The organism is Franconibacter helveticus LMG 23732 (assembly GCF_000463115.2).
In the GTDB taxonomy this organism is placed as follows: Bacteria; Pseudomonadota; Gammaproteobacteria; order Enterobacterales; family Enterobacteriaceae; genus Franconibacter; species Franconibacter helveticus.
Window position 1 is genome coordinate 173,015 of record NZ_AWFX01000045.1, and the last position, 115,343, is coordinate 288,357.

General features: G+C 56.8%; 103 protein-coding genes and 1 tRNA gene (2 of these 104 running past the window's edge). 26 read left to right on the plus strand and 78 right to left on the minus strand.

Annotation, left to right across the window (positions count from 1 at the left end):
* Together apbE and DW56_RS13255 are read right to left on the minus strand one after the other, a co-directional pair.
* Positions 1–176, minus strand: partial view of an FAD:protein FMN transferase ApbE gene (gene apbE / locus DW56_RS13250; protein WP_024554069.1) — the 5' end (the start) only. Its footprint begins 868 nt before the window's first position; the window shows 176 of its 1,044 coding nt (coding positions 1–176); the start codon lies at positions 174–176; the stop codon falls past the left edge of the window.
* Between the two features lie 107 nt (positions 177–283).
* Entirely contained in the window at positions 284–1,405 is a 1,122-nt protein-coding gene (locus tag DW56_RS13255) for a porin OmpC (RefSeq protein WP_024554070.1), read from the minus strand.
* Between the two features lie 865 nt (positions 1,406–2,270).
* On the opposite strand from DW56_RS13255, the gene rcsD reads away from it, so the two are divergent.
* Positions 2,271–4,922: a phosphotransferase RcsD gene (gene rcsD, locus DW56_RS13260; protein WP_035890021.1), complete on the plus strand. Its 2,652-nt coding sequence runs from the start codon at positions 2,271–2,273 to the stop codon at positions 4,920–4,922.
* A gap of 16 nt (positions 4,923–4,938) precedes the next feature.
* On the plus strand, positions 4,939–5,589 hold the full coding sequence (gene rcsB, locus DW56_RS13265; RefSeq protein WP_024554072.1) for a response regulator transcription factor RcsB: 651 nt from the start codon (positions 4,939–4,941) through the stop codon (positions 5,587–5,589).
* Between the two features lie 76 nt (positions 5,590–5,665).
* Here rcsB and rcsC read toward each other — a convergent pair whose 3' ends face one another.
* Together rcsC and gyrA are read right to left on the minus strand one after the other, a co-directional pair.
* Positions 5,666–8,512: a two-component system sensor histidine kinase RcsC gene (gene rcsC, locus DW56_RS13270; protein ID WP_024554073.1), complete on the minus strand. Its 2,847-nt coding sequence runs from the start codon at positions 8,510–8,512 to the stop codon at positions 5,666–5,668.
* Positions 8,513–8,637: 125 nt separating this feature from the next.
* Positions 8,638–11,283, minus strand: coding sequence for a DNA topoisomerase (ATP-hydrolyzing) subunit A (gene gyrA / locus DW56_RS13275; RefSeq protein ID WP_029589834.1), 2,646 nt, complete (start codon positions 11,281–11,283; stop codon positions 8,638–8,640).
* 158 nt (positions 11,284–11,441) lie between these two features.
* Here gyrA and ubiG point away from each other — a divergent pair, with 158 nt between their 5' ends.
* The 4 genes from ubiG (at position 11,442) to yfaE (ending at position 16,351) form a co-directional block, all read left to right on the plus strand.
* Positions 11,442–12,176: a bifunctional 2-polyprenyl-6-hydroxyphenol methylase/3-demethylubiquinol 3-O-methyltransferase UbiG gene (gene ubiG, locus DW56_RS13280; RefSeq protein ID WP_024552489.1), complete on the plus strand. Its 735-nt coding sequence runs from the start codon at positions 11,442–11,444 to the stop codon at positions 12,174–12,176.
* A gap of 343 nt (positions 12,177–12,519) precedes the next feature.
* Positions 12,520–14,805: a class 1a ribonucleoside-diphosphate reductase subunit alpha gene (gene nrdA / locus DW56_RS13285; RefSeq protein ID WP_024552490.1), complete on the plus strand. Its 2,286-nt coding sequence runs from the start codon at positions 12,520–12,522 to the stop codon at positions 14,803–14,805.
* Positions 14,806–14,964: 159 nt separating this feature from the next.
* Positions 14,965–16,095, plus strand: coding sequence for a class Ia ribonucleoside-diphosphate reductase subunit beta (gene nrdB / locus DW56_RS13290; RefSeq protein ID WP_024552491.1), 1,131 nt, complete (start codon positions 14,965–14,967; stop codon positions 16,093–16,095).
* A 1-nt stretch (position 16,096) separates the two neighbouring features.
* Complete coding sequence (gene yfaE / locus DW56_RS13295) at positions 16,097–16,351, plus strand: class I ribonucleotide reductase maintenance protein YfaE (protein WP_024552492.1); 255 nt, start codon at positions 16,097–16,099, stop codon at positions 16,349–16,351.
* A gap of 41 nt (positions 16,352–16,392) precedes the next feature.
* On the opposite strand, the gene glpQ is transcribed toward yfaE, so the two are convergent.
* The 4 genes from glpQ to DW56_RS13315 form a co-directional block, all read right to left on the minus strand.
* Positions 16,393–17,445 carry a glycerophosphodiester phosphodiesterase gene (gene glpQ, locus DW56_RS13300; RefSeq protein WP_024552493.1) on the minus strand — a complete coding sequence of 351 codons (1,053 nt, stop codon included), beginning with the start codon at positions 17,443–17,445 and terminating at the stop codon, positions 16,393–16,395.
* A gap of 15 nt (positions 17,446–17,460) precedes the next feature.
* A complete protein-coding gene (gene glpT, locus DW56_RS13305; RefSeq protein WP_024552494.1) occupies positions 17,461–18,813 on the minus strand; it encodes a glycerol-3-phosphate transporter in 1,353 nt (450 codons plus the stop codon).
* Between the two features lie 367 nt (positions 18,814–19,180).
* Positions 19,181–20,377 carry a nicotinamide mononucleotide deamidase-related protein YfaY gene (locus DW56_RS13310; protein ID WP_024552495.1) on the minus strand — a complete coding sequence of 399 codons (1,197 nt, stop codon included), beginning with the start codon at positions 20,375–20,377 and terminating at the stop codon, positions 19,181–19,183.
* Between the two features lie 92 nt (positions 20,378–20,469).
* Positions 20,470–21,012 (minus strand): YfaZ family outer membrane protein, encoded by a 543-nt coding sequence (locus DW56_RS13315; RefSeq protein WP_024552496.1) that lies wholly within the window; start codon positions 21,010–21,012, stop codon positions 20,470–20,472.
* Positions 21,013–21,290: 278 nt separating this feature from the next.
* On the opposite strand from DW56_RS13315, the gene DW56_RS13320 reads away from it, so the two are divergent.
* Positions 21,291–22,739: a catalase gene (locus tag DW56_RS13320; RefSeq protein ID WP_024552497.1), complete on the plus strand. Its 1,449-nt coding sequence runs from the start codon at positions 21,291–21,293 to the stop codon at positions 22,737–22,739.
* On the opposite strand, the gene menE is transcribed toward DW56_RS13320, so the two are convergent.
* The 8 genes from menE to DW56_RS13360 form a co-directional block, all read right to left on the minus strand.
* Positions 22,736–24,136: an o-succinylbenzoate--CoA ligase gene (gene menE, locus DW56_RS13325; RefSeq protein WP_024552498.1), complete on the minus strand. Its 1,401-nt coding sequence runs from the start codon at positions 24,134–24,136 to the stop codon at positions 22,736–22,738. The genes DW56_RS13320 and menE overlap by 4 nt on opposite strands.
* Complete coding sequence (menC, locus tag DW56_RS13330; RefSeq protein ID WP_024552499.1) at positions 24,133–25,098, minus strand: o-succinylbenzoate synthase; 966 nt, start codon at positions 25,096–25,098, stop codon at positions 24,133–24,135. Before menC ends, menE begins: the two co-directional genes overlap by 4 nt.
* Positions 25,098–25,955 (minus strand): 1,4-dihydroxy-2-naphthoyl-CoA synthase, encoded by an 858-nt coding sequence (menB, locus tag DW56_RS13335; protein ID WP_024552500.1) that lies wholly within the window; start codon positions 25,953–25,955, stop codon positions 25,098–25,100. Before menB ends, menC begins: the two co-directional genes overlap by 1 nt.
* A complete protein-coding gene (gene menH / locus DW56_RS13340) occupies positions 25,952–26,731 on the minus strand; it encodes a 2-succinyl-6-hydroxy-2,4-cyclohexadiene-1-carboxylate synthase (RefSeq protein WP_024552501.1) in 780 nt (259 codons plus the stop codon). The genes menB and menH overlap by 4 nt, the downstream gene beginning before the upstream one ends.
* On the minus strand, positions 26,728–28,398 hold the full coding sequence (menD, locus tag DW56_RS13345) for a 2-succinyl-5-enolpyruvyl-6-hydroxy-3-cyclohexene-1-carboxylic-acid synthase (RefSeq protein ID WP_024552502.1): 1,671 nt from the start codon (positions 28,396–28,398) through the stop codon (positions 26,728–26,730). Before menD ends, menH begins: the two co-directional genes overlap by 4 nt.
* An 82-nt stretch (positions 28,399–28,480) precedes the next feature.
* Positions 28,481–29,770 (minus strand): isochorismate synthase MenF, encoded by a 1,290-nt coding sequence (gene menF, locus DW56_RS13350; protein ID WP_024562215.1) that lies wholly within the window; start codon positions 29,768–29,770, stop codon positions 28,481–28,483.
* 109 nt (positions 29,771–29,879) lie between these two features.
* Positions 29,880–30,188, minus strand: coding sequence for a stress response protein ElaB (gene elaB / locus DW56_RS13355; protein ID WP_024554034.1), 309 nt, complete (start codon positions 30,186–30,188; stop codon positions 29,880–29,882).
* Between the two features lie 71 nt (positions 30,189–30,259).
* Positions 30,260–30,709 (minus strand): GNAT family N-acetyltransferase, encoded by a 450-nt coding sequence (locus DW56_RS13360; RefSeq protein WP_029697486.1) that lies wholly within the window; start codon positions 30,707–30,709, stop codon positions 30,260–30,262.
* Between the two features lie 71 nt (positions 30,710–30,780).
* Between DW56_RS13360 and rnz the strand changes: the two genes are divergently transcribed.
* Positions 30,781–31,695, plus strand: coding sequence for a ribonuclease Z (gene rnz, locus DW56_RS13365; RefSeq protein ID WP_024554035.1), 915 nt, complete (start codon positions 30,781–30,783; stop codon positions 31,693–31,695).
* A 50-nt stretch (positions 31,696–31,745) separates the two neighbouring features.
* On the opposite strand, the gene nuoN is transcribed toward rnz, so the two are convergent.
* The 14 genes from nuoN to lrhA all read right to left on the minus strand — a co-directional run bounded on the left by nuoN (position 31,746) and on the right by lrhA (position 48,431).
* Positions 31,746–33,233: an NADH-quinone oxidoreductase subunit NuoN gene (gene nuoN, locus DW56_RS13370; RefSeq protein WP_024554036.1), complete on the minus strand. Its 1,488-nt coding sequence runs from the start codon at positions 33,231–33,233 to the stop codon at positions 31,746–31,748.
* 6 nt (positions 33,234–33,239) lie between these two features.
* Complete coding sequence (gene nuoM / locus DW56_RS13375) at positions 33,240–34,769, minus strand: NADH-quinone oxidoreductase subunit M (RefSeq protein ID WP_024562214.1); 1,530 nt, start codon at positions 34,767–34,769, stop codon at positions 33,240–33,242.
* 115 nt (positions 34,770–34,884) lie between these two features.
* Positions 34,885–36,723 carry an NADH-quinone oxidoreductase subunit L gene (gene nuoL / locus DW56_RS13380; protein WP_024552780.1) on the minus strand — a complete coding sequence of 613 codons (1,839 nt, stop codon included), beginning with the start codon at positions 36,721–36,723 and terminating at the stop codon, positions 34,885–34,887.
* Positions 36,720–37,022, minus strand: coding sequence for an NADH-quinone oxidoreductase subunit NuoK (gene nuoK / locus DW56_RS13385; protein ID WP_002463445.1), 303 nt, complete (start codon positions 37,020–37,022; stop codon positions 36,720–36,722). Before nuoK ends, nuoL begins: the two co-directional genes overlap by 4 nt.
* On the minus strand, positions 37,019–37,582 hold the full coding sequence (nuoJ, locus tag DW56_RS13390; RefSeq protein WP_024552779.1) for an NADH-quinone oxidoreductase subunit J: 564 nt from the start codon (positions 37,580–37,582) through the stop codon (positions 37,019–37,021). The genes nuoK and nuoJ overlap by 4 nt, the downstream gene beginning before the upstream one ends.
* Before the next feature lie 10 nt (positions 37,583–37,592).
* Entirely contained in the window at positions 37,593–38,135 is a 543-nt protein-coding gene (gene nuoI / locus DW56_RS13395) for an NADH-quinone oxidoreductase subunit NuoI (protein ID WP_024552778.1), read from the minus strand.
* 14 nt (positions 38,136–38,149) lie between these two features.
* Positions 38,150–39,127 (minus strand): NADH-quinone oxidoreductase subunit NuoH, encoded by a 978-nt coding sequence (nuoH, locus tag DW56_RS13400; RefSeq protein ID WP_024552777.1) that lies wholly within the window; start codon positions 39,125–39,127, stop codon positions 38,150–38,152.
* Positions 39,124–41,850 (minus strand): NADH-quinone oxidoreductase subunit NuoG, encoded by a 2,727-nt coding sequence (gene nuoG, locus DW56_RS13405; protein ID WP_024552776.1) that lies wholly within the window; start codon positions 41,848–41,850, stop codon positions 39,124–39,126. Before nuoG ends, nuoH begins: the two co-directional genes overlap by 4 nt.
* Before the next feature lie 131 nt (positions 41,851–41,981).
* Positions 41,982–43,319, minus strand: coding sequence for an NADH-quinone oxidoreductase subunit NuoF (gene nuoF, locus DW56_RS13410; RefSeq protein WP_024552775.1), 1,338 nt, complete (start codon positions 43,317–43,319; stop codon positions 41,982–41,984).
* On the minus strand, positions 43,316–43,816 hold the full coding sequence (nuoE, locus tag DW56_RS13415) for an NADH-quinone oxidoreductase subunit NuoE (protein ID WP_024552774.1): 501 nt from the start codon (positions 43,814–43,816) through the stop codon (positions 43,316–43,318). The genes nuoF and nuoE overlap by 4 nt, the downstream gene beginning before the upstream one ends.
* 2 nt (positions 43,817–43,818) lie before the next feature.
* Positions 43,819–45,630 (minus strand): NADH-quinone oxidoreductase subunit C/D, encoded by a 1,812-nt coding sequence (gene nuoC, locus DW56_RS13420; protein WP_024552773.1) that lies wholly within the window; start codon positions 45,628–45,630, stop codon positions 43,819–43,821.
* An 88-nt stretch (positions 45,631–45,718) separates the two neighbouring features.
* On the minus strand, positions 45,719–46,393 hold the full coding sequence (locus tag DW56_RS13425; RefSeq protein ID WP_024552772.1) for a NuoB/complex I 20 kDa subunit family protein: 675 nt from the start codon (positions 46,391–46,393) through the stop codon (positions 45,719–45,721).
* 15 nt (positions 46,394–46,408) lie between these two features.
* Positions 46,409–46,855, minus strand: a complete 447-nt coding sequence (gene nuoA / locus DW56_RS13430) for an NADH-quinone oxidoreductase subunit NuoA (protein ID WP_024552771.1) — start codon at positions 46,853–46,855, stop codon at positions 46,409–46,411.
* 640 nt (positions 46,856–47,495) lie between these two features.
* A complete protein-coding gene (gene lrhA / locus DW56_RS13435) occupies positions 47,496–48,431 on the minus strand; it encodes a transcriptional regulator LrhA (protein ID WP_024552770.1) in 936 nt (311 codons plus the stop codon).
* 962 nt (positions 48,432–49,393) lie between these two features.
* On the opposite strand from lrhA, the gene alaA reads away from it, so the two are divergent.
* Positions 49,394–50,608 (plus strand): alanine transaminase AlaA, encoded by a 1,215-nt coding sequence (gene alaA / locus DW56_RS13445; RefSeq protein ID WP_024552768.1) that lies wholly within the window; start codon positions 49,394–49,396, stop codon positions 50,606–50,608.
* 78 nt (positions 50,609–50,686) lie between these two features.
* Positions 50,687–51,286 (plus strand): 5'-deoxynucleotidase, encoded by a 600-nt coding sequence (gene yfbR / locus DW56_RS13450; protein WP_024552767.1) that lies wholly within the window; start codon positions 50,687–50,689, stop codon positions 51,284–51,286.
* A gap of 21 nt (positions 51,287–51,307) precedes the next feature.
* Here yfbR and DW56_RS13455 read toward each other — a convergent pair whose 3' ends face one another.
* From DW56_RS13455 to yfbV, 4 genes are all read right to left on the minus strand, one after another.
* On the minus strand, positions 51,308–53,137 hold the full coding sequence (locus tag DW56_RS13455) for an SLC13 family permease (protein WP_029589850.1): 1,830 nt from the start codon (positions 53,135–53,137) through the stop codon (positions 51,308–51,310).
* A gap of 134 nt (positions 53,138–53,271) precedes the next feature.
* Entirely contained in the window at positions 53,272–53,937 is a 666-nt protein-coding gene (locus DW56_RS13460; protein ID WP_024552765.1) for a sugar phosphatase, read from the minus strand.
* A gap of 12 nt (positions 53,938–53,949) precedes the next feature.
* Complete coding sequence (locus tag DW56_RS13465; protein WP_024552764.1) at positions 53,950–54,444, minus strand: YfbU family protein; 495 nt, start codon at positions 54,442–54,444, stop codon at positions 53,950–53,952.
* 89 nt (positions 54,445–54,533) lie between these two features.
* Positions 54,534–54,989: a terminus macrodomain insulation protein YfbV gene (yfbV, locus tag DW56_RS13470; protein ID WP_024552763.1), complete on the minus strand. Its 456-nt coding sequence runs from the start codon at positions 54,987–54,989 to the stop codon at positions 54,534–54,536.
* Positions 54,990–55,323: 334 nt separating this feature from the next.
* Here yfbV and ackA point away from each other — a divergent pair, with 334 nt between their 5' ends.
* Complete coding sequence (ackA, locus tag DW56_RS13475; RefSeq protein ID WP_024552762.1) at positions 55,324–56,526, plus strand: acetate kinase; 1,203 nt, start codon at positions 55,324–55,326, stop codon at positions 56,524–56,526.
* 84 nt (positions 56,527–56,610) lie between these two features.
* Positions 56,611–58,749, plus strand: a complete 2,139-nt coding sequence (gene pta / locus DW56_RS13480) for a phosphate acetyltransferase (RefSeq protein ID WP_024562213.1) — start codon at positions 56,611–56,613, stop codon at positions 58,747–58,749.
* A gap of 67 nt (positions 58,750–58,816) precedes the next feature.
* Here pta and yfcD read toward each other — a convergent pair whose 3' ends face one another.
* The 3 genes from yfcD to yfcF are packed head-to-tail and all read right to left on the minus strand — an operon-like array spanning position 58,817 to position 60,670.
* Entirely contained in the window at positions 58,817–59,359 is a 543-nt protein-coding gene (gene yfcD, locus DW56_RS13485) for an NUDIX hydrolase YfcD (protein WP_024554968.1), read from the minus strand.
* Positions 59,360–59,414: 55 nt separating this feature from the next.
* On the minus strand, positions 59,415–59,966 hold the full coding sequence (gene yfcE, locus DW56_RS13490; RefSeq protein ID WP_024554967.1) for a phosphodiesterase: 552 nt from the start codon (positions 59,964–59,966) through the stop codon (positions 59,415–59,417).
* A 59-nt stretch (positions 59,967–60,025) separates the two neighbouring features.
* Positions 60,026–60,670: a glutathione transferase gene (gene yfcF, locus DW56_RS13495; RefSeq protein ID WP_024554966.1), complete on the minus strand. Its 645-nt coding sequence runs from the start codon at positions 60,668–60,670 to the stop codon at positions 60,026–60,028.
* A 153-nt stretch (positions 60,671–60,823) separates the two neighbouring features.
* On the opposite strand from yfcF, the gene yfcG reads away from it, so the two are divergent.
* The 3 genes from yfcG (at position 60,824) to DW56_RS13510 (ending at position 62,810) form a co-directional block, all read left to right on the plus strand.
* The gene (yfcG, locus tag DW56_RS13500) at positions 60,824–61,453 is read left to right on the plus strand and encodes a GSH-dependent disulfide bond oxidoreductase (RefSeq protein WP_024554965.1); all 630 of its coding nucleotides are present in this window, start codon (positions 60,824–60,826) and stop codon (positions 61,451–61,453) included.
* Positions 61,454–61,532: 79 nt separating this feature from the next.
* Positions 61,533–61,898 carry a dihydroneopterin triphosphate 2'-epimerase gene (gene folX / locus DW56_RS13505; RefSeq protein ID WP_024554964.1) on the plus strand — a complete coding sequence of 122 codons (366 nt, stop codon included), beginning with the start codon at positions 61,533–61,535 and terminating at the stop codon, positions 61,896–61,898.
* An 18-nt stretch (positions 61,899–61,916) separates the two neighbouring features.
* Positions 61,917–62,810: a TIGR01777 family oxidoreductase gene (locus tag DW56_RS13510; RefSeq protein WP_024554963.1), complete on the plus strand. Its 894-nt coding sequence runs from the start codon at positions 61,917–61,919 to the stop codon at positions 62,808–62,810.
* A 174-nt stretch (positions 62,811–62,984) separates the two neighbouring features.
* Here DW56_RS13510 and DW56_RS13515 read toward each other — a convergent pair whose 3' ends face one another.
* The 16 genes from DW56_RS13515 to pdxB form a co-directional block, all read right to left on the minus strand.
* Positions 62,985–64,895, minus strand: a complete 1,911-nt coding sequence (locus DW56_RS13515) for a tyrosine-protein phosphatase (protein ID WP_024554962.1) — start codon at positions 64,893–64,895, stop codon at positions 62,985–62,987.
* Between the two features lie 212 nt (positions 64,896–65,107).
* Positions 65,108–65,881 (minus strand): histidine ABC transporter ATP-binding protein HisP, encoded by a 774-nt coding sequence (gene hisP / locus DW56_RS13520; protein WP_024561951.1) that lies wholly within the window; start codon positions 65,879–65,881, stop codon positions 65,108–65,110.
* 10 nt (positions 65,882–65,891) lie between these two features.
* Positions 65,892–66,611, minus strand: a complete 720-nt coding sequence (gene hisM / locus DW56_RS13525; protein WP_024552518.1) for a histidine ABC transporter permease HisM — start codon at positions 66,609–66,611, stop codon at positions 65,892–65,894.
* Complete coding sequence (locus tag DW56_RS13530) at positions 66,608–67,294, minus strand: histidine ABC transporter permease HisQ (protein WP_024552517.1); 687 nt, start codon at positions 67,292–67,294, stop codon at positions 66,608–66,610. Before DW56_RS13530 ends, hisM begins: the two co-directional genes overlap by 4 nt.
* Before the next feature lie 115 nt (positions 67,295–67,409).
* Positions 67,410–68,192, minus strand: coding sequence for a histidine ABC transporter substrate-binding protein HisJ (hisJ, locus tag DW56_RS13535; protein WP_024552516.1), 783 nt, complete (start codon positions 68,190–68,192; stop codon positions 67,410–67,412).
* A 280-nt stretch (positions 68,193–68,472) separates the two neighbouring features.
* Positions 68,473–69,255, minus strand: a complete 783-nt coding sequence (argT, locus tag DW56_RS13540; protein WP_024552515.1) for a lysine/arginine/ornithine ABC transporter substrate-binding protein ArgT — start codon at positions 69,253–69,255, stop codon at positions 68,473–68,475.
* Between the two features lie 296 nt (positions 69,256–69,551).
* Positions 69,552–70,121, minus strand: coding sequence for a UbiX family flavin prenyltransferase (locus DW56_RS13545; protein ID WP_024552514.1), 570 nt, complete (start codon positions 70,119–70,121; stop codon positions 69,552–69,554).
* A gap of 126 nt (positions 70,122–70,247) precedes the next feature.
* Complete coding sequence (purF, locus tag DW56_RS13550) at positions 70,248–71,765, minus strand: amidophosphoribosyltransferase (protein WP_024552513.1); 1,518 nt, start codon at positions 71,763–71,765, stop codon at positions 70,248–70,250.
* Between the two features lie 39 nt (positions 71,766–71,804).
* Positions 71,805–72,290 carry a colicin V production protein gene (cvpA, locus tag DW56_RS13555; RefSeq protein WP_024552512.1) on the minus strand — a complete coding sequence of 162 codons (486 nt, stop codon included), beginning with the start codon at positions 72,288–72,290 and terminating at the stop codon, positions 71,805–71,807.
* A gap of 230 nt (positions 72,291–72,520) precedes the next feature.
* Complete coding sequence (gene dedD / locus DW56_RS13560) at positions 72,521–73,240, minus strand: cell division protein DedD (RefSeq protein ID WP_024552511.1); 720 nt, start codon at positions 73,238–73,240, stop codon at positions 72,521–72,523.
* Positions 73,230–74,498, minus strand: a complete 1,269-nt coding sequence (folC, locus tag DW56_RS13565) for a bifunctional tetrahydrofolate synthase/dihydrofolate synthase (protein ID WP_024552510.1) — start codon at positions 74,496–74,498, stop codon at positions 73,230–73,232. The genes dedD and folC overlap by 11 nt, the downstream gene beginning before the upstream one ends.
* A 72-nt stretch (positions 74,499–74,570) precedes the next feature.
* Positions 74,571–75,494 (minus strand): acetyl-CoA carboxylase, carboxyltransferase subunit beta, encoded by a 924-nt coding sequence (accD, locus tag DW56_RS13570; protein ID WP_024552509.1) that lies wholly within the window; start codon positions 75,492–75,494, stop codon positions 74,571–74,573.
* Positions 75,495–75,645: 151 nt separating this feature from the next.
* Complete coding sequence (locus DW56_RS13575) at positions 75,646–76,305, minus strand: DedA family protein (RefSeq protein ID WP_024552508.1); 660 nt, start codon at positions 76,303–76,305, stop codon at positions 75,646–75,648.
* Between the two features lie 25 nt (positions 76,306–76,330).
* On the minus strand, positions 76,331–77,143 hold the full coding sequence (gene truA / locus DW56_RS13580) for a tRNA pseudouridine(38-40) synthase TruA (RefSeq protein ID WP_024552507.1): 813 nt from the start codon (positions 77,141–77,143) through the stop codon (positions 76,331–76,333).
* Entirely contained in the window at positions 77,143–78,156 is a 1,014-nt protein-coding gene (locus DW56_RS13585) for an aspartate-semialdehyde dehydrogenase (RefSeq protein ID WP_024552506.1), read from the minus strand. Before DW56_RS13585 ends, truA begins: the two co-directional genes overlap by 1 nt.
* A gap of 66 nt (positions 78,157–78,222) precedes the next feature.
* On the minus strand, positions 78,223–79,359 hold the full coding sequence (gene pdxB, locus DW56_RS13590; protein ID WP_024552505.1) for a 4-phosphoerythronate dehydrogenase PdxB: 1,137 nt from the start codon (positions 79,357–79,359) through the stop codon (positions 78,223–78,225).
* Positions 79,360–79,481: 122 nt separating this feature from the next.
* Here pdxB and flk point away from each other — a divergent pair, with 122 nt between their 5' ends.
* On the plus strand, positions 79,482–80,486 hold the full coding sequence (flk, locus tag DW56_RS13595) for a flagella biosynthesis regulator Flk (RefSeq protein WP_024552504.1): 1,005 nt from the start codon (positions 79,482–79,484) through the stop codon (positions 80,484–80,486).
* Between the two features lie 51 nt (positions 80,487–80,537).
* On the opposite strand, the gene DW56_RS13600 is transcribed toward flk, so the two are convergent.
* The 3 genes from DW56_RS13600 to fabB form a co-directional block, all read right to left on the minus strand.
* Complete coding sequence (locus tag DW56_RS13600) at positions 80,538–83,186, minus strand: autotransporter serine protease (protein WP_024561952.1); 2,649 nt, start codon at positions 83,184–83,186, stop codon at positions 80,538–80,540.
* Positions 83,180–83,464, minus strand: a complete 285-nt coding sequence (locus DW56_RS22760; RefSeq protein WP_029589856.1) for a hypothetical protein — start codon at positions 83,462–83,464, stop codon at positions 83,180–83,182. Before DW56_RS22760 ends, DW56_RS13600 begins: the two co-directional genes overlap by 7 nt.
* A 751-nt stretch (positions 83,465–84,215) precedes the next feature.
* Positions 84,216–85,433, minus strand: coding sequence for a beta-ketoacyl-ACP synthase I (gene fabB / locus DW56_RS13610; RefSeq protein WP_024554802.1), 1,218 nt, complete (start codon positions 85,431–85,433; stop codon positions 84,216–84,218).
* Between the two features lie 156 nt (positions 85,434–85,589).
* On the opposite strand from fabB, the gene mnmC reads away from it, so the two are divergent.
* On the plus strand, positions 85,590–87,605 hold the full coding sequence (mnmC, locus tag DW56_RS13615; protein WP_029589857.1) for a bifunctional tRNA (5-methylaminomethyl-2-thiouridine)(34)-methyltransferase MnmC2/FAD-dependent 5-carboxymethylaminomethyl-2-thiouridine(34) oxidoreductase MnmC1: 2,016 nt from the start codon (positions 85,590–85,592) through the stop codon (positions 87,603–87,605).
* 82 nt (positions 87,606–87,687) lie between these two features.
* On the opposite strand, the gene DW56_RS13620 is transcribed toward mnmC, so the two are convergent.
* From DW56_RS13620 to prmB, 6 genes are all read right to left on the minus strand, one after another.
* Entirely contained in the window at positions 87,688–87,966 is a 279-nt protein-coding gene (locus tag DW56_RS13620; protein ID WP_024554870.1) for a YfcL family protein, read from the minus strand.
* A gap of 28 nt (positions 87,967–87,994) precedes the next feature.
* Positions 87,995–88,543: an elongation factor P hydroxylase gene (locus tag DW56_RS13625; protein ID WP_024554869.1), complete on the minus strand. Its 549-nt coding sequence runs from the start codon at positions 88,541–88,543 to the stop codon at positions 87,995–87,997.
* The gene (locus tag DW56_RS13630; protein ID WP_024554868.1) at positions 88,540–89,340 is read right to left on the minus strand and encodes a sulfite exporter TauE/SafE family protein; all 801 of its coding nucleotides are present in this window, start codon (positions 89,338–89,340) and stop codon (positions 88,540–88,542) included. The genes DW56_RS13625 and DW56_RS13630 overlap by 4 nt, the downstream gene beginning before the upstream one ends.
* Before the next feature lie 12 nt (positions 89,341–89,352).
* The gene (gene mepA, locus DW56_RS13635) at positions 89,353–90,177 is read right to left on the minus strand and encodes a penicillin-insensitive murein endopeptidase (RefSeq protein ID WP_024554867.1); all 825 of its coding nucleotides are present in this window, start codon (positions 90,175–90,177) and stop codon (positions 89,353–89,355) included.
* A 4-nt stretch (positions 90,178–90,181) separates the two neighbouring features.
* On the minus strand, positions 90,182–91,267 hold the full coding sequence (aroC, locus tag DW56_RS13640) for a chorismate synthase (protein ID WP_024554866.1): 1,086 nt from the start codon (positions 91,265–91,267) through the stop codon (positions 90,182–90,184).
* 69 nt (positions 91,268–91,336) lie between these two features.
* Entirely contained in the window at positions 91,337–92,269 is a 933-nt protein-coding gene (prmB, locus tag DW56_RS13645) for a 50S ribosomal protein L3 N(5)-glutamine methyltransferase (protein ID WP_024554865.1), read from the minus strand.
* A 164-nt stretch (positions 92,270–92,433) separates the two neighbouring features.
* Here prmB and smrB point away from each other — a divergent pair, with 164 nt between their 5' ends.
* Positions 92,434–92,985, plus strand: coding sequence for an endonuclease SmrB (gene smrB, locus DW56_RS13650; protein ID WP_024554864.1), 552 nt, complete (start codon positions 92,434–92,436; stop codon positions 92,983–92,985).
* Between the two features lie 102 nt (positions 92,986–93,087).
* Here the strand turns inward: smrB and sixA are convergent, their stop codons facing one another.
* The 4 genes from sixA to DW56_RS13670 form a co-directional block, all read right to left on the minus strand.
* Positions 93,088–93,576 (minus strand): phosphohistidine phosphatase SixA, encoded by a 489-nt coding sequence (gene sixA, locus DW56_RS13655; RefSeq protein ID WP_024554863.1) that lies wholly within the window; start codon positions 93,574–93,576, stop codon positions 93,088–93,090.
* A 193-nt stretch (positions 93,577–93,769) separates the two neighbouring features.
* Positions 93,770–95,932, minus strand: a complete 2,163-nt coding sequence (gene fadJ / locus DW56_RS13660) for a fatty acid oxidation complex subunit alpha FadJ (RefSeq protein ID WP_024554862.1) — start codon at positions 95,930–95,932, stop codon at positions 93,770–93,772.
* Positions 95,932–97,242, minus strand: a complete 1,311-nt coding sequence (gene fadI, locus DW56_RS13665; protein ID WP_024561956.1) for an acetyl-CoA C-acyltransferase FadI — start codon at positions 97,240–97,242, stop codon at positions 95,932–95,934. The genes fadJ and fadI overlap by 1 nt, the downstream gene beginning before the upstream one ends.
* A gap of 175 nt (positions 97,243–97,417) precedes the next feature.
* Entirely contained in the window at positions 97,418–97,702 is a 285-nt protein-coding gene (locus DW56_RS13670) for a YfcZ/YiiS family protein (RefSeq protein WP_024552742.1), read from the minus strand.
* Positions 97,703–98,059: 357 nt separating this feature from the next.
* Between DW56_RS13670 and fadL the strand changes: the two genes are divergently transcribed.
* Entirely contained in the window at positions 98,060–99,421 is a 1,362-nt protein-coding gene (gene fadL, locus DW56_RS13675) for a long-chain fatty acid transporter FadL (RefSeq protein ID WP_035890067.1), read from the plus strand.
* A 117-nt stretch (positions 99,422–99,538) separates the two neighbouring features.
* Here fadL and mlaA read toward each other — a convergent pair whose 3' ends face one another.
* Genes mlaA through ccmA form a run of 10 tightly spaced genes read right to left on the minus strand, consistent with a single transcriptional unit; the run spans position 99,539 to position 107,220 of the window.
* Positions 99,539–100,294, minus strand: a complete 756-nt coding sequence (gene mlaA, locus DW56_RS13680; protein WP_024552744.1) for a phospholipid-binding lipoprotein MlaA — start codon at positions 100,292–100,294, stop codon at positions 99,539–99,541.
* Positions 100,295–100,323: 29 nt separating this feature from the next.
* On the minus strand, positions 100,324–101,514 hold the full coding sequence (gene ccmI, locus DW56_RS13685; RefSeq protein WP_024552745.1) for a c-type cytochrome biogenesis protein CcmI: 1,191 nt from the start codon (positions 101,512–101,514) through the stop codon (positions 100,324–100,326).
* A complete protein-coding gene (locus DW56_RS13690) occupies positions 101,511–101,969 on the minus strand; it encodes a cytochrome c-type biogenesis protein (protein WP_024552746.1) in 459 nt (152 codons plus the stop codon). Before DW56_RS13690 ends, ccmI begins: the two co-directional genes overlap by 4 nt.
* Positions 101,966–102,523: a thiol:disulfide interchange protein DsbE gene (gene dsbE, locus DW56_RS13695; protein WP_024552747.1), complete on the minus strand. Its 558-nt coding sequence runs from the start codon at positions 102,521–102,523 to the stop codon at positions 101,966–101,968. The genes DW56_RS13690 and dsbE overlap by 4 nt, the downstream gene beginning before the upstream one ends.
* The gene (locus DW56_RS13700; protein WP_024552748.1) at positions 102,520–104,472 is read right to left on the minus strand and encodes a heme lyase CcmF/NrfE family subunit; all 1,953 of its coding nucleotides are present in this window, start codon (positions 104,470–104,472) and stop codon (positions 102,520–102,522) included. The genes dsbE and DW56_RS13700 overlap by 4 nt, the downstream gene beginning before the upstream one ends.
* On the minus strand, positions 104,469–104,948 hold the full coding sequence (gene ccmE / locus DW56_RS13705; protein WP_024552749.1) for a cytochrome c maturation protein CcmE: 480 nt from the start codon (positions 104,946–104,948) through the stop codon (positions 104,469–104,471). Before ccmE ends, DW56_RS13700 begins: the two co-directional genes overlap by 4 nt.
* Positions 104,949–105,164, minus strand: a complete 216-nt coding sequence (gene ccmD / locus DW56_RS13710) for a heme exporter protein CcmD (RefSeq protein ID WP_024552750.1) — start codon at positions 105,162–105,164, stop codon at positions 104,949–104,951.
* Positions 105,161–105,901, minus strand: a complete 741-nt coding sequence (locus DW56_RS13715) for a heme ABC transporter permease (RefSeq protein WP_024552751.1) — start codon at positions 105,899–105,901, stop codon at positions 105,161–105,163. Before DW56_RS13715 ends, ccmD begins: the two co-directional genes overlap by 4 nt.
* Positions 105,902–105,943: 42 nt before the next feature.
* Positions 105,944–106,603, minus strand: a complete 660-nt coding sequence (gene ccmB, locus DW56_RS13720) for a heme exporter protein CcmB (RefSeq protein WP_024552752.1) — start codon at positions 106,601–106,603, stop codon at positions 105,944–105,946.
* Positions 106,600–107,220 (minus strand): cytochrome c biogenesis heme-transporting ATPase CcmA, encoded by a 621-nt coding sequence (gene ccmA, locus DW56_RS13725; protein ID WP_024552753.1) that lies wholly within the window; start codon positions 107,218–107,220, stop codon positions 106,600–106,602. Before ccmA ends, ccmB begins: the two co-directional genes overlap by 4 nt.
* Before the next feature lie 207 nt (positions 107,221–107,427).
* On the opposite strand from ccmA, the gene DW56_RS13730 reads away from it, so the two are divergent.
* The 3 genes from DW56_RS13730 to DW56_RS13740 all read left to right on the plus strand — a co-directional run bounded on the left by DW56_RS13730 (position 107,428) and on the right by DW56_RS13740 (position 109,633).
* Positions 107,428–108,381 (plus strand): formate/nitrite transporter family protein, encoded by a 954-nt coding sequence (locus DW56_RS13730; protein ID WP_024552754.1) that lies wholly within the window; start codon positions 107,428–107,430, stop codon positions 108,379–108,381.
* Between the two features lie 77 nt (positions 108,382–108,458).
* A tRNA-Arg gene (locus tag DW56_RS13735) sits at positions 108,459–108,533 on the plus strand.
* Between the two features lie 131 nt (positions 108,534–108,664).
* Complete coding sequence (locus DW56_RS13740; protein WP_024552755.1) at positions 108,665–109,633, plus strand: magnesium and cobalt transport protein CorA; 969 nt, start codon at positions 108,665–108,667, stop codon at positions 109,631–109,633.
* Positions 109,634–109,635: 2 nt separating this feature from the next.
* Here the strand turns inward: DW56_RS13740 and DW56_RS13745 are convergent, their stop codons facing one another.
* A complete protein-coding gene (locus DW56_RS13745; protein WP_024552756.1) occupies positions 109,636–109,986 on the minus strand; it encodes a cupin domain-containing protein in 351 nt (116 codons plus the stop codon).
* Positions 109,987–110,362: 376 nt separating this feature from the next.
* Here DW56_RS13745 and ypdK point away from each other — a divergent pair, with 376 nt between their 5' ends.
* Positions 110,363–110,419, plus strand: coding sequence for a membrane protein YpdK (gene ypdK, locus DW56_RS23175; RefSeq protein WP_097566156.1), 57 nt, complete (start codon positions 110,363–110,365; stop codon positions 110,417–110,419).
* 45 nt (positions 110,420–110,464) lie between these two features.
* Here the strand turns inward: ypdK and alaC are convergent, their stop codons facing one another.
* Entirely contained in the window at positions 110,465–111,703 is a 1,239-nt protein-coding gene (gene alaC, locus DW56_RS13750) for an alanine transaminase (RefSeq protein ID WP_024552757.1), read from the minus strand.
* A 244-nt stretch (positions 111,704–111,947) separates the two neighbouring features.
* Here alaC and DW56_RS13755 point away from each other — a divergent pair, with 244 nt between their 5' ends.
* The 3 genes from DW56_RS13755 to DW56_RS13765 all read left to right on the plus strand — a co-directional run.
* On the plus strand, positions 111,948–113,189 hold the full coding sequence (locus DW56_RS13755) for a DUF1479 domain-containing protein (protein ID WP_024552758.1): 1,242 nt from the start codon (positions 111,948–111,950) through the stop codon (positions 113,187–113,189).
* Between the two features lie 80 nt (positions 113,190–113,269).
* The gene (locus DW56_RS13760) at positions 113,270–114,967 is read left to right on the plus strand and encodes a sensor histidine kinase (RefSeq protein ID WP_035890037.1); all 1,698 of its coding nucleotides are present in this window, start codon (positions 113,270–113,272) and stop codon (positions 114,965–114,967) included.
* A gap of 11 nt (positions 114,968–114,978) precedes the next feature.
* Positions 114,979–115,343, plus strand: partial view of a LytR/AlgR family response regulator transcription factor gene (locus tag DW56_RS13765; RefSeq protein ID WP_024552760.1) — the 5' portion only. It continues 367 nt past the right edge of the window; 365 of the gene's 732 nt are visible here — the first part of the coding sequence; its start codon is at positions 114,979–114,981; its stop codon lies beyond the right edge, outside the window.

Below are 115,343 nucleotides of genomic sequence, written 5' to 3' on the forward strand. Positions count from 1 at the left end.
TTACGCAGGTCGTCTGCGCGGGCGGCATCGATGCCCGCGAGGCTCACGCGCCAGAATGTGCCCATGGTTTTGCCTTCCAGCACCAGCGGCGTCGCCTGGGTGGAAGAGGAGTTGTCGCAGCCGACGAGCAACAGCGCGCAGGCCAGCAAGCCCGCGCAAAGGGAATGGAACTTCATGCTTTTTCCTCACGCTTAAGCGGCGAGAGTACAACAAAAGCGCGCGCCGTGGATGACGCGGCAAATAAAAAAGGGGCCCGCAGGCCCCTTATGCAATGTCGTGCGGCTTAGAACTGGTAAACCAGGCCCAGCGCTACGATGTCGTCAGTACCGGTGCCAGTGGCGCGGGTAAAGTCGTTGTCATCAACCAGGTTGATTTTGTAATCAACATAGGTGGACATGTTTTTGTTGAAGTAGTAGGTCGCGCCCACATCCACATATTTCAGCAGATCCTGGTCGCCGTAACCACCTTCGATGTCCTTACCGCGGGATTGCAGGTAAGCCACGGACGGGCGCAGACCGAAGTCGAACTGGTACTGCGCAACCACTTCGAAGTTCTGTGCTTTGTTCGCGAAGCCGTAATCATCAGTACGGCCGCTGCCGTTGGAGGTACCGAAACGGGTAGCGTTGTAAGTCTGGGAGTACTGCGCCGCCAGGTAGATGTTGTTAGCGTCGTATTTCACGCCGCCGCTGTAAACTTCAGCGTGGTCGCCGTTGCCGTATACGCCAGCCGCGTTCTGGTCAGCGGTACGCTTGGAGGAGCTGGCTGCTGCGCCGATAGCGAAACCTTCGCCCAGATCGTAAGTCAGGGACGCGCCGTAGCCGTCGCCGTTCTGTTTCAGCAGGCTGCGACCGTTAGCGACGTCGTTTTCACCGCTGACGCTGCCGTTTTTACCCTGATATTGCAGAGCAAAGTTCAGACCGTCGACCAGACCGAAGAAGTCGGTGTTGCGGTAGGTGGCTACGCCGTTAGCGCGAGATTGCAGGAAGTTGTCCGCGCCGTAAGTGTCGCCGCCGAATTCCGGCAGAACGTCGGTCCAGGAGGTCACGTCGTAGATTACGCCGTAGTTACGACCGTAGTCGAAAGAACCGGCATCGCCGAATTTCACGCCCGCGAACGCGACACGAGACCAGGAACGGTTAGTGGTTTCCGCGTCGTTACCCTGGATCTGGTATTCCCACTGGCCGTAGCCGGTGATCTGATCGTTAACCTGGGTTTCGCCTTTGAAACCGATACGCATGTAAGTCTGGTCGCCGTCGTTGCCAGCGTCGTCAGAGAAATAGTGCAGGCCGTCAACTTTGCCGAACAGGTCTAATTTGTTGCCGTCTTTGTTATAAATTTCAGCCGCCTGTGCGGCGCCTGCGACCAGCAGAGCTGGGATAAGCAGGGATAGTGCTTTAACTTTCATCTTATTAACCCTCTATTGTTATATGCCTTTTTTATTTGCCACTGCGTACTGACGCTTTTCACATCAGTCGGCGAACCCATTCTCCGCAAAAAAGCAGAATAATCCAATGCGAATATGATACGAAAACTTTGAAAATGTATATTTTATGCCGCGAGGTGTAACAGGATATTAATAACGGGGAACTTTTTTAGCGCACCAATTGCTAAAAATATTCGCATTATTTATCAAGCAAATATAAATAAATCAATAATTTCAATGCGATAATACAGGATATTTTTGACCGCACTGATTGCCAAAACAGCACAGGCGATCCCGTCTAAAATTACTCTCGCTATCATCATTAACTTTATTTATTACCGTCATTCAGATCTGAATGTTCGATTTACCCCTATTCCTGCCGGATGCTCGCATCCGGTTTTTTTTACCTGAATTTACCCGCTTCGTTATTATCCCGTCACGTTAATAAAAAAATTAACGACTATTAATTAATCAATTTCTGTTTTAGCCATCTGTTATTACTCTGATTAAATTTATGGCTTCTTTTAGTCAGGGAATTTTTAATACTCGCCGTTCCCGGCCTCTTTTTTAGCCATCGACTGTACTTTTAATGCGCAAGAGACCGGAGCCGTGGAGCCGCCCGCATGATTGTTATTTAGCGCAGTTATCATCCATCTGGAAAATCATACGTTTCGCTTTATACTGCATGATTTGCGATACTGGCGAACATCCGGAAACGCTCTCTGCCCTTTACCGCACCGCGTTACGACAGCGAGACGTTTCCCGATACAGGCAGCAAGCGGTTTTCTTTTTTTCATTACGGCGCATGGCCGGTGGATTGCACACAACGATGAGTCAGTCAGACGCGATGATCCCCAACAAGTTTTCCCTGTTACCGGGCAGTATTACCCGTTTCTTTTTATTGCTGATCGTAGTGTTGCTGGTTTCGCTGGGCGTAATGGTGCAAAGCGCGGTTAACGCCTGGCTTAAAGACAGAAGCTATCAGATTGTCGATATCACCCGCGCCATGCATAAGCGGGTAGATACCTGGCGTTACGCGACCTGGCAGATCTACGACAATATCGCTGCCGCCAATTCCGCCTCCGAAGGCGCGAATCTTCAGGAAACGCGGCTGCGCCAGGATGTCTATTACCTGGAAAAGCCGCGCCGTAAAACCGAAGCGTTGATTTTCGGCTCTCATGACAGTTCAACGCTTGAGATGACCCAGCGTATTTCAACCTATCTTGATACCCTGTGGGGCGCAGAAACCGTACCCTGGTCGATGTATTACCTGAACGGCCAGGATAACAGCATGATCCTTATCTCCACCCTGCCGCTAAAAGATCTCTCCTCCGGCTTTAAAGAGTCTTCGGTAGGCAATATTGTCGACTCCCGCCGCGCAGAGATGTTGCAACAGGCTAACGCGCTGGATGAACGGGAAAGCTTCTCGCCCCTGCGCCGGCTCGCCTGGCAAAACGGCCACTACTTTACGCTACGCACGACCTTTAACCAGCCAGGGCATCTTGCAACCGTTGTGGCGTTCGATTTACCGATTAACGACCTGATCCCCCCCGGCATGCCGCTGGAAAGTTTCCGCCTTGAGCAGGACAACGGCCAGGCTACGCTCTCCGGCACCGATAAAGAGACGCCAGACAGCGTCACGATTAACTTCAATAGCTCGCGCATTGAAATTGCCTCGCCGTTAAGCTCCACCAACCTTCGCCTGGTATGGGAAGTCCCGTTCGGCACGCTGATGATGGATACGCTGCAAAACATTTTGCTGCCGCTGCTGCTGAATCTCGGCCTGCTGGCACTGGCGCTGTTCGGCTACACCACATTTCGCAACCAACCTACGACCCGCCCCCAGGAAACCCCGAGCGGCAATAATAAAGAATTACATATGCTGCGGGCTCTGAATGAAGAGATTGTCTCGTTGCTGCCGCTTGGCCTGCTGGTGCATGACCAGGAGAGCAATCGCACGGTCATCAGCAATAAAATTGCCGACCATTTATTGCCGCATCTCAATTTACAGAACATCACCTCTATGGCCGACCAGCATCAGGGGGTGATCCAGGCGACGGTTAATAATGAGCTTTATGAAATCCGCCAGTTTCGCAGCCAGGTCGCGTCGCGCACGCAGATATTTATTATCCGCGATCAGGACCGCGAAATTCTGGTAAATAAAAAGCTCAAGCAGGCGCAGCGCCTCTATGAGAAAAATCAGCAGGGTCGCGCCGCCTTTATGCATCACATGGGCGAGGCGTTAAGCGCGCCGGTGAAGCAGCTGGCCGAGCAGGCCACCGCCCTGCATAGCGATGAAAGCCTGGCGCTTGCGGATCAGGCAGACCGGATTGTGCGGCTGGTGGAGGAGATTCAGCTGGCGAACCAGCTTGAAGCGGATAGCTGGAAAAGCCACAGCAGCGCTTTCGTCATTCAGGATTTGATCGACGAAGTGGTGCCTGAAGTCCTGCCCGTTATTAAGCGCAAAGGGCTGCAACTGCTTATCAATAACCAGCTGCCGGCACATGAAGAGCGTCACGGCGACCGCGAAGCGTTGCGTAAAATTTTGCTGATGCTGCTTCATTACTCCGTCACGACAACGCAGATGGGGAAAATTACGCTGGAAATCAGCGCGGAAGAGCATGAGAAAGAGCGTTTGCTGCTGCGCATTCTTGATACGGGCGACGGCATTAATACCAGCGAAATCGATAACCTGCACTTCCCGTATCTTAATGACACCTCCGGCGACCGCTTCGGCAAGGCTAACGGACTGACCTTCTGGCTTTGCAACCAGCTTGCGCGCCGTCTGGGCGGCAGCCTGAACATTAAATCTCGCCAGGATCTGGGCACCCGTTATTCGCTGCATGTCACCATGGCGGCAGAGCCGGTGAATGAAGCCGAGCGTGAAGAGGGCCTGCTGGACGATGTGATAGCGATGGTGGATGTCACCTCCAGCGAAGTACGCAATGTAGTTGTTCGCCAGCTTGAACAGTGGGGAGCGACCTGCATCACGCCGGATGAAAGACTGGCGAGTCAAGAGTTTGATCTGTTTTTAACAGATAATCCGTCTAATCTTACTGCCAATGGCTTGCTTTTAAGCGATGATGAGGACGGCGTGAAGCGAATCGGCAACGGTAAGTTCCGCGTCAACTTCAACATCAGTAATGCTATGCAGGAAGCGGTGCTACAACTTATAGAGGAGCAGCTGGCACAGGAAGAAGTTCCCGAGTCACCTTTGGGCGGCGATGAGAATACGCAGCTCCATGCCAGCGGCTATTACGCGCTGTTTGTCGACACGGTACCGGACGATGTTCAGAGACTGTATACTGAATCAGCAGCGGGCGACTACGCTACGCTTGCGCTGACCGCGCATCGCCTGAAAGGGGTGTTTGCAATGCTGAATCTGATACCCGGCAAGCAGTTATGTGAAACGCTGGAGCATCATATTCGTGAGAACGATGCACCAACCATAGAAAAATATATCAGCGACATTGACGCTTACGTCAAAAGCTTGCTGTAGCAAGGTAGCCTAATACATGAACAATATGAACGTAATTATTGCCGATGACCATCCGATTGTTCTGTTCGGCATTCGTAAGTCTCTTGAACAAATCGAGTGGGTGAACGTTGTCGGTGAGTTCGAAGATTCCACAGCATTGATCAATAACTTGCCAAAGCTTGACGCGCACGTCCTTATCACCGACCTCTCTATGCCGGGCGATAAATATGGCGATGGCATTACGCTTATCAAATACATTAAGCGTCATTTCCCGAACCTCTCGATTATTGTTCTGACCATGAACAATAATCCGGCTATCTTAAGCGCCGTACTGGATCTGGATATCGAAGGCATCGTACTCAAGCAAGGCGCGCCGACCGATCTGCCCAAAGCGCTGGCGGCGTTGCAAAAAGGCAAGAAATTCACGCCGGAAAGCGTCTCTCGCCTGCTGGAGAAAATCAGCGCTGGCGGTTATGGCGACAAACGCCTGTCGCCGAAAGAGAGCGAAGTGCTGCGCCTTTTTGCTGAAGGTTTCCTGGTAACGGAAATCGCCAAGAAGCTTAACCGCAGCATTAAAACCATCAGCAGCCAGAAAAAATCGGCAATGATGAAGCTTGGCGTCGATAACGACATCGCCCTGCTTAACTACCTCTCTTCCGTAAGCCTGACGCCTGCGGACAAAGACTAAAAAAAAGCCCTCGCCATGTTGTGAGGGCTTTTTTATTTCAAGCGCGACGTTTACCCGTCGCGCTTTTTTATGGTTATTACCGCGCCCGGCGCACACGCTCGGCGTAAACCGCCAGCGTCTGCTTAAGCACATCCAGCGTCACCGGCTTGGAAAGACAGCTGTCCATGCCCGATTCAATACAGCGCTGTTTTTCTTCCGCCAGGGCGTTTGCCGTCACCCCGACTACCGGCAGCGTCAGACCAAGCTGGCGAATGCGCTGCGTCAGGCGGTAACCGTCCATGTTCGGCATGTTCACGTCGCTCAGTACGATATCAATATGATTTTTACTCAGTACGTTAAGCGCATCCACGCCGTCATTAGCCGTTTTGCATTGATAGCCAAGCGATCCCAGCTGATCGGCAAGCAGACGGCGGTTAATCGGATGATCGTCAACCACCAGGATCATCATGTCGTCGTTTTGCTCGGTGTCGCTGGCCCCCGCCTGGAGCGCTGGCGAGCCTGAAGGCACATCCACGTTAATGCTGTAAATACGCCCAAGCAGGCTGATGACGTCATGCGGCGAAGCGACGCTGTGCATCCAGACGCCGGCTGCCCGCTCCAGCGGAATGCCGATATGGCGGCGGCAGAACACAATCGCCGCGCGGCCGCGCCAGGCGCTGCTCAGCTCATCATCGGTTATCAACACATCTTCTTTATCAGGCTCTTCCCCGGCATAACACTGTACCCGGATGCCATTTTGCTCCAGTAGCGTCTGGAGATAATGGTTAAGCGAAGCGTTACGCACTGCGAGCCAGCAGCGCTTATCGGCAAGCCCGTCGACGCTGCCTTTTGGCGGCGTCTGCGCCTCGTACAGCGGGATACGCACGGTAAACTGGCTGCCCATGCCAGGTTCGGTGTCCACCGAAATATCGCCATCCATCATGCTGATAAGCTTTTCACAAATCGCGAGGCCAAGCCCGGTGCCCTGGAAGTTGCGCTGCACGCCGGTTCCCACCTGGAAGAAGGGGTCGAAGAGGCGTACGACCTCTTTCGCCGGAATACCGACGCCGGTGTCGCGCACCCGGAAGCTCAGATAATCCCCTTCCACCTGCACGTGCAGGATAATGCAGCCAATATCGGTAAACTTAATGGCGTTGCTTAACAGGTTGGAGATAACCTGTTGCAGACGCATCGGGTCGCCCTGCAACGTGAGCGGCACCTCTGGCTCAATAAAGCAGTAGAGCCCGAGCTGTTTTCGCACCACCAGCGGCAGGTAGTTGGCGGCGATATGACTCATCACTTCACGCGGCGAAAATTCGCGCGGCTCGATTTTGAGCTGTTCAGACTCAATCTTCGAGAAGTCCAGAATATCGCTAATGATTTTTAGCAGCAGGCTGGACGAGTTGTTCATCGCCGTTACCAGCCTGTCCACCCCTTTCGGCAAGGCTTTGGTTTGCAGCAGATCAAGGTTGCCGATTATACCGTAAAGCGGCGTGCGCAGCTCATGGCTGACCGTCGCGAGGAACATCGATTTTGACTGGCTCGCCTGTTCCGCCGCCTGGGCCATATCCTGTAGCGACTCCTCCATTTTCACGCGCGCCGAAACGTCCACGAGCACGCAAATAGCTACGTTTTCATTGCGATAGCGTGAATGCACAAAGCTGATTTGCAAATTGGTGTTGTTGCTGGTTAATACGTCGACGAAGTTCACCTGCTGGCCGCAGATAATCTGCGTCAGCCGCTGGCGGTCCTCATGAGTGAGCATGTTGAGGTAGTTATGCGCCAGTTCGTTAGAAAGGATGTTGGTGCCGTCGATGGTGCGCAAAATACAGATGCCCACCGGCGCAGAGGCGACAATCTTGCGGTTAAACTGCTCGTGTTCCTCCAGCCGCTGGGCGTCATTTTCCGCCGGGATAAAAATACGCCGCTCGTACATGCGCGCCAGCGTAAAGAGCACAATGCCCACCAGCACGTTCAGCAGCACGGCGTTAAGAATCAGCATGCGAATGCGCTCCAGCACCATGTCCACTGGTACGGAATAGACAATGCTGAGCGAAGAAGGCGGCAGCGTTTTCTTGAGAATTAACTGCTTAAAGCGAGCGGTGTAGCCAAACCAGGTGCGCTCCTGCGCCCAGCGGGTGTCTGGCTCAATGCGCATTTCCGGTCCGGTTAAAGAGAGCAACGGATGGCCGCTTTCATCAAGGATGGTCACCCCCATCGGCAAACTGCCTGGCGTATAGAAGTTTTCCATGCGGATGGTCTGCTCAATGCCGAGCAGCGCTTGCAGACGGTTGCCCGGGTAGACCGGCGTCAACGAGTAGAAGTAGCCGATGCCGGGCCGCGGCCCTTGTCCGACCCAGTAAAGGCTGTTGCCCCGCTCTTCCTGCGGCGCGTTGCGGTATTTCATGATGCGCTCGTGCAACGCCTGCAACGTTTTGTCGCGCTCAAGCGGCATATCACGCAGCCCAAAATCCGCCATGCACAGGTTGTCTGAACCAATCAAAAAGACGCGGTTGAGATCGTAGGCGGCTGAGAAATTATCGTGCCAGTAGCGTAAAAACCAGGAAAGCGACTGCAACGAGCCGCGCCAGGCGTTGCCAAGGGTGTTGCAGTCTGAATCGGGAAAGAGCGGCACAAACGTCGGCGTATCCAGCCGGTCGTCTGACTGCTGGCTCATTCTCAGCGTTTTATCGTCGTTCTGTAGCTGATTTTCCGCGATATATTTCAGCTCTTTCATGACGTCCGACGTACGCTGGATGTAGCGCTGCGCCTGGTCATAGCTCAGGTTAAATTCCTGATGGATCTCCGCCTCTTTATCGTGAAGCGCGCCAACAATATAAAATACCGAAAACAGCGCGATAAGCAGCCACAGTAACAGGGCTAAAGCCCGGAAAAGATAGCGGGAGACTTTAAGCGTCGTGCGAAAATTGACGAAGTATTTCAAGGTGGCACCGGTAGCCGTCGACAGGTGATGGTAAATGCCGTTTAAGGTAGCCGTAAAAAGCCAGGGTCGCAACGGCAAAGCAAAGGGCCGGTTTCCCGGCCCTTATCTTACGCATAACGAATCGCTTACTCGTCTGCGTCTTCTTCTTCCGCGTCGTCGATATCGTCATCTTCTACTTCAGATGCGATTTCGTCGTCGCCTTCCGCTACGCTGCCGTCGATAGAATCGAGTTCTTCGTCATCCACCGGCTCGGCCACGCGTTGCAGACCCACCACGTTCTCCTCTTCCGCTGTACGGATAAGGATAACGCCCTGGGTGTTACGGCCCACTTCACGGATCTCAGAAACGCGGGTGCGCACCAGCGTACCGGCATCGGTGATCATCATGATCTGGTCGCTTTCCGCAACCTGCACCGCGCCGACCACTGCGCCATTGCGCTCGGTCACCTTGATAGAGATAACGCCTTTGGTCGCGCGCGACTTGGTCGGGTACTCTTCAACCGGCGTACGCTTGCCGTAGCCATTCTGCGTGGCGGTGAGGATAGCCCCTTCGCCGCGCGGCACGATAAGCGAAACCACGCTGTCGCTCTCCGCCAGACGAATGCCGCGCACGCCAGTGGCGTTACGGCCCATCGGACGCACCGCGTCTTCTTTGAAGCGCACCACTTTCCCTTCGGCGGAGAAGAGCATCACTTCGTCGTCTTTCGCTGTCAGGTCGACGCCAATCAGCTCGTCGCCCTCTTTCAGGTTGACGGCGATGATGCCGGCGGTACGCGGACGGCTGAACTCAGTAAGCGCCGTTTTCTTCACGGTGCCGCTGGCGGTCGCCATAAAGACGCTGACGCCCTCTTCGTATTCACGCACCGGCAGAATGGCGGTGATACGCTCGTTCGCTTCCAGCGGCAGCAGGTTGACGATAGGACGCCCGCGCGCGCCGCGGCTCGCTTCCGGCAACTGGTAAACTTTCATCCAGTAGAGACGGCCGCGGCTCGAGAAGCAGAGAATGGTGTCGTGAGTATTGGCCACCAGCAGACGGTCAATAAAATCTTCTTCTTTAATGCGCGCGGCAGATTTGCCTTTCCCGCCGCGACGCTGCGCTTCGTAATCCGAAAGCGGCTGATATTTCACATAGCCCTGATGAGACAGGGTGACCACCACATCTTCCTGGTTGATCAGATCTTCAATGTTGATATCGGCGCTGTTGGCGGTGATTTCGGTACGGCGCTCGTCGCCGAACTGATCGCGGATCGCTTCCAGCTCTTCACGAATGACTTCCATCAGACGCTCGGCGCTGGAAAGGATATGCAGCAGTTCTGCGATCTCTTCCAGCAGTTGCTTGTACTCGTCGAGCAGTTTTTCGTGCTCAAGGCCGGTCAGCTTCTGCAAGCGCAGGTCGAGGATCGCCTGGGCCTGCTGCTCGGTCAGGTAGTATTTACCGTCGCGAATGCCGAACTCCGGCTCCAGCCACTCCGGACGCGCGGCGTCGTCGCCGGCGCGCTCAAGCATAGCGGCGACGTTACCCAGATCCCACCCTGAAGCGACCAGACCCGCTTTTGCCTCCGCAGGCGTCGGCGCGCGGCGGATAAGCTCAATTATCGGGTCGATGTTCGCCAGCGCGACGGCCAGCGCTTCAAGGATATGGGCGCGATCGCGCGCTTTGCGCAGTTCGAAAATAGTACGGCGCGTTACCACTTCGCGGCGGTGGCGAACGAAAGCGGCAAGGATCTCTTTAAGCGTCATGATCTTCGGCTGGCCATGGTGCAATGCCACCATGTTGATGCCGAAGGAGACCTGGAGTTGGGTCTGGGAGTAGAGGTTGTTCAGAACCACTTCGCCCACCGCGTCGCGCTTAATCTCAATGACGATACGCATACCGTCTTTGTCGGACTCGTCGCGCAGCGCGCTGATGCCTTCCACACGCTTCTCTTTCACCAGCTCGGCGATTTTCTCGATCAGGCGCGCTTTGTTCACCTGGTACGGAATTTCATGCACGATGATGGTTTCGCGGCCGGTTTTGGCGTCGGCTTCCACTTCCGCGCGGGCGCGAATGTAGATTTTGCCGCGACCGGTGCGGTACGCCTCTTCAATGCCGCGACGGCCGTTGATCAGCGCGGCGGTCGGGAAGTCCGGCCCCGGAATGTATTCCATCAGCCCTTCAACGCTGATGTCTTCATCCTCGATGTAGGCGAGGCAGCCGTTGATGACTTCAGTAAGGTTATGCGGCGGAATGTTCGTCGCCATACCTACGGCGATACCGGACGCACCGTTGACCAGCAGGTTCGGGATCTTCGTCGGCATGACTTCCGGAATTTTTTCCGTGCCGTCGTAGTTATCAACGAAATCGACCGTCTCTTTTTCAAGATCGGCCATCAGCTCATGGGCGATTTTCGCCAGGCGAATTTCGGTATAACGCATCGCCGCGGCGGAGTCGCCATCAATGGAGCCGAAGTTGCCCTGGCCGTCGACCAGCATGTAGCGCAGCGAGAACGGCTGCGCCATACGCACGATTGTGTCGTAAACTGCGGAGTCACCGTGGGGATGGTATTTACCGATTACGTCGCCGACAACACGGGCGGATTTTTTGTAGGCTTTATTCCAGTCATTGCCCAGCACGTTCATGGCGTAAAGTACGCGACGGTGAACTGGCTTGAGGCCATCTCGGACATCCGGAAGCGCGCGGCCGACGATAACCGACATCGCGTAATCCAGATAGGAGTTCTTAAGCTCTTCTTCAATGTTGACCGGTGTAATTTCTCTGGCAAGGTCGCTCATCTGACCGTTATCCCTCTACTGTGTCCCGGATTCAAAGGTGCGAAATTATAACACAAGCGGGTGATTATCGGTAAGCGGAATAGGCCCGCAGAGCGCTTTATTCCCCTGTTTTGCCTGTTATACTCGACGCTCTTGCGAAGAAAGGAGTAAAAGCGCCCATGAATGCTGAAAAACCCCCCGTTGCGCGCAACGTTGATCACGATGAAATCGCCAAATTTGAAGCCGTAGCGTCACGCTGGTGGGATAAAGAAGGCGAATTTAAACCGCTGCATCGCATCAACCCCTTGCGCCTTGGCTACATCGCCGAGCGCTCAGGCGGCCTGTTCGGCAAAAAGGTGCTGGATGTCGGCTGCGGCGGCGGCATTCTTGCGGAAAGCATGGCGCGTGAAGGCGCGACGGTAACCGGTCTTGATATGGGATTCGAACCGTTGCAGGTAGCCCGTCTGCATGCGCTGGAAAGCGGTGTTGAAGTGGACTACGTTCAGCAAACGGTGGAGGAGCACGCCAGCCAGCATGCGGGCGCCTATGATGTGGTTACCTGCATGGAGATGCTTGAGCATGTGCCGGATCCGCGCTCTGTCGTTCACGCCTGCGCAAAGCTTGTAAAACCCGGCGGCCACGTCTTTTTCTCTACGTTAAACCGCAACGGCAAATCCTGGCTGATGGCGGTCGTGGGCGCGGAATATGTGCTGCGCATGGTGCCGAAAGGCACGCATGATGCGAAGAAGTTTATTAAGCCTGCCGAACTGCTTGGCTGGGTGGATGAAACGCAACAGATCAAAGAGCGGCACATGATTGGGCTGCACTATAACCCTGTCACCGACCGTTTTAAGCTCGCGCCTGGCGTTGATGTGAATTATATGTTGCATACTCAGGCTAAAAACCCCGGTTAATATAAGCTTTTCGTATTAAAAATTGCGCAGCGCTTTGTTGCGCAATTTTCTTGCTGACCAGGAAATCGGCGTTTGATCATATTTTCATTTTTTTTCTCGCGATATTGACACGACCTCCAGCCCTTATAAGACGCGCACTTAGATAATTTTAACGTTTCGCAACCGCAAATTAACACTGAAATCAAGCCTTGTTCTCAAAAGAATCCAGACTAGAATACTCACCATATAGCGTTTAACTTATCCCAAACCCCCAATATATAGTATTTATCCACAGAGTTAATCACAAAGTGAAACCTGTGAATAAACGGGGGATATTTCTATTTCACGGACAGGTATATTTCACATGAATCAGAGTCTGCTGGTGACAAAACGTGATGGCCGTAAAGAGCGCATCGATCTGGACAAAATTCATCGTGTTCTCGACTGGGCGGCTGAAGGGCTTAACAACGTCTCTATCTCTCAGGTAGAGCTGCGCTCTCACATTCAGTTCTATGATGGCATCACGACCTCCGACATTCATGAAACCATCATCAAGGCCGCAGCGGATCTCATCTCCCGCGACGCCCCGGACTACCAGTACCTGGCCGCGCGCCTGGCTATCTTCCACCTGCGTAAAAAAGCCTACGGCCAGTTTGAGCCGCCGAAGCTTTACGATCACGTCGTCAACATGGTGGAGCTTGGCAAATACGACAGACATCTGCTGGAAGACTACACGGAAGAAGAGTTCCAGCAGATGGACGGTTTTATCGATCACCATCGTGACATGGACTTTTCCTACGCCGCTGTTAAACAGCTGGAAGGCAAATACCTGGTTCAGAACCGCGTGACCGGCGAAATCTACGAGAGCGCGCAGTTCCTCTACATTCTCGTGGCGGCGTGCCTGTTCTCCGGCTACCCGCGCGAAACCCGTCTGGATTACGTTAAACGTTTCTACGACGCGGTCTCGACGTTCAAAATTTCACTGCCGACGCCGATTATGTCCGGCGTGCGCACCCCGACTCGCCAGTTCAGCTCCTGCGTGCTGATTGAGTGCGGCGACAGCCTGGACTCCATCAACGCCACCTCCAGCGCAATTGTGAAATACGTTTCCCAGCGCGCAGGCATCGGCATCAACGCTGGCCGCATTCGCGCGCTCGGCAGCCCGATCCGCGGCGGCGAGGCGTTCCATACCGGCTGCATTCCGTTCTACAAGCATTTCCAGACTGCGGTGAAATCCTGCTCCCAGGGCGGCGTTCGCGGCGGCGCGGCAACCCTCTTCTACCCGATGTGGCATCTGGAAGTGGAAAGCCTGCTGGTGCTGAAAAACAACCGCGGCACCGAAGCGAACCGCGTGCGTCATATGGACTACGGCGTGCAGATCAACAAGCTGATGTATACCCGCTTACTGAAAGGCGAAGATATCACGCTCTTCAGCCCGTCTGACGTCCCGGGCCTCTATGACGCCTTTTTCGCCGACCAGGATGAGTTCGAGCGTCTGTATGTGAAATACGAAAAAGACGACAGCATCCGTAAGCAGCGCATTAAAGCCTCTGAGCTTTTCTCGCTGATGATGCAGGAGCGCGCCTCCACGGGCCGTATCTACATTCAGAACGTCGACCACTGCAACACCCACAGCCCGTTCGACCCGGTAGTCGCGCCGGTGCGCCAGTCTAACCTGTGTCTGGAGATCGCCCTGCCGACCAAACCGCTGGAAGATGTAAACGACGAGAATGGCGAAATCGCGCTGTGCACCCTCTCCGCCTTTAACCTTGGCGCGATTAACAACCTGAACGAGCTGGAAGAGCTGGCTATTCTTGCGGTACGCGCCCTTGACGCTCTGCTCGATTATCAGGATTACCCGATCCCGGCGGCCAAACGCGGCGCGATGGGCCGTCGTACGCTGGGCATCGGCGTGATTAACTTCGCTTACTATCTGGCGAAGCACGGCGTGCGCTACTCCGACGGCAGCGCCAACAACCTGACGCACAAAACGTTCGAAGCGATTCAGTACTTCCTGCTGAAAGCCTCCAACGAACTGGCGAAAGAGCAAGGCGCTTGCCCGTGGTTTAACGAAACCACCTACAGCAAAGGCATTCTGCCCATCGACACCTACAAGAAAGATCTGGATGCGATTGCCAACGAACCGCTGCATTACGACTGGGAAAGCCTGCGCGAATCCATCAAAACGCATGGCCTGCGCAACTCTACCCTGTCGGCGCTGATGCCTTCGGAAACCTCTTCGCAGATTTCCAACGCCACCAACGGCATTGAGCCGCCGCGCGGCCATATCAGCATCAAAGCGTCGAAAGATGGCATCCTGCGCCAGGTGGTGCCGGACTACGAACAGCTGAAAGATCAGTACGAGCTGCTGTGGGAAATGCCGAATAACGACGGCTACCTGCAACTGGTTGGCCTGATGCAGAAATTCATCGACCAGTCGATTTCGGCAAACACCAACTATGACCCGCAGCGCTTCCCGTCGGGTAAAGTGCCGATGCAGCAGTTGCTGAAAGACTTGCTCACGGCGTACAAGTTCGGCGTGAAAACGCTCTACTACCAGAACACCCGCGACGGCGCGGAAGATGCCCAGGATGACCTGGCGCCGTCCATCCAGGACGACGGCTGCGAAAGCGGCGCGTGTAAGATTTAAAAGCGGGGCGGGGAAACCCGCCCTTTTGTTGTTAAGGCGGCAGGCGGCGCTTCGCTTACCTGCCCTTGAGGAATAACCGCAACTGTTAGCCGTAGGGTGGATACGCAACGCGATCGCCACCTTCCACAGCCGATTTTGTTTGCAGACAGGATTTATGTCATGGCCTACACCACTTTTTCACAGACGAAAAACGACCAGCTGCTTGAACCGATGTTCTTCGGCCAGCCGGTAAACGTAGCGCGCTACGATCAGCAAAAATATGAAATCTTTGAAAAGCTGATTGAAAAGCAGCTCTCTTTCTTCTGGCGCCCGGAAGAGGTGGACGTTTCCCGCGACCGCATCGACTTTCAGGCATTGCCGGAGCATGAGAAACACATCTTCTTAAGTAACCTGAAATACCAGACGCTGCTGGACTCTATTCAGGGCCGCAGCCCCAACGTGGCGCTGCTGCCGCTTATCTCCATTCCGGAGCTGGAAACCTGGGTGGAAACCTGGGCGTTTTCAGAAACCATTCACTCGCGCTCTTACACCCATATCATTCGCAATATCGTCAACGACCCGGCGCTGGTGTTTGACGACATCGTAACGAATGAGCAAATCCTTAAGCGCGCTCAGGGTATCTCCCACTATTACGATGACCTGATCGAGATGACCAGCTACTGGCATCTGCTGGGTGAAGGCACGCACAGCGTCAACGGCAAAACCGTGACCGTAAACCTGCATGAGCTGAAGAAAAAGCTCTACCTGTGCCTGATGAGCGTGAACGCGCTGGAAGCGATCCGCTTCTATGTCTCTTTCGCCTGCTCCTTCGCTTTCGCCGAGCGCGAACTGATGGAAGGCAACGCCAAAATTATCCGCCTCATCGCCCGCGACGAAGCGCTGCACCTGACCGGCACGCAGCACATGCTGAACCTGATGCGCAGCGGCGAAGATGACCCGGAAATGGCGCAGATCGCTGAAGAGTGCAAACAGGAGTGCTATGACCTGTTCGTGCTGGCGGCGCAGCAGGAGAAAGAGTGGGCGGAATACCTGTTCCAGGGCGGCTCGATGATCGGCCTGAACAAAGACATTCTCTGCCAGTATGTGGAGTACATCACCAATATTCGCATGCAGGCGGTGGGGCTGGAGCTGCCGTTTAAAACCCGCTCCAACCCAATCCCGTGGATCAACACCTGGCTGGTATCAGACAACGTTCAGGTGGCGCCGCAAGAGGTAGAGGTTAGCTCTTACCTGGTCGGCCAGATCGATTCTGAAATCGACCACGACGATCTCAGCAGCTTCCAGCTCTGATATGTGCCGCGTTACGCTTCGCCTGACCGGTTCGCAGCTTGAGTGCGACGAGGCGCATCCGTCGCTGCTTATCGCGCTGGAGTCGCACAAGGTGGCGGTGGAATACCAGTGTCGCGAAGGCTATTGCGGTTCATGCCGCACGCGGCTGGTAACGGGCCAGGTGACCTGGCTTACCGAGCCGCTGGCCTTTATCCAGCCCGGCGAAATTCTCCCCTGCTGCTGCAAAGCGCAGGGAGATATAGAAATAGAGATGTAATCTGTTAACACAGAAACACAAAAGGGGCCGAGGCCCCTTTTTTAGTGGTTTTGATGCAGGAACTGCACCGCTTTGTCGGGGAAATCGGTAAACACCCCTTCCACATCCGCTTTACGGTAAAGCGCCTCATAAAGCGCATTAACATCGCTGACGTAATCCGGCAACTGGTCGGCGCGCACGGTATAAGGATGAACCAGCAACTGGCTGGCATGGGCTTCCTGCGCCATCGCCGTTAGCTTCACATTCCCTTTCGAGGCGTCTGGCGCTATCAGCATGTGGTAATCCGGCCCGATGCCGTCGGCATATTTCGCAATTTCCTTCATCGCGCCGGGCTTAAACATCCAGTCATAGCTGTAGTTAACCCAGGTGCCGTCCGGCTGCTTCTGCTGAGTTTCCTTCCAGTCGGTCCGGGCGATAAGCTGCACCAGCTTTACGTCCATCCCCATTTTCGGCTCAAGCTCGGTTTTAATGCGCTTAAGCTCAGCAGCGTCGAAACATTGCAAATAGACCTTATCCTGCTTCGTGCTATAGCCATACTGCTTAAGCACCGTCAGGGTTTTCGCCGCGATATCTTTGCCTTCCTGATGATGGAACCAGGGCGCTTTGATCTCCGGGTAAATGCCGATGTTTTTGCCGGTGGCATGATTCAGCCCCTGAACAAACTCAATTTCCTCTTCAAAAGTATGAATGCGGAAATCCGATGTCCCCATGGGAAAACGCCCCGGAAAGGTCTGCGTTTTTTTGCCGTTTTCGATATCAAACCCCTCGGTAAACTTCAGGGATTTAATCTCGGCGAGCGTAAAGTCGATAGCGTAATAACGCCCGTCCTTACGCGCCCGGTCAGGGAAACGCGCCGCCACGTCAGTAACGCGATCCAGATAATGGTCGTGCAACACCACCAGCTGGTCATCTTTGGTCATCACCAAATCCTGTTCGAGGAAATCGGCGCCCTGAGCATAGGCCATCGTTTTTGCCGGCAACGTGTGCTCTGGCAAATAGCCGCTTGCGCCGCGGTGGGCAATCACGATTTTATCGCCCGCCGCAGCGCTTGCGCCAACGGCGCAAAGCGCCAGCGCCGCAAGCGTTGTTCTCAGCTTCATTACTACTCCTTAAGCACGTTTCGCCTGGATTTCCTGGTGATGTTTTCGCTCGCCGATCATCACGACTATCAGCAACAGTACCGCCAGAATGCTGCCGCCCACCATTACCATAAAGCCGCCATCCCAGCCGAAGAAATCCACGGTGTAGCCTACGATAGCGCTCGCCGCGACCGAGCCGCCGAGGTAGCCGAAAAGACCGGTAAAGCCAGCCGCCGTGCCCGCCGCCTTTTTCGGCGCCAGTTCCAGCGCATGCAGGCCAATCAGCATCACCGGGCCATAAATCAGGAAGCCGATAACAATCATGCAGGCCATGTCCACCGTCGGGTTGCCCGGCGGGTTGAGCCAGTAAACGATAGTCGCGATGGTCACCAGCGTCATGAAAAATACGCCGGTCGCGCCGCGGTTGCCTTTGAACACTTTATCGGACATCCAGCCGCACAGCAGCGTGCCCGGTATGCCTGCATATTCATAAAGGAAATAGGCCCACGAGGATTTATCCAGCGCGAAGTGTTTGACCTCTTTGAGGTAGGTCGGCGACCAGTCGAGAATGCCGTAGCGCAGCAGATAGACAAACACGTTGGCGATGGCGATGTACCACAACAGTTTGTTCGGCAGCACGTACTGCATGAAAATCTGCTTCGCCGTCAGCTCCTGCTCATCCCTTTCGCTGTAGTCGTCCGGGTAGTCGTTTTTGTACTCTTCAATGGGCGGCAGACCGCAGGATTGCGGCGTATCGCGCATTAATGCGAAAGCGATAATCGCCACCAGTATGGCGCCGAAGGCGGGCATATAAAGCGCGGCGTGCCAGTCGTTAAACCAGGCCATGCCGAGCAGGAATAGTAACGGCGGAATGCCGCCGCCCACGTTATGCGCGCAGTTCCAGACAGAAACGATGCCGCCACGCTCTTTCTGCGACCACCAGTGCACCATCGTACGTCCGCACGGCGGCCATCCCATGCCCTGGAACCAGCCGCACAGAAACAGCAGCACGAACATCACCATGATGCTGGATGTCGCCCAGGGCACGAAGCCCATAAACAGCATCACCGCAGCGGCAAGAATAAGCCCGGCAGGCAGGAAAACGCGCGGGTTCGAGCGGTCGGAAACCGAGCCCATAATAAATTTAGAAAAACCATACGCGATGGAGATACCGGAAAGCGCAAACCCAAGATCGCCACGGGAAAAGCCCTGCTCCACCAGGTAAGGCATGGCGAGCGCGAAGTTTTTCCGCACCAGATAGTAGGCGGCATACCCAAAGAAAATGCCCATGAAGATCTGCCAGCGCAGGCGGCGATAAACCGGGTCCACGCGGTCTGCGGGAAGCCGCGCCTGATGGGCGGCGGGTCTGAAAATACTTAACATGTCACTCTCCTGGCAGGTATTGGCGTGCAAGCGCATAATCATTTGCGCTGCTTATGTTTGTTTTCGCGCAGGAGAATACGGCGCTTTTGCCATAATTGCTGTGAAACATCGCACATAATGTTACAGTTTTATGACAAACGAAGATTACATGACGTTTTTATGTTCTTTTGCTTTCGTTTGATGGTCGATTATGCTCGTTAAAAGAGGCGTCGCTCTGGTTTTGTGAAGCTGATTGGGTAATGATGAAATGCGTGAAATGCGTGAAATGCGTGAAATGCGTGAAATGCAGTAGCCCATGAATGCCGGGCGCATAAAAAAACGCAGCCGGTTTTCGCCCGCTGCGTTCAGAAGAGAGAATGCTGCGCCGCTACTGGCTGAATGCTTCCACCACCCGCACCCAGCCCTGCTCTGCGGTCACCGGCGTCTCGTTAAGCCAGCGTCGCAGCATAGTCAGCGCCATCATGGCGCAGACCTCCTGGCGGGTGCGTAACGCATGGCGGCTGGCGCTGAATTGCAGCCGCGCCGCATGCAGCCCCACAGGGGTGCATAACACTACGTTGACTTGCTCATCCTGCATGGCGCCTACCAGCAGCGTCAGTTCGCTGCCCGCTTTTTGCACCAGCGCCGCTGCCCGCTGCGCGGTCTCTTCCAGCGTTTCATCGCGGTCGGTCAGCACCTCGCTGTCGAGCAGCGGCGCGCCCGCAGAACGCAGCTGGAGCGCAAGCAGCCCGGACGTGAATTGTTCGCTGAGCGACAGGCGCAGCTCTTTTTCCTGCAAGCGGCGCGCAAGCTGCGCGGGCAGACCTTCAGTGCCTTCGAAAATCAGGCTTTCTCCCGCGACTTCACGCACTTTCGGCCACAACGCTTCCATCGCCTCACGCGCCTTCGCAGGCCCGGTCAGTTTTAGTTCGATAATCGGCATCGAGGAGCGGTAGCCCATCACCACTTCAGGCGGGAGCGCAAGCGCGTTCAGGCTCTGGGCGAGATCGCTTTCTGAGCGGCCAAACGTAGTAAGCCGCAGGCAAACCGGCGGTTCGACTTGCGGATAACGCTGGCGCAAACGCGGCACGATCTGCTGCTCGACCATCTGGCGAAACTCCGACGGTACGCCTGGGGTAAAGAAAATCCATGCGCGATTCAACGTCATGGCGAAGCCGCAGGCGGTGCCGATGGGGTTATCCACCATCTCGCTGCCAGCCGGGATCATCGCCTGCTTGCGGTTGCTCGGCGCCATGACGCGCCCACGGGAAGTGAAAAACTGCGCCATATGCGCGAGCCACTCTTCATGCAGTTCCAGCCCTACGCCTGCCGCTTTCGCCGCCGCTTCAGCGCTGAGATCGTCGCTGGTCGGCCCGAGGCCGCCATTCACAATCACTACATCTGCCTGCTGGCTGCGCTCCTGTAAAATGGCCACCAGCGCGTCCAGGTTGTCGCCTACTGTGTTGCGGCGGGTCATGGGGAAGCCATTTTCAAAGAGGTAGTCCGCAAGCCATGCGGCGTTGGTATCGACGATTTGACCATGCAGCACTTCGTCGCCCGTCGAGAGCATTTCTACTTTCAGCATTATTTTCTCCACACAAAGGGAACGCTTCACTATAGCGCAAGCGGGCGGGAGAAAGGGGAAGAAAAGGCGCGACGAAAGCCGCGCCGGGAGGATCAGAAAGCGGCGCTGACACCAACATACGGGCCGTCGGCCAGTTTGCTGTCGCGATCGCCATCTTTACCGCTTACGTTGATATAGCGATAACCCGCTTCAATGTTCAGCGGGCGCAATACAGAGAGGCGCGCGCCGACGCTCGCTTCCTGATAATCATCAATGCTGCTGGAGAGTGAATCCGGTGAATAGTAGTAATCGCCAAACAGCGAGAAGCTCTGGCCAATCGGTAACTTCACGCCGCCGCCTACCGCTGCCGCGTAGCCTTCGCTGCCTTCTTTCGGATTCAGGTAAACGCCGCGAACGCCCGGGGAGAGCATAAACGGCCCCAGCGGCAGGTTGAAGTTCAGACCAAGACCTGCGATGTCGCCGTGATCGTCGTTATGCGCCCAGTTGCCGGTCAGGGCAAGACCGGTGCTTTCGGTGCCAAAACCCGCAGTCAGATTGGTGTAATGCTCGCCCACTTCGCCGCCCACGTTCAGCGCGCTCGCCTGGCTTGCCACAAACAGCAGTCCGCTGACGCCTGCAATCAGTAATTTTTTCATTCCGTGTATCTCAAATAAGCAAAAAGGATCCCAAAAAAGCAGCGGCATTGTACCGCTATCCCGCGGCGAAGCAATGTATCCGGGCTTTAGCATTCACATGCTGTTGTAACTGAGTGAAAGTAATTATTTTTTCTTAACGAAAGGTGACGAAGATAACTGTGATAGGAAGAGACAAATTGTCCGCGATCAACAATTCAACTAAAAATATCGCCCAGGATAATTCTGTAATCAATAGGGAATTACAATCAAACTGCTCTACCTTTTCCGGGAGAAAAACGATGAGTAAAAAAGGATTAACCACGGCGTCAGGCGCACCGGTGGCCAATAATAACAATTCCATGACGGCGGGACGCCGGGGACCGATGCTGCTACAGGATGTCTGGTTCTTAGAGAAACTGGCGCATTTCGATCGCGAAGTGATCCCGGAGCGCCGCATGCACGCGAAAGGCTCCGGCGCTTATGGCACCTTTACCGTAACCCAGGATATTACCGACTTTACCCGCGCAAAGATCTTTTCGCAGCCGGGCAAGAAAACGGATCTGTTTATCCGCTTTTCAACCGTGGCGGGCGAGCGCGGCGCCGCCGATGCCGAGCGCGATATCCGCGGCTTTTCCATTAAGTTTTACACGGAAGAAGGTAACTGGGATCTGGTCGGCAACAACACCCCGGTGTTCTACCTGCGCGACCCGCTGAAATTCCCGGATCTTAATCACGTAGTGAAGCGCGACCCGCGCACCAACCTGCGTAACCCGATTTATAAGTGGGACTTTTTCTCGTTGCAGCCGGAAACCGTGCACCAGCTGACCATCGACTTCTCCGACCGCGGCCTGCCGCGCTCGTACCGTGAAATGCATGGCTTCGGCAGCCATACTTACAGCTTTATCAACGCCCGTAACGAGCGTTTTTGGGTAAAATTCCACCTGCGCTCCGAGCAGGGCATTCATAATCTGATGGATGATGAAGCAAAGCGCCTGATTGCAGAAGATCGCGAAAGCGCTCAGCGCGACCTGTTTGACTCAATTGAAAAAGGCGATTTCCCGCGCTGGAAATTCTATGTGCAGATCATGCCGGAAGCGGAAGCTTCACAAACTCCTTATAACCCGTTCGACCTGACCAAAGTCTGGCCGCATGCCGATTATCCGCTGATTGAAGTGGGCGTGCTGGAGCTCAACCGCAACCCGGATAACTACTTTGCGGAAGTTGAGCAGGTGGCGATGTCGCCAGCCAACGTCGTACCGGGCATCGGTTTCTCGCCAGACCGTATGTTGCAGGGCCGCCTTTTCTCTTACGGCGACGCGCACCGCTACCGCCTGGGCGTGAACCATCACCAGATCCCGGTGAACAAGCCGCGCTGCCCGTTCCATAACTACCATCGTGACGGCGCAATGCGGGTGGATGGCAACAGCGGTAACGGTCCGACCTATGAGCCGAACAGCTTTGGCGTGTTCCAGGAGCAGCCGGATTACAGCGAGCCGCCGCTGAGCATTGAGGGTGCGGCAGATCACTGGAACCACCGCGAAGACACGGATTACTTCACCCAACCGCGAGCGTTGTTCAACCTCATCGGCGAGGAGGAGCGCCAGCGCATGTACAACCGCATCGCGGATGATATCCAGAGCGTGCCGGAATTTATCCAGCAGCGTCAGATTGGCATCTTCAGCGAAGTACATCCGGCGTACGGCGCAGGCGTGGCCGCGGCGCTGGCGGCCCTGAAAGCCAAAGGCTAAACCGTAGCGCTTTCCCGTTCAGCAAACGGGGAAAGCTCATTTACCACCCATTGCGAAAGCTGACGGCGGGAGATTTTAATCCCGCCGTTTTTTATGCTTTCAGGAAGCGCCAGCCAGCGCACCGGCTGCTGAAAACGCGCCAGCTTGTCGCGCACCCACAAAGCCAGCGCCTCCGGCGGCGCGCCTTCTTCACACTCCACTACAGCCACCGGACGATGGCCGAACTCTTTGTCCTCAAGCGGCACCACAAAAGCCTGCCGCACCTGAGGATGCGCCGCAATAACGCGCTCGACTTCTTCCGGCTGGATGCCTTCGCCGCCGCTGAAAAAGAGGTTATCCAGACGCCCCGGCACGCACAGCCTGTCGCCAAGCCATACGCCGCGATCGCGGGTGGCGAACCACCCTTCGCGGTTTGTCAGCGGCTGAACGCCGCCATCACGCCAGTAGCCCGCCGCCATGCTCGCGCCGCGCAGCCAGATCTCCCCGTTCACGATTTTCACCTCCCGGCCCGCCAGCGCAAAGCCAACATCTTTACGCCCGTCCGCTTTTTTCGCGCAAACCGTGGAGGCGAATTCAGTCAGGCCATAGCCGCACCAGCAGGCAATGCCGCGCTGGTCCGCCGCTTCGGTTAACCCAACCGGGATCGCCGCGCCGCCCAGCAGCACAGCCTTAAGCGACGGGATCGCCACCTTTTCCTCAAGCAACCGCCACAGCTGAGTGGGAACCAGCGAGGCATGCGTGCAGCCCGCCAGCGCCTGAGCCAGCGGTTGCGACTTCCGCGTTGCAAGGCTTGCGCCCGCCAACAGCCAGCGCCAGAAAATCCCCTGCCCTGAAACATGATAGAGCGGCAGAGAAAGCAGCCAGCAGTCGCCGCCAGCGAAAGGAATTTCGCCAAGCACGCCAGCGGCGCTGGCAAGGTGCGCGGCTGCGCTATGAACCGCCGCTTTCGGCAGGCCGGTCGAGCCAGAGGTGAGCGTCATGGAAGCGAAACGTTCAGGCTGCCAGCCAGCCGCATGAACGCAATCGCCTTCTTCGTGCCAGGCGAGCAGCGGCAAACCTGGCGGCGGCAAGGCCTCACCGCACACCAGCGCATGCTCAAGCGAAAGCGCAGGCAATAACTGCGCCAGCAAAGGTGCGGGCAACTGCGGGTTAAGCGGCAATACGCGCGCGCCGCATTGCAACAGCGCAAGCCAGGCGAACACCGCCTGCGGGCTGTTCTTCGCGCACAGCGCCACGCCTGCGCCTTCCCGCACGCCTTGCTGGTAAAAGCCCGCCGCCAGCGCATCGACCCGCTCGCACAATTGTTGCCAGGTAACGCTTTCGTGCGAGGTACGCAAAGCCACTGCGTCGCGGCGCTCCGCTCTCCAGTGCTGCCAGGGCCAGGTCTTGAAAATCACAATAACCGCTCCAGTTTTTCTACAGGCCAGCAGGGTAATTCGCTGCCCGGCCAGCTGCGCGCCAGCTGCGCCTGCATCAGCGAGAGCGTATCAAGCCCCGGCACCGTCTGCGGCGTCAGCCAGGCAGCGAGGCGCGCCAGCTGCGTCAAGCCAAGGCTGGATTCAATGGAAGAGCTGATGACGGCCTCAAGCCCCAGCGCGTGCGCCTGCGCTACCTGCTCGCGCACTTTATCAAGGCTGCCGGTCAGGGTAGGTTTGATAACCACCGCGCTCAGTCCAGGTTCCGCAGCGAAGGTAAAGCCAGGTTCGCGCAAGCTTTCGTCCCAGGCGATAGCGATGCCCGTTTCTCGCGTGAATTCACGGGACTGCTCGCGTGTCTTGCACGGCTCTTCAATAAACGCAATGCGGTCCCGGTTCTGCGGGGCGACATATTTCGCAAACTGGCGCGCTTTAAGCGGCGTCCAGCTGCGGTTAGCGTCAAGGCGCAGACGCAGATCGGGCACGCCTTCCAGCAGCAGATTCACCACCATGCCATCGCGTACGGCTTCACAGAAGCCCACTTTTACCTTAGCGATTTTGTCGCCCGGCATGGCTGACAGCGTGGCGAAGAGCGCGTCCGGGTCGCCGCTGCACAGAGGTGCGGCACGAAAATCCGCCGTCAGCGGCAGTTCGCCGGTAAGCTCGGCCAGCGCGCAACTTAAGCCGAAGTCAGCGCAGGGCAGACCAGGCAGCGCAACCGCCTGCCCGCTGCGCCATGCGGTTGCCCAGGCGAGCACTGCCGTCTGCGCCTCTTCCAGCGTCTCCGGGCTAAAGCCCGGCAGCGGCGCCGCTTCGCCCCAACCTTCGCGCTCGCCCTCGCAAAGCTGAATCAGCAGCCCTTCGCGAAACTTTAGCCGCCGCTCGCGCAGCACCACGCCTGCATCCATCGGCAGTGCATAGCGGTAAACCTGAGCGCGACGCATTACGGGTTACGCTTGAACTTGCTGAAGTCTGGCTGGCGCTTTTCGTTGAACGCGTTGCGCCCTTCCTGGCCTTCTTCAGTCATGTAGAACAGCATTGTGGCGTTGCCCGCCAGTTCCTGTAGCCCCGCCTGGCCGTCGCAGTCGGCGTTGAGCGCCGCCTTCAGGCACCGCAGCGCCATCGGACTGTTTTGCAGCATTTCGCGACACCAGCGCACCGTCTCTTTTTCCAGCTCAGCCAGCGGCACCACGGTGTTAACCAGCCCCATCTCCAGCGCCTGCTGCGCATTGTACTGACGGCAAAGGAACCAGATTTCCCGCGCCTTTTTCTGGCCGACGATGCGCGCCATATAAGAGGCGCCCCAGCCGCCGTCAAACGATCCGACCTTCGGCCCGGTCTGGCCGAAGACGGCGTTTTCCGCGGCGATAGTCAGGTCGCACATCATATGCAATACATGACCGCCGCCAATGGAATAGCCCGCCACCATCGCAACGACGGGTTTCGGGCAGGTGCGGATCTGACGCTGGAAGTCGAGCACGTTAAGGTGATGCACGCCGGAATCATCCTGATAGCCGCCGTAGTCGCCACGCACTTTCTGATCGCCGCCCGCGCAGAAGGCTTTTTCCCCCTCGCCGGTAAGAATGATCACGCCGATATTGTCGTCATAGCGGGCGTCCGCCAGCGCCTGCAACATCTCTTTCACCGTGAGCGGGCGAAACGCGTTGCGCACTTCAGGGCGATTTATAGTGATTTTCGCGATGCCGTCGGCGGATTTGTGGTAGCGAATGTCGTGATAGCCTTCTGAGCAATCGCGCCATTCAACCGGTGCGTAGAGCATCTGTTCATCAGGGTAGATCATGGTGATTCCTTAGCATGTTGAAGCAAAATAGCAGTGATGCAGCGCGCCGCCGCTTGCGGGTTTTCCCGGTGGGCATTGTGGCCGGCTGCGGCAATGGGATGACGCGTTGCGGTAAGCTCAGCGGCGAGCGCGGCGAATTTTTTGTCCTTTTCGCCGTAAAGGTAATGAAAAGGCAAACAGAGCTGCGCCAGCGGCGCGCGAAGATTTGGCTGGCGGCCAAGAGAGGTCGCCTCCAGCATGGCGGCGAGCGCATGCGGATCGTTACGGCTGCGCAGGGTGATTAACGCAGCGCGCTGCGGCTCGTCCAGCGAGGCGAAAACCGGCTGGCGATACCACTCTTTCAGCACCTCCGCGAGGGTTGCCTGGCGTAACCGCTGCGCCCAGCAGCAGTCCGCCGCAAACCGGGCTTGCCGTTCCTCAGGGTGTGGCAACCCCGGATGGCTACCTTCGACAATCAGGCCCTGTAGCCCGGCAGGTTTCTGGCAGGCAAAATGCATCGCAATGCGCCCGCCAAGGGAATAACCCACCAGCCAGTAATTAAGTATGTTGTAACTAATTAGCGTATCGGCAAGCAGGTCGTTTACCTGTTGGAAATGACGCGCCTGAAGTGCTGAAGATTTACCGTGGCCGGGTAGATCGATAAACAAATGTGAATAGTCCGTCATCCCGGCGGCGACAGGTTGCCACTCCTCAAGGCAGCCCAGAAAGCCGTGCAGCCAGATGAGCCAGGGGCGACCAGCAACAGCGCTTTGCCACGCTTCTGCGTACAGCTTCATGCCTGGCTTACCTGCGTGACCAGACGCTGCAAGGTTTGCGCGCCCTCTTCAGGCGGCACGGCAATTTCCACAACCGTAGCGCCAGGCGTTCGCCAGCCCGCTTTGACCGCTTCATCTAACGCCTGCCAGCTTTCTGGTCGGCAATAATGAAGCCCGAACAGGGCTGCGGCATGTTCAAAGGTGACGTTCTGCGGCATGCAGTAATATTTTTCGCGCTCGGCGGCTGGCGTCGGCAGCAGGGAGAAAATCTGGCCGCCATTGTTGTTCACAACAATCAGCACAAGCGGCGCGGACGCCTGGCGCAGCAGCGCCAGAGAGTTGAGATCGTAAAGCGCGGAAAGATCGCCCACGATGGCGAGTGTCGGGCGGGCAGTGGCCCGCTGCACCCCGGCGGCGGTCGAGATGAGCCCGTCGATGCCGCTCGCTCCGCGATTGCTGTAAACCGGATAACCGGCGGGAAGCTGAGCAAACGCGTCCACCAGCCGCACCACTAAACTGTTGCCGACAAAAAGCTGGCCCGCTTGCGGCAGCAGTTCCGCTATCCGGCTCGCTAACTGCGCCTCACCGAAGCGCTGCGTCGCCTGCGCCACTTGTTGGCTGGCTTCTTTAGCCAGCGCCTCCAGCGCCATCGCCCAGGGGGCGCGTTTTTGCGCATCATGAAGCGTAAGCCAGTCGCTGATATTGGCGGTCAGCCTGCGGCCGCGATGATGCGCCGGATCAAGGCGTCCAGGGAGCGAATCCACCAGCCAGTACTCATCCGGTTCACAGGCTGCCTGCCACTGCAACAGACGTTTACCGGTAAGGCTCGCGCCAAACTGGATAACAAGCTGCGCCTGCGCCAACAGCGCCGTCGCGCGCGGATTGCCCAGCCATAAATCGGCGCACGGCAATGGCTGCCCCGTTTGAGAAAGGACGTCGCTAATCAGCGGCCAGCCTAGCGTGTTCGCCCAGGCGGCTACCTGTTCGCCTTCGCTTGCCGAAAGCCTGCCGGCGATAACCACGCCGCGCTTTTGCCGCCAGAAAAACCAGTCACGTTGCTTAAGACACGCCTGCCCTTCGCTCATACGCAGCCAGGGTTGATCGCTGCGCCACCACTCCCCTAACGCCTGCTGCCACTCAAGCCCCGTGTCGTCCATTTCGCCATACAGCGGTTCGGCAAAGGGGCAGTTGATGTGAACCGCGCCCGCTTTGAGGGTACCGAGCGCTTCATCAAGCGTGGAAACCAGCCAGCGGGCGGGAATCTCCTGCGTCGGACGCGGCAAAGCAAGGGAGACCTCAGGGTGTGAAGCGAAGATGCCTTGCTGGCGAATGGCCTGATTCGCGCCGCAGTCAATAAGCTCCGGCGGCCTGTCCGCCGTCAGCAAAATCAGCTTTTCGCCGGTAAGCCCGGCTTCAATCAACGCCGGATAGAGGTTAGCTACCGCAGTGCCGGACGTAACGATGACTGCCACTGCCTCTCCGCTGCCTTTTGCCAGCCCCAACGCAAGATGGCCAAGCCCGCGCTCATCAAAATGGGTATGAACGATAAAGGCGTGATTTTCAGCCGCCGCCAGGGTCAGCGGCGTAGAGCGCGAACCTGGAGCGATGCAGACATGCCGAACGCCGTGGCGCGTCAGCGTCTCAAGAATGACCGCAGCCCAGCGTCGGTTGAAGGAGCTTATCGACATGATGTTGTCCGGTATCAATTTTGCCCGGTTATTATAAGAGTTATGACATCACGTATTTTGATATGGGTCGGTATTGTGGCGCTTAGCGGCAAAGGAGCGTGCGCAGGCCCGCCGCTTTGTTTTCTATCTCTTGCCACTCCTGTTCCGGGTCGGAACCCGCGACTATGCCTGCGCCAGCATACAGGCGCACCGTGTCGCCCGTCACCAGCGCCGAGCGCAGCGCCACGCAAAATTCGGTTTGCTGAAGGGAAAGATAACCGGCCGAACCGGCATACCAGCCGCGGATAAAAGGCTCATGCTCGCCGATAAAAACCCGCGCCGCCTCGCGCGGCAGTCCGGCTACGGCGGCGGTGGGCTGCAACTGACGCAGGCAGAGAGCGTCATCCGGCTGATGAAGCGTACTCCAGATGCAACGGCGCAAGTGCTGCACTTTTCGCAGGCGCAGCACCTGCGGCGGCAGGACATCATAACCTTTGCCCAGCATTTCCAGGCGCTGGCAGATATCCTCCACCACCAGCAAATTCTCGCGCTGGTTTTTATCGTCAGCCAGCAGGCGTCGGGCAAGCCCCCATGCGCGATGATCGTCGGCGTGATTTTCTATGGTGCCCGCCAGCGCTTCGGTACGCAGCGCGCTGTCGATACGTCGCCAGAGCCGTTCTGGGCTGGAGCCAAGGAAAGCCTCCTGCTCGCCAAAAGCGAAATAAAAATGGTAGCAGCTAAGGTTAACCCGTCGGCTTGCGGCCAGTAACGCCGCCGCGCTGATCGGGCGACGAAACCGCATATCGGTTGCCCGCGCCAGCACCACTTTATCCATCTCCTGATGATGAATTGCGCGGGTAGCAAGGCGTACTTTATCGCACCAGCCGTCTTTATCAGGGATATGCGTTTCACTCACCAGGCGCGGATTCAGCGGCGCGAGAAGTTTCAGGGGCTGAAGTTCATTCAGAAATGTTGTTGCTTTGCGGGCATCGTCCTGTAACGACGTTTCGCTCCAGAGATACAGGCACAACCATGCCTGCCCTTTGTTACGTCGCCATTCAAGCCGTGAAAGGAAGAAATCGCCTTGCTGTGGGTCGAAAGCATTGAGGCCCCAGATACGTACATCGGGGACCTTCTGCTGCGCTAAGAAGAGTTGCGCTTCGCTCAAAGAAGCGAAGCGTTTAAGCGAACCCAGCGCGGCAGCTTCATCATTACCGCTGCGCTGCTGCCAGTAAAATTGGGGGTAGACTGGCTGGCTTGCAAGCCAGGCAAGCGGATCGCTGGCGTCGCTGAGACTGACAGGCGCGCAAAGCGCGCGTAAGCCTGGTTCTGCCGGGAAAGCCGCCGCTAACTGGACGGCAAGCTCCCCTAACGCTTTTTCGATGGACGACACTTAACCCCCCCTCCCCCTGAAAAACCATGCATTATACGTGGTTAAAGGGTTAATAAAAACGACACACCGCCGAAGCGGTGTGATTTCAGGGGTAAAGCGCGCAAAAAGTTTAACGACGCGCCAGCAAAAGCCCCAGTACCAGGCCAGCCGCAGCGCCGATACCTACGCCCTGCCAGGGTTTTTCATGAACATAATCATCAGCGCGGTAAACCGCTTTTTTCGCGCGATAGTAGTAGTTGTCTGAAGCATTGCTGACGCGTGATTTAACATCGTGCAGCGCCTGTTCAGCGCGAGCCTTAAGCTCGATGTATTTCTGGTCGGCCGGGTCGCCTGAAGAGCGTAAGACCTCTTCCAGCGTTTCGCTCAGCAGAGTCAAATCATCATCAAGACGCGGTTCATACGGTTGTGAATCGGACATAACTGTTCTCCGTGTTTTTGTGAATACCCGTCTGCTAACTATAGACAACGCCAGCGCTTTTTGCGTAACCGCTATTCCTTCGCCATACCGATGTGAGGAATGCCGTCTTCGTCGTAAACGTCGGTCACCGGCTTAAAGCCGAAACTGCCGTAAAAAGATTGCAGGTGTGCCTGCGCGCCCAGATATATCGCCTGCTGCGGCCAGTATTTGCGGCAAACAGCCAATGCTTGTTCCATTAACTGGTAGCCAAGTTTTTCACCGCGCGCGGCGGGAGAAACAATGACCCGGCCAATCGCAACAGGCTCCCATTCCACTTCATTTTTCAGAATCCTCGCATACGCGACCAGCTCACCATCGCGCCAGCCCAGAAGATGCCGGTTTTCGCCCACCAGATCGTCGCCGTCGATATCGGCATAAACGCAGTTTTGCTCTACGACAAAAACGTCGCAACGCAGTTTTAGCAGCGCATAAAGCGTGGGAACGTCGAGTTCGCTGTGGTGCAAGTCTTGCCAGTGGATCATGAAAAGCTCCTGAGTAAGAAGGGTCATCGCTATACTAAAGGCTTTTCTCGCCAGACGGGAGCTTACCTTCTATGGAACTGACTTTTCTCGGCACGTCGGCTGGCGTGCCTGCCCGCGCCCGCAACGTGACGGCGATGGTGTTGAATCCGCAACTCGCACAGCCTGGCTTATGGCTGTTTGACTGCGGCGAAGGCACCCAGCACCAGATGCTGCGCACCGCGTTTAACCCCGGCAAACTGGATAAAATTTTCATTACCCATCTGCATGGCGACCATATTTTTGGGTTGCCGGGCCTGCTGTGCAGCCGCTCCATGGCGGGCAGCGAAGCGCCGCTGACGGTTTATGGCCCCGCAGGCATTCGGGAGTTTATTGAAATGTCGCTGCGCCTCAGCGGCTCCTGGGCAGGCTTCCCGCTAACTATTCATGAAATCACCGAAGGCCAGGTGTTCGACGACGGACAGATTAAAGTCAGCACGGTGGCGCTTTCGCACCCTGTTGAGTGCTATGGCTACCGCATTGAAGAGTATGACAAGCCAGGCAAGCTGGACGCTCAGCGGTTGATCCGCGCAGGGGTTGCGCCCGGCCCGCTTTTTCAGCGGCTTAAGCAGGGCGAAACGGTGCGGCTGGAAGGAGGCATGGAAATTAACGGCCGTGATTACCTCGGCGAGCCGCAAAAAGGCAAACGGCTGGCGATTTTCGGCGATACCGGCCCGACGCCCGGCGCGTTGCAGCTGGCCCGGGAGGTGGACGTGATGGTGCATGAAACCACGCTTGAGGCGGCGATGGCGGAGAAAGCCAACAGCCGGGGCCACTCTACGACGCACCAGGCGGCAGAGCTGGCGCGTGAGGCGCGAGCCGGGCGTCTTATCATGACCCATTTCAGCTCCCGCTACGACGCAGCGGCCTGCGCCCGGCTGCTGGCGGAGGCGCAGTCGATTTTCCCGGCAAGCGAGCTGGCGGAAGATTTCCTGACTATTACGGTATAGCGGCCATAAAAAAACCGCCGGCAAGCGGCGGTTTTAGCACAACGACAGATTTAAGGCAGTACCTGCGCGGCCTGTACGGCGACACCCAGCGGATGCGCCATTTGCACCAGCGTAATCAGCGGTTGCGGCCATACGCCCAGCACCAGCACCAGCAACGCAGACAGCAGCACCACTACGCCGCCTGCGCTCCATGCCCAGTTGGACGGCGCATCGCGGTTAAGCTGCTGAGGCGCGCTCAGGTAGAGGCTTACCGCTACGCGCAGGTAGTAGTAAAGACCAATCGCAGAACCGACAACCACCGCCGCCGTCAGCCACCACAGGCTGGACTGCACGCCCACCGCCAGCACGTAGAACTTACCGATAAAGCCAAGCGTCATCGGGATACCCGCGAGCGACAGCATCATCACCGTCATTACCGCTGAAAGGATCGGACGGTGCCAGAAAAGGCCACGATAGGAGTAAAGCGAATCCGCGTCCGGGCCACGATACGGGCTGGACATCAGGCTCACCACGCCAAACGCGCCAAGGCTGCTGAAGAGATAACCTGCAAGGTACACGCCTACGGTTTCCATCGACATCTCGCCGCTATGCAGCGCGATCAGCGCCACCAGCAGATAGCCCAGATGAGAAATGGAGGAGTAACCCAGCAGGCGCTTGATGTTGGTCTGGCTCAGCGCCATCAGGTTACCGAAGATGATGGAGATGAAAGCGATAATGCCCAACACCACGCGCACGGCCTCGCTGTCACCGACTGGCGCATAAAGGAACAGACGCATCACCACGCCGAAGATGGCGATTTTGCTCGCGGTCGCCAGGAAGGTAGATACCGGAGCAGGCGCGCCCTGGTAAACGTCCGGCGTCCAGAGGTGGAACGGCACCAGCGAAAGCTTAAAGCCGAGACCCACAATCATCAGGCCCAGACCCGCCAGCAGCAACGGCTCATGCAGCATGTTATCCGCAAGGCTCTTACCGAGGCTGACAAACGACAGGCTGCCGGACTGCGCATACACCAGCGCGATGCCGAACAGCAGGAAAGACGAGGCTGCGGCGGAGAGAATGGTGTACTTGACAGAGGCTTCCAGCGAGCGTTTCTGACGGAACGCGTAGCCAATCAAGCCGAACAGCGGCAGCGAAATCAGTTCGATGCCGAGGAACAGCGAGGCGAGATGGTTAGCGTTCGCCAGCAGAATGCCGCCAAGCGCGGCAATCAGCACCAGCAGATAGAACTCTTCTTTATTATCCGGATAACCCTGCAACCATGGATAGGCGAAGGTGCAGGTCGCCAGACTCGCCAGCAGCACAAGGCCGGTGTAGAGCATAGCGTAGCCGTCCACCCGCATCAGCGGGGTGACATCCATCGGCCCCACCTGGCCGACAAACCAGAGCGACAGCAGCGCGGCGTTCAGACCGATAACTGACAGCGTGGCATTAAGAAAGTGGTTGCGTCGCCACGCAATGGAGAGCATCACAACCACTACCGTCAAGCCGACGACGAGCAGCGGTAGCAGCGCGATCAATTGTTGGAGTGTTATTGTCATGGCGAATTACGGCCTTGTAGTAGAAACAGAATCGGTAAACCACTGCTGGATATTGCTCATCGCGGAATGCGAAGTATCCAGAATCGGCTGCGGATAGAAGCCGAGCAGCACCAGAAGCACCACCAGCAGCAGAATGATGAACAGCTCGCGCAGCGACATCCCGCGGATCTCCTGACGGGCCGCTTCGCTCTTCGCCTGACCAAAGTATGCGCGATGCAGCATCGCCAGCGAGTAGACAGATGCGAATACCAGCCCGAAGGTGGAGATAACCGTAATCAGCGGCACCACATGGAAGCTGCCGAAGAGGATCATGAATTCACCAACGAAGTTACCGGTGCCAGGCATACCCAGCGTTGCGACAGCAAAGAACATCGACATTGCCGGCAGCCATTTAATTTTGCTCCACAGGCCGCCCATCAGGCGCATATCGCGGGTGTGCAGGCGCTCATAGAGCTGGCCGCACAGGATGAAGAGACCCGCAGCGGAAAGACCGTGGGCAATCATCTGAATCACTGCGCCCTGGTAGGCGAGCTGGCTGCCGGTATAAATGGCGATCAGCACGAAACCCATGTGGGAAACAGAGGTGTAAGCGATAAGGCGTTTGATGTCGGTCTGCGAGAAAGCCATCCACGCGCCGTAGAAAATACCGATAACGCCAAGCCACATGGCGACAGGCGCAAACTCCGCCGACGCGTTCGGAAACAGCGGCAGGGAGAAACGCAGCAGGCCGTAAGCCGCGGTTTTCAACAAAATGCCCGCGAGGTCAACGGAACCGGCGGTCGGCGCCTGGGAGTGCGCATCCGGCAGCCAGCCATGCAGCGGCACAACCGGCATTTTCACCGCGAACGCAATGAAGAAGCCGAGCATCAGCAGCCATTCCACATTGTGGGACATGGGCGTTTTCAGCAGTTGCTGATAGTTAAAGGTCCATTCGCCGGTCGCGTTGTGGTGAACGAACACCAGCGCCAGAATAGCGATGAGCATGACCAGACCGCTTGCCTGGGTATAGATAAAGAACTTGGTGGCGGCAGTAATACGCGTCTTCCCGTCGGAGGCTTTATGGCCCCAGAGCGCAATCAGGAAGTACATCGGCACCAGCATCATTTCCCAGAAGAAGAAGAACAGGAACATGTCGATGGCAAGGAACACGCCGATAACGCCGCCCAGGATCCACATCAGGTTGAGGTGGAAGAAGCCCTGGTATTTCTCAATCTCATTCCAGGAACAGAGCACCGCCAGCACGCCAAGCAGACCGGTCAGCACCACCATCAGCAGGGAAAGCCCGTCGATGGCAAGGTGAATGGTAATGCCAAAGCGCGGGATCCACGGCAGGATGAATTCTGACTGCCACTGCGGCAATCCTGCCGCCTGCGTCAGAGAATAGCCGCCCTGCAACCAGAGTTGCAGCGAGAGCGCCAGCGTCAGCCCCATGGTGATCAGCGCAATCCAGCGCGGCATCTTGACGCCGAAGCGCTCCGTCTGCCAGCAGAAAAAGCCGCCGATAAAGGGAATCAATATTAGCCAGGGTAATAACATGGCAATCAATATTCCTTGTTAAAGTCCCGGACAGGCTCACTGCCATAACCGCCTGTCACCGGGACCTGATTTTCAACGAATTCTCAGCAGAGAAAATTCACTTATTCTTGCAAACTCAACGCAAAACCATCAGCAGCGCCAGCACCACGACCGCGCCGATGCTCATGGATGCCACATACCAGCGCAGATAGCCGTTCTCGCTGAACAACAAGCCACGGCCTGCGAAGCGGGAAAGGATTGCCGGAATGTTCATCAGCGCATTCAGCGGATCGCGTTTTAACAGCCAGGCGATACCGAGATATGGTTTGACGAAGACTTTGTCATACAGCCAGTCGAAGCCCCAGGCATGGAACCACCAGGTGCCGAAGAAGCGACCCGGCGCGCTGTTGGCAACGGCAGTCACCAGCGTACGCTTGCCAAGCCACAGCCAGGCGGCAATCAGGATGCCGATGATGGCGATGGCGCCCGATGCGATTTCCACTGTCATTTTGCCTTCGTGACCGAAGTTGCTCTCCGGCAGTACACCAGCCAGCGGCGGCGTGATCAGCGCGCCCACAAAAGTGGAAAGCACCAGCAGCACGATAAGCGGCAGGTGGTGGGTGATCCCCTTCCCTGCATGAGCGTGAATTTTCTCTTCGCCGTGGAACACGATGAAAATCATGCGGAAGGTATAGATGGAGGTCAGGAACGCCCCCGCCAGACCCGCCAGCATTAAGTAGTTATGGCCGTTCGCCGCCGCGCCCCACAGAATTTCATCTTTACTGTAGAAGCCTGCGGTAATGAGCGGCAGCGCCGCCAGCGCCGCGCCGCCCACCAGGAAGCAAGCGTAAACCAGCGGAATAGATTTGCGCAGCCCGCCCATTTTAAAGATGTTCTGCTCGTGGTGGCACGCCAGGATGACGGAGCCGGACGAGAGGAACAGCAGCGCTTTAAAGAAAGCGTGGGTCATCAGGTGGAAAATCGCCGCGTCCCACGCCTGCACGCCGAGCGCCAGGAACATGTAGCCAATCTGGCTCATGGTGGAGTAAGCGAGTACGCGTTTAATGTCGGTCTGCACCAGCGCCGCGAAACCAGCCAGCACCAGCGTAACCGCGCCGACGATGCCCACCAGATGCAGCACGTCAGGCGTCATCAGGAACAGGCCATGGGTGCGGGCAATCAGGTAAACGCCTGCGGTCACCATGGTTGCCGCGTGGATAAGCGCAGAAACCGGGGTCGGGCCTGCCATCGCGTCCGCAAGCCAGGTTTGCAGCGGAAGCTGCGCCGATTTACCCACCGCGCCGCCGAGCAGCATCAGCGTCGCCCAGCGCAGCATCTCATTGCCGTTAGCAAAGTGCTGCGGCGCCAGCTCCACCATCTCGCGGAAGTTCAGCGTACCGAGTTCGTTGTAGAGAATGAACAGCGCGAAAGCGAGGAATACGTCGCCCACGCGGGTAACGACAAACGCTTTCATCGCCGCGGCGCCGTTCTTCGGATCGGTATAGTAGAAGCCGATCAGCAGATAAGAGCAGAGACCAACCCCTTCCCAGCCGAGGTACATCAGCAGCAGGTTATCGGCCAGCACCAGCACGACCATGCTTGCGATAAACAGGTTGGTATAAGCAAAGAAGCGGGAGTACCCCTCTTCACCGCGCATATACCAGGAGGCGAACATATGAATAAGGAAGCCTACGCCTGTTACGACAGAGAGCATGGTCAGCGACAGGCCATCAAGCACCAGGTTAAAACCGATGTTGAAATCCCCTACCGCCATCCAGGTCCACAGCGGCTGAGTGAAAGCCTGTTTGCCGTTACTGAAAAAATCGAAGCCAACAATAGCGGTAACTAACGCCGCCAGCCCGACAGACCCGACGCCCACCGTGGCGGAAAGGTTTTCCGACCAGCGGCCGCGTGAGAACGCCAGCAATACATAGCCAATCAATGGCAAAACAATCGTTAACCAGAGGAGGTTCATCCACGCATCTCACTTACTGAATCGATATTCAGGTTCTGGCGACGGCGATGGAGTTGCAGCAGCAGCGCAAGGCCGATGCTCGCTTCCGCGGCCGCGAGGCTAATCGCCAGGATATACATCACCTGACCGTCGGTCTGGCCCCAGTAGCTGCCCGCGACCACAAAGGCGAGCGCGGCGGCGTTAATCATGATTTCGAGGCCAATCAGCATAAACAGCAGATTGCGACGGATAACCAGGCCCGTCAGTCCGAGAACGAACAGAATGGCCGCGAGGATGAGTCCATGTTGTAATGGGATCATACGTGCTCCTCCGTTTTTCTTTTCGCCTGCTCAGCCGGCGAACCGCCGCGCACGCTGACTACGTCGCCTGCGGACTCTTCGCGACCGAGGTGGAAGGCCACAACCAGCCCCGCCAGCAGCAGCATAGAAGCCAGCTCCACCGCCAGAACGTAAGGCCCGAACAGCGTAATGCCGACCTCTTTGGCGCCGATTGGCGTGCCGTCGATCCCCTGATCGTTAACGCCCAGGATGGCGTAAACCATCACCACCAGCAGTACGGCAGAAAGAATGCCAGGCCCGATCCAGAGCTGCGGCTTAAGCCAGCCGCGCTCCTGCTCGATAACTGAATTGCCGAGGTTGAGCATCATCACCACGAACACGAACAGCACCATAATGGCGCCTGCGTAAACGATGATTTCCAGCGCGCCGGCGAAGTAAGCGCCGAGCGAGAAAAACACGCCTGCGATGGCCAGCAGCGAGATAATCAGGTACAGCAACGCATGCACCGGATTGGTGTGGGTGATCACCCGTACGGTGGTCAGGACCGCCACAAGGGCGCAGATATAAAAAGCGAATTCCATTCCTGACTCCTTAAGGTAACAGGCTCTTGACGTCGATAGGCTTGGCTTCGTTTTCCGCCTCGCCTTTGTCTTTGCCGTCGATCGCCATACCCGCCATCCGGTAGAAGTTGTACTCCGGGTATTTGCCCGGACCGGAGATCAGCAGATCCTCTTTTTCATAAACCAGATCCTGACGCTTGTACTCGCCCAGCTCGAAATCCGGCGTCAGCTGGATGGCGGTAGTCGGGCAAGCTTCTTCGCACATGCCGCAAAAAATGCAGCGTGAGAAGTTAATGCGGAAAAACTCCGGGTACCAGCGGCCGTCTTTCGTCTCTGCCTTTTGCAAAGAGATACAGCCTACGGGACACGCTACCGCACACAAGTTACAGGCAACGCAGCGCTCCTGACCGTCCGGATCGCGCGTCAGCACGATACGGCCACGGTAGCGCGGCGGCAGATAAACCGGCTCTTCCGGATACATGCGCGTCTCGCGTTTGGAAAACGCGTGCAGGCCGATCATCCAGATACTGCGTAGTTGGGTGCCGAAACCAACCACTAATTCTTTCAATGTCATGGCTTAATCACCCCTTACGATGCCTGCCAGAGAATAACCGCGGCGGTTGCCAGCAAATTGATAAGCGTCAGCGGCAGGCATACTTTCCAGCCAAAAGACATCACCTGGTCATAACGAGGACGCGGCAATGCGGCGCGAATCAAAATAAACATCATCATGAAGAACGCGGTTTTCAGCGCGAACCAGATGAAAGGCGGTAACCACGGGCCATTCCAGCCACCGAAGAACAGGGTCACAATCAGGGCGGAAACGGTGACGATGCCGATATATTCGCCCACGAAGAACAAACCGAATTTCATGCCGGAATATTCGATGTGGTAACCGTCGGCCAGCTCCTGCTCGGCTTCCGGCTGGTCGAAGGGGTGACGGTGACACACCGCGACGCCTGCGATAGCGAAAGTCACAAAACCGAAGAACTGCGGAATGACGTTCCACAGATGCGCCTGGTTGTTGACGATGTCGGTCATATTGAATGAACCGGCTTGCGCCACCACGCCCATCAGGGAAAGCCCGAGGAACACTTCATAGCTCAGCGTCTGGGCGGATGCGCGCATCGCACCCAGCAGCGAGTATTTGTTGTTGCTCGACCAGCCGGCAAACAGCACCGCATAAACCGCCAGCCCCGCCATCATCAGGAAGAACAGGATCCCGATGTTGAGATCGGCGACGACCCACGTGGGGCTCACCGGCACGATTGCGAAGGCAAGCAGCAGGGAGGTGAACGCGATCATCGGCGCCAGAGTAAAGATCACGCGGTCGGTAAAACGCGGAACCCAGTCCTCTTTAAAGAACATCTTGATCATGTCCGCCACGAGCTGGAGCGAACCGCCCCAGCCCACACGGTTCGGTCCGTAGCGGTTCTGGAACAGGCCCAGCAGGCGACGTTCGCCGAAGCTCATGAACGCGCCGCAACTGACCACGACCAGCAGAATCACGACCGCTTTGAGGATACCGAGCAGGACGGCGATAACGTCCGGTGTAAACCAACTCATTGCGCAGCCTCCTGCAGATTTTCAAGACGAGCGCCCGCCAGCACCGGCGCGATGCCTGGCATGCCCATCGGCAACCCTACCTGCCCAGCCGCCAGACCTTCCGAAAGCTGCAACGGCAGGCTTACGGTCTGTCCTTCATAGCTGAAAGAGACTTTCGAACCGGCGTTGACGCCAAGCTTCGCGGCATCCGCCGGATTGAGCTTGATGTACGGCTGAGGCATGCGCGTCTGGAACACAGGTGAACGCTGCGACATCTCATCGCTACCGAACAGGTGGTAGTAAGGCGCGATGCGCCACTGCCCTTCCTGCGCTTTGAAGCTTTCCGGCACAGCGGTGAAGTAATCCAGACCGCCCGCAGAGGCTTCGATGAGGCGCACGCCCGGGTCGCCGTGACGCAGGTGGCCGCCCACTTCGTCCTGGAATTTGTTCCAGGCCTGCGGGGAGTTCCAGCCCGGCGCCCAGGCGAAAGGCACCTGCGAACGCGGCGCGTCCGGATGGTTGTTCCCTTCCATCGAGAAGGAGAACATGGTGTCTTTATCCTGCGGCTGACGCGGCTCGTGCACGCTGATATTGGCGCGCATTGCGGTGCGTCCGCTGTAGCGGTGCGGCTCACGCGCCAGTTTCTGACCGCGAATGCGGAAAGAAGCGTCCGGCGCGGCGTCTTTAATACCCGCAAGCTGCGGCAGCTTCGCGATACAGGCGTCGATAACGTGGTCCAGCTGCGTCCAGTCCACTTCGCGGCTCTGCACCGTGCTGTGCAGGGAATGCAGCCAGCGCCAGCTTTCCAGCATAGTGGCTTTGCTGTCGTAGTAGTGCGGATCATAAACCTGGAAGAAGCGCTGGGCGCGGCCTTCGTTGTTGATCACGGTGCCGTCGCTTTCGGCGAAGCTCGCGGTCGAAAGCACAAGATGCGCGTGCTCCATAATCGCGGTGCGCTGATGGTCGATAACCATGACCAGCGGCGCTTTCGCCAGCGCAGCGTTTACACGCGTGGCGGAGGCGTGGCGATGCAGGTCGTTTTCCAGCACGATAACCGCATCAGCGCTGCCCGTTTCCAGTTCATGCAGCGCTTCATCCAGCGAACCGCCGCCGATCATGCCGAGACCGACGCTGTTAACCGCGCGGGCAATCATAGTGATGCCCACATCCGCGCCACGGCCTTTCAGGGCTTTCGCCACGTTAGCCGCAGCATGGATAATTTCTGCGCTGCCGGCGTTGGTGCCGGAAACAATCAGCGGTTTTTTCGCGCCTGCCAGCGCCTGAACGATAATATCCACTTTATTTTGCAGGTCGCGATCCAGCCCTTCCACCGCCGGTGCGGCAGCGTCCAGCGCGTTAGCGATAGCAAAACCCAGACGCGCCTGATCTTCTACCGGCGCGCGGTAAGTCCAGGCGGCGATATCATCCAGACGAGTGCTGTCGACGTTCGTGACAAACAGCGGGTGTTTGGCATGCTGACCAATGTTCAGGATCGCCGCGATCTGCCAGTCGGCCACTTTCTGCGCCGCCGCCATTTCGCGCGCTTTGCCTTTCACCGCCTGACGAACCGCCAGCGCGGCGCGGGCGCCGGTCTGGGTGAGATCTTCGCCCAGAATCAGGACGGCGTCATAGGATTCGATTTCACGAAGCGCCGGAGTGTGAATACCGCTTTCGCGCAACACCTTCAGCATCAGTTGCAGGCGTTCCTGCTCGCCTGCGGCGATACCGGTATAGAAGTTTGCCGCGCCGACCAGTTCACGCAACGCAAAGTTGCTCTCAACGCTTGCGCGCGGTGAACCAATGCCGATCACTTTTTTCGACTGACGCAGAATATCCGCCGCGCCCTGCATCGCCTGCTCGGCGTTCAGGGTGATAAGGTCGGCGCCGCGACGCTGTACTGGCTGACGCGGACGATCTTTCAGGTTCACATAGCCGTAGCCGAAACGACCGCGGTCGCAAAGGAAGTAGTGGTTTACGGTGCCGTTATAGCGGTTTTCAATGCGGCGCAATTCGCCATAGCGTTCGCCCGGGCTGGTGTTACAGCCCAGTGAGCACTGCTGGCAGATGCTTGGCGCAAACTGCATGTCCCACTTACGGTTATAACGCTCGGAGTGCGTTTTATCGGTGAAAACGCCGGTCGGGCAGATTTCCACCAGGTTGCCGGAAAACTCGCTTTCCAGCACGCCATCTTCCGGACGACCGAAGTAGACGTTGTCGTGCGCGCCGTAAACACCCAGATCTTTGCCATCGGCATAATCTTTGTAGTAACGCACGCAGCGGTAGCAGGCGATACAGCGGTTCATCTCGTGAGAGATAAACGGCCCGAGATCCTGATTACGGTGGGTACGTTTGGTGAAACGGTAACGGCGGAAGCTATGACCGGTCATAACAGTCATATCCTGGAGATGGCAGTTGCCCCCCTCCTCACAGACCGGGCAGTCGTGGGGATGGTTGGTCATCAGCCATTCCACCACGCTTTCGCGGAACTGCTTCGCTTCAGCGTCATCAATTGAGATAAAGGTTCCATCGGATGCCGGAGTCATACAGGACATCACCAGGCGGCCACGGGTATCTTCCGCGTTCTGATATTGCTTCACCGCACACTGGCGGCAGGCACCGACGCTCCCCAGCGCCGGATGCCAGCAAAAGTAAGGAATATCGAGGCCGAGAGAGAGACAAGCCTGTAGCAGGTTGTCCGCTCCGTCCACCTCGTATTCTTTGCCGTCTACATGAATCGTAGCCATAGTCAGCATGCTTCCAGTTGGCCCGGCTTAGCGCCAGGCGTTAATCAAAATTCTTGTACCCCTCCCCTCTTCCTGCGAAAGAGGGTAAGGCGGCGCTTCTCTTTATTATGGAAGGGGCCGCCGGAGGGAAATCACCAACGCGTTTTTAACAGGTTAGGCTGAATACCGCTGATACGATGGGTATTGCTGAAATCCTGTTTGATGCCCGCTTCAAATTCATCGCGGAAATATTTAATCGCGCTTTGCAGCGGCTCTACGGCGCCTGGCGCATGGGCGCAAAACGTTTTGCCCGGACCCAGGAAGCGGCAAAGCTGCTCAAGGGTTTCGATATCGCCCGGCTGCCCTTCGCCTCGCTCCAGCGCGCGCAAAATTTTCACGCTCCACGGCAGGCCGTCGCGGCACGGCGTACACCAGCCGCAGGATTCGCGTGCGAAGAACTCTTCCAGGTTGCGCACCAGCGAAACCATGTTGATTTCATGATCCACCGCCATCGCCAGCGCCGTTCCCAGACGGCTGCCCGCTTTACCGATGCTGGCAAACTCCATTGGCAGATCAAGGTGCGCGTCGGTGAGGAAGTCTGTTCCCGCGCCGCCCGGCTGCCAGGCTTTGAATTTCAGGCCGTCGCGCATGCCGCCCGCGTAATCTTCCAGAATTTCACGCGCAGTGGTGCCAAATGGCAGCTCCCAGACGCCCGGATTTTTTACGCGCCCGGAGAAGCCCATCAGCTTGGTGCCGTTGTCTTCGCTCTTTGACAGCCCCTGATACCACTCAACGCCGTTAGCGAGAATAGCCGGCACGTTGCACAGCGTTTCTACGTTATTAACGCAGGTCGGCTTGCCCCAAACCCCGCTGGATGCCGGGAACGGCGGTTTAGAACGTGGATTGGCGCGACGCCCTTCCAGAGAGTTGATCAGCGCCGTCTCTTCACCGCAGATGTAACGGCCTGCGCCGGTATGTACAAAAAGTTCGAAGTCGAAGCCGGAACCCAGAATGTTTTTGCCAAGCAGGCCCGCTTGCGTCGCTTCTGCGATAGCACGGCGCAGACGCTCGGCGGCTTCAATGTATTCGCCGCGCAGGAAGATGTAGCCGCGGTAAGCCTTGAGCGCAAACGCAGAGATCAGCATGCCTTCCACCAGCAGGTGCGGCAGTTGCTCCATCAGCAAGCGGTCTTTATAGGTGCCCGGTTCCATCTCATCGGCGTTACACAGCAGGTAACGGATGTTCATGGATTCGTCTTTCGGCATCAGGCTCCACTTCAGACCTGTGGAGAAGCCTGCGCCGCCGCGGCCCTTCAGCCCGGCGTCTTTTACCGCATTGACGATTTCATCCGGCGCCATACCGGTTAACGCTTTGCGTGCGCCCGCGTAACCGTTTTTGCTTTCGTATTCTTCAAGCCAGACCGGCTGTTTATCATCGCGCAGACGCCAGGTCAGCGGATGGGTTTCGGCAGTACGAATAATGGTTTTCATTTGTACTGCTCCAGCAGATCAGGGATGGTTTCCGGCGTCAGATAACTGTGAGTATCCTCATCAATCATCATGGTCGGCCCCTTGTCGCAGTTGCCAAGGCAGCAGGTCGGCAGCAGCGTAAAGCGGCCGTCGAACGTGGTCTGGCCTGGCTTGATCTCCAGGTGCTTTTCAATAGCGGACTGAATACCCTGGTAGCCGGTAATATGGCAGACCACGCTATCGCAGTAGCGAATAACGTGGCGGCCAACGGGCTGGCGGAAAATTTGGCTATAGAACGTCGCCACGCCTTCCACGTCGCTCGCCGGAATGCCCAGAACATCGGCAATGGCGTAAATAGCGCCGTCCGGCACCCATCCACGCTGTTTCTGGACGATTTTTAGCGCTTCAATGGACGCCGCACGCGGGTCTTCATAGTGATGCTTTTCGTGCTCAATCGCCTCACGCTCTGCCGCACTCAGCTCAAAAGCCTCAGCCTGTGGTTGTTGATTCTCGTGCATAGTTAGCGATCCACATCAGACATTACAAAATCGATACTACCCAGATAGACGATAAGGTCGGAGACCAGGCTGCCGCGAATCACAGCAGGGATCTGCTGTAGATGCGGGAAGCTCGGCGTACGCACGCGGGTGCGGTAGCTCATGGTGCTGCCGTCGCTGGTGAGGTAGTAGCTGTTAATCCCTTTTGTCGCCTCGATCATCTGGAAAGATTCGTTGGCTGGCATCACCGGTCCCCAGGAAACCTGTAGGAAGTGGGTGATCAGGGTTTCAATATGTTGCAGCGTGCGCTCTTTCGGCGGCGGCGTCGTCAGCGGGTGATCCGCCTTAAACGGGCCTTCCGGCATGTTATTGAGGCACTGCTCAAGAATGCGCAGGCTCTGGCGCAGCTCTTCTACTTTCAACATAACGCGGGTGTAAGCGTCGCTGACGCCGCCGCCGAGCGGAATTTCAAAGTCGAAGTTTTCGTAGCCAGAGTAAGGACGCGCTTTACGCACGTCGAAATCGATACCGGTAGCGCGCAAGCCAGCGCCGGTTGTCCCCCATTCCAGCGCCTCTTTTGCGCCGTAAGCGGCAACGCCCTGGGCGCGGCCTTTCAGAATGGTGTTGCGCAGCGCGGCTTTCTCATAGGAAGCGAGACGTTTCGGCATCCAGTCGAGGAACTCACGCAGCAGGCGGTCCCAACCGCGAGGCAGATCGTGCGCCACGCCGCCGATGCGGAACCAGGCCGGGTGCATACGGAACCCGGTAATCGCTTCGACCAGATCGTAAATTTTTTGGCGATCGGTAAAGGCGAAGAAGACCGGCGTCATCGCCCCCACGTCCTGAATAAACGTAGAGATATAAAGCAGGTGACTGTTGATGCGGAAAAGCTCGGAGAGCATAACGCGAATCACGTTAACGCGATCCGGCACGACAATGCCCGCCAGCTTTTCAACGGCCAGCACGTAAGGCATTTCGTTAACGCAGCCGCCGAGGTATTCGATGCGGTCAGTGTACGGAATATAGCTGTGCCATGACTGCCGCTCGCCCATCTTTTCCGCGCCGCGATGGTGATAACCGATATCCGGCACGCAGTCGACAATCTCTTCGCCGTCCAGTTGCAGGATAATACGGAACGCACCGTGCGCGGACGGGTGGTTCGGACCGAGGTTGAGGAACATGAAATCCTCATTTTCGGTGCCGCGCTTCATGCCCCAGTCTTCCGGTTTGAAGGTCAACGCTTCCATTTCTAAATCCTGCTTGGCTTTCGTCAGCTCAAACGGATCGAATTCAGTCGCGCGCGCCGGGTAATCTTTACGCAGCGGGTGGCCTTCCCAGGTCGGCGGCATCATGATGCGCGTCAGGTGCGGGTGGCCGTTAAAGGTGATGCCAAACATCTCCCAGGTTTCACGCTCATACCAGTTGGCGTTCGGGAAAAGTTTGGTAAACGTTGGCACGTTCAGATCGTTTTCACTGAGCGCGACTTTCAGCATGATGTCGCGGTTGCGATCGATAGAAAGCAGATGATAGAAAACGGAAAAATCCGCGGCGGGTAACCCTTCGCGGTGGGTGCGCAGACGTTCATCCATGCCATGCAGGTCATAAAGCATGACATAAGGTTTAGGTACGCGTTTTAGAAAATCGCCAACTTCCAGTAATTGTTCGCGCTTAACCCACACCACCGGGACCCCGGTGCGGGTAGCCTGAACAGTAAAGGCATCCGGCCCAAAACGGTTACGCAATTCGCCGATAATCGGGTCATCAAGGTGATCCCGGGTTTGCCAGGCTTGCTGGGCGGCTTCATGCGCGGTTAAATCGGTCATAGTACTCACCATTGCAATGGTTCTGTGGTGACTGACGGGAGTGGCTTCGCGCTGTTATAGAGTGATATGCAAAGAGAAGACCCACCGCCCGCAGGCGCAATTAAATTTCGTCTGGTGTACGCAAGTTGGTGACAGCAATACGCTCGCCGCGTTTACGTTCGCGCTCGGACTGCATATTGGCGCGGTAAACGCCCTGATCGCCAACAACCCACGACAGCGGACGGCGCTCTTTGCCGATTGATTCCTGCAACAGCATCAGCGCCTGCATATAAGCTTCAGGGCGCGGCGGACAGCCAGGAATATAAACGTCAACCGGCAGAAACTTGTCGACGCCCTGCACAACGGAGTAGATGTCGTACATGCCGCCCGAGTTAGCGCAGGCGCCCATGGAAATCACCCATTTCGGCTCAAGCATTTGGTCGTAAAGACGCTGAATGACTGGCGCCATTTTGGTAAACGGCGTACCGGCGATAACCATGAGGTCCGCCTGACGCGGGGAGGCGCGCAACACTTCTGCGCCGAAGCGAGCGACGTCATGCACTGCCGTAAACGATGTCACCATCTCTACGTAGCAGCATGAAAGGCCGAAGTTATAAGGCCAGATTGAGTTTTTGCGACCCCAGTTCACCATGTCGTGCAGGGCGTTCTCAAGTTTCCCCAGATAGACAGTGCGGTGGACCTGCTGCTCCAGGGGATCGGCGACAATCTCCTGTTTTTGCAGGGGGTAACGGTCGTTCTCACCGTTGGGATCGATGCGGGTGAGCGTGTAATCCATCTTATTGCCTCGCTGTTACTGCGTATGACGATTAGTGAGACCGCTCTGTTCGGGGTTGATACGCTCGCGGCGTGAACGCGCGGGCGTCCAGTCCAGCGCGCCGATACGCACCAGATAAACCAGACCAGCCAGTAGCACTAAAATGAAAATTGCGGCTTCGACAAAGCCGACCCATCCGCTTTCGCGAATCGACGTCGACCATGCATAGAGATATAGGGCTTCCACGTCGAAGATGACGAAGAACATAGCCACCAGATAGAACTTTGCGGAAAGACGCAAGCGGGCGGAGCCCACAGAATCGATACCGGATTCAAAAGGCGTGTTTTTATGCCTCGCGCGTGCGCGACCGCCTAAAAACCAGGCGCCTGCCAGCATCAGGCAACACAAACCGATTGCAACAATAAGAAAGATAGCGAATGCCCAGTGATGAGCGATGACTTCAGTGGATGTTGACATACGCATTGCTTAACTCAAAAAGTGGCGCTAAGACCCCTGCTCTTGCTGGCAGATGAACGCCACATCGATTTAAAGGGAGGAACAATAAACCTTACAATTACTACCGTTATAGGCCTTTAGGCAGCAAATTGATGGGGTTTTTTACTCCTTTCTATAACCTTTTGTCAACTTTAACAAAAGAATCCTCACATTAGTTTACATCCACGCAACCCGGTTAACATTTGATGCCGTTTTACAACGAGAGTGATTGCCCGGACACCCTGTTTAGCGGTGTTGAATCGTGTCCGTAAGGTGAGTTAATTAAAAATAACCCTCTTATTCTGGCAGGAAATGGCAACTATTCATCCCCCTTAGCAAGGGTATTTTCTTGATCTGAGACACGCTTTTGTTAATTTCCGGGTAAAAAGAACAACAATGCCGCTCAATTTTTAACAAGAAAGCGGGATCTCAAGGGCGCTATTGTGGAAAATTTAAGCAGATAAAAACGATAAAATAACCGTGAAAAACAGAAGGAATTGGCGCAGCTAAAGCGCATGAAAAGGCGGGTTTTTAGTAAATGTGTGTACAAATACGCCCTTTAATCCATTAAAGGGCGCAGACAGGTTTTTTATGCAGTTTACAAAATGTTACCAGTTTGCCGGGCCGGCTACTCAATATCATCTTCAGTCATGATTGAATCATCGCCGCTTCCTGCGGTAGCGACATAGTTCCATGGGGTATAACTGTTTTCCATCGACTGAAAAATAATCTGGGCGAGATCGTTTTGTCCGTTAGCGTTGCGACACAGCAGATACTGCGTTTCGGGCATCACCGGCAGGCCATCCGAGGTGCCCAGCACACGCAGATCGGGACTCATCATTTCAACCGGCCGCGCGGTGATGCCAAGCCCCGCTTTTACTGCGGCGCGCACAGCGGGCAATGTTGACGCTACGTAGGCAATACGCCACGGAAGCTTGGCCGCATTGAGGCTTTCAAGAATGGCGTCGCGCGAAGCGCTCGGCTCATCAAGCAGCACCAGCGGTACAGGTTCGCCTTTTTGCAAAATATAATCCGCAGCGCAATACCAAAGCGTTGGGGAAGTGCGAAGCACCATACTGTCAAAATGAGTTGGGCAGGCGGTAGTCACGACAAGGTCGACTTCTTGCTGATTGAGCATTTCAACCATAAACGGGTTACGTTTAACGCGTACGTCCAGTGCTAATTTCGGATAAACCGAACTAATACGGTTCAGAAGGTAGGGCAAAATGGTATCGGCGGACTCGTCCGAAGCACCGATGGTCAGTACGCCCTGCAAACTGCTAAACATTAGTGATGTGCATGCTTCATCATTAAAGCGAAGAATTTTTCTCGCATAGCCCAGCAGCTGAATGCCGTGTTCAGTAAGCAGCTTGTTGCGACCATGTCGGGCGAACAGCTCTTTTCCCACCAGCTGTTCAAGGCGTTGCATCTGTTGGCTCACCGCCGATTGCGTTCGGCACACTGCCGCCGCTGCGGCTGCGAAGGTATTTAGATCGGCAACCGCCACAAAGGTCCGGAGCAGATCGAGGTCGAGATTAAGTATCGGACGATTTGCATTTATCATGTTGTTATTCACTGTCAGGTTACGCTATGGCGGCCTTGGTTTAAAAAGCTATGTGTTCAAAAAAAGCAATTCCGTTTGACATGCACATCCGGCCACCGTTGTGTTGCCGTGAAGCGCAATTGACGCTTAATTTTTACAATCATTAAGGCACAAAAATGTTGATAAACTTATCTTTTAACAAATAAATTTATTGCCACACGTTCAAATACTTTGCACATCCATTCAGTTTGTTTAATTAAATTCCTGACGGTATACAAAAGTTTCTGGCAAAACGGCGACATCCAGGCTTTGCCCCGCTTTGCTTTAATGCAAGTGACATAAAGCGAAAACATTAGATCGCCTATATTATTGATAAGAAACAATTAAGTATCAAAGCAGATTGAAAAAACAGACTCATCACTGGGTATTATGCCAGAGTACGTCATCATAAGCCTGATCATACTATCTCATATCGGCAATTTTTTTAATAGCCTGTGTAAATTATCGAAGTATTCTTATTAAGCTGTTTATAAATACATACCTAATTAGGATGTCCTTAAATTTTATATTAAATAAAACTTATTATTCATAATTAATAAAAGCGATAGCCTTAACGGCAATGCCACAATTCAAAGCACTTAAAGGCTGCCCAGGTTCAGTTTGATACAGAGTGAAAATATTCATTTTTTTAGAGCAATCAAGTTTGGATAAGAGAACGGGAAGAGGATATAAGGCATCTTCTCCGCTACTCGTTCAGAAAACATAACCTAAAACTAAAATCCCAGCCTTATATACCTTATTAAAGCTATTTAATAGAATTTTGTTTCATATTTTGTGATCGGGGCCGTTTGTTTTTTAACCCGCCGCGTTTCAAGTTTAGCTTAATTTTGACTATTTCACCCTTCAAAAGCAGGAACGGTAGGAGTACATTGTCGCCACCCGCTTCCACGGCAGGACGCGGGATAACAATGAAGGTCAGATCCATGTCACCCATCGAAAAATCCAGCAAACTTGATAATGTCTGTTACGACATTCGCGGCCCGGTGCTGAAAGAAGCGAAGCGCCTGGAAGAAGAAGGCAATAAAGTTCTTAAGCTCAATATAGGTAACCCCGCCCCGTTTGGCTTCGACGCGCCGGATGAAATCCTCGTCGACGTGATTCGTAACCTGCCAACAGCGCAAGGCTATAGCGATTCAAAAGGTCTTTATTCTGCTCGTAAAGCTATCATGCAGCATTATCAGGCGCGTGGAATGCGTGATGTAACCGTTGAGGATATTTACATCGGCAACGGCGTTTCTGAACTGATTGTGCAGGCGATGCAGGCGTTGCTTAACAGCGGCGATGAGATGCTGGTGCCTGCGCCGGATTACCCGTTATGGACGGCTGCGGTTTCTTTGTCCAGCGGGAAAGCGGTTCACTACCTGTGCGATGAATCCTCCGACTGGTTTCCCGATCTTGACGATATCCGTTCGAAAATTACCCCCCGCACCCGCGGCATTGTCATCATAAATCCGAATAACCCCACCGGTGCGGTTTACTCTAAAGCGCTGCTGATGGAGGTAGTTGAGATCGCACGCCAGCATAATCTCATTATTTTTGCTGACGAAATTTACGACAAAATTCTCTATGACGATGCGGAACATCATTCTATCGCCGCGCTGGCGCCGGATCTGTTAACCGTCACGTTCAACGGCCTGTCAAAAACCTATCGCGTAGCCGGGTTCCGCCAGGGCTGGATGGTGCTGAACGGGCCGAAAAAGCATGCCAAAGGCTATATTGAAGGGCTGGAGATGCTGGCTTCGATGCGCCTGTGCGCCAACGTGCCGGCGCAGCACGCCATTCAGACAGCGCTGGGGGGTTATCAAAGCATCAGCGAATTTATCATTCCCGGCGGTCGTCTTTATGAGCAGCGTAACCGCGCCTGGGAACTGATCAACGACATTCCTGGCGTGAGCTGCGTTAAACCGCGAGGCGCGCTTTATATGTTCCCGAAAATCGACGCAAAGCGCTTTAATATTCATGACGACCAGAAAATGGTGCTCGATTTTCTGTTACAGGAAAAAGTGCTGCTGGTACAGGGCACCGCCTTTAACTGGCCATGGCCCGATCACGTGCGCATTGTTACGCTGCCCCGCATCGACGAACTGGATTTAGCGATTACCAAATTTGGCCGCTTCCTCTCGGATTATCATCAGTAATCATCAGGGGGGAAGATTTGCATCTTCCCCCTCCTCCCTCCACAATGGTTTTGTCGCAGTCACAGACAGAGCCTATATATGAATCAAAGCCATTTCTTCGCGTATCTTTCCCGTCTGAAATTGATTAACCGCTGGCCGCTAATGCGCAACGTGCGAACGGAAAACGTTTCCGAACATAGCCTACAGGTGGCGATGGTGGCGCATGCTCTGGCAGTCATCAAAAATCGTAAGTTTGGCGGTGAACTGAACGCCGAGCGCATCGCGCTGCTGGCGATGTACCACGACGCCAGCGAAGTGCTGACCGGCGATTTGCCCACGCCGGTTAAATACTTCAATACGCAAATCGCGCATGAGTACAAAGCCATTGAGAAAATCGCTCAGCAAAAGCTGGTGGAAATGGTGCCGGAAGAGTTGCGCGATCTTTTCGCCCCGCTGATTGACGAGCACCACTACAGCGATGAAGAAAAAGCGGTAGTGAAACAGGCGGACGCATTATGCGCCTACCTGAAGTGCCTGGAAGAGCTCTCTGCCGGCAATAACGAGTTTTTACTGGCAAAAAGCCGTCTGGAAAAGACCCTTGCCGAACGGCGCAGCGCTGAAATGGATTACTTCATTGATGTCTTTGTGCCGAGTTTTCATCTCTCGCTGGACGAAATAAGCCAGGACTCGCCGCTCTGAAAACGCCCCGCCCTGCCCTGCTCAAAACGGGAACAGGAGCGGGATTAAGACCACGCAAATTATCATCACCATCAGGGTAAAGGGCACGCCGAGCTTGACGAAATCGCCGAACGCATAGCGCCCCGGCCCCAGTACCAGCGTATTGACGGGCGATGAAACGGGCGTCATAAAGGCAGCGGATGCCGCCATCGCCACCGCCATGGCAAACGGATAAGGCGATACGCCCATCGTCTTTGCCGCCGCCAGAGCAACGGGCGCCATAAGCACAGCGGTTGCGGTGTTAGAAATAAACAGCCCCGTTACCGCACATAAAACAAACAGGCATGCCAGCATCGCCTGTGGGCCGTAGCCGCCGCCCAGCTCCATCAGCCCGCTCACCACTAAATCGACGCCGCCGCTTTTTTGCAGCGCCAGCGCGAAAGGCATCATACCGACGATAAGAATGATGCTCGGCCAGTGAATCGCTTTATAAGCGCTTTGCAGATCAATACAGCGGAACTTGCCCATCAGCAGGCAGGCGATAATAGCAGCGACAGGATTGGGAATTTCATCTGTCAGCATCATCGCCACCATCAATGCCAGGCAGAAAATCGCATGCGGCGCCTGGCTATGCGCGGGGGAAGCCTCGCTCTCCTCCGCTGGTAAATTGAGCACCAGAAAATCATGCCCTCTCTCCCCCAGCTTGCTGATAAGCTTCCAGTTACCTACGACCAGCAGAATATCGCCAAGCATCAGCGGTTCATCGACAATAATGCCTTTCAGCGCCTCGCCGTCGCGGCGCAGCCCTACCACATTCAGGCCGTAACGGGTGCGAAAACCGATATCACGCACGCTTTTGCCGATGATTTCCGACTCCGGGATCAGCGAAACTTCCGCCATACCGACATCCAGCGCCTGGTCAGAAAAGTACTCACCGCGCAGCACCATCGGCTCCAGTTGCAGCTCGCTGCAAAACTGGCGTAAGTCCACTTCCGGGTCAGACATATCGATAAGCAGCACATCGCGGGCGCGAAACTCCGTAGTCCCCGACACATTGACGATTACCCGGCGAAAGCGCCGCCAGCGCTCAAGGCCAATCACGTTCGCGCCGTAGCGCTCGCGCAGTTTCAAATCGTCAAGACGGCGGCCTGCCAGAGGCGAACCCGGGCGGATCGCGAGGCGGCGGGCGCGGCCGGTAAGGTGATAATCCTTAATCAAATCGCGAAAAGTGCGGCGTTTCCAGCTTGCCGGTTCCGTGCTGCCGCTGACCTTGAGTAAAAAGCGAAACAGCAGCATATAAACAATGCCGCAAAGCAGAATAACCAGCCCCAGCGGCGTAACATCAAAAAATGCAAAACCTTTGAACCCTTCGCGCAGTAATTCGCTATTCACCACCATATTGGGCGGCGTGGCCACAAGCGTCATCATGCCGCTGATAAGCCCGGCGAAACTGAGCGGCATCATTAAACGCGAAGGAGAGATTTTCATACGCGAACAGACGCTCAGCACGACCGGAATAAAGATAGCCACTACGCCAGTGGAACTCATAAAAGCGCCCAGCCCTGCCACCGTGAGCATCAGCAGGATCAGCATTTTCGTCTCGCTGCTTCCCGCCACGCTCATCAGCCACGAGCCCATTTTGGTCGCCACCCCTGTGCGCACCAGCCCGTCGCCAATAATAAACAGCGCGGCGATAAGAATGACGTTAGGATCGCTAAAACCTGCAAAGGCTTCGTTAAGCGTCAGGGTGCCGCTTAAAACAAACGCGATGATGACCAGCAGCGCCACAGCGTCCATACGTACTTTACCGGTAGCGAAAAGCACCACCGCTATGGCCAGCAGACTGAGTACCCAGATCAGTTCACCGTTCACAACCTGTCCTTGTTTTGCGCCCCGGATCGCACCGGGAAAGTGAGAGTGGAAAAGAAAAGCGGCGAGAAAGCGTTTTCTCGCCGTAATAGCAGGGTCACTATAACCGGATCGCAGAGCAGCGATCCGGGGTTACATCATAAATGGGCTTTTTTACTGACGGTAACCGTACCGTCCGGCATTTTTTCAATCGACAGTTCATCAAGGCGAGCGATAACCAGCGCGGCTTCGTTCAGACGCGGCGTGGTTTCAGGGGCGTTCACCGCAATCACCGGCGAACCGGCAGCGAGGCCGGAGTGAATACCTGCCGGAGCGTCTTCCACTACCGCGCACTCTTCGGGCGCCAGACCAAGCAGTTGCGCGCCAAGCAAATACGCATCCGGCTCTGGCTTCCCGCGCTTAACGCGCTCCGCCGTCACAAACACCTCAGGCAGCGGCAGGCCGCTTGCCTTGCGGCGGGCAGAAGCGACAGGCATAGAGCCTGAGGTGACGATAGCCCAGGGGATCTGCGCCTCGTTCAGTTGCGAAAGCAATGCCTGAGCGCCAGGCAGCGCCACGATGCCTTCGGTATCAGAGGCTTCTATGTGCTCCAGCCGGGTAAATTCTGCGGCAATCTCCTCCTCGCTTCTTCCCGGCATAAAATGACGTAGCGAGGTAATGGCCTGCTTGCCGTGAATGAAACCTAACACTTCCTCATGGCTGATACCGAAACGATCGGCCCAACTGCACCAGGCGCGTTCGACAGTCGCCAGTGAATCCACCAGCGTGCCGTCGAGGTCGAACAAAAATCCTTTACACTTCACATCCAGCTCCTGTCAGGCGTTGGTAATTTGCATAATCTCGTTGGCGCTCAGGTGATACTGTCGCGGGCAGGATTGCCAGACTTTAAGCATGCGCTGGTATTTTTCCCACATAGGAGTCTGCGCGTTGAAGCCGTGCGTGCCGGCATCAAAATGGGTATAGCGGCCTTCGGTGTTCACCATGAAACGCACATAGCCGAGATAACGCGCTTCCGTGGCTGCGTCAAAGCCAAGAAACGTTACGCGGCGCTCGTCAATGGTCTGGTTATCTTTCAGATTTTCGCGGGAAACACGGAGCGCATGGTACATCTCCATGATATCGATGACGGTGCGGCAGGTCTCTTCGGGAAGCTGGCCGAAATCGCGATCCAGCTCGCGCATCTGTAGGCCATAACCGCGCTCAATAATCGTTTGCAGGCGGCGATAACGCTCGGCGTTGTCCGGGTCGAGCATCGTCATCATTTTATACTGGTTCGAGAGAATCAGACGTTGGGCGTTGGTCATTTCCATTCTTGACTCCTGAGCGCGCAACGCGCGCATAAAAGGCCTGAGAGCACATAAAAAGTGTGCCTTCCTTTATATGCGCAACCCGGGGTCAATTACAAATCATCAAGGAAAGTTTTGTCGAGCTGCTTAAAGGCCCGCTTGAGCGTATCGGCCAGCGCCTGATAATCAGGCTTGCCTTCCACCGGCGCCATCACCTGACCCGCCTCTTGCAGCTTGCCGCGCACCTCATAAAACCATTGCAATACCGAAGGCGGCAGCGGCGTAACGGAGCGTTTACCCAGCCACCACAGCCCCTGCATCGGCAGGCTTAATGCAAAAAGCGCGGTAGCGACGGCAGGCCCAAGCTGGCCGCCCAGGGCGATTTGCCAGCAGAGAGTAAAAACGGCAACCGGCGGCATAAAGCGAATAGCGTGGCGGGTTGCACGGATAACGCGGTTTTCGACAAAGACGGGAGCGAGGCGCTTTTCAAGAGGCCACGTCTTCGCATAGTGCTGCCCACGACGGAACAGACTAAAAAAACTCACCGGGCGATTTTCGGGTGTGGACATGGCGTCACCTCAACTTCAAGTATAAAAAATAAAATAATCGTGCAAGATAACAACTGTACATGACATCGTTCAAAATATTTTGTCAATCTCTGCCGCGATCGAGTATCCTGTTTGCGCCTGTGATGGCGTAGACCGCAAGCCGGACGCTGTCAAACACATTCATAAAACGCCGTTGCCGGAAAAATGCGCAAAATGGCGTAAACTCATGAGTATTTCTTGTCATGGCAGAATTTTCGCCTGGCATGACGTTAATCATAAATGTCGGCGTCATCTTGCGCTACGCTCAGAGACTCACTGACGTTTTTTTAGCCACGTATCAATAATAGGTACTTCCATGTCGAGTAAGTTAGTACTGGTTCTCAACTGCGGTAGCTCCTCACTGAAATTCGCCATCATCGATGCGCTCAACGGTGACGAGTACCTCTCCGGTCTGGCCGAGTGTTTCCATCTTCCTGAAGCCCGTATCAAATGGAAAATGGACGGTGGAAAACAGGAAGCTGCGCTGGGCGCCGGCGCCGCACACAGCGAAGCGCTGAACTTCATCGTTAATACTATTCTGGCACAAAAACCTGAACTCTCCGCACAGCTGACCGCAATTGGTCATCGTATCGTACATGGCGGCGAGAAGTACACCAGCTCCGTGGTGATTGACGACTCTGTTATTCAGGGCATTAAAGACGCTGCCTCTTTTGCTCCGCTGCATAACCCGGCTCACCTTATCGGCATCGCTGAAGCGCTGAAATCTTTCCCGAACCTGGCGAAGAAAAACGTGGCCGTATTCGACACCGCGTTCCACCAGACCATGCCGGAAGAATCCTACCTCTACGCTCTGCCGTACAAACTGTACAAAGAGCACGGCATCCGCCGCTACGGCGCGCACGGCACCAGCCACTTCTACGTGACTCAGGAAGCAGCAAAAATGCTGAACAAGCCGGTGGAAGAGCTGAATATTATCACCTGCCACCTGGGCAACGGCGGTTCAGTTTCCGCTATCCGTAACGGCAAATGCGTCGACACTTCTATGGGTCTGACCCCGCTGGAAGGTCTGGTGATGGGCACCCGCTCCGGCGACATCGACCCGGCTATCGTGTTCCACCTGCATGACGCGCTGGGCATGAGCGTTGATCAGATCAACAAGCTGCTGACCAAAGAGTCCGGCCTGCTGGGTCTGACCGAAGTGACCAGCGACTGCCGCTACGTTGAAGATAACTACGAAGCCAAAGAAGACGCGAAACGTGCGATGGACGTGTACTGCCACCGCCTGGCGAAATACATCGGCTCCTACACCGCGCTGATGGAAGGTCGTCTGGACGCCGTGGTCTTCACTGGCGGCATCGGTGAAAACGCCGCGATGGTGCGTGAACTGTCTCTGGGCAAACTGGGCGTGCTCGGCTTTGAAGTCGATCATGAACGCAACCTGGCTGCCCGCTTCGGCAAGTCTGGCTTTATCAATAAAGAAGGCACCACCCTCGCCGTGGTCATCCCGACCAACGAAGAACTGGTTATCGCTCAGGACGCCAGCCGTCTGACCGCCTGATACCCCACCGCCAGCCTGTGCTGGCGGTGTTGTTTTGTGTCGCGCCGGAGGAGTCTGGCCGCAACGAACGAAAGAGGATAAACCGTGTCCCGTACTATCATGCTTATTCCTACCGGAACCAGCGTCGGCCTGACCAGCGTCAGCCTCGGCGTTATCCGCGCTATGGAACGTAAAGGCGTCCGTCTGAGCGTCTTCAAGCCTATCGCCCAGCCGCGTACCGGCGGCGACAAGCTCGATCAGACCACCGCCATCGTGCGCGCTAACAGCAATCTGCCGGCCGCAGAGCCGCTGCGCATGAGCCACGTCGAATCGCTGCTTTCCAGCAACCAGAAAGACGTGCTGATGGAAGAGATCATCGCTCGCTTCCACGAGAACACCAAAGACGCGGAAGTGGTGCTGGTGGAAGGCCTGGTGCCGACCCGTAAGCATCAGTTCGCCCAGTCGCTGAACTACGAGATCGCCAAAACCCTGAACGCGGAAATCGTCTTCGTGATGTCTCAGGGCACCGATAACCCGGAGCAGCTGAAAGAGCGTATCGAGCTGACCCGCAGCAGCTTCGGCGGCGCAAAAAACGGCAACATCACCGGCGTTATTGTTAACAAACTGAACGCGCCGGTGGATGAGCAGGGCCGCACGCGTCCGGATCTCTCTGAGATTTTTGACGACTCTACCAAAGCCAAAGTCGTCAGCATCGATGCGCAGCATCTGCAAACGGTCAGCCCGCTGCCGGTACTGGGCGCGGTGCCGTGGAGCTTTGATCTGATAGCCACCCGCGCTATCGACATGGCTCGTCACCTGAATGCGACGATTGTTAACGAAGGCGATATCAAAACCCGCCGCGTGAAATCCGTGACTTTCTGCGCGCGCAGCATTCCGCATATGCTGGAGCACTTCCGTCCTGGCTCGCTGCTGGTGACCTCCGCAGACCGTCCGGATGTGCTGGTTGCCGCCTGTCTCGCCGCGATGAACGGCGTAGAAATCGGCGCCATCCTGCTGACCGGCGGCTATGAAATGGATGCCCGCATCAGCAAGCTGTGCGAACGCGCTTTCGCTACCGGCCTGCCGGTGTTTATGGTCAACACCAACACCTGGCAGACCTCGCTCAGCCTGCAAAGCTTCAACCTTGAAGTGCCAGCGGATGACCACGAGCGCATCGAGAAAGTTCAGGAATATGTAGCAAGCCACATCAACACCGAGTGGATTGACTCCCTGTCCGCCACTTCCGAGCGCAGCCGCCGCCTCTCGCCGCCGGCGTTCCGCTACCAGTTGACCGAACTTGCGCGCAAAGCGGGCAAACGCGTTGTGCTGCCGGAAGGCGACGAGCCGCGTACCGTGAAAGCGGCCGCTATCTGCGCCGAGCGCGGTATTGCGACCTGCGTGCTGCTGGGCAACCCGGATGAAATTAGCCGCGTAGCGGCCGCGCAGGGCGTGGAGCTCGGCGCTGGCATCGAAATCGTCGACCCGGAAGTGGTGCGTGAAAGCTACGTCGCCCGTCTGGTTGAGCTGCGTAAGAATAAAGGCATGACCGAAGCGGTCGCCCGCGAACAGCTGGAAGACAATGTCGTGCTTGGCACGCTGATGCTGGAGCAGGACGAAGTCGACGGCCTGGTATCCGGCGCGGTTCACACCACCGCCAACACCATCCGTCCGCCGCTGCAAATCATCAAAACCGCGCCGAACAGCTCACTGGTCTCCTCTGTGTTCTTCATGCTGCTGCCGGAACAGGTTTACGTATACGGCGACTGCGCTATCAACCCGGATCCGACCGCTGAACAGCTGGCGGAAATCGCTATTCAGTCCGCTGATTCTGCCGCCGCTTTCGGCATCGAGCCGCGCGTGGCGATGCTCTCCTACTCCACCGGTAACTCCGGCGCGGGCAGCGACGTTGAGAAAGTGCGCGAAGCGACCAAACTGGCGCAGGAAAAACGTCCGGACCTGATGATCGACGGCCCGTTGCAGTACGATGCGGCCGTTATGGCTGACGTAGCGAAGTCTAAAGCGCCGAACTCGCCGGTCGCAGGCCGCGCTACCGTGTTCATCTTCCCGGATCTGAACACCGGCAACACCACTTACAAAGCCGTACAGCGTTCTGCGGACCTGATCTCCATCGGGCCGATGCTGCAAGGTATGCGTAAGCCGGTGAACGACCTGTCCCGCGGCGCGCTGGTTGACGATATTGTCTACACCATCGCCCTGACCGCGATCCAGGCTTCCCAGCAGTAATCTGCTGCGGCAACGAAAAAGGCAGCCAGATGGCTGCCTTTTTTATTATTTGCTGAAGGCGTAGCGGTTACGCTTCTTCCGCTTTGCTGGATTCCGCATTAGCGTTGCGGCTGAGCCACAGCGCCAGCGCTTTTAACGTGTCCGGCGTAAATTCATCGCAACGGGCGGTTATCTCTTCCGGCGACATCCAGCACACCTCGCTGATTTCGCTCTCCTGAAGCGCGAACGGGCCATGCGTCACACAGCTGAAAAGCCCGCCCCAGACGCGACAGTTTTCATCTTCAAAATAGAATTGTCCGTGTTCGGCGAAAGGCACTCCGGCGATGCCCAGCTCCTCTTCCGCCTCGCGGCGCGCGCTTTCCAGCATCGCTTCATCCGCCTGAACCACGCCGCCTGCGGTGGCGTCGAGCATGCCAGGCAGGAAATCTTTGGTTTCTGTACGGCGCTGCACAAGGATTTTGCCCATCCCGTCGTGCACCACAATGTACGTTGCGCGGTGACGCAGCCTCTCGGCGCGCATTTGTTCGCGACTCGACTGCGCAATCACCTCATTGTCTTCGCTGACAATATCCACCCATTCCGTGCCTGCCAAATGACTCTGCTCCACCATCGGGAAACCTTCTCGCTAAGCGCTCTTACGGCGCGTTTATGATTAATAGCTCAACTTACGGGTTAATTGAAATCTGCGCAATAACCGCAGAATTATCCAGCGCATTTATGCTCAAAACGTCATCTTCCAGCATGCCATAACTCGCCGCAAAGCCCCCTTTGGGGATGCTGACGGAGCCGGGATTAAAGAAGAAAATATCGTTACGGCGCTCCGCTACCGGAATATGCGTGTGTCCTGAGACAAACACGTCGCCTGCGCTCAGCGGCGGCAGGTTATCCGGGTGATAAAGATGACCATGGGTCAGAAACAAACGCCGCCCGGCCAGCAGCACCTGCTGCCAGGGCGCCGTGATGGGAAACTGCAACAGCATCTGGTCCACCTCGCTGTCGCAATTGCCGCGCACGCAGAGAATTTTATCCGCCAGCCTGTTAAGCCGCTCGGCCACTTCCGCAGGCGCGTATCCCGGTGGCAGGGCATTGCGCGGACCGTGGTAAAGCAAATCGCCAAGCAGGACAAGCCAGCGCGCCTTGCTCTGTTCAAAGCGTTCAAGCAGGCGCTCGGTAGCCGGTAGCGAACCATGAATATCCGATGCAATCATCAGTTTCATAACTCACCTTTATCAGTCTGAATTCGGTTGGCGAATGATAGCCGATCCCGGCGGGCTTATCAGCCTGGATGCTTCGCAGAGAGTGCGATAAAACGCTGGACGGAAGCCCGCTGCCACTGAAATGCCGCATAATCCGCCAGACGTTCCGGCACCGTATCGCCATGAAGCGCCAGACGGTTCAGCATCAGCGCTAAATCGGTATCGGCTATCGACCATTCGCCGAACAGGTTCTGCTGCCCTTCCACCAACAGCGACTGCGCCAGCGCAAAGAGTTTTTCCGCCGCCTGGTTGCCCGCCTCGCTCAGGGGCGCCTTTTTCTCGCCAGCAAATACCACTTCCGTAGGCCGCTCTTCACGTATCGGCATTAAATCGCTGCGCAGCCATGCCTGTACCTGGCGCGCCCGGGCGCGTTTTTCGCGCTCGTGGGGATAAAGTCGGCCCCAGGCCGGCGGCGCGAAGCGCTCTTCCAGATATTCGGTAATAGCGGAAGACTCGCTGAGAAAAAAGTCATCCACCTGTAACAGCGGCACCCGGCGCGTTGAATCAAACCCTTGCCAGCCGGGTTTAAGGTGCTCGCCACTTCCCAGGTTGATCGTTTTCAGTTGAAAGTCGAGACCTTTTTCCTGTAGCGCCACGTAAACGGACATCACATAGGGGCTAAAGTAGTTGGCATCGGACCAGAGTGTAATAGCAGCTGTCGTCATAATTCCTCGCAGGCTTCAGGGGCAAACTTCAAAAATATACCGGATAAAGGCAGGCTGTCACCTGCCAGAAACCCTGGTGTCACCCGCGCATACGGGCTTTGCGCCTATACTTGCCGGAAGAGGAGTTTTTATTACGTTCTGACGGGAGTTGTTATGATCGACCTGTACTACGCACCCACTCCAAACGGCCATAAAGTGACGCTGTTTCTGGAGGAGGCTGAACTCGATTATCGCCTGCACCGCGTTGAGATCGGCAAAGGAGAGCAGTTTAAACCCGAGTTTCTCGCCATTTCCCCCAATAATAAAATTCCGGCTATCGTTGACCACGATCCTGCTGACGGCGGCGGTCCGCTGAGCCTGTTTGAGTCGGGCGCCATTCTGCTCTATTTAGCGGAGAAAACCGGCAAGCTGTTAAGCCCTGTCCTGCGCGAACGCCAGGCGACGCTGCAATGGCTTTTCTGGCAGGTGAGCGGCTTTGGCCCCATGCTCGGCCAGAACCACCACTTCAATCATTTCGCCCCGCAGCCGGTGCCTTACGCTATTGAGCGTTATCAGGTGGAAACGCAGCGTCTGTACGGCGTGCTTAATAAGCGGCTGGAGAAAACCCCCTGGCTTGGCGGCGACGGCTTCAGCATCGCCGATATCGCGACCTACCCGTGGGTGGTTTCGCACGAGCGCCAGCGCATCGATCTGAACATGTATCCGGCGGTTTATAACTGGTTTACCCGCATCCAGAACCGCCCGGCCACGGAGCGGGCCTGGAAACGCGCCGAAACGGTGTAATGACTGCGCGCCCGACGTGGGCGCGCTGCGCTTCCTCCTGTATGATAGGCGGCACTTTGCCCCACGGAGGAAACCCGGCATGACACAGCAGCCAGACGCCATCATTCGTATTAAAAACCTGCGCCTGCGCACTTTTATCGGCATTAAAGAAGAAGAGATAGCGAACCGGCAGGATATCGTCATTAACGTCGCTATTCATTATCCGGCCGATAAAGCGCGCGCCAGCGAAGACATTAACGATGCGCTGAACTACCGCACCATCACCAAGCAGATCATTCAGCATGTTGAAAGCAACCGCTTCTCTCTGCTGGAAAAATTAACCCAGGATGTGCTCAATATCGCGCGCGATCACGCATGGGTCACCTATGCTGAAGTGGAGATAGATAAACTTCACGCGCTGCGTTACGCCGATTCCGTCTCTATGACCATGAGCTGGCGACGCTAAGCGCAACCTGGGGGTTGCATGAATATCCTGATAACTGGCGGCACCGGCCTGATTGGCCGTCACCTTGTGCCGCGCCTGCTGGAGCTTGGCCACCACGTTACCGTCGTGACTCGCGATCTCAACAAAGCCCGCTCCACCTTTGACGCGCGCGTCAATCTGTGGAAAGGGCTTACCGATCGTGAAAACCTCGACGAATTTGACGCCGTCATCAACCTTGCGGGCGAGCCAATTGCCGACAAGCGCTGGACGGAGGCGCAAAAGCAGCGGCTATGCCAGAGCCGCTGGCAGACCACCCAGCGGCTGGTGGAGATGTTCCACGCGGGCGAAAACCCGCCGGAGGTGCTGATTTCCGGCTCCGCCACCGGTTATTACGGCGATTTAGGCGAAGTGGTGGTGAACGAAGATGAGCCGCCGCATAACGAGTTTACCCACAAGCTTTGCGCACGCTGGGAACAAATCGCCTGCGGCGCGCAGAGCGATAAAACCCGCGTTTGCCTGCTGCGCACCGGCGCGGTGCTGGCGCCGAAAGGCGGCATGCTTGGCAAACTGGTGCCGCTGTTTCGCGCGGGGCTTGGCGGCCCGATAGGCACAGGCCGTCAGTACCTCGCCTGGATCCATATCGACGACATGGTTAACGCCATTCTCTGGCTGCTGAATAACGACCTGCGCGGGCCGTTTAATATGGTCTCTCCCTACCCGGTCCGCAACGAGCAGTTCGCGCATGCGCTCGGCCATGTGATGCACCGCCCTGCCTTCATGCGCGCCCCGGCAAGCGCCGTGCGCCTGATAATGGGCGAGTCCGCCGTACTGGTGCTGGGCGGCCAGCGGGCGCTGCCGAAACGGCTTGAAGAATCGGGTTTCGGCTTTCGCTGGTTTGACCTGGAAGAAGCGCTGCATGATGTGGTGCGCTGAGAAACGCTTCGCGGCGCACTCTTATGACGCTGAAAAAACTACGCTGTAAGCTGATAAAACAGGTAGCGGCAAGCATCCCATCGGCATTTCTTCACATCGTTAGTATTCAGTGCATAAAAAGAAGCCAGCCTGCGCAGACTTACCCGCGCAGGCTGGCTTAAAACGCAGCGAGCATCAGAACGCTATCGCGACATTGAGCTGGCCTGAAACGCCATCGCTGTGGGTATTGGCCGTCAGATAATCCACGCGCGCGCCGAGGGTGACGTTTCTCAGCACAGCATTAAGCTGCACGCCCGCCTTGTAGAGATCCTTACTGCCGTAAGCAGAAGTCTGGTTAACGCCCAGCCCGTAGAGCGTCGCGTGGCTGGCGGCAGATTCATCATTCAGCAAGCGTTCATAACCCAGGGCGATGCCAGGCTTCAGCGTCCAGTTTCCCGCCTGCTGCGGCAATATGCCGATGCCTAAATCCGCCGTCAGGCTGGTCTGAGTTTCGTTTACGCCATCCACGTTGAGCGCCACTTCGCTGCCCTCTTCCTGAAAACCATCGATATTCAAATGGGTGACCTGCACGCCAATAGCCGGGTCAAGCGTCAGCGTCGAGGCGGTTGCACGCCAGCCCAACGACGCCCGCCCGCTGTAAAACTGTCCGCTGGTGTCGCCCGAAGCGGCGCCCAGCCCGCCGCCCAGCTGGCGGTCGCTTTCATAATCGATGTAGCCTGCGCTGCCTTGCAGGCCCACCCACGGGCCGCTCTCCAGCGATGAAAACCCGTACCGGGCGCCCAGCCCTATCACAGGCGTATGGGTTTTCACTTTGCCGCCTGCCGCCGAGATGCGGCCATCGCTGTAGCCGATGCTGCCGTTCGCCGTGCTGCGCTCGTTAAAGCGATGCGTTACGCCAACCATCGCGCCCCACGTGTGTTCGCTACCCGAACTGGCCTGGTCGCTGCCATCGGTGCCGAGATAACCGGAAAGCCCCTGGAGCCAGACCTGCGATTCTTCCGCCTGCATGCCGCTGCCAGAGATAAGCGGCGCCAGCGAGTCATACAAACGAGAGGGCTGGCGCAGCAGGTAGCTACTGGCGTCGGCGAAAACCTGCCCGCCAATCTGTTTTTCCACTCCGCCCAGCGAGCCTTGATCGATAGCGCTTTGCAGATAGTAGTTATAAGCGGTGTAGCGGCCCGACAGAGGCGAGTCCTGCAACGCGTTAATCAGCGACGCGCCGCGGGCGGCATTGCCGCTCAGTCCGGCTTCGCCAGGCAGAGTGACGTAACGCACCATTTTGCCGCGCAGTACGTAAATGGTGGCCTGATCCAACCCCAGTCCCGCTTTAAGGTAGTTGTCCATCGACCCGTAGCTGGCGATGACCTGATCCAGACCTGCCTGCAACCAGCTGGCGCGAACGCCCATCAGCGCGCCGTACGTCTCACGCATCGATTCAGGAAGCGCAGCCAGCGTCGCATCCAGACGCGCCGCGGTGTAATCGTTGGTGGCCAGGTAGTTGGCCATAATGTCTTCGTCGCTGACGCCTGCGATAGTCTGCAACACGGCGCTGATCCAGCCGGTGCGATCCTTTCCTGCGGTGCAGTGGAACAGGGCAGCGTCATCGGCGGCGGCCAGCTCGCGGAAAACTTCGCTCAGCCCCTGGCGGGCGTAATCGCTGGTGACAAAGCTGCGCTCGCCCTCTTCCATCATGGCGTCAACATCGCTGACGTTCATTTTGCTGAGATCGATAACGAACGCGCCGTTATTGCCAATCAAATCCACCGCCACGTAGCGGCTGCCAGCCGGAAGCGTATCCGCCTGGGCGGCAATCTCTGCCGGAGAGCGTACATCCACGACGGTCGTGACCCTGAGGTTTTCAAGCGTCGTTAAATCGCTGCCGACGGGTGTCAACGCGTTAGAGCGGTAAAAGACGCCGGAGCGCATTACGCCATTATGGGTGGTGGTATAGGCGGTGGTAAGACCCGCCACGTCGCGGAAATTATCAATGCCGGTAAGACGTGGGGTATTCAGTGTTTCTGCTGACTCAGCGGAAAAACAGGACAGCATGACGAGCGCTGCCAGAGGACGCAGGGACGCTTTCAAAACCTAACTCCTTGTCTGAAGGGTAAACAGGCGCGGAGTATAGGGAGGGAGTATGAATCATTTGTGACGAACTCATACTTTTTATGGTGAAATAAACTAATGATTACATAGACTTAAAGTTATGTAAGCGTGCGTTAACTTCGTTGTTAACCTGCATAAAGCGGGCAGGCGCGGCGGTGAGCATGGCTGCCGGACAACCCGGCAGCACAGGATTACTTGAGCGAACCTTTTAAAAACTGCTGTAAACGCAGGCTTTTAGGATTGCCGAAAAGCGCATCCGGCGCGCCCTCTTCTTCAATTTTGCCCTGATGCAGGAAGATTACGTGGCTTGAGACGTGACGGGCGAACTCCATTTCGTGAGTCACCACCACCATCGTTTTCCCCTCTTCAGCGAGCTGCTGCATGATGCGCAGCACTTCGCCTACCAGTTCCGGGTCAAGCGCCGAAGTGGGTTCATCAAACAGCAGCACTTCCGGCTCCATCGCCAGCGCGCGGGCGATGGAAACGCGTTGCTGCTGGCCGCCGGAGAGATGCACCGGGTATTTGCCCTGGGCGCGCTCGTCGATGCCCACTTTCGCCAGATATTTCAGCGCGCGCTCCCGGGCCTCATGCTTGCTTAAGCCCAGCACCTGGATCGGCGCTTCCATTACATTCTCCAGCACCGTCATATGGCTCCAGAGGTTGAAATGCTGAAACACCATGGTCAGGCGAGTACGCAGCAGTCTCAGCTGGTTTTTGTCGGCCACCTTAAGCTGGCCGTCTTTGTCGCGCACCAGAGTGATGTTCTGGTTATTGACGACGATGGTCCCTTCGCTCGGTTTTTCGAGGAAGTTAATACAGCGCAGGAACGTGCTCTTTCCCGAGCCGGAAGAGCCGATAATGCTAATCACATCCCCGGCGTTCGCTTTCAGCGAGACCCCTTTTAGCACTTCATGTTCGCCGTAGCGTTTGTGCAGATCGGTAACGTTTAATTTATTCTCAGGCATGCGTGACCACTCAGTGCGACGAGGAAACGGGTTTAACGTGTCCCAGCCAGCGCTTTTCCGCCTTGCGGAAGAGGCTAATCAGAACATAAGAAATTAGCAGATAGAGCACCGCGGCGATGCCGAAGGCCGTGAACGGCTGATAGGTAGCCGAGTTAATGTCGCGGGCTATCTTCAGCAGATCCGGCACCGTAGCGGTAAAAGCCAGCGCCGTGGAGTGCAGCATCAGGATCACTTCATTGCTGTAAGCCGGCAGCGCAATACGCAGCGCCGAAGGCAAAATAATGCAGCGGTACATCTTCACGCGCGAAAAACCATAAGCGCGCGCCGCCTCAATTTCGCCGTGCGGCACGGAACGAATAGCGCCGGCGAAAATCTCGGTGGTATAAGCGCAGGTATTAAGCGTCAACGCCAGTACGGTGCAGTTCAGCCCGCTGCGAAAAAAGGCATTGAGCAGCTCCGTGCCTTTCACCACTTCAAGCGTATACATGCCGGAATAGAACACCAGCAGCTGCACATAAAGCGGCGTGCCGCGAAAGATATAGGTAAAGAGCCAGATGGGGAACTGAATAAACTTATTGCTGGAGACGCGGCCAATCGCCAGAAACAGCGCCAGAATGCCGCCCATCACGACAGAGGCTATCAACAACCAGAGCGTAATGGCGACGCCGGTAAAACGATAACCGTCGGTCCACAGCAGGGATTTCCAGTATTCCTGAATAATCTCAATCACAGGTCTGCCCTCTTCACGCCCACGCTGTAGCGGCGCTCAAGCAGCAGCAGCACGCCGTTCGATACAGTAGTAAACACCAGATAGATAACTCCGCAGACGATGGCGAAGTAGAAAGGCTGCCAGGTGCTTTTACCGGCAAGCTGAGTCGCTTTCACCACATCTTCCAGGCCCAGCAGGGAAACCAGCGCGGTGGCTTTTAAAATCACCTGCCAGTTGTTGCCGATGCCCGGCAGCGCATAGCGCATCATCGCCGGAAACAGAATGCGTCGGAAGGTTTGCGAGCCGGTAAAGCCAAACGCCGTGGCCGCCTCGATATGCCCTTTCGGCACGGCCATATAGGCGCCGCGGAACGTTTCCGTAAAGTAAGCGCCGTAAATAAAGCCCAGCGTGATGATGCCCGCGACCATCGGGTCGATATCAAACTGGCTCATCCCTAATGCGTCGGTGAGGGTATTAAGCGCAATTTGCAGACCATAAAAAATCAGCAGCATCAGCACCAGGTCCGGCACGCCGCGAATAAGAGTGGTATAGCCTTCAAACACCAGCGCCAGCGGACGGTTGCGGGAAAGCTTAGCGCCCGCGCCGGCGAGGCCGATGATAACGGAGAGGATGACGGAGCTTATCGCCAGTTCAAGCGTGACGATAGCCCCCTGTAAAATCACTTCTGAAAACCCGTACAACATGCTGCCTGTCCTGTCGTCAGTGCGGTTTGTGCGGGTAACGCGTTTCGCCTTGCCGCCGACGTTAAGAGAAAGGCCCGCAAGCCTCCCCCTGTAAACGTGCTGCTACAGGCGAACGTTAGTCACCGTATACGTTGAAATCGAAATACTGCTTCGCCAGCTTGTCGTAGGTGCCGTCGGCGCGCATATCAGCGAACGCTTTATTCAGCGCCTCGCGCAGCTCGTTATCTTCTTTCCGCAGCCCCATGCCGGTGCCTACGCCGAACAGCTTCTCGTCTTTGATGGACGGGCCGCCGAACTGGTAGTTTTTGCCGATGGATTGCTTGAGGAAGCCTTCGCTGGCCGCCACTTCATCCTGGAAGGCGGCGTCAATACGGCCTGCCGTCAGGTCGGCGTAGATATTGTCCTGGCCCTGATAAGAGACAATTTCCACCCCTTTCGGCGCCCAGTGCACGTTGCCGTAGGTTTCCTGCGTGGTGCCCTGCAATACGCCCACGCGCTTGCCTTTCAGCGCTTCAAGCGTCGGCTGAACAGATGAGCCTTTGGCGACCACCAGACGGGAGTCGGCGGCGTAAAGCTTATCGGTAAACGCTATCTCCTGCTGACGCTTTTCGGTAATGGAGAGAGAGGACATGATGGCGTCGATTTTCTTCGCTTTCAGCGAAGGGATGAGCGCATCAAGCGGGTTCTCCACAAAGGTGCATTGCGTCTGAATGCGTTTGCACAGCTCTTTAGCCAGATCGATATCAAAACCCACCAGTTCACCCTGCGCGTTTTTGGATTCAAAAGGCGCGTAGGTCGGGTCGGTACCAATACGTAATTTTTGGGGAATAGCGGCGAAGGCCATGGAAACGCTGGAAAAAGCCAGCACCAGAGAAAGCGATAACAGCCGTTTTTTCATGATTATCCTCAGTAAACGCGCAATGGACACTTTTTATAACCTAAAAGGTGCAGTTATCGTGCCATTTTTGTGCATTCTAAAGCAAAAAATTCTCGGTGCGCATGCACTTTTTATGCTTCTGAATGCTTAACTATGCATTATCGCGCTTTTCCGGTGCAGCAGTTGCACCGTAACGATGCAAACTTTCCCGGCGCGCACCATGATGAAGCATGGCGCGGTTAAGCGAAACGCCAGTTAATCTGACGGCCCGATCTCCGGGCCGCCGCGTTACTGAAGGGAATTAGTCACCGTAGACGTTAAAGTCGAAATATTTTTTCGCCATTTTGTCGTAAGTGCCATCTTTACGCAGCTCGGCGAAAGCCTTGTCGAACGCCGCTTTCAGCTCGGCATCATCTTTACGCAGGCCAATGCCGGTGCCGTCGCCGAAATATTTTTTATCTTTTACTGACGGACCGGCGAAGGCGTAATCCTTGCCCGCCGGCTGCTTCAGGAAACCTTCGCTGGCGGCAACCTCATCCTGCAAAGCCGCATCCAGACGGCCCGCCGTCAGGTCGGAGTAAATCAGATCCTGGTTCTGGTAAGCCACCACATCCACGCCCGCGTTGCGCCATTTTTCATTGGCATACGCTTCCTGGGTAGACCCCTGAAGCACGCCCACATGTTTGCCTTTCAGCGAATCGATAGTCGGCTGAATAGGCGAGCCTTTGGCGGCGATCAGGCGAGAGTCTGCGGCGTAAAGCTTGTCAGAGAAGGCAATTTCCTGCTGACGTTTTTCGGTGATGGAAAGCGAAGAGATAATGGCGTCGATTTTCTTCGCCTTCAGCGACGGGATAAGCGAATCGAAATCGCTGCCGACCCAGGTGCATTTCACCTGCATGCGCTTGCACATTTCATTGCCGAGATCGATATCAAAGCCGACAAAATCGCCCTTCGCATCTTTTGAGGAGAACGGCGCGTAGGTGGCATCCGTACCAATTCGAACCGTCTGTGGGAGCGCTGCGAATACGCTCGACGCGCCAGTCAGGCCGAGCAGTAAAGACAGAGCGAGCACCTTCTTCTTCATACATTACCCTCAAGTTTGCGGATTTTATTATCTGTTGCGTTGTGTTGTTGTGTGTAACAGCTACCGTATTGCACTTACCATGCCACTTTTATCCGCGCTAAAAACGCACAGCTTAATGTTAATGAAAAGTTGCAATGAGGTTATCTGAGGGAAAGATAGCACTCCCCGCGACGCAATCTCAGCGGGAAAAGCAAAAAGGCGGGATTAAATTTGCAGGATATGATCGCTGTTACAGAATTGCCCCAAAATGAAGCGCGCCGTTACGCCCTGCACTTTATCGGCGCGGCTTAATCAACTCAGGCTCCTTGCCAGCGAGCGAAAAGATCTTTTGCAAGCGTAATATCAAACTGATCCAGCACGCGGTTAACCGTCTGGTTAATGACTTCGTCCAGGCTTTGCGGACGGTGATAAAAAGCCGGCATCGGCGGCATAATCACCGCGCCCAGCTCCGCCGCCTGGGTCATTAACCGCAGGTGGCCAAGGTGCAACGGCGTTTCTCGCACGCACAGCACCAGCGTTCTTCGCTCTTTCAGCACCACATCAGCCGCACGCGTCAGCAGGCCGTCGGTATAGCTGTTCACAATGCCGGAAAGGGTTTTCATTGAGCAAGGCAAAATGACCATGCCGTCGGTTTTGAACGAGCCAGACGAGATACTTGCGGCAATATCGCGCGCATCGTGCACTACATCCGCCAGCGCCTTGACTTCACCCAGGGAAAAATCCGTTTCCAGCGCCAGCGTTTGCCGCGCCGCCTGACTCATCACCAGATGGGTTTCAATTTCCGCTAATGGCTGTAATACCTGCAACAGGCGCACGCCATAAATCGCCCCGCTCGCCCCGGAAATACCCACTATGAGTCGCTTCATGCTCTTTTCTCCTGCTTTTCTGTTGGGCCGACTTTGCCGCAAGACGCCATGAGATGCAAATTTCCCCCTGAAAAGCAAAACGCGAACGTTTAACGTTCGCGTTTTTATCTGGCGGATAACGAAAACTTAGCCTTCGTTATGCATCTCCAGGTTTTCCACTTCGTTCTGGCGCATTACCGCCTTGGCGTCGTCGTTACGCAGGGAATCCAGATACTCCAGATAGTCGTGATCCACATCTTTGGTCACGTATACGCCGTTAAACACCGAACATTCGAACTGCTGAATATCGGGGTTCTCTGCGCGTACCGCTTCGATAAGATCGTCGAGATCCTGGAAAATCAGCCCGTCTGCGCCGATTATCTGGCGGATCTCGTCCACTTCGCGTCCGTGGGCGATAAGCTCGTTGGCGCTTGGCATATCAATGCCGTAAACATTCGGGAAGCGAATCTCCGGCGCGGCGGAGGCAAGGTAAACTTTCTTCGCGCCCGCTTCGCGCGCCATTTCGATAATCTGTTCAGACGTGGTGCCGCGCACGATGGAGTCGTCTACCAGCAACACGTTTTTATCACGAAACTCGGCGCGGTTGGCGTTGAGCTTGCGGCGCACCGATTTACGGCGCAGATGCTGCCCCGGCATGATAAACGTGCGACCTACATAGCGGTTTTTTACAAACCCCTGTCGGTACGGTTTATCGAGAATGCGGGCGATTTCCAGCGCGATATCGCAGGAGGTTTCCGGGATAGGAATAACCACGTCGATATCCAGATCTTCCCATTCGCGGGCGATTTTCTCGCCAAGCTTTTTACCCATGCCTACGCGGGCGCTGTAAACCGAAATTTTGTCGATGAACGAATCCGGGCGCGAGAAATAGACATACTCGAACAGGCACGGGTTGCTCACCGGGTTATCGGCGCACTGGCGGGTAAAGAGCTGGCCTTTTTCGGTGATATACACGGCTTCGCCTGGCGCCACGTCGCGCAGGAACTCAAAGCCCAGCGTATCCAGCGCCACGCTCTCGGAAGCAACCATATACTCGGTACGGCCGTCGCCGACGTCGCGTTTGCCAAGCACCAGCGGACGGATGCCGTTCGGGTCGCGGAAGGCGACCATGCCGTGACCGATAATCATCGCCACGCAAGCATAGGCGCCGCGGATCAGGCGGTTCGTGGCGGCGATGGCAGAGAAAACGTTGTCTGCTTCCAGCGGGTAATGGCGGAAGTTATCCAGTTCGCTCGCGAAGATGTTAAGCAGAACTTCGGAATCAGAGGTGGTGTTTATGTGGCGGCGCTTTTCCTGGAACAGCATTTTGCGCAGCTCATGGGCATTGGTCAGGTTGCCGTTGTGCGCAAGCGTAATGCCATACGGGGAGTTAACGTAAAACGGCTGCGCTTCAGACGCGCTGGAGCTGCCTGCCGTCGGATAGCGTACATGGCCGATACCCATATTGCCCTGAAGACGCTGCATATGGCGGGCTTCGAACACATCATTCACCAGACCGTTCGCCTTACGCAGACGGAAGCAGTTGTTGGCATCAATAGTGATGATGCCTGCGGCATCCTGCCCGCGGTGCTGAAGCACCGTTAACGCGTCATAAATCGACTGGTTTACCGGCATAACACCGGCGATACCGACAATACCGCACATGTTGTCTTTTCCTCAATTCAAAGCCTGCCCCCGGCACGATTACCGGGGTAAGAAACTTGACGAGCTTTGCAGATAGTCAAAAAACCACCTGATGATGAAGCTAAATTGCGGAATGAGCTGCGACTTTTGCCAGTCTTCGCTTTTCGACAGGCCGGTGAAGGTATCCAGAAAGAACAGAATGGCGGCGACAATCAGCGCTCCACGTAAAGCGCCAAAACAGATCCCCAACACCCTGTCTGTACCCGACAGGCCGGTTTTCTCCACCAGCGCGCCAATCACGTAGTTGACCACCGCACCGACGATAAGCGTCGCGATAAACAGCACCGCGATAGCAATCCCATTTCGTACCAGTTCATCCTCAAAGCCAGTGAACCAGACTGCCAGGTAAGTGTAGTAATGGCTGGCGACAAAGAAAGCACAGCCCCACGTCACCAGTGATAACGCTTCCCGCACAAACCCGCGGATAAGGCTAATCAGACAGGAGAAGCCGATCACCGCAATAATGGCGTAATCTATCCAGACCATGAATGTGTCCCACGATAAATCGCCCTGACGTCCAGTTCGGGGCGCATTCTAACAGAAAAAGAAAACGTTTGCGTAGGATTTCCTTTCCCCACTTAAATAAAAAATGGCGTTGAAAAAATATTCAACGCCATCATCCCGCACGGCGCGGTTAAGGCTCGCTTCGCTTACTTATCGCCCTGCCGTTTCGCTGACGGTTGGCTGATTCACGCGCCCGTTCAGGCGCGATTTTATCAGTTCACGCTATAGTTCATCACCACGCCGTTCAGGCCGGAAATCTTGTTAAGCTCGCCAAGCGAGCCTTTCAGTTTCTCTTTCGAGGCTTCCGGTCCTACCAGGATCCGGGTGATTTTCCCCGCCACCGGCGTGGAAGGCGAGGTATAAGCGCGATAACCGCTGGCGCGAAGTTTACCAACAATTTCATTCACTTTGTCGGCATTTTTCAGCGCACCCAGCTGTACCACATAGGCTTTACCGGCTGGCGGCGCTTCCGGTTTATTCTGCGTCGGCTTCGCCGTAGGCTGCGCCTCTTCGCTCAGCATCGCCAGCTGCTCGTCGGTTTTGTCGCGCTGCGGTTTGCTCTGCGGTTTTTCAACCGGTTTCGGCTTCTCAACGGGCTTCGGTTTGGCTTTCGGCTGAACCACTTCCGGCACTTCGTCTATGCCCGCGCCGGTTTCCGCCGGCACGCGCGTGGTATCAATAGAAGAAGCGGCGGCATTGCCTGCCCTGACTTCTTCGGCCGCCCCTTCCGGCGGCTGAGCGGGCAACGCCTGGGTTGCCGCTGGCAGCATATCAGGCTCGTTGGTGTCGCCAGGTTTCGGCACCAGGGGAATAGCGGCAAACTCATCCTGATAATGCTTTTTCTGTCCGTCGAGCAGCCCTGGCAGCACAATAACGCCCAGCGCCACCAGCACAATGGTTCCCACTAATCGGTTCTGAAACTTACTCGCCACCGGTTCTCCCCGCGTCCATCTCTTCCATTACCTGCGCTACCGTATGGAACGACCCACACACCAGCACCGTATCTGACTCTTGCGCCTGCGCCATCGCCGCATGCCAGGCCCCGGCGACGCTTGCGAAAACTTCGCCTGCGCCGAGATGCGCCGTCAGCTGCTCTGCGCTGGCGCCGCGCGGCCCTTCCAGAGGGGCACAATACCAGCTATCGACCATCGGCTCCAGACAGGCCAGCGTCCCGGCGATATCTTTGTCGTGCAGCATGCCGATAACCGCCAGCACGCGACCGCACTTCGGCAGTTGGCCGAGACGGCTGGCCAGGTAAGCCGCCGCATGAGGATTATGCGCCACATCCAGAATAACGCGCGGGGATTCGCTCACAATCTGAAAACGTCCCGGCAGCGTAGCGCGGGCAATGCCTTCGCGCAGCGCCGCTTCGCTTACCGTCAGCCCGCTTGCGCGTAGCGCTGCAACCGCTGTCGCCGCGTTAGGCTGCGGCACCTGCGGCAGCGGCAGATTTTCCAGTACGCCCTGAGCATCAGCAAAGCGCCAGCCCTGCTCTTCCGCCTCGTAGCGCCAGTCGGCGCCGATGCGCAGCAGCAGCGCGCCTTTTTCCGCCGCCACTTCGGCGATGGTGTGCGGCATATCCGGCTCGCCCACTACCGCCGGTTTGCCCGCGCGGAACACGCCCGCTTTTTCGCGACCGATGCTTTCGCGGTCCGGCCCCAGCCAGTCGACATGGTCGAGCGCAATGCTGGTGATAACGGCCACATCGGCGTCTACCAGATTAGTGGCGTCCAGACGGCCGCCAAGCCCGACTTCGAGAATAACCACATCCAGCTGCGCCTGTTTAAAGAGCCACAGCGCCGACAGCGTGCCGTATTCAAAATAGGTGAGCGACGTTTCGCCCCGCGCCGCTTCAATCTGCGCGAAAGACGCCGTATGGCGAGATTCAGGCAGTTCTTCGCCCTGCACGCGCACGCGTTCGGTGTAGCGCACAAGATGCGGCGAGCTATAAACCCCAACCTTATACCCCGCCGCCATCAGCACCGCTTCCAGCGTACGGCAGGTGGTGCCTTTGCCATTGGTGCCCGCCACGGTAAAAACAAACGGCGCGGGTTTCGTTACCCCAAGCGCGGCCGCCACGCGGGAGACGCGCTCAAGCCCCATGTCGATGGTTTTACTGTGCAGGTTTTCCAGATAAGAAAGCCACGTGGCCAGAGGCGACGTGGCTTGCGGAATAGATTGCTGTTCCATGATGCCCGTATCCTGGTTACGGTTCAGAAAAGAAAAAGGGCAGCGCCGGTATGGCCCTGCCCTTTAAGACTATCAGGCCTCTTGCTGACCCTGTTCCGGCGCAGGCGGAACGACGACCGCTTCGCGCGGCGCATCCGGGTTCGGCGCCGGCAGGTTCATCAGCTTCGCCAGAATGCTGGCAAGCTTGAGACGCAGTTCCGGACGGCGGACGATCATGTCGATGGCGCCCTTCTCAATCAGGAACTCACTGCGCTGGAAGCCCGGCGGCAGTTTTTCACGCACGGTCTGCTCGATAACGCGCGGCCCGGCAAAGCCGATCAAGGCTTTCGGCTCGGCGATGTTAAGGTCGCCAAGCATGGCGAAGCTCGCGGAGACGCCGCCCATTGTCGGGTCGGTCAGCACGGAGATATACGGCAAGCCGCGCTCCTGCATTTTCGCCAGCGCCGCAGAGGTTTTCGCCATCTGCATCAGCGACATCAGCGCTTCCTGCATACGCGCGCCGCCGGAGGCGGAGAAGCAAATCAGCGGGCAGTTATCTTCAAGCGCCTGCTCTACAGCGCGGACGAAACGCGCGCCGACCACAGAGCCCATGGAACCGCCCATGAAAGCAAACTCAAAGGCCGCGGCGACAACCGGCATCTCATGAAGCGTGCCTTTCATCACTATCAGCGCGTCTTTTTCGCCAGTCTCTTTCTGGGCCGTCGCCAGACGGTCTTTGTATTTTTTAGAATCTTTGAACTTCAGCACATCTTTTGGCTCAAGCTCACTACCCAGCTCCACCAGTGAACCTTCATCCAGCAGGCTGTGCAGACGATCGCGGGCCGCCATGCGCATATGGTGGTCGCACTTCGGGCAGACCTCCAGGTTGCGCTCAAGCTCGGCGCGGTAAAGCACCTGGCCGCAGTTGTCGCACTTGGTCCACACGCCTTCCGGAATGTTCGCCCTGCGGGTGGGGGTGATATTGCTTTTATTGAGAATTCGTTCAATCCAGCTCATTGATGACCTTTCTGCCTGAACCTGGTCGATGCCAGTTTTTCTGTGGGGGCGCATAATGCCATTTTTGCCCCCGACAGACCATAAATGCTGTTCATTAAACCATAACGGCCCGCGACTTTGGATAAAAAAGTGGTCGAACCGCTGATGGCCTTTATTTTGACTGCCGCGCCGCGGCGCGCTTGTGGCGCACCACTTCATAAACGCCGGGCAAGACAGACGCGAGAATAATCAACACCATAACCACCTTCAGGTTTTCCTGGATCAGCGGAATGGTGCCGAAAAAGTAACCGGCGTAGGTAAAGGTAAGCACCCACAGCAGCGCGCCAGTAACGTTATAGAAAGCGAAATGACGGTAAGACATATGTCCCATGCCCGCGACGAACGGCGCGAAAGTGCGCACAATCGGCACAAAGCGAGCCAGGATAATGGTCTTGCCGCCGTGACGCTCATAAAACGCATGCGTTTTATCAAGATAGCTCTGCCGGAAAATTTTTGAATCCGGGTTGCTGAAAAGCTTCGCGCCGAACAGTCGTCCGATAGTGTAGTTCACCGCATCGCCAAGAATAGCGGCGATCACCATCAGCACCACCATCACGTGCACGTTGAGATCGTTGGAAGGCAGCGCAGAGAGCGTTCCTGCCACAAACAGCAGCGAGTCGCCAGGCAAAAACGGCGTGACGACAAGCCCCGTTTCGCAAAACAAAATCAGGAACAGAATGGCGTAAACCCAGACGCCGTAGGCGGCTACAAGCTCTGCCAGATGCACATCAATGTGCAGAATAAAATCAATAATAAAGCGGATAGCATCCATCATGTTTTGCTTTCCTCAACAGCAGTCAGTCAGCTAAAAAAAGGGGACCCATCGGCGGGCTCGGCAACATAAAGCGCGCCGGATAGTCCACCGAAACCAGATAGAGCCCTTCCGCTTTCGCCGTTGCGGCGGCAAGGGTTCTGTCCTTTGCCGCCAGCAACTCCGCCATCCAGGTTTCCGGCCGGTTGCCGCAGCCGATTTCCATCAGGCTACCCACGATATTACGCACCATATGGTGCACAAAGGCGTTCGCTTTAATATCCACCACCACGTACGCGCCGTAGCGCGTAACGTTGATGTGCATCAGGTTGCGCCAGGGCGTACGCGACTGGCACTGCACGGCGCGAAACGAGGTGAAGTCGTTTTCGCCAAGCAGGCATTGCGCGGCGCGGTGCATGCGTTCGGCGTCCAGCGGCAGATGATAATGGGTTACCCCTTGCTGCAACACCGCCGGGCGCAGGCGATGATTATAGATAACATAGCGATAACGGCGCGCCGTGGCGCTAAAACGCGCGTGAAAATCTTCCGGCACATCTTTTACCCATCGCACAGCGATGTCACCAGGTAAATTCGCATTTACGCCGAGCGTCCAGGCAGCGTCTTTACGCTGCGCGGTGGTTTCAAAGTGAACCACCTGGCCTGTGGCGTGTACGCCGGCATCGGTGCGCCCGGCGCAAAAAACGCCGATGGGTTCGTTCGCTACCTGGGAGAGCGCTTTCTCAAGCTTCTCCTGCACGCTGCGCACTTCCTGCTGACGCTGCCAGCCATAGTATTTACTGCCGTCGTACTCGATGCCGAGCGCGATTTTCAACACCGCTTTTTCCAGACTGTCCGACATCAGTAAAGATACTCCTGAAGGAGTTTCTCCGCGGTCTTCACCGCCATCAGCGCGCCGCCGAAACGGACGTTATCCGCCACCGACCAGAACTGAACCTGCTCCGGCATGCCGTAATCGTTGCGCACGCAGCCTACGGAAAGCTGAGCATTGCCCGAAGCGTCGCCCACCTGCGTCGGGAATTCACCCTCTTCAGACAGCACGATATCTTCGCCGCGCGCAAAAGCATCGCGCGCCTCTTCCGCCGCCAGCGGACGCATAGCTTCAAAGCTCACCATCTGCGCGTGGCCGTAGAACACCGGCGACTGCACCATGTTTGCCGAGATCATCAGCCCGTCGTCCTGCAATACTTTGCGCGCTTCATCCACCAGACGGCGCTCCTGGCGCACGCTGCCTTCGCTGTCCGGCAGCATCGGCAGCAGGTTGAACGCCAGCTGGCGGCCGAAGAAATCCTCTTCGTCGATGGGAATGCCGTTGAGCAGCTTCGCGCTCTGCCCCGCCAGCGCGTCTACCGCCGCTTTGCCCTGCGCGGAAACCGAGAGCAGGCTGGTGACCTGAATGCGGGAAAGGCCGCCTTCATCAATCAACGGCTTAAGCGCGCACAGCAGCTGGCTGGTGAGGCTGTCCGCCACGGCGACGAGATTGCGGTTGCGGTAGTCGGCCAGCACAAACGGGTTAACATCCGGCACCACCAGCGGCACATCCGGCTCCAGCGCGAACAGGCCGCTGGAATCGATAACCAGACAACCGGCATTGGTTGCTTCATCTATATAGCGCGCGGATGCTTGCGCGCCGGCAACGAAAAAGGCGAGCTGCGCCTGAGTCCAGTCGAATGTTTCGGCATCCTGCACCAGTACGCTTTTTCCGGCAAAGCGCAGCGTTTCGCCCGCGCTTTCCGCGCGAGCCAGGGGATAAAGTTCGCCCACCGGGAACTGACGCTCGGCAAGCAGTTCGAGCAGGGCCTCTCCCACGGCGCCCGTGGCGCCCAGTATGGCGATGTTCCAGCCTTCAGACATGGTGGTTTACTCCAGACAATAAAAAAGCATTCCCCGCGCGTTATGGCAGGGAACGAGAGAAAGTGATTAACGGGCCGGGTGATAAACGGCGTTAAAGCCAAGCTTTTGCAACAGGTCGGCGCAGGCGGCATCGTCGCATTGCACATACAAAGACGACCATTCGCGCCGCTCAAGGTAGTTCTTGCGAAGCTTATCAAACTCGCCCGGGATACCCGCTACTTTACGCAGCGGCGCATCGTCGCGGCGCACATCATACACCAGATGAATAAGTCTTTTCAGCGTCGCCTGATCGAGCGGCCCGTGCAGCGTAATGCGCCCGAACTCCGGCGCCGGAAGCAAAGTATCCAGCGCCACCTGCTGCGCCTGGCCTGTGAAAGCGCTGAAGGCTTCAAACACCTGGGTTGTGCCGCGCGCCTTGCCTTCCAGGGTGTAGCCAGCGATATGCGCGGTGCCGATATCCACTTTATCCAGCAAGGCGACGTTAAGCTCCGGCTCCGGCTCCCAGACATCCAGCACCACGCTCAGTTTCTGCCCTTCGTTCAGGCATTTCAGCAGCGCGGCGTTATCCACGACCGGCCCGCGGCAGGCGTTGATAAGGATCGCGCCCGGCTTCAGGCGGCGGATCAACGTTTCGTCGGCGAGATGCAGCGTTTTGTAAGGGCCTTCTTTATAGAGCGGCGTATGGAAAGTCAGGATATCCGCTTCATTCACCAGTTCATCCAGCGGCTGAAAACGCCCTTCGTCGCCGCGCTTCGCGCGCGGCGGGTCGCACAGCAGCGTGCGCACGCCCAGCGCTTCAAGGCGCGCCTGTAGGCGTGAACCAACATTGCCGACGCCAACAATGCCTACGGTGCGATCGGTAAGCGCGAAGCCGTCGCGTTCGGCAAGCCCTATCAGCGCGGAAAAAACATATTCCACTACGGCAATGGCGTTGCAGCCAGGAGCGGCGGAAAACGCGATGCCCGCCTCGCGCAAATAGCTTTCGTCGACGTGGTCGGTCCCGGCGGTGGCGGTGCCGACAAATTTTACTTTTTTACCCGCGAGCAGCTCGCGGTTAACTTTGGTGACGGAGCGCACCATTAACGCGTCGGCGTCGTCCAGTTCGTTCTGCGGGATCGGACGACCCGGCACCGCTTTTACCTCGCCAAGCCGGCTGAAAAGCTCACGGGCGTAAGGCATATTCTCATCAACGAGGATTTTCACGTTCCAGTACCTGTTTATGTGCGGGAGATAACCGTCAAGTGTGCCATAATCTCGCCGCCAGGCATACTTAACAGCCTGGTAATGTTTCGCGACAACGTCCGGTCAGTTAAGGATTATTGATGATGCAACCCATTCAGGGCGCTACGGCGCGCCCTCCCGGCGAGCCGCCCTCCGGGCTGCCGCCCACAGGCGAGCAGCCGCTTTCCACCCAACAGCGCACCGTGCTGGAGCGCCTCATAACTCGTCTGGTGGCGCTTACGCAGCAACAGAGCGCGGAAGTGTGGGCGGGCATGAAGCATGATCTGGGGCTAAAAAGCGACGCCCCGCTGCTTTCGCGCCATTTCCCCGCCGCCGAACAAAACCTGAACCAGCGCCTGACCAGCGCGCAGCAGACCCATGTCAACCGCCAGGTGTTGTCGCAGCTTACGGAGTTGCTGAGCGTAGGCAACAATCGCCAGGCGGTGAGCGACTATATTCGCCAGCAGTTTGGCCACACGGCGCTGAACCAGCTTACGCCGGAACAGCTCAAAAGCGTGCTGTCGCTTTTACAAAACAACCAGCTGAATATTCCGCAGCCGCAGCAGCGTCCGGCTACCGACCGGCCGATGCAGCCTGCCGAGCACAATACGCTTAACCAGCTGGTGACGAAGCTTGCCGCCGCCACGGGTGAATCGCCGAAGCTTATCTGGCAGTCGATGCTGGAGCTTTCCGGCGTGAAGACCGGCGAACTTATTCCCGCGAAGCATTTCGCCCTGCTCACCACCTGGCTTACGGCGCGTCAGACGCTCGCCCAGCAACCCTCGCCTACGCTTCATAGCGTGCAGGCCGCTCTGCGCCAGCCGATGGAGCCGCGCGAATGGCAGGAGATGACCGATTACGCGCAGCAGCGCTATCAGGCCGCGCCGCAGACGCTGCTCACCACCGCGCAAGTGCAGGACATCCTGAACCAGGTGTTTGTGCGTCGCGCCGAACGTTCGCCGGAAAGCCTGGAAGTGCGCAATATTCAGCCTATCTATAACCCGTTCTTCGCTTCGGTTATCGAGCCGTTCAAAAACCTCTCCGCGCGCCCGGGGCTTGCGCTGTTTGCCTTGGTTATTGTGCTGGTGTTGCTCTGGCTTGTGATTTAACCCCATAAAAAAGGCTCCCCGCGGGGAGCCTTTTACCTTAACGAAGGCGGTTTAAAAACCGATGCTGAAACCTGCCTGTACCTGCGCATCGCTTCGGCCGTCGCTCAGGGTATGTTCCCCGCCGAGCGTTATGCTGTTGTCATCGTTAAACTGCCACATCAGGCTCACGCCCATTGTCCAGACATCCTGCGGCGCCGTGACGCCTGTCAGCGGCATGGCCTGATCGAGACCGGTAAAGCTCGCCTGATAGCGGCCGCTCTCCTGGCTGACCGTACGCTGATAATGAGTCTGGAAGCTCAGGCCAAGGCGACCATAGTTCAACAGATCCTGCGTATAGCGGGTGCGCAAACCCACCCCTGCCTGCCAGCGCCCGGTGGTCTGGTCATCCGCTTTCAGACCAAAGCCGCTCTGGCTCTGCTCTTCAAAAGCGCGCTGGCGCAGGCTGATGTACTGGGCATCGGCAAACGGCGTCACCTGCCACTTTTCACCGCTGAAGCGGTAACCGCTTTCGCTGCCAAGCGTAAACCAGCTGCCGCTCTGACGGCTGCTGACGCGCTCGGACTGGCTGCCAAGCCACAGCATGCGGTGCTGGTCGCCGTCGTAATAACCAGACGCCAGGCGTCCCGTCACGTAATAGCCGCCAAAGCGTTTGCCGCCGTAAAGCGCCGCTTCATTCAACGTGCCGCGGCTGCTTTCACCGCCGCTGTTCAGGCTGCCGGAGGTGTTGGCGAACATTAACGAGCTACCGACAAAAGTGTTGGCGTCGATAAAGGTATCCTGTCCCGTCACCCAACCGTTCATGGCGTAGTTAACCGGCGTCAACCCTGCATGTCCGAGGCTGCCGTTCCAGGAAAAACGCTCCGCCCACTGACGGCTCTGCGGCGCATCCATCAACTGAGCGATATGCTCGGCGTCGCGGCGCTGATTGAGGTTGATAGACTGATAAGCCATCGCCCCGCTTGCCGCCGGAAGCTGGCCGGAGAGGCTCTCAAGGGTTGCCTGCGCCGCCTGCGCCGTCGGCGTTTGCTGAATTTGCGCCGCCGTCGCCGCAAAAGCGGTCTGCTGCGCGTCCGCCGGCTGGCTATCCAGCTGCACAAACGCCTGTTCAAGACGAGCCGCGCCTGAAGCGGCGGCCGGGGTGTAGTTCACGCCGCTCACCTGCGTTGCCTGCAAACGCTGTATGTTCAGCCAGACCTGATTCGCGCTGTAGCCCACCGAAGCGTCGAGGAAAACGCCCGGCTCCTGCGTGAAGCTGCTGAACTGGCCCTGCACAGCGCCGGCGTTGATCACCTCCTGCTGGCTTTTTGTTACGTAGCCTTGCGGCACGCCCAGCACGTGAAGATCGCCATCCAGCGCGGCATTGCCCGCTACGTTGAGCGTGGAGCCCAGCATAAACGCCAGATGCCCTTCGCCATATTGCGTGTAGTTACCCCCAAAGCGGGTTTCGCCGTCGCGCAGGATCACGTATCCGCGGTTATCGACATCCCCTTTCACGCTGCGCATATCGAGCGCGCCTGCGCTGCCTATGCTTGCGGAAGAAGCGATGCCTTTGCCGGAAAGGATGCCGCCCAGCACGCGGGTTGCGCCGGTATAAGAGGCTTCTTCGCTCATCACCAGCGTGCCGGTGCCGTTTTTAATCAGCCCGCCCGCGCCGCTGATCGGGTTGCTCCAGGTGGAGCTATAGTCGTCAAACGAAACGCTGACATCGCCCCAGTCGAACTTCGCCGGGCCTTTAATGGCTTTGCCCACGTCGAGCATGCCGTAGCCGTAAACCTCATCCACGCCAGGGGCGCCGAGGTCAGCGGCGGTGCCAAGCAGCGTCTGGCGCACCAGATCGTTAGAGAAATAGGGGAACTGCTGCCAGATCTGCGCCGCCGCGCCCGAAACCTGCGGCGCGGCGAAAGAGGTGCCGTTCACCAGGCGAAGCTGGGCGTTGCCCTGCGCATCCTCTTCCAGTACGTAAACGTTCCCCGGCGCGGCCAGACAGTTATTTTTGCTGATGCCGCAACGGTTGGCGTACGAAGCGATAGCGTTCAGGTTGTTGGTCGCCGTCACCACCAGCCAGCCTTTTTCTAAATCCTGCGAGCCAGAAACCACTGGCAGGCTGGCGATAGAGGTCGGGTTGGCGGCGGATTCGTTGCCGCTGGCGAAAACCACCAGCCCGCCCTGAGCGATAAAAGGTTTCCATGCGTTGACGTAATGGCCCGTCAGCGCAGCATTCGAGAGATCCCAGTCCGGAATTTCCCATGAGTTGTTGATGATTTTCGCCCCCGCGCGCGCCAGATCGCTGTTGACCTGGGCCAGGGAAAGGCTGTAAGCGGCGCTGCTGCTGTCCGGGATAATACGGGCGCTGACCAGCGACGCGCCGGAAGCGGTGCCGCCGGAAAAAACAGAGGCCGTACGGCCTGCCAGCGTCTGGGCGACGGACGTGCCGTGGCCGCGCACATCCCCCACGCTGAGGTTATTGGTTGCCGGATCAACATAATTGAGCACGCTGGTAACCGCCCCCTGTAACGCAGGGTTGGTGCTGTCGATACCTGTATCTGCAACGCCGACGGTGACGCCTGCGCCGTTCACGCCTGCCGCTCTGGCCGCTGCCGCGTTAGTGGTAAACAGGTTTTGGTTCCACGGCGTGCGGGTCACGGTTTCACCGGATGCAAGCGCAGGACCGCCAGGTTTGGCGACAGGCGCTTTCAGCATCGCATTGCTGCCGCTCTGAATACCGCTGGCGCCCTGCGTTCCTGAAGCGCTGCTTCCGCCTGAAGCGCTGCTTCCGCCTGAAGCGCTGCTTCCGCCTGAAGCGCTGCTTCCGCCTGCGGCGCTGCTTCCGCCTGCGGCGCTGCTTCCGCCTGAAGCGTTGTTAACGATACCGCTGCTACTGCTTCCTGAGCCGGGGTTACCACTGACGGGGCCATTAACAGTAGCGCCGCCACCACCGCCGCCGCCACCTCCACCGCCGCAGGCAGACAGTAAAACAATCAGTACTGAATTCCCTGTCATTAAAAAAGTCCGTTTACCCAAAGATTTTTCTGAGGGCATAACAACTCCCGGGCGCTTTACGCCTTTTATAAAAATGGTTTCCCTGAATTCCGCAAATCAATAAAATTTCGGCTTTCTTATATCCACGTAAAACCTGCCCGCAGCAGCAAGGGGCTGCTGTCGATAAACAGAATTATCGAATCAGAAAACGATCTTTCTTCAGGCTTTGTTTTAGTGGCACTAAACTCTATCGGCTTAGTTCATTAAAACTTTAATTTAAAATATATGCAGCAGGATATTTTTCATTAATTACTTTAAATACAATCAGATAAGTTTTGCTTAGGGGGCACCGACAAAGTTCATGCTACGAGGAGTATCCCGGGCACAGGCGGCGGCGGGAGGTGAGCCAGGCTCAAACAGAGAGGAGTCAGCGCTGGCAGAAGGCGTTTTCATTCACGTGCCCTTCTGGTTTGATGAAAACGTGATAAAAGCGAATAAATAAGATAACGGTAAAATAGCGCCTTATTGTTCGCTTTATGAAAAGAATGCTTATAAAAAATAAAAAGGGGAGCTAATAATATTCGGCCTAAGGATATTTCTTTTAAAGAGACAGATATTCGTTTTCTATTAAAAGTTGTTATTGCTGGTTTTAATTTAGGGCCTGGTAACGCATGACGTTCAACCCGTTCTCAAATAAATTCTGTGAATAAAAAAAGAGCGCTTACGCGCTCTTTTTTATTTGTCAGGTACTTAAGCTTTCAGCTTACGCATAACCAGCGTCGCGTTAGTGCCGCCGAAGCCGAAGCTGTTGGACATCACCGTCGTCAGCTCGCGTTCGGTCGGCGCCGTTACGATGTTCAGCCCTTCAGCCTGCTCATCCATTTCGTCGATGTTAATGCTCGGCGCGATAAAACCGTGTTCCAGCATTAACAGAGAGTAGATAGCTTCCTGCACGCCTGCCGCGCCCAGCGAGTGGCCGGTCATGGCTTTGGTGGCAGAAATTGCCGGGGTGTTATTGCCGAAGACTTCACGGATAGCGCCCAGCTCTTTCACGTCGCCAACCGGGGTTGAGGTGCCGTGAGAGTTCAGGTAATCGATCGGCGCGTCAAGATCCTGCATCGCCATCTTCATGCAACGCACCGCGCCTTCGCCAGACGGAGCAACCATGTCTGCGCCGTCGGAGGTTGCGCCGTAGCCGACAATTTCAGCATAGATATGCGCGCCGCGCGCCAGCGCGTGCTCCAACTCTTCCACGACAACCATGCCGCCGCCGCCTGCGATAACGAAACCGTCACGGTTAGCGTCATAGGTACGGGAAGCTTTTTCCGGCGTTTCGTTATATTTGGTAGAAAGCGCGCCCATGGCGTCGAACTCGCACGCCATTTCCCAGCCCAGCTCTTCGCCGCCGCCGGCAAAGACGATATCTTGTTTACCAAGCTGGATCTGCTCAACCGCGTTACCGATGCAGTGTGCGGAGGTCGCGCAGGCGGAGCTGATGGAGTAGTTCACGCCATGAATTTTAAACGGCGTGGCAAGGCAGGCGGAAACGGCGGAAGCCATCGCTTTGGTCACGACATACGGACCAACCGCTTTCAGGCCGCGCGGGCTGCGCATAGCGTCAGCGCCGAAAACCTGGGCTTTGGAAGAGCCGCCGGAACCCGCAATAATGCCAACGCGCGGATTGTTCTGGTAAACCTCTTCGCTCAGGCCCGCGTCCTGAATCGCTTCCTGCATGGAAAGATAGGCATAGACAGAGGCATCGTTCATGAAACGCACCACTTTACGGTCAATCAGGCCCGTGGTGTCCAGTTTTACGTTACCCCAGACGTGACTGCGCATGCCGGCATCAAGAAATTCTTGAGAGAAAGTGATCCCCGAGCGCCCTTCACGCAGAGATGCCAGGACTTCCTGCTGGTTATTACCGATGCTGGAAACGATGCCCAAGCCAGTAATCACTGCACGTTTCATTCAATACCTCTGTAGTCGCACTTTGTAAGTTTCGAGTCGCAAGATAGCGTACAGTTGTACGCCGAACAAGTCCGATCAGCCAAATCGTCCGGAAATTTGCACCGCTTTACACACATCGCTAAGATCGTGCCACCGCCTGTCAGACGAGCAACTTACGTGAAACTTAACGCGATACAACCGGCCAGCCTTGACTTCAACAGTGAGGGTACACCTGTTTCCCGAGATTTTGATGACGTTTACTTTTCTAATGATAATGGACTGGAAGAGACCCGTTATGTTTTTCTCGGCGGCAATCATCTGCCGGAGCGCTTCCTTACGCACCCTCGCGCCTCGCTGATCGTGGCGGAAAGCGGCTTCGGCACGGGCCTCAATTTTTTAACGCTCTGGCAGGCCTTCGACGCTTTTCTCGCCGCCCACCCGGAAGCGACGTTAAAGCGGCTGCACTTTATCAGTTTTGAAAAGTTTCCCCTGACGGCGCAGGACCTTCAGCAGGCGCATGCGCACTGGCCGGAGCTGGCCCCGTGGGCGCAACAGCTTCAGCAGCAGTGGCCGCAGGCATTGCCGGGCTGCCAGCGTTTATTACTGGGTGAGGGGCGCGTCACGCTCGATTTATGGTTTGGTGATATCAATTCACTTGTCGACGAGCTGGACGATTCGCTTAACCAGCAGGTGGACGCCTGGTTTCTGGACGGCTTCGCCCCGGCGAAAAACCCGGACATGTGGACACCTAAGCTGTTTTCGGCGATGGCTCGCCTGGCGCGCAAAGAGGGCACGCTCGCCACTTTCACCTCGGCGGGGTTCGTGCGCCGCAGCTTGCAGGAGGCGGGATTCGCCATGCAAAAGCGCAAAGGCTTCGGGCGAAAACGCGAGATGCTGACCGGCATTCGCGAAAGCGCTGAACGCGCCGCTTCGCGCGCGCCCTGGTTTGCCCGCACTCCTGCGCAAACGCAGGAAGCGGCGATTGCAGGCGGCGGCATCGCCAGCGCCCTGCTCGCCCTTGCGCTGTTGCGACGCGGCTGGCAGGTAACGCTTTATTGCGAAGACGACGCCCCGGCGCAGGGCGCGTCCGGGAATCGTCAGGGGGCGCTTTATCCGCTCTTAAGCCAGCATGACGCCGCGCTGGCAAGCTTCTTTCCCGCCGCCTTTACTTTCGCCCGCCGTCTGTACGATAGCCTGCCAGTGGCATTCGACCATGCGTGGTGCGGCGTAACGCAGCTTGGGTTCGACGAAAAAAGCCAGCAGAAAATTGACCAGATGCTGAGCCTGAATCTGCCGCAGACGCTGGCGCGGGCGGTTACGGCGCAGGAGGTACAAGCGCGCACGGGCGTCGCTACCGGCTGCGGCGGCATTGAGTACCCCCAGGGCGGCTGGCTTTGCCCGGCGCAGCTGACAGCAGGCGTGCTGGCGCTTGCCGGTGAGCAAGGCTTAAAGACCCACTACCGGCGCCGGGTTAACGCGCTTGCGTATGAGGGCAGCGGCTGGCGGCTGACATTCAGCGACGGGGCTGAAGCTGCGCATAGCGCTGTCGTACTGGCGAACGGCTGGCAGATAAGCCGCTTCGCGCAAACGGAAAAATTGCCTGTTTACGCCGTGGGCGGCCAGGTGAGCCATATTCCCACCGCGCCGACGCTTGGCAAACTGCGCCAGGTGCTCTGCTATGACGGCTACCTGACGCCGCAAAATCCCGTCAGCGGCATGCACTGCATCGGGGCCAGTTACCACCGTGGCCGCGAAGAGATGGCATACAGCGAAGCGGATCAGCAACATAACCGCCAGCGTCTTATCGACTGCCTGCCGCAGGCGGAATGGACGCAGGAAGTGGACGTAAGCCGCGGCGAAGCGCGTTGCGGCGTGCGCTGCGCAACGCGGGATCATCTGCCGATGATCGGTAACGTGGCGGACTATGAGGCCACGCTTTCGCGGTACGCTAACCTTGCCGCCGCACCGGAAAGCGCCCCGCCTGCGCCGGTGCACCCAAACCTCTTTATGCTCGGCGCGCTGGGTTCCCGCGGGCTGTGCAGCGCGCCGCTGGCGGCGGAGATCCTTGCTTCGCAAATGAATAACGAGCCGCTGCCGCTGGACGCTGCGACGCTTGCGGCATTAAACCCGAACCGGTTGTGGGTGCGAAAATTGCTGAAGGGGAAAGCGGTGAAATCATCAGGCGGGGCGTGATCTGCCCTGCTCTTTAGCCGCACATAGCGGGTTGTCGTCCTTCATCCTTTTGGTGAAAAAGGATGAAGGCGAGACAGAAAGGTTATTTTAACTTCGCCTGCTGGAAGAGGTTATCCCACATACCGAGCACCAGCGCCTGGTCGCGCGGCGAAAGCTCGCCAGCATGAATGGCGGTTTCAAGGCTGTTGGTGACCTTCGCGTAAACGGCTTGCGGCGAGTGGTCGTCGCCATGTTCCAGTTCCGCGACCGCCAGCGTCAGGTGCCCGCGCAGGTAGCCGCTGGCGAAGAGTTCATCGTCGCTGGCATGCTCCACCATATCGTCAATCAGCGCCAGAATGCGTGCTTCAAATTCCGCGATCATCTTCTTTCCTCTTTTATTACTATGGCGATCAGCACAAGTCTTCCGGCCATGGAAATTGCTCCGCCGAAAGCGGCGGCGTTTGATAATAGTTTTGCAGGGCGGCGATAAAGCGCGCCGGGCGCGTGGGTATCCCCTGCTCCAGATAGGTCATTACCTGCGCATGCACCCGGCGCTGAAAAGCGATGCGGTCCGGGTCGAAGTCGCCGCTCAGGTTGTCGCAGCTGACGTTGAACGGGAAATTCGCCGCTACGCAAAAAAGCCACTCCAGCGCCTGCGGCTTCACTTCAACATCCTCAAACTGGTGTTGCGTGGCTTCGTCGCGCCCGTCCGGGCAGTACCAGTACCCGAAATCCACCAGCTCGCGCCGCGCTTTGCCAGCGATGCACCAGTGCGAAATCTCATGCAGGGCGCTGGCATAAAAGCCGTGAGCGAAAACGACGCGGTTGTAAGGCGCTTCGTCGTCAGCCGGAAGATAGATCGGTTCGTCGTCGCCTTTAATCAGACGGGTATTAAATTCGTCGGCAAAGCAGCCGTCGAAAAGGTCAATTAACTGTTGGTAGTGATGTGCTTTACTCATCCGTTTATCCCTAAGGCTTGCAGAATTTCCTGTCCATGGCTGTCATATAAAAGTTTGGCGCTCATTACCGCCGAGACAATCACTATCATCGGGCGGATAAGCTTTTGTCCTTTGCTCAGCACCAGCCGCGAACCCATGCGGGCGCCGCAGAACTGCCCTGCCAGCATAATAAAACCGGTACCCCATACTACTTTGCCGCCAATAATAAACAGCAGCAGGCCGCCGATGTTCGAGGTGGCGTTAAGGACTTTGGCGTGCGCGGTAGATTTAGCAAGGTTATAGCCGCAGAGCGTGACAAAGGCCAGTGCGTAAAACGAACCTGCGCCGGGGCCGAAGAAACCATCGTAAAAACCGACGCAGCCGCCCGCCACCAGCGCAAAAGGCAGCCCGTACAGGCGGCGCTGCCGGTCCTCTTCGCCAAGCTTCGGCATCAACAAAAAATAGAGCCCGATACCAATAACCAGCAGCGGCAGGATCTGGCGCAGCACGTCTGATTTCACATGCTGCACCAGCAGCGCGCCGGTGGTGGAGCCGATAAACGTCATCAGGATATTGAGCTTTTGCGCTTTAAGATCCACCACGCCGCGGCGAATAAAATAGAGCGAGGCGGAAATTGACCCGCCGCACGCCTGTAGCTTGTTCGTCGCCAGCGCCTGGGCGGGCGACATGCCCACCGCCAGCAGCGCAGGCACCGTCAGCAACCCGCCGCCGCCCGCCAGCGCGTCGATAAACCCCGCCAGCATGGCGACGAAAAAGAGCACGCCAAGCAAGAGCGGAGAAACCATAAAGAGATCCATGCGTTTTTATCCTTAGAGTGCGTGTTCATCCAGCAGCGCCTGACAGGAAGGCGGTGGCGGTGGCGGCGCTTTTTTCACAGGGGCTTGTCCGCCCGGTTTCGCCGGGATAAACCAGCTTTGCAGCTCAGCGCCGCAGCCGTCGCCCGGCGGCGGCGGGGTCTGCTCTTCGCATTCCAGGCTATCTGCCGGGCAGCGCAGACGCACATGCATATGGGCGCGATGCTGGAACCACGGGCGAACCTTACGCAGCCAGTCGCGGTCCGGCCCGGCATCAAGGCAGAGCTGCTGCTTAATGGCCGGGTTGACGAAAATGCGCGTTACGTCGTCATCCAGCGCCGCAAGCTTAATCAACCCGCCGATTTCCGGCTTCCACAGCGAAGGGACGACCGATTTTCCATCGCGCGCCACTAAATCCAGCGCCTGCGGTTTTAACAGTTGCGAGGCGCTCCAGCGCGTTTTCGGCAGTTGCAGAAAAATATCCACATCAAGCCCGGTCTGGTGGCTGGCATGGCCGCCATTAAAGCGCCCGCCCGCCGGCATGCCCATATCGCCGATTAAAACGGTGCCCATGCCCAGCCGCTGAGTTTCGCCGCTAAGCCGCTGGATAAAACGCACCAGATCCGGGTGGCCGAAGTAGCGACGCTGGTCGGTGCGCATGACCTGATAATTGTCGGCGTTAAGCGGCAGCGCTTCGGCGCCAACGATACAGCCGTTGGAAAAGCTCCCGATAGCCTGCGCGCTGCCGGGAACAGGATGCGTGATTTTTTGCCACGGCGTGGCGGCTAAAGTGGCGCTGCTGGCGCAAAGGGCCAGCAGCGCACAGAGTGCTTTTTTCATGGTATTACCAGCGAGGAAGTGAAGTGCTGACATCAGCGTTCTGGGCGCGCTGGCGCAGCAGATGATCCATCAGCACGATCGCCAGCATCGCTTCGGCGATCGGCACCGCGCGGATCCCCACGCAGGGATCGTGACGCCCGCGCGTCACCATCTTCACCTCTTCACCGTAACGGTTAAGCGTGCGGCCCGGCACCATAATGCTGGAAGTGGGCTTAAGCGCGATATGCGCGATAATCTGCTGGCCGCTGCTGATGCCGCCGAGAATGCCGCCCGCATGGTTGCTCTGGAAGCCTTCTTTGGTGATTTCATCGCGGTTCTGGCTGCCTTTCAGCGCCACCGCGCCAAAACCTTCGCCGATTTCCACCCCTTTCACCGCGTTGATGCTCATCAGCGCGTGGGCGATATCGGCGTCAAGGCGGTCAAAGACCGGCTCGCCGAGGCCTGGCGGCACGTTATCGGCAACGACGGTCACCTTCGCGCCGATAGAATCGCCCTCTTTTTTGAGCGCGCGCATCAGCTCGTCCAGCGCGTCGATTTTATCGGGATCCGGGCAGAAGAACGGGTTTTGCTCAACCTGCTGCCAGTCTTTAATTTCCAGCGGGATATCGCCCATCTGCGTTAAACAGCCGCGGATCTGCACGCCGAATTTTTGCGCCAGATATTTTTTCGCAATCGCCCCCGCCGCTACGCGCATAGCGGTTTCACGCGCCGAAGAGCGTCCGCCGCCGCGATAGTCGCGCAGGCCATATTTTTGTTCGTAGGTGTAATCGGCGTGGCCCGGGCGAAAAACATCTTTGATGGCGCTGTAATCCTGCGAGCGCTGGTCGGTGTTTTCAATCAGCAGACCAATGCTGGTGCCGGTGGTAACGCCTTCAAAGACGCCGGAGAGAATTTTCACCTGATCCGGTTCGCGGCGCTGGGTGGTATAGCGCGACGTGCCGGGGCGGCGGCGGTCGAGATCATGTTGCAGGTCCGCTTCTGTGAGCGGAATACCAGGCGGCACGCCGTCTACGATGCAGCCCAGCGCCACGCCATGCGACTCACCGAAGGTGGTTACGCGAAAGAATTGTCCAATACTGTTCCCTGCCATCACGGCTCCTTACCGTTGTCATCGTTATATGAAGGAGTGAATGCGGGCCGCCAGCCCGCAAGGTACGGATTAATCTTTGTAGATGCTGAAGTGTTCGCGCGCGCTGATAAGCTGCGCTTTAGTCAGCATAAAGACGCCATCACCGCCGTTGTCGAATTCAAGCCAGGTGAAAGGAACATCCGGGTACTGCTCAATCAGATGTACCATGCTGTTACCGACTTCACAAATCAGAATGCCGTTATCGGCAAGGTAATCCGGCGCGCAGGCCATGATGCGGCGCGCGAGCTTCAGCCCGTCGCTGCCAGCGGCCAGACCCAGTTCCGGCTCGTGGCGGTATTCACTGGGCAGATCCGACATATCTTCTTCATCCACATAAGGCGGGTTGGTGACGATGATGTCGTACTGCACTTTCGGCAGGTCGCGGAAGAGATCGGAGCGGATCGGCGTTACGTGATGGATCATGCCGTGCTCTTCAATATTGTGCTCGGTTACCGCCAGCGCATCTGTGGAAATATCTACCGCATCCACTTCCGCGTGCGGGAATTCATAAGCGCAGGCAATGGCGATGCAGCCGCTGCCGGTACACATATCAAGAATATGCTGCGGCTGATGGTCAATAAGCCCGGCGAAGCGGTTGTTAATCAGCTCGCCGATGGGCGAACGCGGCACCAGTACCCGTTCGTCTACATAAAACTCGTGGCCGCAAAACCAGGCTTTATTGGTGAGGTACGCCACCGGGATACGTTCGTTGACGCGGCGAATCACGCGTTCAACGATGCGGTGACGCTCGCTGGAGGTCAGGCGCGCGGTGCGCATATCTTCCGGAATATCCAGCGGCAGCCAGAGCGTGGGCAATACCAATTGCACCGCTTCATCCCAGGGGTTGTCCGTGCCGTGACCATACCAGATGTTGGCCGCGCTAAAACGGCTTACCGCCCAGCGCAGCATATCCTGAATGGTATGCAGTTCATTAACTGCTTCATCGACGAAAATTTTATCCACATTGCCCTCCGCAGGCCGCACCGCGTTTACATTCGGCGGCTAGTTTGCCATGAAGACGGCGATAAATCAGCATTCCGCCGCACGCAGAGAGGAAATGGGCGTTATATTTGGCGTGCGCACGAAGTCAGGTAAACTGCCAGCAAAATGCTTAAGACGAGAACGAGATGAAAAAGAAGCCATCGCTGAGCGAGGAAGATCAGACGCTGTTTCGCGAACTGATGCGCGGAACCCGCCAGATAAAACAGGACACTATCGTCCACAGCCCACCGCGCAAGAAACTGAGCGACGTACCGCCCAAACGTCTGTTGCAGGAACAGGTGGATAACAGCCACTATTTTTCGGATGAATTTCAGCCGTTGCTGAACAGCGACGGGCCGATGCGCTATGTGCGCCCGGGCGTGGATCACTTTGAGTTGAAAAAGCTGCGCCGGGGCGACTATTCCCCCGAGCTTTTTCTTGATTTGCACGGCCTGACGCAGATGCAGGCGAAGCAGGAGCTGGGCGCGCTTATCGCCGCCTGCCGCCGGGAACATGTGTTTTGCGCCTGCGTAATGCACGGCCACGGCAAACATATTCTTAAGCAGCAAACGCCGTTGTGGCTGGCGCAGCATCCGCACGTCATGGCTTTTCATCAGGCGCCGAAGGAGTACGGCGGCGATGCGGCGCTGGTCGTGCTGATAGAAGTGGAAGAGTGGCAGCCGCCGCAGTTGCCGTAAGTCCCTTTCCGGCGGCCTTATCCGCCGGGGCGGATTTATCGGCGTGAAGCGCTATAAAAGCAAAGAGCCGCACAAGGCGGCTCTGTTTTCATGCGACTGGCGTTAAATCGCTTTCTTCATTCTGAGATTGCAGGGGCTCATCTGCCAGTTAAAGACCCCTCTGCCGCTTTCGTCATCCAGCGTGACGTTGGCGATAGCGGATGTCGTAAACATAGGCGGCGTTTCGCCAGGGCAAAGCTCCGAAACCAGATAGCCGACCAGCGGCAGGTGTGAAATCACCAGCACCGAGGTGACCCCCTCTTTCGCCAGCGCTTGCAGGTAATCGCCTACCAGATGAACATCACCGCAGGGCGTCAGCTCCGACAGCGTGTCCTGGTTTTGCGGCAAATTCATTGCCTCCCGTACGACATCCAGTGTCTGTTCGGCTCGCAGGAAAGGGCTCACCAGAACACGTTCGATGTCCACCTTTTGACCTTTTAACCAGGTCGCCATTTGACGGGATTCATCACAACCACAATGGGTTAGCGGACGAACCGAATCACTGGCGGCATCGAGTGCTGCGTCGCCGTGACGCATGATAAAAACTTGCATATTGCACCGCTTTTGTTAACCAGAATCGCCCTTTTCCCCTGAGGGTCTGACACAACCTGTAAGGTTATCAGGGCGGCCGGGCATTGTGCCTGATCCGTACTTCAGATGAAACGCTGTTTTTTACCTTATTGCTGTAAGTATAGTCAATCAGCGTTTACATACTGACCGACCGGCGCGTCATCCGCAGCGGAGGTTACTCTTGTTTGACCTCGATTTTTTCCTTCTGGTTCACTGCCGACCAGAAAACGAGGCGTTCTTCGGCCATCCTTACCAGCCTTTCGCATGGGGCAAAGCGTTCCCCATATTGGGCGGCAAGACGTTGCAGCGTCGCCACCACTTCCCCCGCGCCGAGCGTATCCATATAGCGGAACGGGCCGCCGAGAAACGGCGGAAAGCCGATGCCAAACACGCCGCCGATATCGCCATCGCGCGGCGAGCGCACAACCCCTTCGTCCAGACAGCGCGCCGCTTCGTTAAGCATCATCATGACGCAGCGCTCGGCGATTTGCGCCCCGGTAAGCCGGTTGACGGGCTTAACGCCGGTCAGCGCGTAGATCGCCGGGTCTGGCTGTTTTTTGCTTTTACGCCCTTTCCCTGGATAAAGATAGAAACCCCGGCCATTTTTTCTGCCTTTGCGATCGTCCTTCAATATTGCTGCAACGGCTTCATGCGGCGCGCTGAAACGGGAGCCGTACGCCTGCTCCAGCACCGGAATAATTTTAGTGCCTACGTCTATGCCCACCTCATCCAAAAGTTGGATTGGACCTACCGGGAAGCCAAATTTCACCAGCGCTTCATCAATATGTTCAATGCTCTCCCCTTCCATCAGGCAGCGCATCGCCTCATTCATATAGGGCGCAAGGATACGGTTGACGTAAAACCCGGCGCAGTCCGCCACCACGATCGGCGTTTTGCCCTGTTTTTTGGCAAGCTGCACGGTAGTGGCGATGGTTTGCGCGCTGGTGCCAGCATGGGGAATCACCTCCACCAGCGGCATTTTGTCGACGGGGCTGAAATAGTGCAGGCCGATAACCTGCTCAGGACGCGCCGCGTTCGCTGCGATATCGCCAATCGGCAGTGAAGAGGTATTTGAGGCAAAAATGGTCTGCGGCGCGGCGTGCTGTTCCACCTCCGCCACCATCTTTTGCTTAAGGGCCAGGTCTTCAAACACCGCTTCGACAACAATGTCGCGATTATGAAAGCCCCGGTAGTCCGTGGCGCCGGAAATCAGCGCCATCTGGCTGTCGCGCTCTGTGGGTTTGATATGGCGTCGGCGCACCTTTTTCTCAAGCAAATCCCAGCTGTATTTCAGCGCATGGTTAATGCCCTTTTCGTTGATATCTTTGATGCGAACCGGCAGTTTGCCTTTACTGGCGGTAACATAAGCGATACCGCCGCCCATCAGGCCGCCCCCCAGAATGCCAACCGCCCGCAAAGGTTGCGGCTGCGCCTCGCTGCCGGTCTCTTTTTTCAGCTCGGTGCTGGCGAAGAAAATACCGCGCAGCGCCGCCGAATGCGGGGTCATCGCCAGCTCGCCGAAGGCTTTTGCTTCGGCGTCGTAGCCGCTCGCGCTCCCCTGCTCAAGCCCTGTGCGGATAATGTCGATAATGCGTTGCGCCGCCGGATAGTTGCCGTGCGTTTTCTGCCCGGTTTGCTTCGACACCATTTTGAACAGCAGCGCGCGGCCAAGCGGGCCGGCGAGCACACGCTCGCGCACCGGCAAACGCCGCTCGCTTGCGCGCCCTTTTTTCACCAACGCCACGGCGGCTTCCAGCAAAATAGAAGAAGGAACGACATCGTCCACTAACCCCGCCTTCAGCGCCTGGCGCGGGCGCAACTGTTTACCGGTGAGGATCATCTCAAGCGCAGTGCTGACGCCAACCCGCCGCGGCAAACGCTGGGTGCCGCCGGAGCCGGGCAACAGCCCCAGTTGGACCTCCGGCAAGCCCAGCATGGTTTTCGGCGAATCCGTACAGACGCGGCGATGGCAGGCGAGCGCAAGCTCCAGCCCACCGCCCAGGCAAGGCCCGTGGATAGCCGCCACCACCGGAACAGGCAGCCCATGAATATCGGCCATGATCTGCTGCCCCTGGCGCGCCAGCTGTTCCGCTTCCTGCGCCGTTTTGCACGCCGCGATCATGTTGATATCGGCGCCGGCGATAAAGTTGTCCGGCTTGCCGGAAATAAACACGACTCCTTCCAGCGCTTTGTTATCACGGATTTGCCGGAGAATGGCGCGCACCTGCGGGCCAAATTCCGCTTTCAGGGTATTCATTTTTTCATCCGGCACGTCGATGGTGACCACCGCAATATTGTCCGGGCGAACATGCAGATAAAACGCGGATGTCGATTCCATTATTCGGCCTCCAGCACCATGGCCGCGCCAAGGCCGCCTGCCGCGCAGGCGGTCACCAGGCCAAAGCCTCCGCCGCGTCGGCGCAGTTCGTTTAAGGTTTGGGTAATCATGCGCGCGCCGGTTGCGGCAAAAGGATGCCCATAAGCGATGGATCCGCCCAGCACGTTAAATTTTGTTTCGTCCACTTCGCCGGTCGCACGGTCGCGCCCGAGCACTTCCCGGGCGAAGCGGTCGCTTGCCAGCATTTTCAGATTAGTGAGCGTTTGCGAGGCGAAAGCCTCATGCATATCAAACAGCGTAATGTCGTTAAGCGTAAGCCCGGCGCGTTCCAGCGCCAGCGGCGTCGACCAGGCGGGGCCGAGCAGCATATCTTCCCACACATCGACCGCCGTAAAGGCATAGCTTCGCAAATAGCCCAGCGGCTGAAGCCCCAGCTCTTTTGCGCGGGATTCGGTCATGAGGATTATCGCCGCAGCGCCGTCGGTAAGCGGCGTGCTGTTGGCCGCGGTTACGGTGCCATGCTTGCGGTCAAAAGCCGGCCGCAGTTTCGCGTAGTCGGCTATCGTTGAGCTTTTACGGATGTTGTTATCTTCGCTGAAAGGATCGCGGTAAGGCGGCACATAGGCCGTCATCACTTCCTGCGCCAGCTTGCCCTCTTCCCAGGCTTTTGCGGCCAACTGGTGAGAACGGTGCGCCAGCGCATCCTGCTGCTCGCGGGTAATGCCATGGGTTTTCGCCATCTGCTCGGCGGTGTCGCCCATTCGCAGGCCGGTGGAGTACTCCGCCACCGCAGGCGGCACGGGCAGTAAATCGCGCATTTTCAGACGTGAGAAAAGTTTAAGCCGCTGGCTCAGGGTACGCGCTTTATTCGCATCCACCAGCGTGCGCGCAAGCGTTTTGCTTACGCCAATCGGCAGCACAGAAGAGGAGTCCGCCCCGCCAGCAATGCCAGCGCGGATGGTGCCCGCCAGCAGGCTTTCCGCTACGTTCGCCACCGCCTGAAAGCTCGTCGCGCAGGCGCGGCTCACGCTGTAGGCATCGGTATGCACGTTCATTCCGGTGCCCAGGACGATTTCACGGGCGATGTTGGGCGCCTCGGGCATCTGTACAACCTGGCCGAACACCAGTTGCTCGATCACCTCTGGCGCAATTTCGCTGCGGGCCAGCAGCTCGCCAACCACCATCTTGCCGAGATCGACCGCCGGCACGCCGTGAAAGGCGGTAGCCTGCCGGGCGAAAGGGGTGCGTAACCCACTGATAATAGCAATACGATCGCCCTGTCGGGTGACCAGCGGTAATGGCTGACTCATAACATTCCCCTGTAAAAGCTTCAAAGCGCAAAAGTGGTCTGACCTGATAACATTCTTAACCAAAAATTTACATTGAGCCAATCAGGGAGAGGAAAAAGTGCGAGGCAAAACACGAATTAAGCGGTAAAGGAAAACGCCTTCCCGCTAAAAGGAAGGCGTTTTTTTAAAGGAAGGATTAACGCAGGCCGAGCTGGAAGATCATGGTTTCCGCCTGGCAGGCGAACACAAAATCGATATCTAACTGTACGCCGCCGTTCACTTCGCTAAAGCGCGGCGTTATCTGGCACGGTTCTGATTCAACTTCGCGGGCTTTGGCCGTCAGGGCCGCCAGGGTTTCTTCGGCTTCGCTGCGGCTGGCAAATACGCGGCTGTAAGAGGCGGTACAATCGGTGTTATCCATGATGGTACCCACATCAATACAGCAACAAACCGGGGTTTCATCAGCACTGCATTTGCTCATTGTGATTTCCTCTTTAATAACGCAAAAACGATGCGGTTATTTTACGCTCCCGGACGTACCCCCTCTACCTTAACTTTCTCTAAGCGGCGTTAAGTGACCGAAATCACACTTAAAAATGATCTAAAACAAAAATCACCCAACATGATGATCGACGCCGCTTCGAATTTTGCTGACGGGATCGCGTTTCGAAGATCACAATTGAAAAATCTTATAAACATACTTGCAACATATCTGCTGGTCGGACCTATACTCTCGCCACTGGTCTGATTTGTAAGCCGTACCTCAGACCCTACACTTCGCGCTCCTGTTACCTTAGGTAACATTATTTAAAAATAATAAATGGATGAGGTTATGGTCATGAGCCAGAAAACCCTGTTTACCAAATCTGCTCTCGCGGTCGCAGTGGCAATCGTCTCTTCTCAAGCCTGGTCTGCAGGTTTCCAGCTAAACGAATTTTCTTCCTCTGGCCTGGGCCGCGCCTATTCAGGGGAAGGCGCTATCGCCGACGATGCGGGCAACGTAAGCCGCAACCCGGCGCTGATTACGATGTTCGACCGCCCGACCTTCTCCGGCGGCGCCATTTTCGTCGACCCGGACGTTAACGTTTCGGGCCGTTCAACAACCGGCCGCAGCCTTGACGCCGATAACATCGCGCCGACCGCCTGGGTGCCGAACCTGCATTTTGTAGCGCCGATCAACGAGCAATTTGGCTGGGGGGCTTCTGTTACCTCTAACTACGGCCTGGCGACGGAATATAACGACAGCTATACCGCGGGCTCCGTGGGCGGCAAAACCGATCTCGAAACCATTAACCTCAACCTGAGCGGCGCTTATCGCCTGGATAACCACTGGAGCTTCGGCGTAGGCTTCGACGCGGTTTACGCTCGCGCGAAGATTGAACGTTACGCAGGCGACCTGCCGCAGATCATCGCAGGCGGTATCCCGTCGCTGGTGCGCGCGGGCCGTCTGACGCCGCAACAGGCGCAGGCTATCGGCGCGCAGGCGGGCGGCATTAACGCCGACACGCAGATTGCCTACCTGAAAGGCGATGAGTGGGGCTTCGGCTGGAACGCGGGGATCCTTTATGAAGTGGATAAAGATAACCGCTACGGCTTTACTTACCGCTCAGAAGTGAAAATCGACTTTGACGGCGACTATAAAAGCAGCCTGCCTGCCGCTATCAACCCCATCAACGCCGCGCTCGGTCTTGGCTTACCTTATGGCACCGGCGGCAGCACCACGGGCGGTTCTCTGACGCTCAACTTGCCTGAAATGTGGGAAATCTCCGGCTATAACAAAGTGGCGCCGCAGTGGGCCGTGCACTATAGCCTGACCTACACCAGCTGGAGCCAGTTCGAAGAGCTGAAAGCGACCAACAGCAACGGCCAGACGCTGTTCCAGAAGGAAGAGAACTTCCGGGACGCTTACCGCATCGCGCTGGGCACCACCTATTATATGGACGACAGCTGGACCTTCCGTACCGGTATCGCGTTTGACGATAGCCCGGTGCCGGCAAATAACCGCTCTATCTCCATCCCGGACCAGGATCGTCTCTGGCTGAGCGCAGGCGCAACGTATGCCTTTAATAAAGATGCGTCTGTGGATGCGGGCGTTTCTTATATGCACGGTCAGCACGTGGAATTCACCGAAGGCCCTTACACCTTCAAATCTGAAGGGAAAGCCTGGCTGTACGGCGTGAACTTCAATTACGCGTTCTGATAGCGACGTCGTGATCAAAAAGGCGGGCCAGCGGCCCGCCTTTTTTTCGCCCGGCCCGGTAAGGCTTCCATAAAAAAGGCGAACCCTGGGTCCGCCTTTTTTCTCGCCCTGCTCGCTTTACTCGGCGTCTATCTCTTTCAAATCGTCCTGAATCGCCTGCGCGTTCGGGTTTTCTTCCGGCTTAAGCTTGCCGCCGTTGGCGATAAAGTCGTGGCGCTGGAAGTAAGCTTCACGCACCAGAATATAAGGGTCGGAAGACTGGCGCAGCAGGCCGTCGGAATCCAGAAGCTGGGCGCGGGTTTCAACGCCTTCCACCGCCCATTTCCCTACCGACAGCGGCCAGGTGAGCCAGGAAAGCACCGGATACAGCGTATCCACCGCGTCGCCGCCATCTTCACGCAGCGTAAAGCTGCCATAGAAAGGCAGTTGCAGATAAGGGCCGTAGCCTACGCCGTAATGACCGAGCGTGCTGCCGAAACGGTGCGGCTCTTCACGCGCCAGTTTCGGGTTCGCCATCCCTGCCACATCGATCAAGCCGCCCATGCCGAGCAGGGTGTTGAGGAAAAAGCGGGTGAAGTGAACCATACCCTGATAAGGGTTGCCCTGGAGGAAATAGTTCACCATAACGGCGGGCTCTTCCAGGTTGCCGGTGAAGTTGCTCAGCCCGTTGCGCGCAGGCTGCGGCACGTAATCACGCCATGCGACGGCTACCGGACGCAGCACATAAGGATCCACCACATTGAAGTTGAAATTATACATGGTGCGGTTGAACCCTTCGAACGGGTCCGAACGTCCCTGCTCCGTTTGCGAAGAGCTGGCGCAGCCCACCAGCAGCGTGGCGGCCAGAGCAAGCCCGGTCAGGCGAAATTTCATCTCAGTCTCCCTGTCAAAAGTCGTCGCGCTCAGGGTAGAGGCTGCGAAACCTCAACTTCCACTGGCGTGGAAGGATTGAACTGAATCAGCCCGCTCTGGCCTGTCCAGTCCCCCGTCTGCGGTGCGGGCGTGCCCGCCTGCGAAATATGCACTTTAATAATTCCCTGACGCACCGAGGAAAGCAGCCTGTCCGGCATCATGGCATTGGTATCGTCAAGAGTAAGTGTTAGCGGAAAATGGCCCAGCGGCAATTTTTTTGCTGCAACCGGCACATTTGAAACGCCATCAGTAACGGAAACAAAGACTATCCCCTTCTCGGGCAAGGCTTTTTCCGCCTGCGGCGACAGCGTGATTTTAACAGCCACTTTCGCGTTGTCCATGCCGCTTTCCACTTTCGCTTGCGCAATGCTGCGGGCCACTACCGTGCGCCGCTCATCGTCGGCGGGCAGCAAACGCAGCAAGATTTGCCATGCGCCAATCGCTTCTTTATAGCGTTGCTGTTCAAAAGCGCTGAAGGCGAGCAGGCTGAGCGCGCGAATATTGGCGTGCTGTTTGGAAAGCACATCCCGCAGCAGCGCTTCGCCCTGCTGGTTATCTTGCGGGTCCGACGAACGGGTCAGCACTTCGGCGTAGTCGAGCTTCGCATCGAGGTTATCCGGCGCCAGCCGCCAGGCGCGCTCAAAGGCCTGGGTGGCCGTAGAGGCGTTGTTCAGCACCATGCCGATACGCCCAAGCATCAGCCAGCCTTCGGCGTTTTGCGGGTCGTCCTGTAGCCGGGTGCGCAACCCAAGCCCCAGGCGCGCCATCTCTTCCATGCTTAGCGGTTTTGCATCCGGGTCCATCACCCGCTGGATAAGCGCTGGCGTTTGCTGCGTTACCTGCTGCCATTCCAGCACATGAGAAAGGCTTGAGGTCTTGATGAACGCGCCGATACTGACGACCGCCAGCAGCAGCACGCCTGGCAGAAGCGCGCGGCGGCCGAAGGGGCGATGTTTAGCAGGCTGCTGGTCGGGAATATCCGCAAGCAAACTCTGTTGCAGCTCCACGACCATTTCTTCGCGCCCGGGGATTTTTTCCTCTTCCAGCTCGCGCAGGCGCGAACGGTAAAAGGCCCGGTTCAGCGCGTCGCGGTCCGCTGCCGACCGGCCAGCCCACGGAAAAAAGAGCAGCGCCGAAACGGCCAACAGTAAAACAACGATGACGGTAATCAACAACGTCATGGACGGTTCCCTTTTTCATCAAGCAGCTTTTCCAGCCGCTGGCGTTCCGCTTCGGTCAACGCGCCCTGCGCTGCGCGCTTGCGGCTGCGGCGAACAATCACTACCGCGCCGCCAACAACAAACAAGGCGGGCAGCAGCCAGAGAATGAGGGTGCCCGGCGTTACCGGCGGTTCATAAGTCACAAAATGGCCGTAGCGCGCCACCATGTAATCGATAATTTGCTGTTTACTCTGCCCCTGCTGCATTAACTCATACACTTTCTGGCGCATGTCGGCGGCAATCATGGCGTTAGAGTCGGCAATGCTGTTGTTCTGGCATTTCGGGCAGCGCAGTTGTTCAGTGAGCTGGCGAAATTGCTGCTCCTGCGCCTCATCTTTAAACTGATACGCATCGATGGCGCCCCAGGCGCTCAGGCTAAGCAGCAAGCCGGCAAACAGCGCGAGAATGCGGTTCATGCGCCCGCCCCTTTGCTGTATTTTTCCCACAGCGGTTTTAACTCGTTTTGCCAGACGTTCTCGTTGAGATCGCCTGCGTGGCGGTAGCGGATGATGCCGTTGCCGTCGATAAGAAAAGTCTCCGGCGCGCCGTAAACCCCGAGATCCAGCCCCAGCATGCCGTCGCCGTCATAAAGGCTCAGCGCGTAAGGATTTCCCAGTTCATTAAGCCAGTTCACCGCCTTGCGGCGATCGTCTTTATAGTTCATGCCCACCACACGCACGCCCTGCGCGGCAAGGCCGTTTAAGAACTGATGTTCGGCGCGGCAGGTTGGACACCAGGTCGCCCAGACGTTCAGCAGCAGCGGCTTGCCCTGCGTCAACACAGCCTGGTCATAAACCTTGCCCGGCTCGTTCAGCGCTTCCAGGCGAAACACCGGCACCGGCTTGCCAATTAAGGCAGATTCAAGCGTGGTCGGGTCATCGCCGCCCGCGTTGCGCACCAGTTGCCAGAGCAGCGCGCCCGCCAGCAGCAGAAAGAGAACCAGCGGGATAAACAGCACCTTGCGCTTCATTGCGCCTCCTTCAGCGTTTTACGCAGACGGTAGCGCGGGTCGAGCATACAGAGCAGACCGCCCAGCGCCATTAACACCCCGCCGTACCAGATCCAGCGAACAAAAGGTTTGTAATAAAGCCGCACGGCCCAGCTGCCGTCATCCAGCTCTTCACCAAGCGCGGCGTAGAGGTCGCGCGTTAATCCGCCGTCAATAGCGGCCTCGGTCATCATCATCCGGCTGCTGTTGTAGTAGCGTTTTTCCGCATGCAGCGTGGCCTCCGGCTTGCCGTTGCGGGTGACGTCGATAATCCCTACGCCGCCGCGCCAGTTAGGGCCAGAGGCGTCATGCACGTCGCGAAAAACAAAGTGGTACTGGTGAATATCAATGCTATCTCCCGACTTCATGCGCACGTCGCGCTCAACGCTGTAGTTCTGGCTGAAAGCAATGCCGACCACGGTTACCGCCACGCCAACATGTCCAAGCACCATGCCCCAGTGGCTGCGCGAAAGCGTGGTCAGGCCGCGCCAGAAACCGTGGCGATGGGTGGCGCGCTCATGCAGTTCCATCAGCGCCAGCACAAATACCCAGCCCGCCATCAGCAGCCCCACCACCGTCATCGCTTCTATACGATCCTGCATCAGCCAGGGCAACAGCAGGGAAAAAGCGACAGTAACAACCAGCGCCACCGCCAGCCGTTTCGCCAGCTTTTGCGGCTCGTCACGGCGCCAGCGCACCAGCGGCCCGATGCCGAGCAGCAGCGCGAACGGCGCCATTAGCGCGCTAAAGAGCGTATTAAAGAACGGCTCGCCGATGGAAATGCTGCCCAGCCCCAGTTGCTTATGCACCAGCGGCAGCAGCGTGCCGAGCAGCACCACCAGCATGGCGGCGACCAACAGCACGTTGTTGCCCAGCAGAAAAGACTCGCGCGACCAGAGTTCGTTGCTCACCCGCGCCCGCACCTGCCCGCCTTTAACGGCATACAGCAGCAGCGAGCCGCCGATAACAATCACCAGCAACGCCAGAATGAACATGCCGCGCGCCGGATCGGAGGCAAACGAGTGAACCGAGACCAGCACGCCGGAACGCACCAGGAAAGTACCCAACAGACAAAGGGAAAAAGCGGTAATGGCGAGCAACACCGTCCAGGCGCGGAAACTGCCGCGCTTTTCAGTGACCGCCAGCGAATGCATCAGCGCCGTGCCGGCAAGCCACGGCATAAACGACGCGTTTTCCACCGGGTCCCAGAACCACCAGCCGCCCCAGCCGAGCTCGTAATAAGCCCAGGCGGAACCGAGCACGATGCCGATGGTGAGAAAAACCCACGCCGCCTGCGTCCAGGGGCGCGACCAGCGCGCCCAGGCGGTATCCAGCCTGCCCGCCATCAGCGAAGCGATAGCAAAGGCGAAAGCGACCGAGAAGCCGACATAACCCATATAAAGGAGAGGCGGATGAAAAATCAGGCCGATATCCTGCAACAGCGGGTTTAAGTCGCGCCCGTCGATGGGGAAATCGGGCAGCGTGCGGGTAAACGGGTTAGAGGTGAAAAGGATAAACAGCAAAAAGCCGCAAGCTATCATCCCCATCACCGAAAGCACGCGGGCAACCGCATCCTGCGGCATGCCGCGGCTGAAAATCGCCACCGCGAAGGTCCAGCCGCTCAGCAGCAGCACCCAGAGCAGCAGCGAGCCTTCATGCGCCCCCCAGGTCGCCGCCACGCGATACCAAACCGGCAGCTCGCGGTTAGAGTTGTTGACCACGTACTGCACGGTAAAATCGTTCACCACAAACGCGTGCACAAGCACAAGGAACGACCCCAGAATGCTGAAAAAGAGCAGCCAGGCGAGCGGTCGCGCCAGCGCCATCAGCCGCGTGTCCTGGCGTATGGCGCCCAACAGCGGGTAAACACTGAGCAACAGCGCGATGCCGAGCGCAAGGCAGAGCAGATAGTTGCCAATCTCCGGCATCATGAGTGGTTATCCTTATAGGCTTCTGGCGGGCGCTTGTGGTTCTCCTGCATCGCCGCTTTTATTTCCGGCGGCGTGTAGTTTTCATCGTGTTTAGCCAGCACCTCTTTCGCCGCGACCAGGTTGCCATCCTCCAGCACGCCCTGCGCCACGACGCCCTGACCTTCGCGAAAGAGATCGGGCAGGATGCCGGTGTAGCTGACGTCTACCACGCCGCGGGCGTCGTAGAGCTTAAAGTGCACTTCGAGCGTTTTATTGTCGCGCTGCACGCTGCCCGGCATCACCATGCCGCCGACGCGCAGCCGCTGCCCCGGCTCAGGTTTTTCCTGCGTTTCGCCTTTGCCGTAGAGGATTTCGCCAGGCGTATAGAAGAGATCGATATTGGAGCGCAGCGCATAAAGCACCAGCGCGATAGTAAGCCCTAACCCCATAAGTACGGCGACGGCGAGATAAAGGCGGTTTTTACGACGAGCGTTCACTTATGCTTCCTTAATATTGGTCTGCCGCGCCGCCCTGATGCGACGTTCCCGCGCCTGCTGTCGGCGCACCTGCGCCAACAAGTTTCGGCGCTGCCAGAGGGTATGCCCTGCCAGCAGCGCAAGCGTTGCGATCGTAACCCCGACCGCCAGCCAGACGTAAAAGGCGTATCCGCCCATGGCGAAAAAATCGCTCCAGCTGTTGAATGCCGCTTTCATCGGGCTTCTCCTTTACGGCTGGCGAGCGCCGCGACCCATGGACGGCGGCGCTCCTGAATAAGAATGAGATTGCGCAGCCGCATCAGCGTCAGCGTGACGAAAAGCGCCAGAAAACCGAAGATGGTCCAGCGCAACGGCGTGCGCATGGAGGGGTCGATGGTTTGCTGCATATTGGTGGAGCCCTGATGCAGCGTGTTCCACCACTCCACCGAGTAGTGGATGATGGGCAGGTTAACCACCCCGACCAGAACCAGAATACCCGCTGCGCGCCCGGCCAGCCGACGGTCGTCAAAGGCGTTATAAAGCGCGATGACCCCAACGTATAAGAAGAGCAGCACCAGTTCAGAAGTCAGGCGCGCATCCCAGATCCACCAGGTTCCCCACATCGGCTTGCCCCAGGCGGAGCCGGTCACCAGCGCGATAACGGTATAGGCCGCGCCGACAGGCGCCATCGCGGCGGCGACCAGGTCCGACATTTTCATCTGCCAGACCAGGCCGATAAACGCCGCTATCGCCATCGAGGCGTAAATACCCATCGACCACATGGCCGCCGGCACGTGCAGATACATAATGCGGTAGCTCTGCCCTTGCTGGTAATCCGCCGGGGCGTAGACAAAGCCCCAGACGCAGCCGACAGTCAGCAGCGCCAGGCTTAGCAACGCAAGCCACGGGATAAAACGGCCGCAGAGCGTATACAGCCGCTCCGGTTTAGCCAGTTGATGTAACGCTTTCCACATGGTTATCGCTCACAAAACAAAAATGCCCGCTTCGGGCTGTTGTTATTGAATACTTATTCGCAGCGCCGCGGCGGTGGCAAACGGGCTTAAAGTCATGCTGGCCGCCAGAAACGCGCCGAGGATCGCCAGATAGCCGTTAACCGCAAGATGCATTGCCGCCGCCTCTACCGCCGCGGTGGCGAAAATAAGCAACGGCACCGTAAGCGGCAGCACCAGCAGGCTCAGCAGCACGCCGCCGCGCCGCAATCCTACCGTCAGCCCAACGCCTGTCGCGCCAAGAAAACTGAGCGTCGGGGTGCCTAACAGCAGGGTTAACGCCAGCGTCACCGCGCTTCGCAAGTCAAGCCCCAGCAATAATGCCGCCAGCGGCGAGAGCACGATAAGCGGCAGGCCGGTAACCACCCAGTGAGCGGTCACTTTCGCCACCACCATTGCCGGTAGCGGCAAAGGCAGCAGCATAAGCTGTTCCAGCGAGCCATCCTGCCAGTCATCGCGAAACAGTCGCTCCATCGCCAGCAGCGAAGAGAGCAGCGCCGCCACCCAGACCACGCCCGGCGCGATGCGCGCCAGCATCTGCGGCTCGGGGCCAATGCCCAGCGGAAAAAGGGTGATGACGATAAGGAAGAACCACAGCGGGTTGATGATTTCCGCCCCTTTGCGCAGCGCAAGGCGAAGCTCGCGTTTGAAGATCTGCCACATCATGCCGCCACCTCTGGCGCATTAAGCGTAATACAGCGTAGCGGACAGCTCACGGCGCGCAAGGGTTGATGCGTTGTAAGGATTATCGCGCCGCCGCAGGCAGCGTGGCGCTCAAGGCGCTGCGTCAGCATTTCTATGCCGGTAACGTCAAGCGCGGTGAAAGGCTCATCCAGCACCCACAGCGCCGCTTCGCTCAGCCACAGGCGGGCGAGCGCCACGCGACGCTGCTGACCGGCGGAGAGCTGCGCCACCGGCACATCTTCATACCCGACCAGCCCAACGGCGGCAAGCGCCGCCCAGCGTGAGGCCTGCGCCTGGCGCGGGTGATAAAAGCGGAGATTTTCATCGGCGGTAAGCGCCGCCTTAACGCCGGGCTGGTGCCCGAGCCAGAGAAGCTGTTGGTGAAAGGTTTCGCGCTGGCGGCTGATGGTTTCGCCCTGCCAGCAAACGCGCCCCGCTTCGGCGGCGGCCAGGCCGGTAAGGATACGCAGCAGCGAGGTTTTCCCCGCTCCGTTGGCGCCTGCGATTTGCACTATCTCACCGGGCTGAACGGTCAGGCTCAGCGATTCAAACAGAACGCGTTCGTCACGAACGCAGGTGAGATGGTGTGCTTCCAGCATGGGCGCGCGGCTCCTTCTTTTACAGGGGAGCCGCATGATAGCACAGCTGCGCCGCCGCCCTGAACCGCACAGCGGCGGCGGGAAGTACTTCAAAAGGCGTAATCTTCGTTTCGGGATCAATAATCGTCTGAATTTTCGGACATCTGCGGGAAAAACGCATAAAAGCGCTACGCTTAGTGATAGCGATATTTTCTCTGGAGAGCTCTTATGGACAAAATTGGCGAAGATAAAATCAACGAATCCAGTGACGAACTGGAAGTGGAAAGCGAAGAGAAAGAGAGCGGCGAAGAGATAGAGCTTGATGAAGAAGAACTGCCTTCGCGGGCGATGGCTATCCACGAACATATTCGCCAGGACGGGGAGAAAGAGCTCGAGCGCGACGCGATGGCGCTGTTGTGGTCCGCCGTGGCCGCCGGGCTTTCAATGGGCGCTTCGCTGCTGGCGAAAGGGATTTTTCATGTGCATCTGGAAGGCATTCCCGGCGGTTTTTTGCTGGAAAGCCTGGGTTATACCTTCGGCTTTATTATCGTCATCATGGCGCGCCAGCAATTGTTTACGGAGAACACCGTAACGGCGGTGTTGCCGGTGATGCACAAACCCTCCAGCACCAACTTTAAGCTGCTGTTCCGCCTGTGGGGCGTGGTGCTGTTCGGTAACCTTATCGGCACCGGGCTTGCGGCGCTGGCGTTTGAATTTATGCCTATTTTCGATGAGGCGACGCGCGACGCTTTCGTCACTATCGGCATGGAAGTGATGCACAACACGCCGGGCGAAATGTTCGCGAACGCGATTATCTCCGGCTGGATCATTGCCACCATGGTGTGGATGTTCCCGGCGGCGGGCGCCGCGAAGATTCTGGTCATCATTCTGATGACCTGGCTGATTGCCCTTGGCAACACCACGCACATCGTGGTGGGCACGGTGGAAATTCTCTATCTGGTGTTCAACGGCACCATCCACTGGAGCGAGTTTTTCTGGCCTTTCGCCCTGCCGACGCTTGCCGGCAATATCTGCGGCGGCACCTTTATTTTCGCCCTGTTAAGCCATGCGCAAATCCGCAACGATATGGCGACGCAGAAAAAAGAAAAGGCGAAAGCGCAGGAGAAAAGCGAGCGGGTCATCGCGCAAAAAGAGGAAGAGTCGCGGCGCGCGGCGCGTTGAACATTGGCGACAGAGTGAACAAACAGGCGGCGTAGCCCTTAACGCGCGGGTAAAAATCGGTATACTAACGCCGCCTCGTCCCCTTAGTTAAATGGATATAACGAGCCCCTCCTAAGGGCTAGTTGCAGGTTCGATTCCTGCAGGGGACGCCATTTTGCTTTTATCTGCTTTACTCTGCCCTTTCCTTTTACCGCATCAGAAAAATATTCGGACAACCTTTCAGGAAACCTGACGCCACGCCCGCTATATTTACCCCGTAACTCTGCGTACGCACGGAAGAAATATGATTGTTAACAGTATGGTTTATCGCCCGGGCGGCGATTTTGAAGTGATTAATGTCGAGGACATCAGCGACGCGATAAAGTCGCCGGATAACTTTGTCTGGCTCGGGCTGTGGCAGCCTGATCCGCCGTTTATGCAAAATATGCAGGCGGAGTTCGGCCTGCATGAACTGGCGATTGAAGATGCCTTAACGGCGCACCAGCGGCCTAAAATCGACCAGTACGGCGAGTCGATTTTTATCGTGGTTAAAACGGCTTATATGACTGAGGAAGGCCGGATAGACTTTGGCGAAACTCACTTTTTCGTCGGCAAAAACTACCTTATCTCCGTGCGTCACGGCCCCTCGCAAAGCTATGCGCCGGTGCGTATGCGCGCCCAGGAGCGCCCCGAGATGCTGGAAGAAGGCCCGGGCTACGCGCTCTATTGCCTGCTCGATTTTATCGTCGACCATTATCTGGAAATTACCGCCTCGCTTGGCGAACGCATTACGAAGCTTGAAGAAAGAATGTTTCGCAGCGAGTTTGATAAGCAGGCGATGCAGGATGTGTACACGCTGCGCCGACAGCTGCTGGAGATCCGCAACGCCGCGCTGCCCGTCAATGAAATCTGCAACCAGCTGATCCGCCTGCATGAAGATATTTTCCCTAAATCGCTGCGCCCTTATTTGCGGGACGTGCAGGACCATGCGCATCATGCAGTGATGGACGCAGAAAATATGCATGAAATGTTAACCAGCGCCATGCATGTCAACCTGGCGCTGGTCACTGTGCAACAAAACGAAGTGACCAAGCGGCTGGCGGGCTGGGGTGCTATTCTCGTCATCCCAACCATTGTATTTAGCATGTACGGCATGAATTTCGAGCATATGCCGGAAATACAATCGGCCTATGGCTACCCGGTGACCATCGGCGGTACGTTTCTTGCGTGCTATCTGCTTTATCGCAAGCTGAGAAAAACCGGCTGGCTCTGAGGTTAATGTTCGCCTGGCAAGATCGAGCGGTCGTTACGCGTGCCGGGCTGCGAAATTACAAGATATTCCGTATCCTGCGCCGCCTCGTTGCGTATCTGGTGGAGCGCGCCCGGGGCGACTTCAATTGATTCCCCCGGCTGCAAGGTAAAGCGGCGGCCGTTAAGCTCCATCGTCATTTCCCCGCTGATAACAAAAAAGCACTGCCGCGCCACCTCATGGTAGTGGCATTGCTCGCCTCGTCCGGGCGCCATTCGCTGGTGAATAATGCTTAAATCCTGCGCTTTAACCAGATGCCAGCCGTCGCAATCCCCTCCCCAGCGGTAATGTTCGGCGTTTGTTTTATTGATAACCATTATCTTTTGCTCAATTGGCTTAACAAATCGCTTACATTCACACAAAGTCCTGCGCCTGAGCAAGAGGATCGCAAAATATAATTACCTGCGGTGACTAACTTATTTATTAGCATTTTTAATGGGTTAGCGCAGGCAAGCAAAACGGTTAAATAATTATCTTCGCGAACCGGCACGCGCTTGTCTCCCCTGGAATTTAGGGGTAAATTAGCGCCCGCTGGCTATCCATAATCAACTTTTTTCGGAAAGCGGCAATCGGGGGCGGGAAAAATCCCAAAGTCATCCGGCTGCGGTTTTATCTCTCTATACTGAGACCTTGCGTAGAGTTTTTAAGCATACATTAGGGTATGCGGAGCGATGTAACGTGAAATATTTCTTTATGGGCGTATCGGTGATTTTGCTGTTGTGGGCCGGCACGTTTGCCCTGATGATTTAGCAGAACACCTGAGTGAAACAGGAGCCTTTCGGCTCCTGTTTTGTTTTATTCGGCGCTTTCGGCAGGCGTTTTACTGCTGGCGGGAAGCAGCCCGTCGGCGCGAAACATCGCTTTGATACCCCGCACGGCCTGGCGGATGCGATCCCGGTTTTCAATCAGCGCGAAACGCACATGCGTGTCGCCGTATTCACCAAACCCGATGCCTGGCGAAACGCACACTTTGGCGTCCTGCAACAGCTTTTTGGCAAACTCAAGCGAGCCCATCGCCGCATACTGTTGCGGAATTTTCGCCCAGACATACATTGAGGCTTTCGGACACTCAACCATCCAGCCTGCTTCGTGCAGCCCTTTTACCAGCACGTCACGGCGTCGCTTATACTGTTCGGCGATATCGCGCACGCACTGCTGATCCCCTTCCAGCGCGGCAATCGCGGCCACCTGCAACGGCGTAAACGTACCGTAATCGTGATAGCTTTTGATGCGCGCCAGCGCGCTGACCAGCTCCTGATTGCCCACCATAAAGCCGATGCGCCAGCCCGCCATGTTGTAGCTTTTCGACAGCGTGAAAAATTCCACCGCCACGTCGCGGGCGCCTGGCACCTGCATAATGGAAGGCGCTTTCCAGCCATCATAAACAATATCGGCGTAAGCCAGATCATGTACGACTAACACGTCATAGCGCTTAGCCAGCGCCACAACTTTCTCAAAGAATTCCAGTTCCACGCATTGCGCGGTAGGGTTTGAAGGAAAGCCCAGAATCATCATTTTGGGTTTCGGATAGCTTTCCCGGATAGCGCGTTCCAGCTCATTGAAGAAATCCACCCCTTCCACCAGCGGCACCGAGCGCACCTGCGCGCCGGCAATAACCGCGCCGTAAATATGAATGGGATAGCTGGGATTAGGCACCAGTACCGTATCGCCGTGATCGAGCGTGGCCAGCATCAGGTGCGCCAGCCCCTCTTTCGAACCGATAGTGACAATCGCTTCGCTTTCCGGGTCGATATCCACCTGATAACGCTCCTGATACCAGCGCGAAATAGCACGGCGCAGGCGCGGGATGCCGCGTGAGGTGGAATAGCCGTGCGTATCCGGGCGTTGCGCTACGGTACAGAGTTTTTCAACGATGTGCGGCGGCGTGGCGCCGTCGGGGTTGCCCATGCTGAAATCGATAATATCTTCGCCGCGCCGGCGCGCAGCCATTTTCAGTTCAGCAGTGATGTTAAAAACGTAAGGCGGAAGGCGATCGATACGCGAAAAACGGCGAGCAGAGCTGGAGTCAGCCATAGGTTCCTCAGATTAACGTTAGCGCCCGGACCGTCCGAGCGACGCCGCCACGGTTGTGGCATGTTTAGAAAATAGCCTGAAAAATTTTCTTCTGTCGAGAGGAAAAACAAAAAATTTTTATCGGCGAATAAAACAGGAACTTTCATTTGAAAGATATCCCTGTTTTATTCGTTTGCCGGGCGCTATATTAACCTTGTCGCAACAAACCTATAACCTCTTCCCGCTAACTGATGGAGTGACCGCGATGGCCCTGCAAATCAACGATCTTCCTGCCGCTATTCGTGAAATTAAACAGAAGCTGCGCCGCGAATTACCCAATTACAAAGACTTGTTCAACGAACTGGAAGCAGACATGCAGCGCCAGATCCAGGCGATCCGCGAAGAGCTGGATCGCGGGGAAAGCCCGGTCCCGCAGATCCAGGCCGATGATATTTTGCATAACCGCATCAGCGACCAGCAAAAAGCGCTGATCCGCGAGCGCGGCTGTTGCGTGATTAAGGGCGTGTTCCCGGAAAGCCAGGCGCGCGGCTGGAACCAGGAAATCGGCGATTACCTGGAGCGCAATAATTTTGTCGAAAAACTGAAAAATGCGGCAGAAGACAACTATTTCGGCACCCTTGCCGACAGTAAGCCGCAAATTTACGGCATTTACTGGTCGAAACCGCAGGTGGAAGCGCGCCAGCATGAGCGCATGAAAGCCGCACAGGTGTTTCTCAATAATCTCTGGCAGACCGAAAGCCATGGCAAACAGCATTTTGACCCTGACCGCGTGGTCTCTTATGCCGACCGCACCCGCCGCCGGCCGCCGCGCTCCTCTTCGCTCGGGCTGTCGCCGCATGTGGATGGCGGCTCGGTAGAGCGCTGGCTGGATGAAAACTTCCGCCATGTTTACCGCCATGTTTTTAGCGGCGACTGGCGTCGTTACAACCCGTTTGAAGCGCAAGGGCGCACCGAAGCGCGGGAAATTCCGTCTCCGGCGGTCTGTTCTATGTTCCGCACTTTTCAGGGCTGGACAGCGTTAAGCGAACAGCGCAAGCACGGCGGCACGCTGACGCTGCTGCCCATCGCCAACGCCATGGCGTATATTCTGCTGCGCGCTATTCAGGACGACGTGCCGGAAGATTCGCTGTGCGAGGCGAAGCCTGGCCGCGCTTTATCCATTAACGAACAGTGGCATCCCCTTTTACTGACCGGGATTTCCTCAATTCCTGATATGGAGCCTGGCGACACGGTATTCTGGCACTGCGACGTGATCCATGCGGTGGAAAATGAGCATCAGGGCGAGTTCGACAGCAATGTCATGTATATCGCTGCCGCGCCATGGTGTGAGAAAAACGCCGCCTACCTTAAACGCCAGTGGGCTGCGTTTGTGGAAGGGAAATCCCCTCCCGATTTCGCCGCCGACGATTTTGAAGTGGATTTCATCGGCCGCGCTACCGAAGCCGATCTCACTCCGGCGGGGCGTGAGCAGTTAAAAGGCGAGTAAGGCAACAGGCCTGGCGGCTGGTCATCTGCCGCCAGGTTTTCTATTATGGCTTTTCTCCCTGATGACAACCCGAGTATTCCGTGCACGAAATTTTCGACATGCTGCTGGCGGTGTTTGACCGCGCGGCATTAATGCTTATCTGCCTTTTCTTTCTGATCCGCATCCGGCTGTTTCGCGAGCTGCTGCATAAAAGCGCCCACAGCGCCAAAGAGTTGCTGGCGGTGACCGCTATTTTCTCTATGTTCGCGCTGTTCAGCACCTGGTCCGGCGTGCCGGTGGAAGGCTCGCTGGTTAACGTGCGCATTATCGCGGTGATGTCCGGCGGCATTCTGTTCGGCCCCTGGGTGGGCGTTATTACCGGCGTTATCGCAGGCGTTCACCGCTATTTGATTGATACTGGCGGCATTACCGCGATCCCCTGCTTTATCACCAGCATTGTGGCAGGCTGTCTTTCCGGCTGGATCCACCAGCGGGTGCCGAAAGCGCAGCACTGGCGCATCGGGATCCTCGCCGGTATGGCGTGCGAAACGCTGACCATGATCCTGGTGGTGATCTGGGCGCCGACGCTGCCGCTTGGGCTTGATATCGTGTCGAAAATTGGCGTGCCGATGATCCTTGGCACGGTATCGATTGGTTTTATCGTGCTGCTGGTAAGAAGCGTCGAAGGTGAAAAAGAGGCCAGCGCCGCGCGCCAGGCGAAGCTTGCGCTGGACATCGCCAACAAAACGCTGCCGCTTTTTCGTCATGTAAACAGTGAATCGCTGCGCCAGGTATGCGCGATTATTTGTCGCGACATTAAAGCCGACGCCGTCGCCATTACCAATAATGAAAGAGTGCTGGCCTATGTGGGCGTGGGGGAACATAACTACCAGAATAATAATGACGAGCTTAGCCCTACCACCCTACAGGCGATCCGCTACGGAAAAATAATCATTAAAAACAATGATGAAGCGCATCGCACGCCGGAAATTCACTCGATGCTGGTTATTCCGCTGTGGGAGAAAGGCGTGGTGACCGGCACGCTGAAAATCTATTACTGCCATGCGCACCAGATAACCTCTTCCCTTCAGGAGATGGCTATCGGGCTGTCGCAGATTATCTCGACGCAGCTCGAAGTTTCCCGCACGGAACAGCTGCGCGAAATGGCGAATAAAGCGGAACTGCGGGCGCTGCAAAGCAAAATCAACCCGCACTTTTTATTTAACGCCCTGAATGCGATCTCTTCTTCCATTCGCCTGAACCCGGACACCGCCCGCCAGCTGATTTTCAATCTTTCTCGCTACCTGCGCTACAACATTGAACTGAAAGATGATGAGCAAATCGACATTAAGCGGGAGCTTTACCAGATCAAAGACTATATCGCCATTGAGCAGGCGCGCTTCGGCGACAAGCTGACGGTTATCTATGACATTGACGAAGAAGTGAACTGCGTAGTGCCGAGCCTGCTTATTCAGCCGCTGGTGGAAAATGCTATCGTTCATGGTATTCAGCCGCGCAAAGGCAAAGGCGTGGTGACCATTAGCGTGACGGAAAGCGGCAACCGCGTGCGTATTGCGGTGCGCGATACGGGCCACGGCATTGATCAGAAGGTTATCGACCGCGTGGAAGCCAACGAGATGCCCGGCAATAAGATAGGCCTGCTGAACGTTCATCACCGCGTAAAACTGCTCTACGGCGAAGGGCTGAGCATCCGCCGCCTCGACCCGGGCACTGAAATCGCTTTTTATGTTCCTAACCAGCCGCGGGCGTTAACTGCTTCCGCCGCGCTGCTGTCGTAACGGTGAGCCTGATGAAAGTCATCATTGTTGAAGATGAAGTGCTGGCGCAGCAGGAGCTGAGCTGGTTGATTAAAGAACACAGCGAAATGGAGATTGTCGGAACTTTCGACGATGGGCTGGACGTGCTGAAGTTTTTGCAACACAACAGCGTGGACGCCATTTTTCTGGATATCAACATTCCTTCGCTGGACGGCGTATTGCTGGCGCAGAATATCAGCAAGTTCGCTCACAAGCCGTTTATCGTTTTTATTACCGCCTGGAAAGAGCACGCGGTGGAAGCGTTTGAACTGGAGGCCTTTGATTACATCCTCAAGCCGTATCAGGAATCGCGCATCATCAGCATGCTGCAAAAGCTGGAGGCGGCGTTTGCGCAGCA

What these genes read in the sequence shown, in the direction of transcription:
- fadL (WP_035890067.1), top strand. Translation starts at nt 98,060, where the DNA reads ATGAGCCAGAAAACCCTGTTTACCAAATCTGCTCTCGCGGTCGCAGTG.
- fabB (WP_024554802.1), bottom strand. Translation starts at nt 85,433, where the DNA reads ATGAAACGTGCAGTGATTACTGGCTTGGGCATCGTTTCCAGCATCGGT.
- DW56_RS13255 (WP_024554070.1), bottom strand. Translation starts at nt 1,405, where the DNA reads ATGAAAGTTAAAGCACTATCCCTGCTTATCCCAGCTCTGCTGGTCGCA.
- rcsB (WP_024554072.1), top strand. Translation starts at nt 4,939, where the DNA reads ATGAACAATATGAACGTAATTATTGCCGATGACCATCCGATTGTTCTG.
- nuoF (WP_024552775.1), bottom strand. Translation starts at nt 43,319, where the DNA reads ATGAAAACCATTATTCGTACTGCCGAAACCCATCCGCTGACCTGGCGT.
- DW56_RS13425 (WP_024552772.1), bottom strand. Translation starts at nt 46,393, where the DNA reads ATGGATTACACGCTCACCCGCATCGATCCCAACGGTGAGAACGACCGT.
- glpT (WP_024552494.1), bottom strand. Translation starts at nt 18,813, where the DNA reads ATGTTAAGTATTTTCAGACCCGCCGCCCATCAGGCGCGGCTTCCCGCA.
- DW56_RS13690 (WP_024552746.1), bottom strand. Translation starts at nt 101,969, where the DNA reads ATGAACCGCATTCTCGCGCTGTTTGCCGGCTTGCTGCTTAGCCTGAGC.
- purF (WP_024552513.1), bottom strand. Translation starts at nt 71,765, where the DNA reads ATGTGCGGTATTGTCGGTATCGCCGGTGTTATGCCGGTAAACCAGTCG.
- DW56_RS13700 (WP_024552748.1), bottom strand. Translation starts at nt 104,472, where the DNA reads ATGATGCCGGAGATTGGCAACTATCTGCTCTGCCTTGCGCTCGGCATC.
- aroC (WP_024554866.1), bottom strand. Translation starts at nt 91,267, where the DNA reads ATGGCAGGGAACAGTATTGGACAATTCTTTCGCGTAACCACCTTCGGT.
- nuoI (WP_024552778.1), bottom strand. Translation starts at nt 38,135, where the DNA reads ATGACATTGAAAGAATTAGTGGTTGGTTTCGGCACCCAACTACGCAGT.
- DW56_RS13360 (WP_029697486.1), bottom strand. Translation starts at nt 30,709, where the DNA reads ATGATCCACTGGCAAGACTTGCACCACAGCGAACTCGACGTTCCCACG.
- smrB (WP_024554864.1), top strand. Translation starts at nt 92,434, where the DNA reads ATGAAAAAGAAGCCATCGCTGAGCGAGGAAGATCAGACGCTGTTTCGC.
- alaA (WP_024552768.1), top strand. Translation starts at nt 49,394, where the DNA reads ATGTCACCCATCGAAAAATCCAGCAAACTTGATAATGTCTGTTACGAC.
- yfbR (WP_024552767.1), top strand. Translation starts at nt 50,687, where the DNA reads ATGAATCAAAGCCATTTCTTCGCGTATCTTTCCCGTCTGAAATTGATT.
- nuoA (WP_024552771.1), bottom strand. Translation starts at nt 46,855, where the DNA reads ATGCGTATGTCAACATCCACTGAAGTCATCGCTCATCACTGGGCATTC.
- nuoJ (WP_024552779.1), bottom strand. Translation starts at nt 37,582, where the DNA reads ATGGAATTCGCTTTTTATATCTGCGCCCTTGTGGCGGTCCTGACCACC.
- DW56_RS13740 (WP_024552755.1), top strand. Translation starts at nt 108,665, where the DNA reads ATGATTGTTAACAGTATGGTTTATCGCCCGGGCGGCGATTTTGAAGTG.
- DW56_RS13510 (WP_024554963.1), top strand. Translation starts at nt 61,917, where the DNA reads ATGAATATCCTGATAACTGGCGGCACCGGCCTGATTGGCCGTCACCTT.
- DW56_RS13310 (WP_024552495.1), bottom strand. Translation starts at nt 20,377, where the DNA reads ATGCTGAAAGTAGAAATGCTCTCGACGGGCGACGAAGTGCTGCATGGT.
- argT (WP_024552515.1), bottom strand. Translation starts at nt 69,255, where the DNA reads ATGAAGAAGAAGGTGCTCGCTCTGTCTTTACTGCTCGGCCTGACTGGC.
- DW56_RS13585 (WP_024552506.1), bottom strand. Translation starts at nt 78,156, where the DNA reads ATGTCTGAAGGCTGGAACATCGCCATACTGGGCGCCACGGGCGCCGTG.
- menB (WP_024552500.1), bottom strand. Translation starts at nt 25,955, where the DNA reads ATGATCTACCCTGATGAACAGATGCTCTACGCACCGGTTGAATGGCGC.
- truA (WP_024552507.1), bottom strand. Translation starts at nt 77,143, where the DNA reads ATGTCGGACAGTCTGGAAAAAGCGGTGTTGAAAATCGCGCTCGGCATC.
- DW56_RS13530 (WP_024552517.1), bottom strand. Translation starts at nt 67,294, where the DNA reads ATGTTGTACGGGTTTTCAGAAGTGATTTTACAGGGGGCTATCGTCACG.
- nuoC (WP_024552773.1), bottom strand. Translation starts at nt 45,630, where the DNA reads ATGGTGAGTACTATGACCGATTTAACCGCGCATGAAGCCGCCCAGCAA.
- DW56_RS13625 (WP_024554869.1), bottom strand. Translation starts at nt 88,543, where the DNA reads ATGAGTAAAGCACATCACTACCAACAGTTAATTGACCTTTTCGACGGC.
- DW56_RS13730 (WP_024552754.1), top strand. Translation starts at nt 107,428, where the DNA reads ATGGACAAAATTGGCGAAGATAAAATCAACGAATCCAGTGACGAACTG.
- DW56_RS13465 (WP_024552764.1), bottom strand. Translation starts at nt 54,444, where the DNA reads ATGGAAATGACCAACGCCCAACGTCTGATTCTCTCGAACCAGTATAAA.
- mepA (WP_024554867.1), bottom strand. Translation starts at nt 90,177, where the DNA reads ATGAAAAAAGCACTCTGTGCGCTGCTGGCCCTTTGCGCCAGCAGCGCC.
- yfcG (WP_024554965.1), top strand. Translation starts at nt 60,824, where the DNA reads ATGATCGACCTGTACTACGCACCCACTCCAAACGGCCATAAAGTGACG.
- nrdB (WP_024552491.1), top strand. Translation starts at nt 14,965, where the DNA reads ATGGCCTACACCACTTTTTCACAGACGAAAAACGACCAGCTGCTTGAA.
- yfcE (WP_024554967.1), bottom strand. Translation starts at nt 59,966, where the DNA reads ATGAAACTGATGATTGCATCGGATATTCATGGTTCGCTACCGGCTACC.
- DW56_RS13575 (WP_024552508.1), bottom strand. Translation starts at nt 76,305, where the DNA reads ATGGATGCTATCCGCTTTATTATTGATTTTATTCTGCACATTGATGTG.
- DW56_RS13320 (WP_024552497.1), top strand. Translation starts at nt 21,291, where the DNA reads ATGAGTAAAAAAGGATTAACCACGGCGTCAGGCGCACCGGTGGCCAAT.
- DW56_RS13755 (WP_024552758.1), top strand. Translation starts at nt 111,948, where the DNA reads ATGGCCCTGCAAATCAACGATCTTCCTGCCGCTATTCGTGAAATTAAA.
- accD (WP_024552509.1), bottom strand. Translation starts at nt 75,494, where the DNA reads ATGAGCTGGATTGAACGAATTCTCAATAAAAGCAATATCACCCCCACC.
- menC (WP_024552499.1), bottom strand. Translation starts at nt 25,098, where the DNA reads ATGCGTCGCGCTCAGGTTTACCGCTATGCACTGCCGATGGATGCAGGC.
- folX (WP_024554964.1), top strand. Translation starts at nt 61,533, where the DNA reads ATGACACAGCAGCCAGACGCCATCATTCGTATTAAAAACCTGCGCCTG.
- ccmD (WP_024552750.1), bottom strand. Translation starts at nt 105,164, where the DNA reads ATGAAAGCGGCATTCAACAGCTGGAGCGATTTTTTCGCCATGGGCGGA.
- DW56_RS13670 (WP_024552742.1), bottom strand. Translation starts at nt 97,702, where the DNA reads ATGAGCAAATGCAGTGCTGATGAAACCCCGGTTTGTTGCTGTATTGAT.
- nuoL (WP_024552780.1), bottom strand. Translation starts at nt 36,723, where the DNA reads ATGAACCTCCTCTGGTTAACGATTGTTTTGCCATTGATTGGCTATGTA.
- menH (WP_024552501.1), bottom strand. Translation starts at nt 26,731, where the DNA reads ATGAAGCTGTACGCAGAAGCGTGGCAAAGCGCTGTTGCTGGTCGCCCC.
- ubiG (WP_024552489.1), top strand. Translation starts at nt 11,442, where the DNA reads ATGAATGCTGAAAAACCCCCCGTTGCGCGCAACGTTGATCACGATGAA.
- DW56_RS13715 (WP_024552751.1), bottom strand. Translation starts at nt 105,901, where the DNA reads ATGTGGAAAGCGTTACATCAACTGGCTAAACCGGAGCGGCTGTATACG.
- cvpA (WP_024552512.1), bottom strand. Translation starts at nt 72,290, where the DNA reads ATGGTCTGGATAGATTACGCCATTATTGCGGTGATCGGCTTCTCCTGT.
- nuoN (WP_024554036.1), bottom strand. Translation starts at nt 33,233, where the DNA reads ATGACAATAACACTCCAACAATTGATCGCGCTGCTACCGCTGCTCGTC.
- DW56_RS13315 (WP_024552496.1), bottom strand. Translation starts at nt 21,012, where the DNA reads ATGAAAAAATTACTGATTGCAGGCGTCAGCGGACTGCTGTTTGTGGCA.
- nuoH (WP_024552777.1), bottom strand. Translation starts at nt 39,127, where the DNA reads ATGAGTTGGTTTACACCGGACGTTATCGCCGTCCTGCTCGGTATCCTC.
- fadI (WP_024561956.1), bottom strand. Translation starts at nt 97,242, where the DNA reads ATGAGTCAGCCATTACCGCTGGTCACCCGACAGGGCGATCGTATTGCT.
- nrdA (WP_024552490.1), top strand. Translation starts at nt 12,520, where the DNA reads ATGAATCAGAGTCTGCTGGTGACAAAACGTGATGGCCGTAAAGAGCGC.
- yfcD (WP_024554968.1), bottom strand. Translation starts at nt 59,359, where the DNA reads ATGGTGGAGCAGAGTCATTTGGCAGGCACGGAATGGGTGGATATTGTC.
- flk (WP_024552504.1), top strand. Translation starts at nt 79,482, where the DNA reads ATGCAACCCATTCAGGGCGCTACGGCGCGCCCTCCCGGCGAGCCGCCC.
- hisP (WP_024561951.1), bottom strand. Translation starts at nt 65,881, where the DNA reads ATGCCTGAGAATAAATTAAACGTTACCGATCTGCACAAACGCTACGGC.
- alaC (WP_024552757.1), bottom strand. Translation starts at nt 111,703, where the DNA reads ATGGCTGACTCCAGCTCTGCTCGCCGTTTTTCGCGTATCGATCGCCTT.
- ccmA (WP_024552753.1), bottom strand. Translation starts at nt 107,220, where the DNA reads ATGCTGGAAGCACACCATCTCACCTGCGTTCGTGACGAACGCGTTCTG.
- yfcF (WP_024554966.1), bottom strand. Translation starts at nt 60,670, where the DNA reads ATGACGACAGCTGCTATTACACTCTGGTCCGATGCCAACTACTTTAGC.
- yfaE (WP_024552492.1), top strand. Translation starts at nt 16,097, where the DNA reads ATGTGCCGCGTTACGCTTCGCCTGACCGGTTCGCAGCTTGAGTGCGAC.
- folC (WP_024552510.1), bottom strand. Translation starts at nt 74,498, where the DNA reads ATGGAACAGCAATCTATTCCGCAAGCCACGTCGCCTCTGGCCACGTGG.
- sixA (WP_024554863.1), bottom strand. Translation starts at nt 93,576, where the DNA reads ATGCAAGTTTTTATCATGCGTCACGGCGACGCAGCACTCGATGCCGCC.
- gyrA (WP_029589834.1), bottom strand. Translation starts at nt 11,283, where the DNA reads ATGAGCGACCTTGCCAGAGAAATTACACCGGTCAACATTGAAGAAGAG.
- ackA (WP_024552762.1), top strand. Translation starts at nt 55,324, where the DNA reads ATGTCGAGTAAGTTAGTACTGGTTCTCAACTGCGGTAGCTCCTCACTG.
- DW56_RS13630 (WP_024554868.1), bottom strand. Translation starts at nt 89,340, where the DNA reads ATGGATCTCTTTATGGTTTCTCCGCTCTTGCTTGGCGTGCTCTTTTTC.
- rcsD (WP_035890021.1), top strand. Translation starts at nt 2,271, where the DNA reads ATGATCCCCAACAAGTTTTCCCTGTTACCGGGCAGTATTACCCGTTTC.
- hisJ (WP_024552516.1), bottom strand. Translation starts at nt 68,192, where the DNA reads ATGAAAAAACGGCTGTTATCGCTTTCTCTGGTGCTGGCTTTTTCCAGC.
- dsbE (WP_024552747.1), bottom strand. Translation starts at nt 102,523, where the DNA reads ATGAAGCGCAAGGTGCTGTTTATCCCGCTGGTTCTCTTTCTGCTGCTG.
- nuoK (WP_002463445.1), bottom strand. Translation starts at nt 37,022, where the DNA reads ATGATCCCATTACAACATGGACTCATCCTCGCGGCCATTCTGTTCGTT.
- lrhA (WP_024552770.1), bottom strand. Translation starts at nt 48,431, where the DNA reads ATGATAAATGCAAATCGTCCGATACTTAATCTCGACCTCGATCTGCTC.
- nuoG (WP_024552776.1), bottom strand. Translation starts at nt 41,850, where the DNA reads ATGGCTACGATTCATGTAGACGGCAAAGAATACGAGGTGGACGGAGCG.
- DW56_RS13600 (WP_024561952.1), bottom strand. Translation starts at nt 83,186, where the DNA reads ATGCTGAAAGCGCCTGTCGCCAAACCTGGCGGTCCTGCGCTTGCATCC.
- ccmB (WP_024552752.1), bottom strand. Translation starts at nt 106,603, where the DNA reads ATGATGTGGCAGATCTTCAAACGCGAGCTTCGCCTTGCGCTGCGCAAA.
- fadJ (WP_024554862.1), bottom strand. Translation starts at nt 95,932, where the DNA reads ATGGAATCGACATCCGCGTTTTATCTGCATGTTCGCCCGGACAATATT.
- DW56_RS13620 (WP_024554870.1), bottom strand. Translation starts at nt 87,966, where the DNA reads ATGATCGCGGAATTTGAAGCACGCATTCTGGCGCTGATTGACGATATG.
- mlaA (WP_024552744.1), bottom strand. Translation starts at nt 100,294, where the DNA reads ATGAAATTTCGCCTGACCGGGCTTGCTCTGGCCGCCACGCTGCTGGTG.
- DW56_RS13745 (WP_024552756.1), bottom strand. Translation starts at nt 109,986, where the DNA reads ATGGTTATCAATAAAACAAACGCCGAACATTACCGCTGGGGAGGGGAT.
- DW56_RS13545 (WP_024552514.1), bottom strand. Translation starts at nt 70,121, where the DNA reads ATGAAGCGACTCATAGTGGGTATTTCCGGGGCGAGCGGGGCGATTTAT.
- rnz (WP_024554035.1), top strand. Translation starts at nt 30,781, where the DNA reads ATGGAACTGACTTTTCTCGGCACGTCGGCTGGCGTGCCTGCCCGCGCC.
- ccmI (WP_024552745.1), bottom strand. Translation starts at nt 101,514, where the DNA reads ATGACGTTGTTGATTACCGTCATCGTTGTTTTACTGTTGGCCGTTTCG.
- nuoE (WP_024552774.1), bottom strand. Translation starts at nt 43,816, where the DNA reads ATGCACGAGAATCAACAACCACAGGCTGAGGCTTTTGAGCTGAGTGCG.
- nuoM (WP_024562214.1), bottom strand. Translation starts at nt 34,769, where the DNA reads ATGTTATTACCCTGGCTAATATTGATTCCCTTTATCGGCGGCTTTTTC.
- elaB (WP_024554034.1), bottom strand. Translation starts at nt 30,188, where the DNA reads ATGTCCGATTCACAACCGTATGAACCGCGTCTTGATGATGATTTGACT.
- yfbV (WP_024552763.1), bottom strand. Translation starts at nt 54,989, where the DNA reads ATGTCCACACCCGAAAATCGCCCGGTGAGTTTTTTTAGTCTGTTCCGT.
- menD (WP_024552502.1), bottom strand. Translation starts at nt 28,398, where the DNA reads ATGTCGATAAGCTCCTTCAACCGACGCTGGGCTGCGGTCATTCTTGAG.